Source organism: Streptomyces sp. NPDC055962 (assembly GCF_042270185.1).
Classification (GTDB): Bacteria; Actinomycetota; Actinomycetes; order Streptomycetales; family Streptomycetaceae; genus Streptomyces.
The window spans coordinates 1-111,212 of sequence record NZ_JBHJYN010000003.1 but is presented as its reverse complement, the minus strand read 5'-3'; the positions used below and the strand labels follow the sequence as shown (position 1 = coordinate 111,212).

General features: G+C 71.8%; 112 protein-coding genes and 1 riboswitch (1 of these 113 running past the window's edge). Of the genes, 59 read left to right on the top strand and 53 right to left on the bottom strand.

Features of this window, described 5'->3' with window-relative positions; genetic code table 11:
• The 5 genes from ACFC51_RS11075 to ACFC51_RS11055 all read left to right on the top strand — a co-directional run.
• Positions 1-1,201, top strand: partial view of an ABC transporter substrate-binding protein gene (locus ACFC51_RS11075; RefSeq protein WP_376370751.1) — the 3' portion only. The gene continues 134 nt to the left of window position 1, outside the view; the window shows 1,201 of its 1,335 coding nt (coding positions 135-1,335); its start codon lies beyond the left edge, outside the window; its stop codon occupies positions 1,199-1,201.
• A 156-nt stretch (positions 1,202-1,357) separates the two neighbouring features.
• Positions 1,358-2,176, top strand: coding sequence for a rhamnogalacturonan acetylesterase (locus ACFC51_RS11070; RefSeq protein ID WP_376528178.1), 819 nt, complete (start codon positions 1,358-1,360; stop codon positions 2,174-2,176).
• An 89-nt stretch (positions 2,177-2,265) separates the two neighbouring features.
• A complete protein-coding gene (locus tag ACFC51_RS11065; RefSeq protein WP_376370755.1) occupies positions 2,266-3,591 on the top strand; it encodes a polysaccharide lyase family 1 protein in 1,326 nt (441 codons plus the stop codon).
• A 122-nt stretch (positions 3,592-3,713) separates the two neighbouring features.
• A complete protein-coding gene (locus ACFC51_RS11060) occupies positions 3,714-4,817 on the top strand; it encodes a pectinesterase family protein (RefSeq protein WP_376528175.1) in 1,104 nt (367 codons plus the stop codon).
• Complete coding sequence (locus ACFC51_RS11055) at positions 4,814-5,911, top strand: dienelactone hydrolase family protein (protein ID WP_376528172.1); 1,098 nt, start codon at positions 4,814-4,816, stop codon at positions 5,909-5,911. Before ACFC51_RS11060 ends, ACFC51_RS11055 begins: the two co-directional genes overlap by 4 nt.
• A gap of 90 nt (positions 5,912-6,001) precedes the next feature.
• On the opposite strand, the gene ACFC51_RS11050 is transcribed toward ACFC51_RS11055, so the two are convergent.
• The 4 genes from ACFC51_RS11050 to ACFC51_RS11035 form a co-directional block, all read right to left on the bottom strand.
• Positions 6,002-6,934, bottom strand: a complete 933-nt coding sequence (locus tag ACFC51_RS11050; RefSeq protein ID WP_376528169.1) for a hypothetical protein — start codon at positions 6,932-6,934, stop codon at positions 6,002-6,004.
• A gap of 177 nt (positions 6,935-7,111) precedes the next feature.
• Positions 7,112-7,945, bottom strand: coding sequence for a pectate lyase (locus ACFC51_RS11045; protein WP_376528167.1), 834 nt, complete (start codon positions 7,943-7,945; stop codon positions 7,112-7,114).
• Between the two features lie 152 nt (positions 7,946-8,097).
• Positions 8,098-8,808, bottom strand: a complete 711-nt coding sequence (locus ACFC51_RS11040; protein ID WP_376528164.1) for a hypothetical protein — start codon at positions 8,806-8,808, stop codon at positions 8,098-8,100.
• A complete protein-coding gene (locus ACFC51_RS11035; RefSeq protein WP_376528162.1) occupies positions 8,808-9,380 on the bottom strand; it encodes a SigE family RNA polymerase sigma factor in 573 nt (190 codons plus the stop codon). The genes ACFC51_RS11040 and ACFC51_RS11035 overlap by 1 nt, the downstream gene beginning before the upstream one ends.
• A 433-nt stretch (positions 9,381-9,813) precedes the next feature.
• Here ACFC51_RS11035 and ACFC51_RS11030 point away from each other — a divergent pair, with 433 nt between their 5' ends.
• Positions 9,814-11,334, top strand: coding sequence for an NCS2 family permease (locus ACFC51_RS11030; RefSeq protein WP_376528159.1), 1,521 nt, complete (start codon positions 9,814-9,816; stop codon positions 11,332-11,334).
• A 58-nt stretch (positions 11,335-11,392) separates the two neighbouring features.
• Here the strand turns inward: ACFC51_RS11030 and ACFC51_RS11025 are convergent, their stop codons facing one another.
• Positions 11,393-12,844 carry a peptidoglycan D,D-transpeptidase FtsI family protein gene (locus tag ACFC51_RS11025; RefSeq protein ID WP_376528156.1) on the bottom strand — a complete coding sequence of 484 codons (1,452 nt, stop codon included), beginning with the start codon at positions 12,842-12,844 and terminating at the stop codon, positions 11,393-11,395.
• A gap of 105 nt (positions 12,845-12,949) precedes the next feature.
• The gene (locus ACFC51_RS11020; RefSeq protein WP_376370768.1) at positions 12,950-13,720 is read right to left on the bottom strand and encodes an IclR family transcriptional regulator; all 771 of its coding nucleotides are present in this window, start codon (positions 13,718-13,720) and stop codon (positions 12,950-12,952) included.
• Positions 13,721-13,875: 155 nt separating this feature from the next.
• On the opposite strand from ACFC51_RS11020, the gene ACFC51_RS11015 reads away from it, so the two are divergent.
• Together ACFC51_RS11015 and ACFC51_RS11010 are read left to right on the top strand one after the other, a co-directional pair.
• Entirely contained in the window at positions 13,876-15,396 is a 1,521-nt protein-coding gene (locus ACFC51_RS11015; RefSeq protein WP_376528153.1) for an aldehyde dehydrogenase (NADP(+)), read from the top strand.
• An 8-nt stretch (positions 15,397-15,404) separates the two neighbouring features.
• Entirely contained in the window at positions 15,405-16,010 is a 606-nt protein-coding gene (locus ACFC51_RS11010; protein ID WP_376370824.1) for a DUF1349 domain-containing protein, read from the top strand.
• Between the two features lie 197 nt (positions 16,011-16,207).
• On the opposite strand, the gene ACFC51_RS11005 is transcribed toward ACFC51_RS11010, so the two are convergent.
• The 4 genes from ACFC51_RS11005 to ACFC51_RS10990 form a co-directional block, all read right to left on the bottom strand.
• Positions 16,208-16,624 (bottom strand): hypothetical protein, encoded by a 417-nt coding sequence (locus tag ACFC51_RS11005; protein WP_376370771.1) that lies wholly within the window; start codon positions 16,622-16,624, stop codon positions 16,208-16,210.
• A 1-nt stretch (position 16,625) separates the two neighbouring features.
• Positions 16,626-19,745, bottom strand: a complete 3,120-nt coding sequence (locus ACFC51_RS11000; RefSeq protein ID WP_376528151.1) for a transglycosylase SLT domain-containing protein — start codon at positions 19,743-19,745, stop codon at positions 16,626-16,628.
• On the bottom strand, positions 19,694-20,764 hold the full coding sequence (locus ACFC51_RS10995; protein WP_376528148.1) for a hypothetical protein: 1,071 nt from the start codon (positions 20,762-20,764) through the stop codon (positions 19,694-19,696). Before ACFC51_RS10995 ends, ACFC51_RS11000 begins: the two co-directional genes overlap by 52 nt.
• A 615-nt stretch (positions 20,765-21,379) precedes the next feature.
• Positions 21,380-22,003: a GyrI-like domain-containing protein gene (locus ACFC51_RS10990; RefSeq protein ID WP_376528146.1), complete on the bottom strand. Its 624-nt coding sequence runs from the start codon at positions 22,001-22,003 to the stop codon at positions 21,380-21,382.
• 245 nt (positions 22,004-22,248) lie between these two features.
• Here ACFC51_RS10990 and ACFC51_RS10985 point away from each other — a divergent pair, with 245 nt between their 5' ends.
• The gene (locus tag ACFC51_RS10985) at positions 22,249-23,004 is read left to right on the top strand and encodes a GNAT family N-acetyltransferase (protein WP_376528144.1); all 756 of its coding nucleotides are present in this window, start codon (positions 22,249-22,251) and stop codon (positions 23,002-23,004) included.
• A 25-nt stretch (positions 23,005-23,029) separates the two neighbouring features.
• Here the strand turns inward: ACFC51_RS10985 and ACFC51_RS10980 are convergent, their stop codons facing one another.
• Positions 23,030-23,248 (bottom strand): hypothetical protein, encoded by a 219-nt coding sequence (locus tag ACFC51_RS10980; RefSeq protein ID WP_376528141.1) that lies wholly within the window; start codon positions 23,246-23,248, stop codon positions 23,030-23,032.
• 110 nt (positions 23,249-23,358) lie between these two features.
• Here ACFC51_RS10980 and ACFC51_RS10975 point away from each other — a divergent pair, with 110 nt between their 5' ends.
• From ACFC51_RS10975 to ACFC51_RS10965, 3 genes are all read left to right on the top strand, one after another.
• Entirely contained in the window at positions 23,359-23,511 is a 153-nt protein-coding gene (locus ACFC51_RS10975; protein WP_376528138.1) for a hypothetical protein, read from the top strand.
• A gap of 105 nt (positions 23,512-23,616) precedes the next feature.
• Positions 23,617-24,330, top strand: coding sequence for a DsbA family oxidoreductase (locus ACFC51_RS10970; RefSeq protein ID WP_376528136.1), 714 nt, complete (start codon positions 23,617-23,619; stop codon positions 24,328-24,330).
• Positions 24,331-24,423: 93 nt separating this feature from the next.
• Complete coding sequence (locus tag ACFC51_RS10965) at positions 24,424-25,485, top strand: aminotransferase class V-fold PLP-dependent enzyme (RefSeq protein WP_376528133.1); 1,062 nt, start codon at positions 24,424-24,426, stop codon at positions 25,483-25,485.
• An 88-nt stretch (positions 25,486-25,573) separates the two neighbouring features.
• On the opposite strand, the gene ACFC51_RS10960 is transcribed toward ACFC51_RS10965, so the two are convergent.
• The gene (locus tag ACFC51_RS10960; protein WP_376528130.1) at positions 25,574-26,077 is read right to left on the bottom strand and encodes a MarR family winged helix-turn-helix transcriptional regulator; all 504 of its coding nucleotides are present in this window, start codon (positions 26,075-26,077) and stop codon (positions 25,574-25,576) included.
• 146 nt (positions 26,078-26,223) lie between these two features.
• Here ACFC51_RS10960 and ACFC51_RS10955 point away from each other — a divergent pair, with 146 nt between their 5' ends.
• From ACFC51_RS10955 to ACFC51_RS10940, 4 genes are all read left to right on the top strand, one after another.
• Complete coding sequence (locus ACFC51_RS10955) at positions 26,224-27,291, top strand: alkene reductase (RefSeq protein ID WP_376528127.1); 1,068 nt, start codon at positions 26,224-26,226, stop codon at positions 27,289-27,291.
• Positions 27,292-27,401: 110 nt separating this feature from the next.
• The gene (locus ACFC51_RS10950) at positions 27,402-27,896 is read left to right on the top strand and encodes a MarR family winged helix-turn-helix transcriptional regulator (protein WP_376370782.1); all 495 of its coding nucleotides are present in this window, start codon (positions 27,402-27,404) and stop codon (positions 27,894-27,896) included.
• A complete protein-coding gene (locus ACFC51_RS10945) occupies positions 27,893-28,345 on the top strand; it encodes a MarR family transcriptional regulator (protein WP_376370784.1) in 453 nt (150 codons plus the stop codon). The genes ACFC51_RS10950 and ACFC51_RS10945 overlap by 4 nt, the downstream gene beginning before the upstream one ends.
• Before the next feature lie 98 nt (positions 28,346-28,443).
• Positions 28,444-28,977, top strand: coding sequence for a GNAT family N-acetyltransferase (locus ACFC51_RS10940; RefSeq protein WP_376370785.1), 534 nt, complete (start codon positions 28,444-28,446; stop codon positions 28,975-28,977).
• An 18-nt stretch (positions 28,978-28,995) separates the two neighbouring features.
• On the opposite strand, the gene ACFC51_RS10935 is transcribed toward ACFC51_RS10940, so the two are convergent.
• The 4 genes from ACFC51_RS10935 to ACFC51_RS10920 are packed head-to-tail and all read right to left on the bottom strand — an operon-like array spanning position 28,996 to position 33,163.
• Complete coding sequence (locus ACFC51_RS10935) at positions 28,996-30,030, bottom strand: LacI family DNA-binding transcriptional regulator (RefSeq protein WP_376528124.1); 1,035 nt, start codon at positions 30,028-30,030, stop codon at positions 28,996-28,998.
• Positions 30,031-30,072: 42 nt separating this feature from the next.
• Complete coding sequence (locus ACFC51_RS10930; RefSeq protein WP_376528122.1) at positions 30,073-30,930, bottom strand: carbohydrate ABC transporter permease; 858 nt, start codon at positions 30,928-30,930, stop codon at positions 30,073-30,075.
• On the bottom strand, positions 30,927-31,853 hold the full coding sequence (locus tag ACFC51_RS10925) for a carbohydrate ABC transporter permease (protein ID WP_376528119.1): 927 nt from the start codon (positions 31,851-31,853) through the stop codon (positions 30,927-30,929). The genes ACFC51_RS10930 and ACFC51_RS10925 overlap by 4 nt, the downstream gene beginning before the upstream one ends.
• Positions 31,850-33,163, bottom strand: a complete 1,314-nt coding sequence (locus ACFC51_RS10920; protein ID WP_376370791.1) for an extracellular solute-binding protein — start codon at positions 33,161-33,163, stop codon at positions 31,850-31,852. Before ACFC51_RS10920 ends, ACFC51_RS10925 begins: the two co-directional genes overlap by 4 nt.
• Positions 33,164-33,351: 188 nt before the next feature.
• Here ACFC51_RS10920 and ACFC51_RS10915 point away from each other — a divergent pair, with 188 nt between their 5' ends.
• Both ACFC51_RS10915 and ACFC51_RS10910 read left to right on the top strand, forming a co-directional pair.
• Positions 33,352-35,397, top strand: coding sequence for a beta-galactosidase (locus ACFC51_RS10915; RefSeq protein WP_376528116.1), 2,046 nt, complete (start codon positions 33,352-33,354; stop codon positions 35,395-35,397).
• Between the two features lie 45 nt (positions 35,398-35,442).
• Entirely contained in the window at positions 35,443-37,002 is a 1,560-nt protein-coding gene (locus ACFC51_RS10910; protein ID WP_376528113.1) for an arabinogalactan endo-beta-1,4-galactanase, read from the top strand.
• 3 nt (positions 37,003-37,005) lie between these two features.
• On the opposite strand, the gene ACFC51_RS10905 is transcribed toward ACFC51_RS10910, so the two are convergent.
• Positions 37,006-38,013, bottom strand: coding sequence for a VOC family protein (locus tag ACFC51_RS10905; protein ID WP_376528111.1), 1,008 nt, complete (start codon positions 38,011-38,013; stop codon positions 37,006-37,008).
• Positions 38,014-38,071: 58 nt separating this feature from the next.
• Positions 38,072-38,635, bottom strand: a complete 564-nt coding sequence (locus tag ACFC51_RS10900; RefSeq protein ID WP_376528108.1) for a TetR/AcrR family transcriptional regulator — start codon at positions 38,633-38,635, stop codon at positions 38,072-38,074.
• Positions 38,636-38,706: 71 nt separating this feature from the next.
• Between ACFC51_RS10900 and ACFC51_RS10895 the strand changes: the two genes are divergently transcribed.
• Positions 38,707-39,783 (top strand): zinc-binding dehydrogenase, encoded by a 1,077-nt coding sequence (locus tag ACFC51_RS10895; protein WP_376370801.1) that lies wholly within the window; start codon positions 38,707-38,709, stop codon positions 39,781-39,783.
• 61 nt (positions 39,784-39,844) lie between these two features.
• Here the strand turns inward: ACFC51_RS10895 and thpD are convergent, their stop codons facing one another.
• The 5 genes from thpD to ACFC51_RS10870 form a co-directional block, all read right to left on the bottom strand.
• Positions 39,845-40,738 (bottom strand): ectoine hydroxylase, encoded by an 894-nt coding sequence (gene thpD / locus ACFC51_RS10890; RefSeq protein ID WP_376528105.1) that lies wholly within the window; start codon positions 40,736-40,738, stop codon positions 39,845-39,847.
• A 4-nt stretch (positions 40,739-40,742) separates the two neighbouring features.
• A complete protein-coding gene (locus ACFC51_RS10885; protein WP_099176037.1) occupies positions 40,743-41,141 on the bottom strand; it encodes an ectoine synthase in 399 nt (132 codons plus the stop codon).
• 62 nt (positions 41,142-41,203) lie between these two features.
• Positions 41,204-42,466 carry a diaminobutyrate--2-oxoglutarate transaminase gene (gene ectB / locus ACFC51_RS10880; RefSeq protein WP_376370804.1) on the bottom strand — a complete coding sequence of 421 codons (1,263 nt, stop codon included), beginning with the start codon at positions 42,464-42,466 and terminating at the stop codon, positions 41,204-41,206.
• 99 nt (positions 42,467-42,565) lie between these two features.
• Positions 42,566-43,090, bottom strand: coding sequence for a diaminobutyrate acetyltransferase (ectA, locus tag ACFC51_RS10875; protein ID WP_376370805.1), 525 nt, complete (start codon positions 43,088-43,090; stop codon positions 42,566-42,568).
• Positions 43,091-43,427: 337 nt separating this feature from the next.
• Positions 43,428-44,534, bottom strand: a complete 1,107-nt coding sequence (locus ACFC51_RS10870) for a pyridoxal-phosphate-dependent aminotransferase family protein (RefSeq protein WP_376528102.1) — start codon at positions 44,532-44,534, stop codon at positions 43,428-43,430.
• A 103-nt stretch (positions 44,535-44,637) separates the two neighbouring features.
• Between ACFC51_RS10870 and ACFC51_RS10865 the strand changes: the two genes are divergently transcribed.
• Positions 44,638-45,738, top strand: a complete 1,101-nt coding sequence (locus ACFC51_RS10865) for an amidohydrolase family protein (RefSeq protein WP_376528100.1) — start codon at positions 44,638-44,640, stop codon at positions 45,736-45,738.
• A 334-nt stretch (positions 45,739-46,072) separates the two neighbouring features.
• Entirely contained in the window at positions 46,073-47,155 is a 1,083-nt protein-coding gene (locus ACFC51_RS10860) for an SCO1860 family LAETG-anchored protein (protein ID WP_376528097.1), read from the top strand.
• A 240-nt stretch (positions 47,156-47,395) separates the two neighbouring features.
• On the opposite strand, the gene cobC is transcribed toward ACFC51_RS10860, so the two are convergent.
• Positions 47,396-48,907 (bottom strand): Rv2231c family pyridoxal phosphate-dependent protein CobC, encoded by a 1,512-nt coding sequence (gene cobC / locus ACFC51_RS10855; RefSeq protein WP_376528095.1) that lies wholly within the window; start codon positions 48,905-48,907, stop codon positions 47,396-47,398.
• 142 nt (positions 48,908-49,049) lie between these two features.
• Here cobC and ACFC51_RS10850 point away from each other — a divergent pair, with 142 nt between their 5' ends.
• Complete coding sequence (locus tag ACFC51_RS10850; RefSeq protein WP_103513725.1) at positions 49,050-49,772, top strand: ZIP family metal transporter; 723 nt, start codon at positions 49,050-49,052, stop codon at positions 49,770-49,772.
• A gap of 2 nt (positions 49,773-49,774) precedes the next feature.
• On the opposite strand, the gene ACFC51_RS10845 is transcribed toward ACFC51_RS10850, so the two are convergent.
• The 7 genes from ACFC51_RS10845 to ACFC51_RS10815 all read right to left on the bottom strand — a co-directional run bounded on the left by ACFC51_RS10845 (position 49,775) and on the right by ACFC51_RS10815 (position 58,245).
• The gene (locus ACFC51_RS10845) at positions 49,775-51,121 is read right to left on the bottom strand and encodes a cobyrinate a,c-diamide synthase (RefSeq protein WP_376370814.1); all 1,347 of its coding nucleotides are present in this window, start codon (positions 51,119-51,121) and stop codon (positions 49,775-49,777) included.
• A complete protein-coding gene (gene cobO / locus ACFC51_RS10840; RefSeq protein WP_376528092.1) occupies positions 51,115-51,714 on the bottom strand; it encodes a cob(I)yrinic acid a,c-diamide adenosyltransferase in 600 nt (199 codons plus the stop codon). The genes ACFC51_RS10845 and cobO overlap by 7 nt, the downstream gene beginning before the upstream one ends.
• On the bottom strand, positions 51,714-53,762 hold the full coding sequence (locus tag ACFC51_RS10835) for a putative cobaltochelatase (protein ID WP_376528089.1): 2,049 nt from the start codon (positions 53,760-53,762) through the stop codon (positions 51,714-51,716). The genes cobO and ACFC51_RS10835 overlap by 1 nt, the downstream gene beginning before the upstream one ends.
• Entirely contained in the window at positions 53,759-55,369 is a 1,611-nt protein-coding gene (locus ACFC51_RS10830; protein ID WP_376528086.1) for a cobyric acid synthase, read from the bottom strand. Before ACFC51_RS10830 ends, ACFC51_RS10835 begins: the two co-directional genes overlap by 4 nt.
• Positions 55,366-56,310, bottom strand: a complete 945-nt coding sequence (locus ACFC51_RS10825; protein ID WP_376528083.1) for a cobalamin biosynthesis protein — start codon at positions 56,308-56,310, stop codon at positions 55,366-55,368. Before ACFC51_RS10825 ends, ACFC51_RS10830 begins: the two co-directional genes overlap by 4 nt.
• 128 nt (positions 56,311-56,438) lie before the next feature.
• Positions 56,439-56,568, bottom strand: a riboswitch (cobalamin riboswitch).
• 195 nt (positions 56,569-56,763) lie between these two features.
• Entirely contained in the window at positions 56,764-56,982 is a 219-nt protein-coding gene (locus tag ACFC51_RS10820) for a hypothetical protein (protein WP_376528081.1), read from the bottom strand.
• Between the two features lie 12 nt (positions 56,983-56,994).
• A complete protein-coding gene (locus ACFC51_RS10815; protein WP_376375524.1) occupies positions 56,995-58,245 on the bottom strand; it encodes an anion permease in 1,251 nt (416 codons plus the stop codon).
• Positions 58,246-58,489: 244 nt separating this feature from the next.
• On the opposite strand from ACFC51_RS10815, the gene ACFC51_RS10810 reads away from it, so the two are divergent.
• The 3 genes from ACFC51_RS10810 to ACFC51_RS10800 all read left to right on the top strand — a co-directional run bounded on the left by ACFC51_RS10810 (position 58,490) and on the right by ACFC51_RS10800 (position 61,844).
• Positions 58,490-59,149 (top strand): class II aldolase/adducin family protein, encoded by a 660-nt coding sequence (locus ACFC51_RS10810; protein WP_376375527.1) that lies wholly within the window; start codon positions 58,490-58,492, stop codon positions 59,147-59,149.
• A 69-nt stretch (positions 59,150-59,218) separates the two neighbouring features.
• The gene (locus ACFC51_RS10805) at positions 59,219-60,361 is read left to right on the top strand and encodes an alpha/beta hydrolase (RefSeq protein WP_376375530.1); all 1,143 of its coding nucleotides are present in this window, start codon (positions 59,219-59,221) and stop codon (positions 60,359-60,361) included.
• Between the two features lie 184 nt (positions 60,362-60,545).
• A complete protein-coding gene (locus ACFC51_RS10800; protein WP_376375686.1) occupies positions 60,546-61,844 on the top strand; it encodes a hypothetical protein in 1,299 nt (432 codons plus the stop codon).
• A gap of 27 nt (positions 61,845-61,871) precedes the next feature.
• Here ACFC51_RS10800 and ACFC51_RS10795 read toward each other — a convergent pair whose 3' ends face one another.
• Positions 61,872-62,282 (bottom strand): VOC family protein, encoded by a 411-nt coding sequence (locus tag ACFC51_RS10795; RefSeq protein WP_376528078.1) that lies wholly within the window; start codon positions 62,280-62,282, stop codon positions 61,872-61,874.
• Between the two features lie 77 nt (positions 62,283-62,359).
• Positions 62,360-63,247 (bottom strand): neutral zinc metallopeptidase, encoded by an 888-nt coding sequence (locus ACFC51_RS10790; protein WP_376375535.1) that lies wholly within the window; start codon positions 63,245-63,247, stop codon positions 62,360-62,362.
• Between the two features lie 251 nt (positions 63,248-63,498).
• Between ACFC51_RS10790 and ACFC51_RS10785 the strand changes: the two genes are divergently transcribed.
• The 3 genes from ACFC51_RS10785 to ACFC51_RS10775 all read left to right on the top strand — a co-directional run bounded on the left by ACFC51_RS10785 (position 63,499) and on the right by ACFC51_RS10775 (position 66,610).
• On the top strand, positions 63,499-65,097 hold the full coding sequence (locus tag ACFC51_RS10785; RefSeq protein ID WP_376375538.1) for an ABC-F family ATP-binding cassette domain-containing protein: 1,599 nt from the start codon (positions 63,499-63,501) through the stop codon (positions 65,095-65,097).
• Positions 65,098-65,454: 357 nt separating this feature from the next.
• On the top strand, positions 65,455-65,676 hold the full coding sequence (locus ACFC51_RS10780) for a helix-turn-helix domain-containing protein (protein ID WP_018518904.1): 222 nt from the start codon (positions 65,455-65,457) through the stop codon (positions 65,674-65,676).
• Between the two features lie 142 nt (positions 65,677-65,818).
• The gene (locus ACFC51_RS10775) at positions 65,819-66,610 is read left to right on the top strand and encodes an enoyl-CoA hydratase/isomerase family protein (protein ID WP_376375541.1); all 792 of its coding nucleotides are present in this window, start codon (positions 65,819-65,821) and stop codon (positions 66,608-66,610) included.
• Positions 66,611-66,656: 46 nt separating this feature from the next.
• Here ACFC51_RS10775 and ACFC51_RS10770 read toward each other — a convergent pair whose 3' ends face one another.
• A complete protein-coding gene (locus ACFC51_RS10770) occupies positions 66,657-67,352 on the bottom strand; it encodes a hypothetical protein (protein WP_376528075.1) in 696 nt (231 codons plus the stop codon).
• A 94-nt stretch (positions 67,353-67,446) separates the two neighbouring features.
• On the opposite strand from ACFC51_RS10770, the gene ACFC51_RS10765 reads away from it, so the two are divergent.
• Genes ACFC51_RS10765 through amaP form a run of 5 tightly spaced genes read left to right on the top strand, consistent with a single transcriptional unit; the run spans position 67,447 to position 69,772 of the window.
• Positions 67,447-67,938, top strand: a complete 492-nt coding sequence (locus ACFC51_RS10765; protein WP_376528073.1) for an Asp23/Gls24 family envelope stress response protein — start codon at positions 67,447-67,449, stop codon at positions 67,936-67,938.
• Positions 67,939-67,970: 32 nt separating this feature from the next.
• Positions 67,971-68,162 carry a hypothetical protein gene (locus tag ACFC51_RS10760; RefSeq protein WP_103513710.1) on the top strand — a complete coding sequence of 64 codons (192 nt, stop codon included), beginning with the start codon at positions 67,971-67,973 and terminating at the stop codon, positions 68,160-68,162.
• Positions 68,159-68,512: a hypothetical protein gene (locus ACFC51_RS10755; protein ID WP_376375550.1), complete on the top strand. Its 354-nt coding sequence runs from the start codon at positions 68,159-68,161 to the stop codon at positions 68,510-68,512. Before ACFC51_RS10760 ends, ACFC51_RS10755 begins: the two co-directional genes overlap by 4 nt.
• Complete coding sequence (locus ACFC51_RS10750) at positions 68,509-69,189, top strand: DUF6286 domain-containing protein (RefSeq protein ID WP_376375553.1); 681 nt, start codon at positions 68,509-68,511, stop codon at positions 69,187-69,189. The genes ACFC51_RS10755 and ACFC51_RS10750 overlap by 4 nt, the downstream gene beginning before the upstream one ends.
• Positions 69,190-69,193: 4 nt before the next feature.
• Positions 69,194-69,772, top strand: a complete 579-nt coding sequence (gene amaP / locus ACFC51_RS10745; protein ID WP_376375556.1) for an alkaline shock response membrane anchor protein AmaP — start codon at positions 69,194-69,196, stop codon at positions 69,770-69,772.
• Positions 69,773-69,795: 23 nt separating this feature from the next.
• Here the strand turns inward: amaP and ACFC51_RS10740 are convergent, their stop codons facing one another.
• The 5 genes from ACFC51_RS10740 to ACFC51_RS10720 all read right to left on the bottom strand — a co-directional run bounded on the left by ACFC51_RS10740 (position 69,796) and on the right by ACFC51_RS10720 (position 74,591).
• Complete coding sequence (locus tag ACFC51_RS10740) at positions 69,796-70,551, bottom strand: SDR family oxidoreductase (RefSeq protein ID WP_376375559.1); 756 nt, start codon at positions 70,549-70,551, stop codon at positions 69,796-69,798.
• Between the two features lie 4 nt (positions 70,552-70,555).
• Complete coding sequence (locus ACFC51_RS10735; protein WP_376375562.1) at positions 70,556-72,349, bottom strand: glycoside hydrolase family 15 protein; 1,794 nt, start codon at positions 72,347-72,349, stop codon at positions 70,556-70,558.
• A gap of 74 nt (positions 72,350-72,423) precedes the next feature.
• Positions 72,424-73,218 carry an SURF1 family protein gene (locus ACFC51_RS10730; protein WP_376528070.1) on the bottom strand — a complete coding sequence of 265 codons (795 nt, stop codon included), beginning with the start codon at positions 73,216-73,218 and terminating at the stop codon, positions 72,424-72,426.
• Positions 73,219-73,286: 68 nt separating this feature from the next.
• Complete coding sequence (locus ACFC51_RS10725) at positions 73,287-73,520, bottom strand: hypothetical protein (protein ID WP_073747930.1); 234 nt, start codon at positions 73,518-73,520, stop codon at positions 73,287-73,289.
• Between the two features lie 63 nt (positions 73,521-73,583).
• Positions 73,584-74,591, bottom strand: a complete 1,008-nt coding sequence (locus ACFC51_RS10720) for a DEDDh family exonuclease (RefSeq protein ID WP_376528068.1) — start codon at positions 74,589-74,591, stop codon at positions 73,584-73,586.
• Between the two features lie 142 nt (positions 74,592-74,733).
• Here ACFC51_RS10720 and ACFC51_RS10715 point away from each other — a divergent pair, with 142 nt between their 5' ends.
• From ACFC51_RS10715 to ACFC51_RS10700, 4 genes are all read left to right on the top strand, one after another.
• The gene (locus tag ACFC51_RS10715; protein ID WP_376375571.1) at positions 74,734-75,453 is read left to right on the top strand and encodes a VIT family protein; all 720 of its coding nucleotides are present in this window, start codon (positions 74,734-74,736) and stop codon (positions 75,451-75,453) included.
• Between the two features lie 186 nt (positions 75,454-75,639).
• Positions 75,640-76,554, top strand: a complete 915-nt coding sequence (locus tag ACFC51_RS10710; RefSeq protein WP_376528065.1) for a sterol desaturase family protein — start codon at positions 75,640-75,642, stop codon at positions 76,552-76,554.
• Positions 76,551-77,231, top strand: a complete 681-nt coding sequence (locus ACFC51_RS10705; RefSeq protein WP_376528062.1) for a lysoplasmalogenase — start codon at positions 76,551-76,553, stop codon at positions 77,229-77,231. The genes ACFC51_RS10710 and ACFC51_RS10705 overlap by 4 nt, the downstream gene beginning before the upstream one ends.
• Before the next feature lie 21 nt (positions 77,232-77,252).
• The gene (locus ACFC51_RS10700; protein WP_376528059.1) at positions 77,253-78,296 is read left to right on the top strand and encodes a zinc-dependent alcohol dehydrogenase family protein; all 1,044 of its coding nucleotides are present in this window, start codon (positions 77,253-77,255) and stop codon (positions 78,294-78,296) included.
• Between the two features lie 85 nt (positions 78,297-78,381).
• On the opposite strand, the gene ACFC51_RS10695 is transcribed toward ACFC51_RS10700, so the two are convergent.
• A complete protein-coding gene (locus ACFC51_RS10695) occupies positions 78,382-79,914 on the bottom strand; it encodes a S8 family serine peptidase (protein ID WP_376375583.1) in 1,533 nt (510 codons plus the stop codon).
• Positions 79,915-80,223: 309 nt separating this feature from the next.
• Between ACFC51_RS10695 and ACFC51_RS10690 the strand changes: the two genes are divergently transcribed.
• The 3 genes from ACFC51_RS10690 (at position 80,224) to moaA (ending at position 83,375) form a co-directional block, all read left to right on the top strand.
• Entirely contained in the window at positions 80,224-80,589 is a 366-nt protein-coding gene (locus tag ACFC51_RS10690) for a DUF485 domain-containing protein (protein WP_376375586.1), read from the top strand.
• Positions 80,586-82,229, top strand: coding sequence for a cation acetate symporter (locus ACFC51_RS10685; protein ID WP_376528056.1), 1,644 nt, complete (start codon positions 80,586-80,588; stop codon positions 82,227-82,229). The genes ACFC51_RS10690 and ACFC51_RS10685 overlap by 4 nt, the downstream gene beginning before the upstream one ends.
• 156 nt (positions 82,230-82,385) lie before the next feature.
• Positions 82,386-83,375, top strand: coding sequence for a GTP 3',8-cyclase MoaA (moaA, locus tag ACFC51_RS10680; RefSeq protein WP_376375592.1), 990 nt, complete (start codon positions 82,386-82,388; stop codon positions 83,373-83,375).
• On the opposite strand, the gene ACFC51_RS10675 is transcribed toward moaA, so the two are convergent.
• From ACFC51_RS10675 to ACFC51_RS10665, 3 genes are all read right to left on the bottom strand, one after another.
• Positions 83,358-83,606 (bottom strand): hypothetical protein, encoded by a 249-nt coding sequence (locus ACFC51_RS10675; RefSeq protein ID WP_376375594.1) that lies wholly within the window; start codon positions 83,604-83,606, stop codon positions 83,358-83,360. The genes moaA and ACFC51_RS10675 overlap by 18 nt on opposite strands.
• A gap of 102 nt (positions 83,607-83,708) precedes the next feature.
• Positions 83,709-83,897 (bottom strand): hypothetical protein, encoded by a 189-nt coding sequence (locus ACFC51_RS10670; RefSeq protein WP_376528053.1) that lies wholly within the window; start codon positions 83,895-83,897, stop codon positions 83,709-83,711.
• A 388-nt stretch (positions 83,898-84,285) separates the two neighbouring features.
• Positions 84,286-84,660, bottom strand: coding sequence for a DUF3099 domain-containing protein (locus ACFC51_RS10665; protein WP_376375599.1), 375 nt, complete (start codon positions 84,658-84,660; stop codon positions 84,286-84,288).
• A 210-nt stretch (positions 84,661-84,870) separates the two neighbouring features.
• Between ACFC51_RS10665 and ACFC51_RS10660 the strand changes: the two genes are divergently transcribed.
• Positions 84,871-85,155: a GlsB/YeaQ/YmgE family stress response membrane protein gene (locus ACFC51_RS10660; protein ID WP_376375602.1), complete on the top strand. Its 285-nt coding sequence runs from the start codon at positions 84,871-84,873 to the stop codon at positions 85,153-85,155.
• Between the two features lie 70 nt (positions 85,156-85,225).
• Here ACFC51_RS10660 and tyrS read toward each other — a convergent pair whose 3' ends face one another.
• The 3 genes from tyrS to ACFC51_RS10645 all read right to left on the bottom strand — a co-directional run bounded on the left by tyrS (position 85,226) and on the right by ACFC51_RS10645 (position 89,472).
• The gene (gene tyrS / locus ACFC51_RS10655; protein ID WP_376375605.1) at positions 85,226-86,494 is read right to left on the bottom strand and encodes a tyrosine--tRNA ligase; all 1,269 of its coding nucleotides are present in this window, start codon (positions 86,492-86,494) and stop codon (positions 85,226-85,228) included.
• 63 nt (positions 86,495-86,557) lie between these two features.
• The gene (locus ACFC51_RS10650; RefSeq protein ID WP_376375608.1) at positions 86,558-87,952 is read right to left on the bottom strand and encodes a metallopeptidase TldD-related protein; all 1,395 of its coding nucleotides are present in this window, start codon (positions 87,950-87,952) and stop codon (positions 86,558-86,560) included.
• Entirely contained in the window at positions 87,949-89,472 is a 1,524-nt protein-coding gene (locus ACFC51_RS10645; RefSeq protein WP_376528051.1) for a TldD/PmbA family protein, read from the bottom strand. Before ACFC51_RS10645 ends, ACFC51_RS10650 begins: the two co-directional genes overlap by 4 nt.
• Before the next feature lie 222 nt (positions 89,473-89,694).
• On the opposite strand from ACFC51_RS10645, the gene fabG reads away from it, so the two are divergent.
• The 3 genes from fabG to ACFC51_RS10630 all read left to right on the top strand — a co-directional run bounded on the left by fabG (position 89,695) and on the right by ACFC51_RS10630 (position 91,733).
• Complete coding sequence (gene fabG, locus ACFC51_RS10640) at positions 89,695-90,414, top strand: 3-oxoacyl-[acyl-carrier-protein] reductase (protein ID WP_376375614.1); 720 nt, start codon at positions 89,695-89,697, stop codon at positions 90,412-90,414.
• Positions 90,415-90,419: 5 nt separating this feature from the next.
• Positions 90,420-91,187 (top strand): enoyl-ACP reductase FabI, encoded by a 768-nt coding sequence (gene fabI / locus ACFC51_RS10635; protein WP_376375617.1) that lies wholly within the window; start codon positions 90,420-90,422, stop codon positions 91,185-91,187.
• Between the two features lie 174 nt (positions 91,188-91,361).
• Positions 91,362-91,733 (top strand): hypothetical protein, encoded by a 372-nt coding sequence (locus ACFC51_RS10630; RefSeq protein ID WP_376375620.1) that lies wholly within the window; start codon positions 91,362-91,364, stop codon positions 91,731-91,733.
• A gap of 18 nt (positions 91,734-91,751) precedes the next feature.
• Here ACFC51_RS10630 and ACFC51_RS10625 read toward each other — a convergent pair whose 3' ends face one another.
• Complete coding sequence (locus tag ACFC51_RS10625) at positions 91,752-92,426, bottom strand: FadR/GntR family transcriptional regulator (protein WP_376375622.1); 675 nt, start codon at positions 92,424-92,426, stop codon at positions 91,752-91,754.
• 128 nt (positions 92,427-92,554) lie between these two features.
• On the opposite strand from ACFC51_RS10625, the gene ACFC51_RS10620 reads away from it, so the two are divergent.
• The 4 genes from ACFC51_RS10620 to ACFC51_RS10605 all read left to right on the top strand — a co-directional run bounded on the left by ACFC51_RS10620 (position 92,555) and on the right by ACFC51_RS10605 (position 94,943).
• A complete protein-coding gene (locus ACFC51_RS10620; protein ID WP_376528049.1) occupies positions 92,555-93,817 on the top strand; it encodes a CynX/NimT family MFS transporter in 1,263 nt (420 codons plus the stop codon).
• A gap of 17 nt (positions 93,818-93,834) precedes the next feature.
• Entirely contained in the window at positions 93,835-93,951 is a 117-nt protein-coding gene (locus ACFC51_RS10615; protein WP_376375628.1) for an SGM_5486 family transporter-associated protein, read from the top strand.
• Positions 93,952-94,118: 167 nt separating this feature from the next.
• A complete protein-coding gene (locus ACFC51_RS10610) occupies positions 94,119-94,325 on the top strand; it encodes a hypothetical protein (RefSeq protein WP_376375631.1) in 207 nt (68 codons plus the stop codon).
• Between the two features lie 99 nt (positions 94,326-94,424).
• Entirely contained in the window at positions 94,425-94,943 is a 519-nt protein-coding gene (locus ACFC51_RS10605; RefSeq protein WP_376528046.1) for a histidine phosphatase family protein, read from the top strand.
• 70 nt (positions 94,944-95,013) lie between these two features.
• On the opposite strand, the gene serB is transcribed toward ACFC51_RS10605, so the two are convergent.
• Positions 95,014-96,270: a phosphoserine phosphatase SerB gene (serB, locus tag ACFC51_RS10600; RefSeq protein WP_376375637.1), complete on the bottom strand. Its 1,257-nt coding sequence runs from the start codon at positions 96,268-96,270 to the stop codon at positions 95,014-95,016.
• Positions 96,271-96,538: 268 nt separating this feature from the next.
• Between serB and ACFC51_RS10595 the strand changes: the two genes are divergently transcribed.
• A complete protein-coding gene (locus ACFC51_RS10595; protein ID WP_376375639.1) occupies positions 96,539-99,133 on the top strand; it encodes an FHA domain-containing protein in 2,595 nt (864 codons plus the stop codon).
• A 135-nt stretch (positions 99,134-99,268) separates the two neighbouring features.
• On the opposite strand, the gene ACFC51_RS10590 is transcribed toward ACFC51_RS10595, so the two are convergent.
• Positions 99,269-99,997: a transglycosylase SLT domain-containing protein gene (locus tag ACFC51_RS10590; RefSeq protein WP_376375641.1), complete on the bottom strand. Its 729-nt coding sequence runs from the start codon at positions 99,995-99,997 to the stop codon at positions 99,269-99,271.
• A 491-nt stretch (positions 99,998-100,488) separates the two neighbouring features.
• On the opposite strand from ACFC51_RS10590, the gene ACFC51_RS10585 reads away from it, so the two are divergent.
• The 3 genes from ACFC51_RS10585 (at position 100,489) to ACFC51_RS10575 (ending at position 102,688) form a co-directional block, all read left to right on the top strand.
• Positions 100,489-101,634, top strand: coding sequence for a GAF domain-containing sensor histidine kinase (locus ACFC51_RS10585; RefSeq protein ID WP_376375644.1), 1,146 nt, complete (start codon positions 100,489-100,491; stop codon positions 101,632-101,634).
• On the top strand, positions 101,627-102,271 hold the full coding sequence (locus ACFC51_RS10580) for a response regulator (protein WP_376375646.1): 645 nt from the start codon (positions 101,627-101,629) through the stop codon (positions 102,269-102,271). The genes ACFC51_RS10585 and ACFC51_RS10580 overlap by 8 nt, the downstream gene beginning before the upstream one ends.
• A 159-nt stretch (positions 102,272-102,430) precedes the next feature.
• The gene (locus tag ACFC51_RS10575; RefSeq protein ID WP_376528043.1) at positions 102,431-102,688 is read left to right on the top strand and encodes a chaplin family protein; all 258 of its coding nucleotides are present in this window, start codon (positions 102,431-102,433) and stop codon (positions 102,686-102,688) included.
• A 116-nt stretch (positions 102,689-102,804) separates the two neighbouring features.
• Here the strand turns inward: ACFC51_RS10575 and ACFC51_RS10570 are convergent, their stop codons facing one another.
• Positions 102,805-103,584: a hypothetical protein gene (locus ACFC51_RS10570; protein WP_376528040.1), complete on the bottom strand. Its 780-nt coding sequence runs from the start codon at positions 103,582-103,584 to the stop codon at positions 102,805-102,807.
• Between the two features lie 120 nt (positions 103,585-103,704).
• Between ACFC51_RS10570 and ACFC51_RS10565 the strand changes: the two genes are divergently transcribed.
• From ACFC51_RS10565 to ACFC51_RS10550, 4 genes are all read left to right on the top strand, one after another.
• Entirely contained in the window at positions 103,705-104,505 is an 801-nt protein-coding gene (locus ACFC51_RS10565) for an ABC transporter ATP-binding protein (protein ID WP_376375655.1), read from the top strand.
• Positions 104,506-104,570: 65 nt separating this feature from the next.
• Complete coding sequence (locus ACFC51_RS10560) at positions 104,571-104,999, top strand: NfeD family protein (protein WP_376375658.1); 429 nt, start codon at positions 104,571-104,573, stop codon at positions 104,997-104,999.
• 144 nt (positions 105,000-105,143) lie between these two features.
• Entirely contained in the window at positions 105,144-106,073 is a 930-nt protein-coding gene (locus ACFC51_RS10555; RefSeq protein WP_376375661.1) for an SPFH domain-containing protein, read from the top strand.
• A gap of 78 nt (positions 106,074-106,151) precedes the next feature.
• Positions 106,152-106,925: a sulfite exporter TauE/SafE family protein gene (locus ACFC51_RS10550; RefSeq protein WP_376375664.1), complete on the top strand. Its 774-nt coding sequence runs from the start codon at positions 106,152-106,154 to the stop codon at positions 106,923-106,925.
• 66 nt (positions 106,926-106,991) lie between these two features.
• On the opposite strand, the gene ACFC51_RS10545 is transcribed toward ACFC51_RS10550, so the two are convergent.
• The 3 genes from ACFC51_RS10545 to ACFC51_RS10535 form a co-directional block, all read right to left on the bottom strand.
• Positions 106,992-107,498, bottom strand: coding sequence for an HNH endonuclease (locus ACFC51_RS10545; protein WP_376375666.1), 507 nt, complete (start codon positions 107,496-107,498; stop codon positions 106,992-106,994).
• A gap of 141 nt (positions 107,499-107,639) precedes the next feature.
• Entirely contained in the window at positions 107,640-108,173 is a 534-nt protein-coding gene (locus tag ACFC51_RS10540; RefSeq protein ID WP_376528037.1) for a YbhB/YbcL family Raf kinase inhibitor-like protein, read from the bottom strand.
• Positions 108,174-108,229: 56 nt separating this feature from the next.
• Positions 108,230-109,012, bottom strand: a complete 783-nt coding sequence (locus ACFC51_RS10535) for a sporulation protein (RefSeq protein WP_376375672.1) — start codon at positions 109,010-109,012, stop codon at positions 108,230-108,232.
• Between the two features lie 368 nt (positions 109,013-109,380).
• On the opposite strand from ACFC51_RS10535, the gene ACFC51_RS10530 reads away from it, so the two are divergent.
• The 3 genes from ACFC51_RS10530 to ACFC51_RS10520 are packed head-to-tail and all read left to right on the top strand — an operon-like array spanning position 109,381 to position 110,530.
• Positions 109,381-109,713 carry a branched-chain amino acid transporter permease gene (locus ACFC51_RS10530; RefSeq protein ID WP_376528639.1) on the top strand — a complete coding sequence of 111 codons (333 nt, stop codon included), beginning with the start codon at positions 109,381-109,383 and terminating at the stop codon, positions 109,711-109,713.
• A gap of 38 nt (positions 109,714-109,751) precedes the next feature.
• Complete coding sequence (locus tag ACFC51_RS10525) at positions 109,752-109,928, top strand: DNA-3-methyladenine glycosylase (protein ID WP_376375680.1); 177 nt, start codon at positions 109,752-109,754, stop codon at positions 109,926-109,928.
• Positions 109,925-110,530 (top strand): DNA-3-methyladenine glycosylase, encoded by a 606-nt coding sequence (locus tag ACFC51_RS10520; protein WP_376375683.1) that lies wholly within the window; start codon positions 109,925-109,927, stop codon positions 110,528-110,530. The genes ACFC51_RS10525 and ACFC51_RS10520 overlap by 4 nt, the downstream gene beginning before the upstream one ends.
• Positions 110,531-111,212: the final 682 nt, after the last annotated feature.

The window sequence follows — 111,212 nt, the reverse complement described above, 5'->3', positions numbered from 1 at the left end:
CACCTTCTGGGACAACAACGGTGGCCCGCGCACCGCGATCTGGACCGAGATCATCAAGGACTTCGAGAAGAAGAACCCGGACATCGAGGTCACGTACGTCCCGATCCCGATCGCCGACGTCCAGTCGAAGTACGACACGGCCATCGCGGGCGGCGGGCTGCCCGACGTCGGCGGCGTCGGCACCGCGTACCTGGCGAGCATGGTCTCCCAGGAGGCCCTGGAGCCGGTCAACGACCGGCTGGACGGGTCACCGCTGAAGGGCAAGCTCGTCGAGGGCATGGTCGAGAGCGTCAGAGCCGCGGCCGGGCGGGGCGACGACCTGTACTCCGTGCCCACCTCCGCGAACAACGGCGCGCTCTGGTACCGCACCGACCTGTTCGAGAAGGCCGGCCTGGACGCGCCCACGACCTGGCCCAAGTTCTACGAGGCCGCCGACAAGCTGACGGACGCGAAGAACAACAAGTTCGGCTACACCATCCGCGGCGGCGCGGGCTCCATCGCCCAGGCCCTGGACGCGATCTACGGCCAGACCGGCATCACGGAGTTCTGGGACGGCGACACGACGACCCTGAACGACCCGAAGAACGTCGCCGCGCTGGAGAAGTACGCCGCTCTCTTCAAGAAGACGACGCCCTCCGCCGACGTCAACAACGACTTCACCAAGATGGTCGCCCAGTGGGACTCCGGCACCATCGGGATGCTCAGCCACAACCTCGGTTCCTACCAGGACCACGTGAAGGCCCTCGGCGAGGACAAGTTCGCCGGGATACCCGCCCCCATCGGGGAGGGCGGCACGCGCGTCCAGGTCTCCAACCCCGTCGACGGTCTCGGCCTGTTCCGCTCCAGCAAGAACAAGAACGCGGCCTGGAAGTTCATCGAGTTCGCGGCCTCCCACGAGTCGAACAGCAAGTGGAACGAGTCGGCCGGAGCCATCCCCGCCAACACCGAGGCGGCCAAGGACCCGTGGATCGGTGAGACCGAGCCGACCGCCCTCGCGGCGAAGGCCCTCACCGACGGCTCCACCAAGATCGTCGACCTCCCGTACTACCTGCCCGACTGGAACAACATCAGCAAGGCCGACAACGAGCCGGAGTTCCAGAAGCTGCTCCTCGGCAAGGTCACGGCCAAGGCCTTCCTGGACAAGATGGCCGAAGAGCTGAACGCCGCCCAGAAGGAATGGAAGGAACTGGGCAACGGCTGACCCGGCCGTCGTCCCCCCGGGGACGACACCTTCCGTCCTTCACGGACGGACCCCCTGACCGGGGGACCGGCGGCGGTCCGGGTCGCACCCCGCCGCCGGTTCCCCACCCCCCCCGGGCACCACCTCAGTTCGTCCCCCGAGAGAGGCAGTGGACCTGTGTCACTCACCCGCAGACGGACGGCGGCCGCGCTCCTCGCGCTGCCCCTCGCCCTCAGCGCCACCCCCGCATTCGCCCACGGCGGCGGGCCCCGGCCCCGTACGCTCCACATCGCAGGCGACTCGACGGCGGCGCAGAAGTACGCCGACGCCGCTCCCGAGACCGGGTGGGGCATGGCCCTCCCGTTCTTCCTCGGACACGGCCTCACCATCGCCAACCACGCGATGAACGGCCGCAGTTCCAAGAGCTTCATCGACGAGGGGCGCCTCACCGCCCTCCTCGACGGCGTCCGCCCGGGCGACCTCGTCCTCATCCAGTTCGGCCACAACGACGAGAAGACCGAGGACCCGGCCCGCGGCACCGACCCGTACACCACGTACCAGGAGTACCTGCGCCAGTACGTCAAGGGCGCCCGCGCCCGGCGCGCCGAGCCCGTGCTGATCACTCCGGTGGAACGGCGGCGCTTCGCCGAGGACGGCACGGCGAAACCCACCCACGGGGAGTACCCCGCGGCGATGCGCGCCCTGGCATCCGAGGACCGCGTGGCCCTGATCGACATGCAGGCGATCTCGCTCGCCCGCTGGCAGGAACTCGGCCCCGACGGGACCGAGGCGTACTTCAACTGGCTGGAGCCCGGCGAGTCGCCGAACTACCCCGACGGCCGCCAGGACAACACCCACTTCCGCCCCGAGGGCGCGATCGAGGTGGCCAGGATGACGGCCCGCGCCCTGCTCGACCGGCGTGTGCTCGCTCCTCGCGACCTGCGGCGCCTCGACGCCGAGGTCCCCGCGGAACGGATCACCTGGCCGCAGGCCTGATCCTGCGCCCCTCGCGGCCGGCGTCCCCGGCCGCCCGCCCGACCCGGATCTCCTCCACTTCTTCCACGTACGACAGTTAGGGATCAGCCATGCCCGCACGTATGAGACACACCCGCGCCATCGCCGTGGTCCTCGGCGCCGCCTCGCTCGCCCTCGCCGTGAGCGTCCCCGCCCAGGCGACCGGCCACGGAAGGGGCATCGAGCGTTCCGTGCTCCCGGCCGGTGACGGCTGGGCCTCCGCCGAGGGGTCGACCACCGGCGGAGCGAACGCCACCCCCGACCACGTCTACACCGTCACCAACCGGGCCGAGCTCATCGCGGCCTTCGAGGAGGCGGGCGACGCACCGAAGATCATCAGGATCGCCGGCACCATCCACGGCAACTCCGACGCCGAGGGCACCCCGATCGGCTGCGAGGCGTACCAGCAGGACGGCTACACCCTGGACAAGTACCTCGCGGCCTACGACCCGGCCGTCTGGGGCACGGACGAGGTTCCCTCGGGTCCCCTCGAGGACGCCCGGGTGGCCTCCGCCGCGCTGCAGGCCGCCGCGGTCAACGTGAACGTCCCCTCCCACACCACCCTCGTCGGGGTGGGCAAGGACGCCACGGTCATCGGCGCAAGCCTCCAGGTCAAGGGCGTCTCCGACGTCATCGTCCGCAACATCTCCTTCGAGGACACCTACGACTGCTTCCCGCAGTGGGACCCCACCGACGGCGAGACCGGCCACTGGAACTCCGAGTACGACAACCTGGTCGTCCACGGCTCCACCCACGTCTGGGTCGACCACAACACCTTCAGTGACGGCGACCGCCCCGACTCCGAGCAGCCCCGCTACTTCGGTGAGCTCTACCAGCAGCACGACGGCCTCTTCGACATCGTGCGCGGCGCCGACCTCGTCACCGTCTCGTGGAACGTCCTCAAGGACCACGACAAGACGATGCTCATCGGCAACAGCGACAGCGCCGGGGCCACCGACAGCGGTCACCTGCGGGTGACGCTCCACCACAACCTGTTCAAGGACGTCAACGAGCGCGCGCCGCGCGTCCGCTTCGGACAGGTCGACTCCTACAACAACCACTTCGTCGCCACCACAGGCAGCGTCTACGGCTACAGCTACGGCATCGGGAAGGAGTCCGCGCTGGTCGCCGAGTCCAACGCCTTCACCCTCGGCTCCGGCTTCGACCAGGCCAAGATCCTGAAGAAGTGGTCCGAGTCCTCCCTCACGGCGGGCGACAACTACGTCAACGGACGCAAGACCGACCTGATCGCCGTGCACAACGCGGGTGTGCCCGCCGAACAGCTCACCTCGGGCGCCGGCTGGACCCCGACGCTGCGCACCAAGGTGAACCACCCGCTCGTCGTCCCGCTCCTGGTGGGACTCGGCGCCGGGGCCGGCAAGCCGCTGGTCCGCTGACCCACCCGCCCCACCGCCCCACCAAGAACCGGCCGGAGCGGCACCGCACCCTTCCACCACCCCGGAAGGCGCCGCTCCGGCCTGCCTCTCCTCGCCATGCCTCCCTTCGCAAGGAGTACGCAATGCCCAGCAGACGCAGCGCGCTGACCCTCTTCGCGGGGGCGGGCGCCGCCCTGGCCCTCGGCACCCCCGGCGCCCACGCCCGGCCCGCGCACCCCCGCCCCTTCGGCCGCCACGGCTCGCCGGCGCGCCGCCTGAACGCCCTGACGCTGTACGTCGATCCGCACGGCAGGGGCGACTTCACCGACGTACGGTCCGCGCTCGGCGCGGCCACCGGCACCGGCCGGACCCTGGTGATCGCCCCCGGCACCTACCGGGGCAAACTCTCGGTCCCCGCCGAGCGCACGGACCTGACGCTGATCGGGGCGAGCGGCGACCCCCGCGACACCGTCCTCGTCCACGACGACGCCGCCGGCACCCCGAAGCCCGACGGCTCCGGCACCCTGGGCACCAGCGGATCCGCCTCCGTCACCGTCCAGGCCGCCGGCTTCACGGCCCGCGACGTGACCTTCGCCAACGACTGGCTGCGCTCCGACAACCCGGAGTACACCGGCACCCAGGCCGTCGCCGTCAAGGTCCAGGGCGACCGCTCGGCGTTCCACGGCTGCCGCTTCCTCGGCCACCAGGACACCCTCTACGCCGACACCCTCGCCCTCACCGCCTTCGCCCGCCAGTACTACAGCGACTGCTACGTCGAGGGCGACGTCGACTTCGTCTTCGGCCGCGCCACCGCGGTCTTCGACCGCTGCCACTTCCGCACCCTGACCCGCACCGACCTGGCCGGGGCCCCGTACGGCTTCGTCTTCGCACCCAGCACCGCCGGGGCCAACCCGCACGGCTACCTGGTCCAGCGCTCCGTCGTCACCAGCACCGCTCCCGACGGCCACTACAAGCTGGCCCGACCCTGGGTGCCCTCATCGGACCTCACCGCGCACCCCATGCTGACCGTCCGCGAGAGCGTCCTCGGCGCGGGCATCGACACCGACGAGCCGTACGGCACGATGTCCTCCGGCTTCCCCTGGCAGGAGCAGCGCTTCGCCGAGTACCGCAACGCCGGCCCCGGCGCGCGTGTCACCGTCCCCGCCAACCGGCCGCAGCTGAGCCGCTCCGAGGCCCGCGCCCGCACCGCGGCGGACCACCTCGGCGACTGGCGCCCGTACGCGTGACGTCCGGGATCACCCGGGGCGTGCTCCCGGACTTCTACGAGCGGCTGAAGGACGAACTGACCTTCCCGCTCTCCTGGGAGCGCTCCGGGACGCGCGACTTCCCGGCGTGGCGCGCGGAGGCGCGCGCCGCGGTCGGCGAGGCCCTGCTCCAGCCGCCGGGCCCCGGACCCGAACCCTTCGATCCGGTGACCGCCGACGCCCGTGACGCCGGACCGTACACCGCCCGCACCGTGGAGTTCGCCCTCAGCAGGTACGGCAGGGCGCGGGGCTCCCTCCTCGTGCCGCACGGGCCGGGCCCCTTCCCGGCGGTCCTGGTCCTGCACGACCACGGCTCGGAGTTCGCGATCGGCCGCGAGAAGGCCGTACGGCCGTGGTCGGACCCGGACCGCCTCGCGCGCGCCACCGCATGGGCGGCCCGGCACTACGGCGGCCGGTTCACCGGGGACGCACTGGCCGCCCGCGGCTACGCCGTACTCGCCGTGGACACCCTCGGCTGGGGAGACCGGGGGCCGCTCGCGTACGAGGACCAGCAGGCCCTGGCCGCCAACCTCCTCCAGCTGGGCACCTCACCCGCCGGCCTCGCCGCCCACGAGGACATCCGCGCCGCGGCCTTCCTCGCCTCGCTGCCCGAGGTCGACGAACGGCGCGTGGGCGCCCTGGGGTTCTCCATGGGCGCCTACCGCGCCTGGCAGCTGTCCGCCCTGTCCGGCCACATCCGCGCGGCGGCCGCCGTCTGCTGGATGACGAGCCTGCGCGAGATGCTGGTCCCGGGCGACCACACCCTGCGCGGCCAGTCCGCGTACTTCATGCTCCACCCGGGCCTCAACCGCCTCCTCGACATCCCGGACGTGGCCTCCCTCGCCGTCCCGAAACCCGCGCTGTTCCTGGCGGGCGGCGCGGACCGTCTCTTCCGGCCCACCGGGGTCACCGCCGCCTACCGGACACTGCGCGCGGTCTGGGAGTCCCAGGGCGCGGGCGACCGCCTCACCACCGAGATCTGGCCGGGCCAGGGGCACGCGTTCGGGAGGGGCATGCAGGAGGCGGTGTTCGGGTGGCTGGACCGGTATCTCGGCCGCCGGACCACCGAAGGGTGAGGACGAGACGGGACCGGTCGGGCCGAGGACTCCGGCCTGGGACACCGCCCCGCACCGGGCGGGTCCGGTCCTGCCCAGCGCGCCGCTGTGCTAGCTGCTGTGCCGAGGGCGGGCGGCGGCCTTCCTGGCGGCCCTGGTTCTCGGCGACCCCGGCACGCCGTCCTCCTTCTCCACGTCGGCTTCCGCCGAGGACGCCTTCCTGGCCGCGGTCTTCTTCACGGTCTTCCTGCCGGAGGCCCTCCTGCTCTCCGGGGCCGTGGCGCCGGAGGCCTTCTTCCTGGCCGGGCTCGTCCTCTTCGCGGGGGCCGGGCGGCGTGGCCGGTCCGGCGTGGTGTCGTCACCCTCCGGGGCCCGGCGCCGACGGCGGGCGACCGGGCGCTCGCGTGCCCTCTCCGCCTCGTCCTCCGTGTTCCGGTCCCCGGCGATCCCGCCGGCCTCCTCGACCGCGTCCGCGGCGCTCCGGCCCACGTCGCCGACGGCCGTGCCCGCTTTCTCGCCGACGCCCTCCACCGCGCTGCCCGCACCGCTGCCGACGGATTCGACCGCCGTCCCGGCTCCCCGGCCCACCTCGCTCACGGCCGCGCCCGCGCCCGCGCCCAGCTCTCCCGCGGCCCGGCCGGTGCCGGCCCCGACGTCCTGGACCGCCGCGCCCACCCCGCGGGTCAGCTGTTCGAGGATCTGCGGGTTGCGGTCCACCGTGGCCAGCAGCCGGGTGACGACGGCGGCGATGTGGTGGAGCCGCACCTTGAGCTGCGCCTGGACGTCCACTCCCTCGATGTCCAGCTGGACCCGTCCGAGCTTCACGTCCGCCCCGACGTTCAGTTTGAGGAGGTCCAGCACCTCCGCCTGGAGGGAGACGTGGGCCTCCAGGTCGTCGACCTCCAGCCCCAGCTCGTCCACGTGGAGGGAGGGAACGTCCAGGAAGACATCTGACGGGCCCTCATCGGGGTCCTCGTCCCCCGGGACGACGATCTCTGCATCCGGGTCCCGGGCTTCGCTGCCGGTGCTGTCGGAGCTGGGCATGGCGTGCGCACATCCTCGGTCGGTTCCCCGAGCCTGCTTCTCCTGTCCCAGTGTCGACCGGCGGAAACCATGACGCAATCGCCGGTGCCGGTACCGGTGCAGCGCGCCCGCCCCCGCCGGCCCGGGTGCACCGGGCCGGCGGAGGCGGACCGTACTCAGGTGACGCCCGCCGGTTCCCTAGTCGTAGCTGAGGTCCGACGCCGTGTAGCGGCAGTACGTGCCGTCCGGGCCGCTGCCCGTCTCCTTCGGCTCGGCGCCCGTGTTGTTGCCGGTGTAGCGGACGCAGGGCTTGATCTTCTTGCTGCTGTCGCCGTGGATCCGCACCGAACGCAGTGCGGCGGTGTCCCCGTAGTTGGTGTTGATGCCGACCAGGGACTTGCCCGGCGCGGTGACGTCCACGTCGGTCACGATGATCTCGCGCTTGTACTGCTTGGAGCAGTTGCCGCAGGACCGGACGAGCTTGCCGAAGTCGGCGACCTGGAACTTCGTGACGACCAGCTTGCCCGCGCCGTTGAACTGGAAGACCTTGTCCGAGGCCTTCTTCGCGCCGCCGCCGTACACCGTGTAGACGGAGCCGGTCGACGTGCCCTTGAAGGACGCGGCGTCCTCGCCGACGTCCTCCCACCAGACGTTCTGGATCGTGCAGCTGCCGGAGCAGTGGACACCGTCGGCGGCGGGCGAGCCCAGGATGACGTTCTTGAGCGTCGCCCCGTCGGCCAGCTCGAAGATCGGGTCCTGTCCTTCGTCCTGTCCGTCCCCGCCGAGGTCGCCGCTCCCGTAGAAGCGCTTCAGCGAGCCGTCGTACGTCCCCGAGACCTCGATGGTCTTCGAGACGGCCTGGGTGCCGGTGGCGCTGGGCCAGGCGGGCACCGCTGCCGTGGCGGCACCCGCGGGCTGCACCATCAGGTTCGTGGCCAGGGCGGCGCCGGTGAGAACCAGGGCGGCGGTCAGTGCGGTCGCCATGCGGCGCTTGCCGGGCCTGCGCCGATGCGTGTGCGCTCGTTCGTTCATGGTCGTCGGTCCCGTTTCCTAGGGGGTGGGGGATGGTGGTGCGCTCCTGGGTCGCCACCGCCCGCGAAAGGGTTGCCGTATAGAGGAAGTGTTTCCACGGGTCCGTCCGTGTGACGTCCGGTACCCCGTGACCCGCCGCCCGCGCCGTGAGCTCAGCGGGTCTCCGTGAAGTCGCCGCCCACCGAGGTCAGTCGGTCCGCCGTGCGCCCCCGCGCCGTGTAGTCGTCCCGCCCCGTGTCGCGGGTCCCCTCCGCGTGGTTGTACTGCCCGGCGAAGGTGTGCGTACCGGCCGGCACGTCCCGGCCCGGCTTGAGCGTCCAGCGGTAGACGAGGAAACCGTCCTCCTCGCGGGCCGACGCCACGAAGTCCGTCTCCGGCAGGGAGCGCCAGGAACCGGTGGTGTTCACCCCGCCGTTCAGGGCGATCCTCAGCTCCACGGTGAGCTCCGACAGCGGCCGGGTCGTCTTGACCAGCACCTCGCTCTGCGCCCAGTAGGCGTTGCTGTTCGGGTTCAGCGAACCGTCCGACCACAGCGGGCCGCTCCCCGAGGGCAGTTCGCCGCCCCGGCCGGCCGAGGGGGACTCCGTGCGGGGCTGCGCCGGCCCGGCGGCCACCCGCTGCCCGCCCGCCGGCTCCTCCCGGCCCGCCGACGTGACCGCGAAGGCACCAGCCGTCAGGATCCCGCACACCGCAGCCGTAGCTCCGGCGACCCGCAGCCACGGCATGGGGGAGCGCGGGGCGCGCGCGGCACGGGCGGGCGGTTCCTCGGCCATGCCGCGCTCGATCCGGGCCAGCATCCGCGCCCGGTCGGGGCGGTGCGAAGCGGCGGCCGTGCGCAGCCGCTCCCGCAGGTCCTCGTCCATCACTGCCTTCCTCCGGTGCGCTGCCCGGCGGCCGCCACCTGTACCTGTGCCGCGGGGGTCTCGGGACCGAGCAGCCGCTGGAGTTCCGCCACACCGCGCGAGGTCTGGCTCTTCACCGTACCGACCGAGATCCCGAGGACCAGAGCGGTGTCCCGTTCGGACAGGTCGAAGGCGTGCCGCAGCACCACGCACGCGCGCTTGCGGAACGGCAGCCGCCGCAGGGCGCCCTGGACGTCCACCACCGCCGACACGTCGGGTCCGTCCGCCGCCCAGCCGTCGCCGGACCCGCGGGGTGCCCAGAACAGGGCGATCCTCCGGCGCTCCCGCACCGCGCTGCGGATGCGCGTGCGGGCCAGGTTGGCGACGACCCCTCGCGCGTAGGCCGCCGGGTGGTCGGCGCCCCTGACCCGGTCCCAGCGGTGCCAGAGCGCCATGAGCGCGTCGGCGGCCAGGTCGTCCGCCGCATCGGCCTCGCCCGTCAGCAGATGGGCGAGCCGGGCGAGTTCGGCGTAGTGCGCCTCGAAGAACGCACGGAACTCGGCAGCAGCAGCATCATCCACGACTGTGCCCACGGGTACCTCTCCTCCGGACGGGATCCCTGCGCGCCCGAACGGACTGTGTACGTTCCCAGTTCCGTTCGCGGGGCGAGAGCGTACCAATGCGTGCCCCCGGAAGCGCTTCGACGCGTGTGCGCCTCCAGTAAGGCGCACCAGGGCGAAAACCTGAACCCCCCTGCGCCGGGAGGAAGTCCCGGAGGGGGTCCGGACCGGCCGGATCCGGCCCCTCCATGGACCTCCGGTGCCGGCGGCGCGGAGGCGGGACGCGCGTGCGGGACCACGCAAGACGTAACACGGGGAAAACCTGAAATCGCTCCGGCCGGTGAACAATCCGGCTGACCGCCGCGTGATCCGTACAGCCGTACAGCCGTACAGCCCGTAGCCCGTAGCCCGTAGCCCGTAGCCCGTAGCCCGTACCCCCGTACACCCGTACGCAAGGAGGAGTGCCATGCCTGACAGACCTGATCCCACCCCGCCCGTGAGCAGGACCGAGGACCCCGTGGGCCCGACCCCCACCGTCCCGGCGCCCGCCGTGTCCCCGGAGGCCGTGTCCCCGGCAGGGCCGCGCGGCGCGGTCGACCGCTACTTCGCCATCAGCGCACGCGGCTCGGACTTCGGGCGCGAGATACGCGGCGGCTTCGCCACCTTCTTCACGATGGCCTACATCCTGGTGCTCAACCCGATCATCCTCGGCTCGGCCGAGGACAAGTTCGGCAACCACCTCTCGGGGCCCCAACTCGTCACCGCGACCGCCCTGGTGGCCGCGGTGATGACCGTCGCCATGGGCGTCGGCGGCAATCTGCCGCTCGCCCTCGCCGCGGGGCTCGGTCTCAACGCCGTCGTCGCCTTCCAGCTCGCGCCCCTGATGAGCTGGCCCGACGCGATGGGGCTCATCGTCATCGAGGGCCTGCTGATCTGCGTCCTCGTGGTCACCGGGCTGCGCGAGGCGATCATGCACGCGATCCCCTCGTCCCTGAAGCAGGCCATCGGCGTCGGCATCGGGCTCTTCATCGCGTTCATCGGCTTCGTCGACGCCGGCTTCGTCACCCGCATCCCCGGCGAGACCGGTTCCGTCCCCGTCCAGCTCGGTGCCACCGGGCAGCTCTCCGGGTGGCCGGTCCTGGTCTTCTGCCTCGGTGTGCTGCTGACCGTCGCGCTCCTCGCCCGCAAGGTGAAGGGCGCCATCCTCATCGGCATCGTGGTGACGACCGTCGTGGCCGTGGTCGTCGACAGGATCGCCGACATCGCTCCCACCGCCTGGGGCCTGACGGTGCCCACCGTCCCCGAGGACCTGGTGGCCGCGCCGGACTTCGGCCTGATCGGCTCGTTCAGCCTCTTCGGGGCGTTCGAGCACGTCGGCGTCGTCACCCTCGTGCTGCTCGTCTTCACCCTGCTGCTCAGTGACTTCTTCGACACCATGGGCACCGTGCTCGGCGTCTCCCAGGAGGCTGGACTCCTCGACGAGGACGGCAAGGTGCCGCATCTGGGCCGGGTCCTCCTCATCGACGGCGCGGCGGCCGTCGCGGGCGGCGCTGCCTCCGCCTCCTCCGCCACGTCCTACGTCGAGTCCGCCGCGGGTGTCGGCGAAGGCGCCCGTACGGGCTTCGCCTCGCTGGTCACCGGCGGACTCTTCGCCGTGGCGCTGTTCCTCACGCCGCTGGCCACGATCGTGCCCTCCCAGGCCGCGGCACCCGCGCTGGTCGCGGTCGGCTTCCTGCTGATGGCGCAGGTGCGGCACATCGACTGGGAGAAGTACGAGATCGCCATCCCGGCCTTCCTCACCATCGCGGTGATGCCGTTCACGTACTCGATGACCAACGGCATCGGCGCGGGCTTCGTCGCCTACGTCGTGATCAAGGCCGTCATCGGCAAGGCGAGGGAGGTCCACTGGCTGCTCTGGGCCACCGCGGCCCTGTTCGCGGTGTACTTCGCCATCGACCCGGTCGAGCAGCTCCTCGGGGCGAAGTAGGCCCCCGGCCCGAGGACGGTCCGTCCGCCACCGCCCGGCCGGGCGGTGGCGGACGGGCTCACCCCTTGAGCGCCGCCTTCATCATCTTCTGCGCGATCGGCGCGGCAAGGCCGTTGCCGCTGACCTCGGAGCGGGCCGCCCCGGAGTCCTCGACGACCACCGCGACAGCCACCTGCTTGCCGGTGGAGTCGTCCTTCGCGTACGAGGTGAACCAGGCGTACGGGGTGTTGCTGTTGTCCACGCCGTTCTGCGCGGTCCCCGTCTTGCCGCCCACCTCGGCGCCGTCGATCCTGGCGTTGCTTCCGGTGCCCTCGTCCACGACGGTGACCATCGCACTGCGCAGCTGCTCCGCCGTCGACTCCTTCACGACCCGCTCGGTGTCGCCGTCCGGGTACTCCTGCAGCGTGGAGCCGTCGGCGTCCGTCACCTTGGAGACCATGTGCGGCGAGGCCAGCTCACCGCCGTTGCTGAGGGCCGCGGAGACCATGGCCATCTGCATCGGGGTGGCGGTCACCTCGAACTGCCCGATGCCCGTCAGCGCGGTCTGCGCCTTGTCCATGTCCTTCGGATAGACGCTCTCGGACGCCCGCACGGGCACGTCCAGCTCCTTCGTGTCGAAACCGAAGGCGTCCGCCATCGCCTTCAGCTTGTCCTGGCCCAGATCGGCCGCGACCTTCGCGAACACGTTGTTGCAGGAGTACTGGAGCGCGGTGCGCAGCGTGGCGTTCTCGCAGGGCGCCGAGAGGTTCTCGTTCTTCAGGACCGTGCTCGTGCCCGGCAGGGTGTAGGGGTCGGGGCTGTCCGTGGCCTCGTCGACCGAGCCGTACAGGCCGTTCTCCAGGGCCGCCGCGGCCACCACCAGCTTGAACGTGGAACCGGGCGGCAGCGGCTGCCGCAGCGCCCGGTTGACCAGCGGCTTGCTCGTGTCGCCGAGCAGCTTCTGCCAGGCGTCGGCGTCCCCCGTCCCGCTGATGTCGGAGGGGTCGTACGAGGGGGAGGAGACCATCCCCAGGATCCGCCCGGTCTCCGGGTCCATCGCGACGGCCGCGCCCCGGTCGTCGCCGAGCGCCTCGTAGGCCGCCTTCTGGACGCCCGGGTCGATGGTCGTCAGCACGTCGCCCGGGGCCGTCTGCTTGCCGGTGATCAGATCCGCGGGATTCTTGAGCCGGTCGTCGGTGCCGTCGAGGACGTCGCTGTAGATGCCTTCGAGCTGGGTGGCCCCGTAGGCCTGCGAGCTGTAGCCGGTGACCGACGCGTACAGATCGCCCTGGGTGTAGGTGCGCTTGTAGCGGAGGTCGTCGCCGTCCGTCTCCTTCGAACCGGTGACCGGTGAGCCGGCCACGATGATGTCGCCGAGCGGCTGCGCGTACTGCGCGATCGTGTTCCGCCGGTTGTGTTCGTCGTCTGCGAGGGCCCGGCCGTCGTACGCCTGCACCCAGGTCGCCCGCACCAGCAGGGCGAGGACCATGAGCAGACAGAAGACCGAGGCGCGCCTGATCGTCTTGTTCATCCCGCTGGAGGGACGAACGGGGACACCTGGGGCGTTCCCGTTCGTGTTCCTTCTCACCGCTTTCTCAGGCACGCCGCGCCGGGACCGGTGCGGCGTGCCGGGCGGTCAGAGCCTGCGGGTCGCGAGGGTGAGCCGGTCGCGGGCGTCGAACAGGGCGTCCTTGACCATCTGCTCGTGCGCCGGGGTGAGCCGGGCTACCGGCACCGAGCAGCTGATCGCGTCGCGCGACGGGGTGCGGTACGGGATCGCGACACCGAAGCAGCGCAGCCCCAGGGTGTTCTCCTCGCGGTCCACCGCGTATCCCTGCTCGCGGATGACGTGCAGCTCCTCGATCAGCTTCTCGCGGTCGGTGAGGGTGTGCTCGGTCAGGGCCGGCAGGGTCTCCGGCAGCATCTTGCGGACCTGCTCGTCGCTGTGGGTCGCCAGGAGCGCCTTGCCGAGCGAGGTGGAGTGGGCGGGCAGCCTGCGGCCCACGCGGGTGAAGGGGCGCAGGTAGTGCTGGGACTGCCGGGTGGCGAGGTACACCACGTTCGTCCCGTCCAGCCGGGCCAGGTGGATGGTCTCCGTGGTGTCGTCGGAGAGCCGGTCCAGGGTGGGTCGGGCGGCGGCGACGACCTCGTCGCCGTCGATGTACGAGGTGCCGACGAGCAGGGCCCGCACGCCGATCCCGTACCGCGTGCCCGTGGCGTCGGTCTCCACCCAGCCGAGCTCCACCAGGGTGCGCAGCAGCATGTAGAGGCTGGACTTCGGGTAGCCGACGGCCTCCTGCACAGCTGCCAGCGAGTGCATCCCGGGGCGCCCCGCGAAGTATTCGAGGAGTTCCACCGTCCGTACCGCGGACTTGACCTGTGCCCCACCGGGCTCACCGACCGACATCCCTTATGCCCCTTCCAGCCTTCTTGTACGACCCTGCGACTTCTTGCCAACACGGAGCGCCCGGAAATAGAGTTCCCGTGTATTCACGTTCAGGAACGCTGTTCAGAATACCGAACAACTTCTCCTGTGTGGCAGTGGAACCGGAAGGAATCACGGTGGCAGCAGCACCAGTCTGGAGCGTCGACCCCCGTACGGGGAACCCGCGTGAGCAGGTTGCGGTGGAGGCTACAGCGGAGGAGGTCGACCGTGCGGTCCGGGCGGCGCACGCCGTTCGCGGGGCGCTGGCCGACCGCACCGTGCGCGCCGCGTTCCTCCGCACCGCGGCCGACCTCCTCGCAGAGGCCCAGGACCGCGTCGTCGAGGCGGCCGACGCGGAGACCGCGCTGGGCCCGGCCCGGCTGACCGGTGAACTCGCGCGCACGGCCGCCCAGCTGAGGGCCTTCGCCGAGGTCGTCGACGAGGGTGCCTACCTCGACATCCACATCGACCACGAGGACGGCAGCCGGACGCCGCCCTGGCCGGACCTGCGCCGCTACAAGATCCCGCTCGGCGTCGTCGCCGTGTACGCCGCCAGCAACTTCCCGCTCGCCTTCTCCGTCCCCGGCGGCGACACCGCGAGCGCGCTCGCCGCGGGCTGCCCGGTCGTCGTCAAGGCGCACCCCGACCACCCCGCGACGTCGGAGATCTGCGCCTCGCTGCTGCGCAGGGCCGCCGCGCAGAACGGCCTTCCCGAGGACGTCCTGACCGTGGTCCACGGCTTCGACGCGGGTGTCGAGCTGGTGAAGCATCCGCTCGTCTCCGCCGCCGGTTTCACCGGATCGGTCCGCGGCGGCCGCGCCCTCTTCGACGCGGCGGCGGCCCGGCCCACCCCGATCCCCTTCCACGGCGAGCTCGGCTCACTCAACCCCGTGGTCGTCACCGAGGCGGCCGCCGCCGAACGCGGCGAGCAGATCGGCGCCGGACTCGGCGGCTCGATGACCATGGGTGCCGGACAGTTCTGCACCAAGCCCGGCTTCGTGTTCGCCCCCTCCGGTGAGGCGGGCGACCAGCTGCTCAAGTCGCTGACGGAGACGGTCAGCGGCACGGGCGCCGGAGTCATGCTCGACCACCGCATGCGGGACGCCTTCGTGCGGGGGGTGGCCGAACGGGCCGAGCTCCCCGACGTCGAGGCCCCGGTCACCCCGGGCGCTGGCGGCGAGCACACGGTCTCCCCGGGCTTCCTCACCGTGCCGGCGCAGCGCCTGGCCCAGGAGGGGCCGCACGACGCGCTCCTGGAGGAGTGCTTCGGTCCGGTCACCGTCGTCGCGCGGTACGACTCGCCGGACGAGATCACCGCCGTGCTCTCCCGGCTGCCCGGCAACCTCACCGCCACCCTCCAGATCGCCACGGAGGAGGCCGACGGCAGCGCGGCCGGCCTGCTGGCCGAGCTCACCCCGGTGGCCGGACGCGTCCTGGTCAACGGCTGGCCGACCGGCGTCGCCGTCGCGCCCGCCCAGCACCACGGCGGCCCCTACCCGGCCACCACCTCCACCTCCACGTCGGTCGGCGCCACCGCGATCGAGCGCTGGCTGCGGCCGGTCAGCTACCAGTCGACGCCCGAGGCCCTGCTGCCCCCGGAGCTCCGCGAGGACAACCCGCAGGGCCTCCCGCGACGGGTCGACGGGCGGCGCGCATGACGGCGGCGATGCGGCTCCCCGAACTCCCCTTCGCCCTCGAACCGGCCGGTCCCGAGGGCGGGTGGACGTACGCCGACGGCCTGCTGACGGGCTCGGCCGGCGCGAAGCAGGACCGTTTCGTCCCGCCCGGCGGCGACAGTACGGAGCCCGCCTCCGACGCGCCGCGCCTGCTGGGAGCGGCGCCCGAGGGCGACTTCCAGCTGATCGCCCGGGTGGACGTCGGCTTCGCCGCCGCCTTCGACGCGGGGGTCCTCTACCTCCACGTCGGGGAGCGGGACTGGGCGAAGCTCTGCCTGGAGCTCTCCCCGGAGCGCCCCACGGTCTGCACCGTGGTCACCCGGGGCCACTCCGACGACGTGAACTCCGCCGTCGTGGACGGGAACAGCCACTGGATGCGCCTCAGCCGCGTCGGCAGCAGCTTCGCCTTCCACGCCTCGGCGGACGGTGAGCGGTGGACCTTCGTCCGGGTCTTCACCCTCGGCACGGAGGAGGAGCGTGCGGCGGCCCGCATCGGCTTCCTCGTCCAGTCGCCCACGGGCGACGGGTGCACCGCGTCGTTCGACCGGATCGTCTTCCGGCCCACCGGCCTCGGCGATCTGCGCGACGGCAGCTGACATCCCGCGCACGCACGCACGGAGGGCCCGGATCCGCGAGGATCCGGGCCCTCCGTGCGTGGCCCCCACGCTCCCCGCGCAGCCGGCTCGTACGAGGACGGCGACGGCGACGCCGAGGCACACGGAGGCCGCCTCGGGCCCGGCACCTCACCTCCCGGACGGCATCTCCTGAGCCGGCCGGCGGGCGACCTCGCCGGTCACCCTCCGTCCGCCGCCCCGCATCCCTCGCCCTGCCGGGGTGGCGCCACCCGGGTGTGCGTGTCCAGCGGGAGCGGAACGATGAAGACGTAGCAGCCGGCCCCGTCCTGCGGGTAGACGACCGTGATCCGCAGGGCGGTGTCGCCGGTCTCCCTGTCCCACCGGCCGCCGCGGGCGGCGAAGGTGATCTCCTTCTCGGTCAGGGTGCCGTCGGTGGCGTAGCTCTCCAGATAGTGCCTCGTCGCCTCCGCCGCCCCGGGCGGTTCCCCGGCCGGTTCCGCGGGACGGTCGAAGAACCCCGTCACCGCCGTCGAGAGCAGCAGGGAGACCACCGCGAACAGGACGCCCCCGATGACGAGGGCGCAGAGGCACCCGCCTGCGAACAGGCGGGTGCCTCTGCTGGAATCGTCCGGCATGTCAGGGCGTACCCGTGTAGCCGATCGCGTTCAGACGGAGCCGCATCACCTCGGCGTACCCGGTGGTGCCGGCGTCCTTGGGGTGGAAGGACTCACGGCTGAGGCACTTGCCGCCCAGCACCCCCCACAGGCAGGAGGCCGGCACGGCCGCCGCGTCGCCCAGGTGGAAGTCGCCGTCGCCGTTGGGGCCGAGGACGAACTTGTTGATCCACTCGGGGTCGTCGCAGCCGCTGTGACCGACGAAGGCGCTGACAGGGTTGGCGTAGTCCACCTTGAGCTTGGCCGTCCCCGTACGAAGCGTGTCGACCATCGCCTTCTGCTTGTCGTCGGCGTAGTTCACGAGCTCTGCGAGTGCCTTGACCTCCGTCATGTCGTAGTACAGCGAACCGCCGCACTTGACCGAGCGGCTGAGCAGTTCCGGATAGCCCATGAGGACGATCCGCGCGTTGGGCGCCCTGGTCGCCACGTCCTCCAGCGCGGCCTGCACCCGCTCGGTCATACGGTCCACGACCGCCTTGTACCCGGGCAGGAAGTCCGCGTCGTTGGAGCAGTCGCCCAGCCCGCCGCACTCCTGCATGGCGGAGGCGAAACCGCCCTCGTCGTTGCCCCCGAGCGTCAGCATGACCAGGGTCGTGTCAGGGCTGAGGACACCGGACTCGGTCTGCAGGACCTCCTTGAACTGGCCCTCCAGGTGGTTCTGCGGGTCGTTGTTGTAGTTCGGCTGGTACGCGACGTTCTTCGACATCGCTCCCGAGCAGGCGACGAAACCCAGCTCGGCGGAGGTGCCCCAGGTGTCGGCGATCTTGCCGAGCGAGTCGGTGGTGCCGGGCAGGACCAGCTTGCGGGGCCACGCGTTGGCGCTGCGCCGGCAGGCGTTCCACCCGGCCTCGCCGTGGTCCTTGTTGCTCTCGGGGGAGTACGATCCCGCCCCTTCGCCCGAGGTGAAGGAGTCACCCAGGACCGCGACGATGTGCTTCGGCTTGGCTGCCAGCGGCTGGAAGGCCACGGCGTCCCAGGCCACGTCCTCGTCCCCCGTGCCGTCCAGGGTGGTGCTGGCGAGTCTCACCCGCGGGGTGCCGGAGATCTTGTAGGTGCCGAGCGAGACCCAGGTGTTGGCCCCGCGTTCCTGGCCCAGGGCACGGTGTCGGGTGAACGTCCCGGAGCCCGTGTCGATCTCGTAGTCGGCCTGCTGGGTGTGGGCGCCGTGGTCGGGGACGTGGACCAGGATGCGGGACCACTGGTTCAGGCTCTTGCCCAGGGTCCAGGTCCCGGTCGTCCGCAGCCGGGCGCCGTCCGTGTCGGTCGCCTTACGGGTGTGGGTGAACCAGAAGTGGTCGCCGTATCCGGCTCCGATCTGGTGCAGGTCGATCTTGCCGGGATAGGTGCCGTTGGACTCGGCGAAGTTGAACGCGAACGTGCCGGCGGACGCCACCTGGCCACATGTGTGGCCCGACTGCCCCGTCGGGGTCACGCCGTTCGGGACGTCGTCGATGACCAGCGATCCGGACGGCGGGTTGCCGGAGGCGGACGCACAGCGCGGCGGGTACGAGGAGTTCTCGTTGGGCTGTTCCGGGTAGTCCGCGTTGTTGAACCGGTGCACGGGGTTGCCGCACTCCGCGGCGGCCTCACAGTCCTTCCACTTGACCGACTCGTGCCACCAGCACTTGAGATAGAGCGGGTTCGTCTCGTCCGGGTCGCCGGGCAGCAGACACGGGCCCTTGCCGGTCTGGTTGGACGAGCCGTCGAGGATCTTGTCGTCGTCGCAGTCGTTCGACGCCGTGCAGAAGATCATGTTCGGCGGCTTCGCCCGCGTGCGGGCCGCGTTGTTGTTCCACCAGGCGGCGCGGTAACCGGCCTGCATGTCACCCGGCTTGAACATCGCAGAGATGGGGCGGGCGGCCCAGCCGATCACCTTCTCCTGGTACGGCCAGTACTGCGGGGTCGCCGCGTGCGAGTAGTCGTCACCGCCGCTGGAGCTCTCCAGGAACGGGAGGCGGTTCTCCTTCCACAGCGGGTTGGCCGGGTTGTTGGTCCAGCCCACACCCCACTTGCCGCCGTTGCTCCCGGCCTGGGACTGCGGGTGGAAGCCGGAGTTGTAGGCCCACAGCGCGAAGAACCAGTTCTCGATGTACTTCGGCTTGCCGCCGTTGACGGTCATGCCGGCGGCCCTGGTCTCGTTCCACTTGGAGGAGAGGATCTGAGCCCCGTAGGCGATGTTCGCCGTGTAGTCGAGGGCCGCGGCCTCCTTCTGCGCGGTGGTCAGCGCCGTGTCGGACTTGCGCATGCCGTCCGTGACCTGGGTGATGCCGTAGCCGCAGTCGGCCTTGGCCCAGTTGACTGCCCAGGGATCGGCCTGGTCGCCGTCGGCGGAGTACTTGATCCCGTAGTAGTTGCCGATCAGGGAGTTGCCGGTGACACCCGGGACCACCGTCCGGGTGGCCTGCCACATGTTCGACTCCTGCGCGGTGACACCGAGCAGGATCTGCGCCGGGATGTGCCACTCGTCCGCGCGGTCGACCACCCCGTTCGGGTCCCCGGAGAGGACGGGGAGCGGGAAGAGGACCTGCGGGGTGTACGCGGACATGCCGGTGTTGTTCCAGTTGGCAGGCCGGTTCACCCACATGTACAGACCGTCGATCACCGCCTGGTCCACGGCCCACTCCGCCTGGCGCGGCGTCGGCTGCAGTGCCTGCTTGCGCGGGTCGTTGCGGGGCACGGCGCACGTGCGCTCGGCTTCCACCGGGTCGGACGGTGAACCCGCGGCGGCCACGGCGGACTTCGCCGTACCGCCGGACTTCGCCGTACCGCCGGAGGGGACGGCCAGGGCCGGTGAGCTCGCGGCGCCCGTTCCCGTCTGCGCCGGGGCAAGGGGCGTACCGCCCGGCAGGGCTTCGAGCGTGGTCTCGGCGCCCGTGTCCAGGAGGCGGAGCCGCGTCCGTACGGGCCGTGCCTCGTCGCCCGTTCCCGTGGTGGTGACCGGGGAATCGGCGTCGGGCACCCAGGAGGTGCCCACGGCGGCGTCGGACTGGGTGGAGATGCGGTCGTCCTTGGCCAGCGTGCCGGGGTTCTTCACACTGTCCGGCAGCGTGCCCCGGGTCCTGGCCTTCCCGGTGACGTACACCGTGAGTCCGCGGAGGCGGACAGGTCCCAGTCGGTGAGCGGGCCCCGCGCCAGTGTCGCGGGGGTCGCCCGGCCCCGGCCGATCTGCTCGGCACTGACCCGGCGGGCCGCGCTCTCGACGGCCGCGTCGGAACCCTTGCCACCGGCCGCGACAGGAAGGCGCTCGATGAAGGTGACACCGCCGGACCGGTCCGGGCGGAGCTGGAAGGGAACCGTACGGGTGCGGGCGATCTCCTTCTCACCGCCGTCGGCGCCGATACGGACCAGCCGCTTGCCGTGGGCGGCGACGATGCCCTGTTCGGTGGGGACGGCGGACGTGACCTGACCGTCCAGGTGCAGCGGTGCGGCGCTCCTGCCGCTGGCGGCATCGACGCTGATCAGCCGGGTACCGGACTGCTTGTCCCCGTCGGTGGTGAGCTGCGTGAAGACCGTCTTCTCGCCCGATCCGCAGCCGGGGGAGAAGTAGGCCAGCGACGCCGTGTTCGCCAGCTTGGTGACCTTGCCGGTCGTCAGGTCGACGACCGCCGCGAAGGCACCGCGGACCATCAGCTCGGGCTTGTTGGTGAAGGTACGGGGCGCGTAGGCGACCGCCGCCCGCTTGCCGGAGCGGGTCACGCAGGCATTGCCGATCCAGGCGTCCGCCTCGAATCCGGGCTCGGACAGCGTGGCGGCCGTCTTCCAGGCGTAGCCGTCCTTGGCGTCGGCCACCATGAGGTGGAATCCCCGGGCGTCCCCCGAGGTGGTCCACGCGCGGTCCTTGGACGCCTTGTACCCGGCCCCGAGGGTCTTCTCGCGGTCGGCGGCGGGAACGCGGTCGGGTGCGTCCTGGCCGGCGGCGTCGCGGAGCGTCTTCGCCGACCAGCCGTTCGCCGCACCGGGCGGCGGGGAGCCGGCGGCCAGAGCGGTGCCCGGGAGCGTCCCGGCGAGCAGGGCGAGGGAACACACGGCTATGAGGTGGGCCGTGGTCCGGGCACGGCCGGCGGATCTGCGCCGTCCGCTCGGACGTCTGAGCAATGGCACGGGATGAGCCCTTCGACGAGTCGGTCTGTGCGGGGGCACGGCCCACCGGTCGGTGATGGCTGGGACGATTACTGCCGGAAGCCGGTGTCCGCGCAGGAGTGCTCAGCCGCGGGTCGACGGCTGCTGAGGCGCACCCCTCCGAACACCTCTGTCTCCGGCCCCTGTCAGGTCGAGCCGACGGGACGGAACACACCGTCCCGGCAATGCCCACCCGCCTCAACCGCCCCATGCGTCACTCGCGCCCCCTCCGGCGGGAGCAACATACGCACGGTCCGCTGTTCGGCCGGCGGGGCACAGCTGAAAAGGGACGCCGTCACAGCCGACCGGCACGCCGCTGCCGAGCCCTCGACCTGGAAGGACACGCGAAGGCCAAGATGGGAACGAGTGCCTCCGTTCCCGACGGTTTGGCCGGAAACGCGTGACGCTGCCCGCACGTGACGACCGGCGCCTCGCGGGGCGGGCATCAGGACCCGGCGGCGTAGGGCACGAAGTGCCCACAGGCCGGGGACGACGGCCAGGTGGGTGCGGGTGACGTCCTTCGAGTCGCGCCTCCCGCCCGCCGGGCGGGCAGCTGGGGAAAGGCGGCGGCGCACGCGGCGAGGCACAGGTCCGTCCTCATCGGCTCGCGCTCCGTACGGGCTGCCGGAGGACGGTCCGGAGCTTCGCCGGCTCGGTCCGGCGCGGGTCGCTGAGGTAGATCTCGTGGTGGAGCCCGGTCATCCGCAGGCCGTGCGCGGCGAGGTACTCGTCATGGAGCGCGGCGAGCACGGGTCCTTCGTCGTCGTAGGGCCCGACGTGCAGGAGCTGGGCGCCCGTCCCCTCGTGCAGGGTCTCGTGGCGGACGCCCGCGATCGCGGGGAGGCCCTTCTTCGCCAGCGCGGCCTCCTTGGCGTCGTCGACGAGGGCCTCGGTGATCCAGTCGGGCCGGCTGATGAGCATGCGCCACTGCCAGACGTCCTTGTCGCGGGAGGTGAACACCTCCATGCGGTCGGACCACCACAGCCCTTCGAGCGGCCCGACGACGAAGTCCCGTTCGCCGGTGCGCCTGCCGGTGAACTTGAGCGTGTAGGCGACGGAGTAGAGCGCTTCGACGGCGTGCGTGTAGTCCTCGCTGGTGTTGGGGTCGCCCCGGCCGTCCACGGCGATGAACTGCTGGGCCGGTACGTCGACCAGCTCCCAGCCGGTGTTCCTCGGCGCGTAGCACTGCCTGAGTTCGCGTTTGACGTCGTAGGGGGGCATGGCCTGTTCTCCTTCGCGGTGACGGTCGGCGGACTGCTGCGGGACCGGAGGCCCAGCCTCGCAGCGCCGTGCTGTTCGCGCCGTCGATCGCTCCCGGACGATGCCCGCGTGCCGGGTGTGCTGGGGCCGTCTCCTGGAGGAGGTGCGGCTGGATCCTGCGTCCGACCTGTACGGCTCCGGGTCACCGGAGGACCGGAGTGTGATCTCCGCGGCGGGGTCGCGGGCGCACCTGGTAAGCACGTCGTATGGAGGAACTCGCACGACTCGGCGACATCGAGCGGATCGCGGCCGGCCACGGGCAGCTGATCTGGACCGCCCAGGGGCAGGAGGGCGAGAGCCTGGGCCCGGGGGTACGCGCCTGGCGCCACGGCGCGGCGGTGGCCGTGGCCGGCCCGGGCCGGCAGCAGGACCGGCTCGCGGTCCACGGTGACAGCGCCGACGCGGCCGTACTGGTGCGGCGGGTCCTGGAGGAGATCGGCGCGTCCTACCGGCTGTTGGGGGAGGCCGCGTTGATCGGTGCGCTGGTGCGGGAGGTCCCCGGTCTCGTGCCGGTCCACGAGTTCTTCTGGATGGAGACCACGTCCTCTCCCGGTGCCGCCCCCGACGGCGTGCGGTGGCTGGACGCCCGCGAGGAGACGGAGGTGAGGTCGCTCTTCGACCGTTTCTTCCCCGACTCCTACGCGCAGCCGGGCCGCGCGGGCGTGGCCCGCTGGGCCGGGGTCGTCGGTGAGGCGGTCGGCAGCACCGGGGCGGAGCCGCTGGCGGTCGCGGCGGACGCGTGGTCCGCGGCCGGGTGCGGGTTCATGGGAGGGGTGGTCACCCACCCCGCCGCCCGCGGGCTTGCCCGCGCCGTGTCCGGCTTCGTCCTGGACGCCCTCGTCCGCCGCCACGGCCGCGCCGCGCTCATGGTGCTCGCCACCAACGCACCGGCCATAGCCACGTACGAACGCCTCGGCATGGCCAAGCACCGCTTCGGAGCGGCACACATCCCGGCCCGGTGAGTCCGGGCCCCACGCCCCGACGCCCTCACGTGGTGGGAGCACCCCTCCCCGGACGGGCCGTCGCCAGCGCGGTCACGGTCAGCAGGGCCGCGCTGATCACCAGGCTTGCCCGGAGCCCGGCCTCGAAGCCGTTCGCGACCAGGGCGCCGAAGGCCGCCACTCCCAGGCCGCCGGACACCTGACGGGCACCGTTGAGCACGCCCGCGGCGACCCCCGCGCGATCCGCCGGTACGGCGTCCATCATGAGTGCGGTCAGGGGCGGCAGGGCGAGGCCCGCGCCCGCGGACAGGGGGACGAGCAGGACCGCCGTCAGCAGGAGCGGGGGGTGTCCTCGCCGACGAGGAGATGGACCAGGTGGCCGGTGCCAGTGGGCTCGGCTCCGCCGACTCGATGCGCCAGCACATCCAGCGCCGCCTCGGAGTGACCCCGAGCGCGTACCGCGCCTCCTTCGGCAGAGTGGTGGCCGTCACCGGATCCGTCCCCGCCCGCCCGTGCGCCGGCGCGTGACGCGGGCGCGCGGGCCGCCGGGAATCACCTGGTCGGGCACCGTGTTGAACCGGCGGCGGAGGCTCTCTCCGCACCGGTACTGCAGAGCTGGAGAGTAGAAGAGTCATGCGCGTCGAGATATGGAGCGACATCGCCTGCCCGTGGTGCTATGTCGGAAAGGCCCGCTTCGAGAAGGGGCTCGCCGAGTTCGCCCACCGTGACGAGGTCGAGGTCGTCCACCGCTCCTTCGAGCTCGACCCCGGCCGGGCCAAGGGTGAGACCGAGCAGGTCATCGACATGCTGGCCCGGAAGTACGGGCGCACCCCCGAGGAGGCCCGCGGCATGGAGGCGAACGTCGCCGCGAACGCGCAGGCCGAGGGGCTCGGCTATCGCACCGAGGGGCGCGACCACGGCAACACCTTCGACATCCACCGGCTGCTCCACCTCGCCAAGGCCCGCGGGCGCCAGGACGAACTGCTGACCCGCGTCTACCGGGCGAACTTCGCCGAGGAGCGCTCGGTCTTCGACGACGCGGTCCTGGCCGACCTGGCCGTCGAGGCGGGGCTCGACGCCGTCGAGGCGCGTGCGGTGCTGGCCGACCCCGAGGCGTACGCCGACGACGTGCGGGCCGACGAGCGCGAGGCCGCCGAACTGGGCGCCAACGCCGTGCCGTTCTTCGTCCTCGACCGGCGCTACGGCATCTCCGGCGGTCAGCCCGCCGAGGTCTTCGTGCAGGCCCTGGAGCAGGCATGGAAGGACCGCGAGGTCACCGGGCTCACCCAGGTCGGCGGGGATGCCGCGGCCTGTGACCCCGACGGGTCCTGCGAAGTGCCCCGGTAGGACGCCGCCGACCGGCTCCTATAAGGATGTCTTGGGCGTGCCGCTCGGATTCGCGTGATTGACGTGGAGTTGAGCGGCCGTCAGGCTGCCCGTATGGAGAAATCTGCGATCGACCAGGTCAGGGCCACCGAATTCGCGTCCGAGTCCACCTATCTCAACACCTCGACCTGCGGGCTGCTGCCCCGCCGTGCCGTCGAGGCCGTCCAGAAGCTGGCCGGCGACAGCGCGGTGGGCGTCCGGGGCGGCGTGGGGAGCTTCGACTCGGTGGACGCCGCCCGTGCGGGCTTCGCGCGGATCGCCGGGGCCGCACCGGCCCGGGTGGCCGTGGGGGGTTCCGTCGCCGCCCATGTGGGGATCGTCGCGGCGTCCCTCCCGGTGGGCGCGGAAGTCCTGGCACCCACGGGGGAGTTCAGCTCCGTCGTCAGCCCCTTCGCCGTGCGCGGTGATCTCAGGATGCGCTACGTCCCACTGGCCGAGCTCGCCGACTCCGTGCGGCCCGGGACCGCGCTCGTCGCCTTCTCGGCCGTCCAGTCGTCCGACGGCCGGGTCGCCGACGTGGAGGCGGTCCGCGCCGCCGCGGCCGCGCACGGGGCCCGCACGATGCTCGACGCCAGCCAGTCGGCCGGATGGCTCCCGCTGGACGCCGGGGCGTACGACTACACGGTCACCGGCGCGTACAAGTTCCTCATGTGCCCCCGGGGCGCGTCGTTCCTGACCGTGACGGAGGAGGCGCAGGAGACCCTGCCGCCGCTCTACGCGGGCTGGGTCGCGGCCGAGGACCGCTGGAACAGCACCTACGGGCCGGTCGAGAAGCTCGCCGGCGACGCCCGGCGCCTCGACGAGCCGGTGGCGTTCCTCGCCTACCACGGGGCCGAGCAGTCCCTGGACCTGCTGAACGAGGTCGGGGTGGACGCGGTGTACGCGCGTGCGACCGGGCTCGCCGCCCGCTTCAGGGAGGGGCTGGCGTCGATCGGGCACGAGGCGGTGCCCGGCTCCTCCGCGATCGTCGCCGTGCCCGGACTGGGCGGCCGGGAGCCCGATCTGGCCGCGGGCGGGGTGATGGTCTCCGCCCGGGCGGGGAACCTGCGGGCCGCCTTCCACCTGTACAACACCGAGGCCGACGTGGACCGGGCCCTGGACGTGCTGTCCGGCTGAGCCCGGCTCCGCGCCACGGTACGGGGCACCTCCGGTCCGGGGCGCGGGCCCGGGTAGGGCCCGAGGCGTCGGGCGGCCCCGCCCGGGGTCACGGCGCGGGGCAGCCCCCGGCCTCGTGGCACAGGTTCTCCTCGACCTTGGCGAGCAGCCGGGTCAGCTCCGCGCGTTCGGCCGGTCCGAGTCCGGCGAGCGTGTGCTCCTCCAGGTCCGACCAGGCGTCGCGCACCTCGGCGCGCAGGGCGCAGCTCTTCTCCGTCGCCTCGACCAGCACGGCCCGGCGGTCGTCCGGGTCGGGGCGGCGGCGCACATGGCCGGAGAGTTCGAGGCGCTGGAGCATCTTGGTGACGGTGGACGGGTCGAGGTCCATGGCCTTGATCAGCTCGGCCTGGCGGACCCCTCCTGTGTCCCACAGGTGCATCAGCAGGAACTCCTGCCCCGGGTAGAGGCCCAGCCCCTTCAGCAGCCGGCCCGCCGTGTACCGGTGCAGCCTGGCGACCCGCGACACGGCGTGGCTGACGGGGCCCCCGAGAGCCGCGCTCGGCAGCCCGCCGGCACAGGCGCGATCGGCGGGGGCGCTGTCGTCGGCGTTCATCGTGACTCCTCGGGGCCGTGCCGCCGCCCGGTGCGGGGCCGCGTTCATGACGTCCTCATGAACTTTACATTGGTCGGCCAATCAATAGGTTACAGTGGCCCGGACGCCGATTACTTGGCCGACCACATAAAGCTCTGGAGGTTCTCATGACCACCGTGTTCGACCCCATCGATCTCGCCGGCGCGCAGCTCTCCAACCGCATAGCCCTGGCGCCGATGACCCGCAGCCGGGCCGGTGAAGGAGGCACGGCCACCGACCTCGTCGTCGAGTACTACACCCAGCGCGCCTCGGCCGGTCTGATCATCACCGAGGGCATCCAGCCGTCCGTGGTGGGCCAGGGGTACCCGTCGACCCCCGGCCTGCACAGTGCCGAGCAGGTCGCCTCCTGGCGCAAGGTCACCGATGCCGTCCACGCGGCGGGCGGCCGGATCTTCGCCCAGATCATGCACGCCGGCCGGATCGGCCACCCCGTCCTGCTGCCGGACGGGCTGACCCCCGTGGCGCCCTCCCCGGTCGCGGCGCCCGGACAGGTCTACACCCATGTGGGGCCGAAGGACTTCGTGGAGCCGCACGAGCTGACCGACGCCGAGATCCGCGAGACCGTCCGTGACTTCGCCACCGCCTCCCGCAATGCGGTGGAGGCCGGTTTCGACGGCGTCGAGCTGCACGGCGCCAACGGCTACCTGATCCAGCAGTTCCTGGCGCCCAACACCAACCTGCGCACCGACGGGTGGGGCGGTTCCGGCCAGGCCCGCATCCGCTTCGCCGTCGAGGTGGTCAAGGCGGTCGCCGCCGAGATCGGCGCCGAGCGCACCGCGCTGCGGATCTCGCCCGGAAACCCGTACAACGGCATCGAGGAGCCCGAGCCCGACGCGGTCTACACCGCGCTCGTCGACGAGCTCGAACCCCTCGGTCTGGCCTACCTGCACGTGCTGGAGCAGGCCGGGACCAGGGAGCTGACGCTCGCGCTGCGCAAGAAGTTCACCGGGACCCTCGTCATCAACGTGTTCTCCGAAGGGCCGACCGGTCCCGAGCACCACACGGTGATCGACGACGGGATCGCCGACATCATCTCCTACGGTGCACTGTTCCTCGCCAACCCGGACCTTCCGGCCCGGCTGAAGGCCGGAGGGCCGTACAACGCGCCGGACCCGTCCACCTTCTTCGGCGGGGACGCCAAGGGCTACACCGACTATCCGGCGCTGACGGCCTGAGGTCGCCCGCGTCGCCTGCCGATCGCGGGTCCGCCCCGGGGTCCCCGGGGCGGACGGGGCTCGGGGATAGATAGTAGCCATGGATATAATGTCTATGTACTCTATTCGTCATGAGCAAGAGTGCGCCGGGGCCCACGCCCGGCTACCTGGTGTGGCGTCTCGCCAACAAGTGGCGCGTCGCCGTCGACCGCGCGCTGGTCCCGCTGGGCCTGACCCACGCGCAGTACTCCCTGGTCACGTCGCTGTACGGCATGCGGCACACCGGAGAGCGGCCCAGTCAGCGCCGGCTCGCCGACCGCACCGGCCTGGAGGCGCTGTACGTCTCGAAGCTCGCGCGCGCCCTGGAGGCGTCCGGCCTGGTCGAGCGCACCCGGGACCCGCGCGACCCGCGGGCCGTGCAGCTCGCCCTCACCGAGCAGGGCCAGGTCGTCACCGAGCGGGCCATCGACGTGGTCCAGCAGCTCCTCCAGCGCCTGCTGGAGCCGCTCGGCGGCCTCGACAGCCCGCGGACGCGCGTCTTCACCGACGAGCTGACGACCCTGCTCGACGTACCTCTCGCTCCGTCCGTACCGAACGACGAGACCACTCAGGGGACGACGCCATGACCACCACCGCATCCACCGCACCCGCCGCCGACGCCCAGATCCTCGGCCTGGCCCACTACGCCGCCCGCGGTGTCCTGGAGCGCGTCCTGGCCCGGCACGGTGCCACGTTCCTGCAGCAGATCACCCTGCGTGCCGCCGCCACGGCCGAGGTCCCGCCGACGCCGGACGGCCTCGTCACCCAGGTCCGGGGCACACTCAAGGCCGATCCCGCCGACATCCGCATCACCCTCGACGAGCTCCTGGCCGAGGGGCTGCTCATCGAGGACGGGGCGCGCGTGCGCCCCTCGGACGCGGGGCGCGAACTGCTCGCCGTCGTCGCGGCGGAGGTGGCCCCCGCCTCCGCCCGCATCTGGGGCGGCATCCCGGCCGAGGACCTGGCCGCCGCCGGCCGCGTCCTCGCCCTGGTCACCGAGCGCGCAGAGGCGGAGCTCGCGTCACCAGCTGTCTGACAGTCCCGTACGTCCTCCGGCCGGGCGGGCCGGAGGACGTACGGCCGTGAGGCGGAGATCTCCCGGCACGGGCGGCGGCCCCGTGGGAAAATCCGGCTGTGAACGACACGACGACGCACGCCGTACGGATCAGGCCGGGCGGTCCGGCCGACGCCCCGGCCATCCTGGACATGCTCGACGCCGCGGTGGCCTGGATGAACGCCCGCGGCAACACCGAGCAATGGGGCACGGTCCCGTATTCGCAGACGTCCGGAGGCGTCGCGCGGGTGGAGCGCTACACCACCGAGAACACCCCGTACGTCGCGGAGCTGGACGGTGTGCCCGTCGGGGCGATGGTGCTCGACCACGGCCCCAGCCCGCAGATGCCGATCGCTGCGGCCGGCGAACCCGAGCGGTACGTACGCCTGCTGGTCTCCGACCGGAAGCACGCCGGCCGGGGCATCGGCGCGGCGCTGCTGGCCCATGCCGCCGAGGACGCCCGGCGGGCGGGAGTCCATCTGCTGCGGGTCGACTGCTGGGCGGGCGGCGGAGGGGAACTGGTCGCGTTCTACGAGCGCAACGGGTTCGCCCCCACCGACCCCTTCCTGTCCGGGACCTGGCCCGGACAGGTGCTGGCCCGCCGGGTCGGCTGAGGCCCTGCGGGCCGATGGTCAGGCCGACTCGCGGCGCACCAGCTCCGTGGGGAGGATGACCGCAGCCGGGTCCTCCCCGCCGATCTGCGCCAGCAGCACCCGCACCATCTCCGCGCTGATCCGGTCCCACGGCTGACGCACCGTCGTCAGCTCGGGCCGCGCCGCGAGCGCCGCGGGGGAGTCGTCGAATCCGCCGACCGCGATGTCCTGCGGCACCCGGCGCCCCGCCCGCTCCAGCGTGCTGAGCACTCCCTGCGCCATCAGGTCGGACGCGACGAAGACGGCGTCCACATCGGGTGCCCGCTCCAGCAGCAGCGCGGCCGCGGCCTCACCGCCGGCCCGGCTGTAGTCGCCCGGCACGATCAGGGACTCGTCGACGGGCAGCCCGCACTCGGTGAGCGTCTCGCGGTAGCCCGCCAGCCGGTCCACACCACCCGGGGTGTCCAGCGGCCCGGTGACCGTCGCGATCCGGCGGCGCCCCGACCCGTGGAGGAACCGCACCATGTCCCGGGCCCCGTTGCGGTCGTCCGCCGCGACGTAGCTGACCCGCGACCCCTGCCCGAGCGGCTTCCCGCAGGCCACCAGCGGGACACCGGCCTCGTACAGCTGGGCGGCGACCGGGTCGCCGGAGTGGCTGGAGACCAGCAGCACCCCGTCCACGTGCCCGGCGATGTAGCGCATGTTGCGGCGGCGCTCCGCCTCCGTGCCCGCGATCATCAGCAGCAGCGGGATGTCGTGCGCGGCGAGCGCGGTGGTGCAGCCGCGCAGCAGCACGTTGAAGTTCGGGTCCTCGAAGAAGCGCTCCTGCGGCTCGGTCAGCAGGAAGGCCACCGAGTCGGAACGCCCGGTGATCAGGGACCTGGCGTGCCGGTTCACGGTGTACCCGGTCCGCCGGATGGCGGACTGAACCGCGTCGAGGGCGGCCGGACTGACGTTGTGACCGCCGTTGAGCACCCGCGAGACCGTGCCCCGGGAGACCCCGGCCTCCCGGGCGACGTCGTGGATCGTCGGCGGCCTGCGGCGTCCCGCGCCGTTCTGTTCTGTGCGGCTCATGGTGCTCGATCTTTCATGAAGGGGTGCCCTGTTGAGGAGCAGTCAGGACTTTACGGCGCCGGAGAGCAGGTCGAGGCTCCAGAACCGCTGGATCACGAGGAACAGGGCGATCAGCGGGATGATCGCCAGCAGCGCGCCCGTGATGACCAGCGTGTAGAGCGCCGGGGTGTTCGAACCCTGCTGGAGCAGCGTGTAGAGCCCCAGGGTCACCGGGAACTTCTCGTCGTCGCCGAGCATGATGTAGGGGAGCAGGAAGTTGTTCCAGACCGCGACGAACTGGAACAGGAAGACCGTCACCAGCCCCGGCAGCATCATCGGCAGCGCGATCGTCCGGAAGATCCGCCACTCGCCGCCGCCGTCCATCCGCCCGGCCTCGATCACATCGGCAGGCACGGCGGCCGCCGCGTAGATCCGGGCGAGGTAGACGCCGTAGGGGGAGAGGACCAGGGGCAGCAGCACCGAGAGGTACGAGTCGGTCATGTCCGCCTCGGCGAGCAGCAGGTACTGCGGCACGGCGAGGATCACCGGGGGCATCAGCACCCCGGCGAGCAGGATGTTGAAGACCGTCTCCTTGCCCCGGAAGCGGTACACGGCCAGTGCGTACCCCGAGACCGCCGACACCGCGGTCGACAGCAGGGCGCCCGCCCCCGCGTAGAAGGCCGAGTTGGCCATCCACTTCCAGTACACGCCCTCGCGGTACTCGGTGAGCTCGGCGACGTTGTCGGCGAACCCGGAGCCCGGGAGGAAGGTGAAGGTGGAGAACAGTTCGCTGCCGGACTTCGTCGAGGCGACCAGGACCCAGGCGACGGGCAGCAGGCAGTACACGGCGCCGAGCAGCAGCGCGGCGGTCGGGACGAGCGGGAAGCGCCGGCGGCCGGCGGCGAGGGACTGGGTGCTCATCGTGAGTCTCCCTGCTTCGTACGGGAGTTGGCCGCCTTGAGGAAGCCGAAGGACAGAGCGAGCGTGGCCAGGGCGATGATGACCGCCTGGGCGGCCGCCGCATGGATGTCGTTGTTGACGAAGGCGTCCTGGTAGACCTTCATCAGCGGACTCCAGGTGGTGGAGAGGGAGTTCGTCAGCGGCTTCAGGGTGGTGGGCTCGCTGAAGACCTGGAGCGTCGCGATGATCGAGAAGAAGAAGGTCAGGATCAGCGAAGGCGCCACCATCGGGATCTTGATCCGCAGCGCGATCTGGAACTGCGAGCAGCCGTCGAGGCGCGCGGCCTCGAAGATCTCGGCCGGGACGGCCCGCAGCGACGTGTAGATCACGATCATGTTGAAGCCGGTGCCGCCCCACACCGCGATGTTGGCCAGCGACAGGTACAGCGGTCCGCCGTCCAGCAGATCGGGCTGCGGCAGCCCGATCGCGTCGGACAGATGTAGGAAGGGGCTGACGTCCGGCAGGTACAGGAAGCCCCACATCAGCGCGGCGATGACGCCGGGGATGGCGTACGGCAGGAAGATCGCCAGCCTGGTGAAACCGCGCAGCCTGAGCCCGTCGGTGTCCAGGAGCAGGGCGAAGAGCAGGGCGAGTCCCAGCATCACGGGGACGACGATCGCGCCGTACCCGAGGATGCGCAGCGCCCCGTGGAGCAGCTCCGAGTCGGAGAGCGCGTCGGTGTAGTTGGCCAGACCGGCCCAGATCTCCTCCCGGGCGCCCTTGCCGAGCCCGAGCCCCTTGACCTCGGTCCTGCGGAAGCTGAGGTACACGGCGTAGCCGATGGGGAGGGCGAAGAAGAGCAGGAACAGGAGGGTGGCGGGGATCAGGAAGACGTACGGGGCGCTCCTGACCCCGTACGCCGTCCCGCGGGGTGCGCGTGTCACTCGGAGACTCCGAAGCCCTGCTTCTCCAGGTCCGCGACGGTGGCGTCCTGCATCGCGGTCAGCGCGGCGCCGAAGTCGGACCTGTTCTTGGCGGCTGCGGCGAAGCCGTCCTTGAAGGCGCTGTACGCGACGTTGACGTTCGGGCCCCAGGCGGCGGGCGCGGTGCCCTGGGCGATCTTGGCGGCCTCGGTGTAGAAGGCGGGCTGGTTGGAGAAGTAGTCCGGGGCCTTCGCCAGCGCGCCACCGGTCTGTGCGGCCGTGGCGGCCGGGTAGATGCCGCTCTCCTTCACCAGCGCGGCGAGGGCCGCCGGGTCCGTGTTCAGCCACTTCGCGAAGGCGGCGGCGGCACCCTTGTGCTCGGAGTCGTTGGTGACGGCGGTGGAGGAGCCGCCCCAGCTGCCGGTGACGTTCTCACCCGCGGTCCACTGGGGGAGCGGGGCCATCGCCCACTTGCCCTTGGTGTCGGGCGCCGCGGTGGTCAGCGTGCCCGGGGCCCAGACCGCGCTCACCCAGGCGACCTGCTTGCCGGTGTTGAGCGCCTTGTTCCAGGCCGGGGTGTACATCGGCTGGTTGTCGATGGCGCCCTCCTTCACCAGGCCGCCCCAGAAGTCCGCGACCTTCTGCGTGGCCGGGTCGTCGATCGCGACCTTCCACGTGTCGCCGCCGGTCGTCCACCACTGCGCGCCCGCCTGCTGGGCGAGGCCCGCGAAGAGACCCGAGTCGTTGGAGGAGAAGGTGGTGAGGTCCTTGTCCGGCGCCTTCTTCTTCAGCGCACGGGCCGTCCCGGCGAACTCGTCCCAGGTGGTCGGCACCTTCAGGCCGTACTGCTCGAACAGGTCCTGGCGGTAGTAGAACATCAGCGGGCCGGAGTCCTGCGGCAGGGCGTACAGGGCGTCCGAACCGAGCGTGGCCTGCTGCCAGATCCCGTCGGCGAACTCACCCTCGGCGTCGCCCGCCTCCTTCGATATGTCGGCCAGGACGTCGTTGGAGACCAGCGTGGGGAGCGCCTGGTACTCGGCCTGGACCAGGTCCGGGGCCTTGTGGGCCTTCGCCGCCGTGATGATCTTGGTGACCAGGTCGTCGCCCGACGCCTGCTTCTTGACCGTGACGGTGATGCCGGCCTCCTTGCCCGGCCCCTTGTTCCAGATGTCGGCGACCTTGTCCAGTCCGGGCGCCCAGGCCCAGTAGGTGAGCGACGCGGGTCCGGAGGCGGCCGGCTCGTCGCCGCCCTCGTCCGTGCCGCACCCGGAGAGCAGGGCGGTGGCGGCGAGTGCGGCGGCGGTGGTCACCGCGACGGTGCGGTATTTCATGGTTTCTCCCCTGACGAGACCGGCGGCGCATCGGCGAAGTGGCCGAGAGAGGCGCTGTGAGCGTTCACAGTAGAGAAACCAATCCGACACTTGTCAATGGTTGTTGCTGTGCGGTTATGTTGGCCCTGCGCCGCCGAGAGTGTGTGTGCACGTTCCCAGAAGTCGTCCCAAAGAGCCAGGAGCTGTCCATGCCGCACTCAGAATCCGCTCCGTACCCGGTCGGCCTGCAGAGGCTGGCCTTCGGCGGCGACTACAACCCCGAGCAGTGGCCCGAAGAGGTCTGGCACGAGGACGTGCGCCTGATGCGGGAGGCCGGCGTGACCATGGTCAGCGTCGGGATCTTCTCCTGGGCGCTCCTGGAACCCGAGCCGGGCAGCTACGACTTCGGATGGCTCGACCGCCTCATGGACCTGCTGCACGTCAACGGCATCCGCGCCGACCTCGGCACCCCTACCGTCGCCCCGCCCGCCTGGTTCTACCGCGCCCACCCCGAGGCCCTGCCCCTCAGCAGGGACGGGGTCCGCCACGCCTTCGGCTCACGCGGCGCCATCTGCCACAGCTCGGCCGACTACCGCGCGGCGGCGGCGAACATCACCGAGCAGCTGGCCCGCCGCTACGGGAACCACCCCGCCCTCGCCATGTGGCACGTCCACAACGAGTACGGCGTCCCCGTCAGCGCCTGCTACTGCGACAGCTGCGGAGCCCACTTCCGCCGCTGGCTCGCGGACCGGCACGGCTCGGCCGAAGGGGTCAACGCCGCCTGGGGCACCGCCTTCTGGGGCCAGCGCTACCGCAGCCTCGACGACATCGACCCGCCCCGCACGACCCCGACCGTCGGCAACCCCGCCCAGCAGCTGGACTACGCGCGCTTCGCCGACGCCACCATGCGGGAGAACTTCACCGCCGAACGCGACATCCTGCACCGCCTCGCCCCCGGCATCCCGGTCACCACGAACTTCATGACCGCCCTCAGCCAGTGCGAGTCCGTCGACTACTGGGCCTGGGGCCGCGAGGTCGACCTCGTCACCAACGACCACTACCTGATCACCGACGGCCGCCGCACCCACGTCAACCTCGCCATGGCCGCCGACCTGACCCGCTCGGTCGCGGGCGGCGCGCCCTGGCTGCTGCTGGAACACTCCACCAGCGGCGTCAACTGGCAGCCGCGCAACCCGGCCAAACGCCCCGGCGAGATGGCCCGCAACAGCCTCGCCCACGTCGCCCGCGGCTCCGAGGGTGCGATGTTCTTCCAGTGGCGGCAGTCCCGGCGCGGTGCCGAGAAGTTCCACTCCGCGATGGTCCCGCACGCCGGCACCGACTCCCGTGTCTGGCGCGAGGTGAGCGCGCTCGGCGCCGGGCTCGGGCTGCTGGAGGGCATCCGGTCGACCCGGACCGTCGCCGACGTGGCGATGGTCTGGGACTGGGAGTCCTGGTGGGCGCAGCGCCTGGAGTGGCGCCCGAGCGAGGAGCACGACGCCCGGGAGCGCGCCGACACCTTCTACACCTCGCTCTACGACCGGCACCTCACCGTGGACTTCGCCCATCCGGACGCGGACCTCTCCGCCTACCCCCTGGTCGTCGTCCCCGCCCTCTACCTGGCGACCGAGGAGACCGGCCGCAACCTCCGCCGGTACGTCGAGAACGGCGGGACCCTCGTCGTCTCGTTCTTCTCCGGCATCGTCGACGCCGACGACGCGGTGCACCCCGGGGCCTACCCCGGTGCCCTCCGCGACGTGCTCGGCCTGACGGTCGAGGAGTTCTCCCCGCTCGGCGAGGGCGGCACCGTACGCCTGATCACCCCCGAGGGCGCCCCCGAAGGGCCCGAGCTGACGGGTGACCTCTGGTCGGACGTGGTGATCCCGCGTGGCGCGGAGACCGCCTGGGCGTACGCCGACGGCATCGCCGCCGGCCGGCCCGCCGTCACCCGCAACCGGCTCGGTGAGGGCACCGCCTGGTATCTCTCCACCCGGCTCTCCGGCTCAGCCCTGGACGCCGTCCTGGACCGCGCCGGCGCCGACGCGGGCATCGCACCCCGCACGGATCTCCCGTACGACGTCGAGGTCGTGCGCCGCACCGGAGACACCGGCAGCTACCTCTTCGTCGTCAACCACACCGACGCGGAGGCCGTGGTGGCGCTGGACGCCCCCGGCACCGAACTCCTCACCGGCGAGCCCGCCGCGGACGAACTCGCCGTCCCGGCGGGCGCGGTCCGCGTCGTACGGCTCGACGGCTGAGGCGCCCGCACGTTCCCCCGCACCACTGTCGAAGGGACATCGACGATGTACGGAACGACGCACACCCGCGCGAAGGCGGCCGGGGCCGTGGCCGCGCTCTCCGGCCTCGTGTTCGCCGCCCTCCCCGCGCAGGCCGCCCACGCGGCCACCGCACCCGTCAACACCGGCTTCGAGTCGGGCGCCACCGGCTGGTCGACGTACTCGGCCGCAGGCCAGGGCGCCGCCTCCTTCACCGAGGCGGGCGGCCACGGCGGCAGCACGCGGCTCAGCCACTGGTCGGCCTCGGCGTACAAGGTCGAGACCTACCAGTATCTGAGCGGCCTCACCGACGGCACGTACACGCTCAGCGCCTGGGTGCGCTCGGGCGGCGGCCAGAACTCCGCCTCCATATCCCTGCGCAACTGCGGCAGCGCCGAGCAGCGCACCGACCTGCCGCCGACCGCGAACGGCGCCTGGATCCGGCTCGTCACCTCCGTGAAGGTGACCGGCGGTGCCTCCACCATCAGCCTCGACTCCGACGCGCACGCGGGGGAGTGGGCCAACTTCGACGACATCACCTTCACCGCGGGGAGCACCGGTCTGAGCGTCAGGGGCGGTGACCTCTCCACCCTCCCGAAGAACGAGGCGTACGGCGCGACGTACAGCAACGCGAGCGGCACCGCCGGGGACGCGATGAGCATCCTCAGGAACGCGGGGATGAACTACGTACGCCTCAAGGTGTGGGTGAACCCGGCCGACGGCTACAACGACAAGGCCCGCGTCCTCGCCATGGCCAAGCGCGCCAGGGCACTCGGGATGAAGACGCTCATCGACTTCCACTACTCCGACGCCTGGGCCGACCCCGGCAAGCAGAACAAGCCCGCGGCCTGGGCCGGACACGGCTACAGCCAACTGCGCACCGACGTCTACGACCACACCTACGACGTGCTGAACGCGCTCAAGGCCCAGGGCACCACGGCCGACATGGTGCAGATCGGCAACGAGATCAACGGCGGGATGCTCTGGCCGGAGGGCTCCACCGACAACTGGTCCCAGCTGGCGGGGCTCATCACGTCAGGGGCGAACGCCGCCAAGGCGGTCTCCTCCGGCACGAAGGTCGCCCTGCACCTCGCCGAGGGCGGCGACAACGCGGGCACCCGCTGGTGGTTCGACAACGTGGTGGCGCAGAAGGTGCCCTTCGACGTCATCGCCCTCTCCTACTACGGCTACTGGCACGGTTCGCTGTCCGAGCTCCAGACCAACCTCGACGACGCCGCCTCCCGCTACGGCAAGCCGGTGATGGTCGCCGAGACCGCATACGCCCACACCCTCGCGAACGACGACGGACTGGAGAACAACGTCGCCACCGCGAGCCAGCTGGTCCCCGGCTACCCGGCCACCCCGGCCGGCCAGGCGGCGAATTTCCGCGACGTCATGAACGTCGTCGAGGCCGTCCCGAGCGGCCGGGGTCTGGGCGCCGTCTACTGGGAGCCCGCGTGGACCGCCGCCACCGGCAGCGGCTGGGACCCGGCGGACCCGTCGTCGGGCAACGCCTGGGAGAACCAGGCGGTGTTCGACTACAACGGCAGGCTGCTCCCCGCGGCCGGCTGGTTCTCGCACAGGTAGCCGCTACAGGGGCGCCCCGTGCCACCTCCACGAGGTGACACGGTCGCGCCGCGGCAGATCGGCCCGGCCGGTGGACCAGAGCAGCACGGTCCACCGGTCCTCGTCGTCCGGGGCGCCGGGGAAGAGGCGCGCCAGCACCCGGTCGCAGAGGTCCCGGGGCGGGGTCCAGGGGAGCGACAGCCCCGCGGCCACGTCGTGGGTGTGGACGAGGGTCTCGACGATGCCCATCGCGGCGAAGCCCTCCGGGTCGGAGAGCCCGAAGACATGGTGGGCGCGGACGTCCGCCGGGGTCGTACGGACCATCGCCGTCAGGAGGGCGCCGCTCGCCTCCAGCGTGTGGAGCAGCCCGGACGACCCCGCCTCCGGGTTCGTGAAGACCGAGTTCGCGGGGCCGCCCTCACGGTCGGGCGCATACCGGTACGGCGCCTCGCCGTGCTGCGGGGGCGTGCGCCCGCCCAGCTGGACGGCGTACGCGAAGAGGTCGTCGCTCAGGTGCTCCACCGTCTCCCAGCAGTCCCACTCCAACGACCCCGCGGGGACACGCCAGTCGTCCGCCGGGGACGTCGCGAGGGTGTCGACCGCCAGCTGTACCGCCAGCGTCACGTCGTCGGCGGTGACGGGCTGCCGGGCCCCGGTCAGCGCCGCGCGTTCGCGCGCACTGCACTCCACGCAGAACTCGTTGCCCTCCGGGTCGGCCAGCGTGGCCCAGCCCCGGCCGTTCGGCTTGCGGTGGTCGGCGACCAGCGTGGCGCCCAGTGCCAGCAGCCGCTCGACCTCCTCGTCGCGGGTGCGGTCCTCGGGGCGCAGGTCGAGGTGGATCCGGTTCTTGGTGCTCTTGGGCTCGGGCACCGTGACGAAGAGCAGCGCCGCACGGGGCGTTTCGACGAGTGCCTCGGGGTCACCGGGCGCGTCGTCGTCGGAGACGGGTGAGCCGAGCACCCCGGACCAGAAGAGGGCCAGTCCGTAGGCGTCGGCGCAGTCGACGGTGATGTGCTGTACGAGCGATGTCATGGTCGCCACTTTCGTCGTCGACCGGGCGCCCGGTCCAGCGGTTTGAGCCGCGACGGGGTCAGGCGGCGGCCCGCACCAGGGCGCGTGCGAGGGCGATGCTCCCGGGGAGGGTGTCCAGCGGGAGGGGCTGCGTGGCGAGCGCGCCCTCGTGCAGCACGAGGAGCTGGGCGCCGAGGGTGGCGGGGTGTGGACAGCCCGCAGCGGTGGCGAGTTCCACGAACAGGTTCAGCAGCCACAGCTTCTGGTCCGCGGCGATGCCGTGCGCGGGATGTGAGGCGTCCGGGAGCTCGGCCAGGGCGTTGGTGAACGCGCATCCGCGGGTGCTGGTCAGGCTCCAGGTCCGCAGCGCCTCGAACGGCGCGGTGACGGCCTCGACGGGATCGGCGCAGGCCTCGACGGCGGCGCGGACCAGGGACCGCCAGCGCCGGTCACGCTCCACGAGGTAGGCCGCCACGAGCTGGTCCTTGGAGCCGAACTGGTTGTAGAGGGTCCGCTTGGTCACCCCGGAGCGCTCGGCGATCAGGTCCACGCCGACCGCCGTGATCCCCCGCCCGTAGAACAGCTCCTCGGCGGCCGCGACGATGCGCCGGCCGGCCGGCGTCAAGGGTCGTGTCCGTTGCATGGGCCGCCTCTTCACCGATCGGTGTACCGTGGATGTGTTCACAGATCAGTATACCTAGGAGGAGACCGGTGATGGGTGAGCCCGAGGTCATGCGCGCCGTGCGGATCACAGGGCACGGAGGGACGGAGGTCCTCGAACCGGCCGAGGTGGCCGTTCCCGACCCGCAGGCGGGAGAGGTGCTGGTCCGGGTCGGGGCGGTGGCGCTGAACAACACCGACCTGTGGACCCGGGAGGGCGCCTACGGCCGTCCGGGAGATCCGGAGGCGCTCTCGGGCTGGCGCGGCCCCATCGCCTTCCCGCGCATCCAGGGCGCCGACGTGGCCGGCCGGGTCGCGGCGGTGGGCGGCGGCGTGGACCCGGGCCTCGTCGGGCGCCGGGTGGTCGTCGACCCGGCGGTCTACGACACCGACGGCCCGGACGCGAACCCGGTGGGCCTGATGGGCAGCGAACGCGACGGCGGCTACGCCGAGTACGTGACCGCGCCCGCGGCGCGCGTGCACGACGTCACGGAGTCCCCGCTCACGGACGACCAGCTCGCGACACTGCCGACCGCCTACGGCACCGCGCTGGGCATGATCGAGCGGGGCAGGCTCCGGGAGGGGGAGACCGTCCTGGTCTCGGGGGCGTCCGGAGGCGTCGGCATCGCGCTGATCCAGATCGCCCGGGCACGAGGCGCACGGGTGCTCGCCGTCAGCAGCGGATCCAAGACCGACGCGGTGCGCGAGGCCGGCGCCCACGCCGTCCTCGACCGCGCACGGGACATCGCCGGGCAGATCCGCGCCGCCGCCCCGGAGGGCATCGACGTCGCTCTCGACGTCGTCGCCGGGGAGCTGGTGAACGAGGGGCTGCCCCTGCTGCGCGAAGGCGGCCGGTGGGTCGTCGCCGGTGCACTCGGCGGGTACGACGTGGCGTTCGACGTACGCCGTCTCTATCTGCACAACGCGCAGGTGATCGGCTCCGCGATGCACACGCCGACGCACTTCGCCCTCCTGATGGACCTGGCCCGCCGCGGTGAGATCCGGCCCGTCGTCGCGGCGACGTTCCCGCTGGAGGGGGCGGCCCGCGCGCAGGAGGAGCTGGCCCGCAGGGCACACGTGGGAAAGATCGTCCTGCGTCCCGGGGAGAGGAGCCCGTCAGCCACGCGCTGACCGTGCGGAGAACGCCGGAAGGGGCGGGACGCCCGACGCGTCCCGCCCCTTCCGTACGGCGCTACTTCACCGGCGTGAAGTCGCGCGCCCCGATGAACTCGGGCCGGCGGATCGGAGCCGCGAAGGGCTCCTCGGCCGTGTTGTCGACGCTGTTGAACACGATGAAGACGTTGCTCCGGGCGTAGGGGGTGATGTTGTCCCCCGATCCGTGCATCGCGTTGCAGTCGAACCAGGTCGCCGAACCGGCCTTGCCCGTGAAGAGCTTGATGCCGTGCCGGTCGGCCAGCTTCGTCAGGACCTCGTCCGACGGGATGCCGGCGTCCTGCATCTGCAGGGACCTCTTGTAGTTGTCCTTCGGAGTCTCGCCTGCGCAGCCGACGAACGACTTGTGCGAGCCGGGCATGATCATCAGCCCGCCGTTGGTGTCGAAGTTCTCGGTCAGAGCGATCGAGACGGACACCGTCCGCATGTTGGGCAGGCCGTCCTCGGCGTGCCAGGTCTCGAAGTCCGAGTGCCAGTAGAAGCCCGAGGCACCGAAGCCCGGCTTGACGTTGATCCTGGACTGGTGGACGTACACGTCGGATCCGAGGATCTGGCGGGCCCGGCCCACGACGCGCTCGTCGCTGACGAGCTTCGCGAAGACCTCGCTGAGCTTGTGGACCTCGAACACGGACCGCACGCTCTGCGACTTCGGCTCGATGATCGAGCGCTCGTCGGCACGGACCAGCGGATCGTCGACGAGCCGGTCCAGCTCCGCCCGGTAGACGGAGACCTCGTCGGGGCCGACCAGCTGGTCGACGGTGAGGAAGCCGTTCTCCTCGAAGCCCTGGAGGTCCTTCGCGGTGATCGGCCCGGGCGCGCCCGGCGCGGACCAGATGACCGGGTCCTGGCGGGGAGTGGTCATCTCGGCGGCGCCGCGCGAGGGGTACAGATCGGCGCGTACATCGGTGGTCATGGGCTCAGCCCTCCTCTGTCAGCAGCGGGTATACACCGTTCTCGTCATGGTCCTCCCGTCCGGTGACGGGGGGGTTGAAGACGCACACGCAGCGGAAGTCGGTCTTGGGCCGCAGCGTGTGGTGCTCGTGCCCGTTCAACAGGTACATCGTCCCGGGGGAGATCCAGTGCTTCTCGCCGGTCTCGTCGTTGGTGAGCTCGGCCTCGCCCTCGGTGCACAGAACGGCTTCGATGTGGTTCGCGTACCACATCGACGTCTCCGTGCCGGCGTAGAGCACGGTCTCGTGGAGCGAGAAGCCCACCTTCTCCTTGGCGAGCACGATGCGCTTGCTCTCCCAGGTACCTGAAGCGGACTTGATGTGCCGGTCGGTGTTCTCGATGTCACTGAAAGATCGGACGATCACGGTGGGATGGTGCCTTTCTCTTCTGTCCTGCTCAGCGGTGCCTGTGCGGGGGAGCGCCCCGCTCAGGCGGTCTCTCGGACGGAACGGGCCAGCGTGCGCAGGCCCTCGTCCAGCTCCTCGGGGGTGACGGTCAGCGGCGGGAGCAGCTTCACGACCTCGGACTGCGGACCGGAGGTCTCCAGCAGCAGGCCCAGCTCGAAGGCGCGCTTGCACACGGCGGACGCGCGCTCGGGGTCGGTGAACTCCAGGCCCCAGACCAGGCCGCGGCCGCGGAACTGCGCGGTGTCGTCCTCGCCGCAGATCGCCAGCAGCGTCTGCTCGACCTGCTCGCCGCGGGCCAGGGTCTGCTTCTCCATCTGGCCGTCCGCCCAGTAGGCGTCGAGCGTGGCGGCGGCGGTGACGAAGGCCGGGTTGTTGCCGCGGAAGGTGCCGTTGTGCTCGCCCGGCTCCCAGACGTCCAGCTCGCCCTTGAAGAGGCAGAGCGACATCGGCAGGCCGTAGCCGCTGATGGACTTGGACAGCGTCACGATGTCCGGGACGATGCCGGCCTCCTCGAAGGAGAAGAAGCCGCCGGTACGGCCGCAGCCCATCTGGATGTCGTCGACGATCAGGAGCATGTCCTGGCGGTGGCACAGGTCCTGGAGCGCGCGGAGCCACTCGGCGCGGGCGACGTTGATGCCGCCCTCGCCCTGCACGGTCTCCACGATCACGGCGGCGGGCTTGTTCAGCCCGGAACCCTGGTCCTCCAGGAGACGCTCGAACCAGAGGAAGTCGGGCACCTGGCCGTCGAAGTAGTTGTCGAACGGCATCGGGGTGCCGTGCACCAGCGGGATGCCGGCGCCGGCGCGCTTGAAGGCGTTGCCGGTCACGGCGAGCGAACCGAGCGACATGCCGTGGAAGGCGTTGGTGAACGAGACGACGGACTCGCGGCCCTTGACCTTGCGGGCGAGCTTCAGCGCCGACTCGACGGCGTTCGTGCCGGTCGGGCCGGGGAACATCACCTTGTAGGGCAGGTCACGGGGGCGCAGGATCACGTTCTCGAAGGTCTCGAGGAACGCCCGCTTGGCGGTCGTGGCCATGTCCAGGCCGTGGGTGATGCCGTCGCGCTCGATGTAGTCGATCAGCGCGCGTTTCAGCACCGGGTTGTTGTGCCCGTAGTTGAGGGATCCGGCACCGGCGAAGAAGTCCAGGTACGAGTGGCCGTCCTCGTCCGTGAGCCGGGCCCCCTGCGCACGGTCGAACACCGCGGGCCAGCTACGGCAGTAGCTGCGGACTTCCGACTCAAGGCTCTCGAAGACACTCAGGGCGGGCGGGGTGATGGTCACAGCGAATCTCCTGCTCGAGGGGGGTGGTGTGACGGGATGCGGGTCAGGCATGCCCCGGGGAACCGCGCCCGGGCGGGGCGCGGAGGGGGCGGGGAGGCTCTAGAACGGACCGATGCGGTACAGCACCTCCGACAGGTGCGTTCCCTCGGGGAACAGCGCTCCGTCGAAGAGCACCTCGCGCTCCAGGGGCACGTCGTGCCGCTGGGCGAAGCTGGTGAACAGCCGGTCGGAGGCGGTGTTGTCCGGGGTGATGGTCGTCTCGACCGATGACAGTCCCTGGTCGGAGGCGACGCGGGTGGTCAGTGCGTCCAGCAGCGTGGCAGCCAGTCCCTTGCCACGGTGGGTCCGGTCCACGGCCACCTGCCAGACGACGAGCGTCCCGGGGCGGTCGGGGCGGATGTACCCGGTCACGAAGGCGACCGGGTCGCCGTTCTCGTCGCGGGCGACCACGGAGGTCGCCGCGAAGTCACGGCACCACAGCAGGTAGCTGTACGAGGAGTTGAGGTCCAGGACCTCGGAGTCGCGGGCAATGCGCCAGATCGCAGCTCCGTCCTCCACTCGCGGGGCGTCGATCCTGATGAATTCGCTTCGGGCACTTGCAAAATCTGCTGGTGCGGCGGTCATGTGAATTGAATTTACCCAGCAAAAATCAAAATTGCATCGTCAGAAGGGGTTGGGTGAAGGGGTCTCCTGTGTTATCACGCGGGCGCGGGCCCACCGCGACAAGGTGAAGCTTTCAACCATTTTGTCCTGAATTTTTCGCCCAAATGGGTGACGGTGTGGAGTCGGTCACAGCTCCGTAACCCTCGTGACACCTGTTCGGATTCTGCGGAGCGGCCCCGTCGGAACTGCTGCGTTTAGGGAGAGAGGGAGCGGGAAGAAGAATGCCGGGAGCTGCTCCCGGAAAAGCAGCTCCCCTTTTTTGTTCCTGGAATTTCCTCCTGGCCGGGCCGAAATGAATTCAGCTCTTCGGCCAGGTTTCCTCCACGGCTTCGCGGGCAGCATCGAGATCGGCCGTACGGCCCGCGTCCGCCAGCGCGGTGCCCAGGGCCACGAGGGACGACAGCACCACGTCCCGCGTGGCGTCCGCGCCGTAGTGGTTGACCCGGACCATCTCCCCTGAGAGCGCCCCGCCGCCGGCGATCAGCGGCAGCGAGGGGTCGGCAGCGAGCGCCCGCCCGACCAGTTCCGTGGCGTCCACCCCCGCAGGTGTGCGCAGGGTCGTGGCAACCGGAGCCGCGTCACGGGCGTCGTGGACGTACGGCGTGAGTCCGCCGCCGAGCGCCGTGGCGCCCGCCCGGGTGGCCGCCGCCGCCGAGGCGTGCCGCGCCATCACGGTGTCCGGTCCGTCCGTGGCGATCCGCTCCAGGCAGGCGTCGAGAGCCAGCATCTCCAGCTGGGCGGGAGCGTGCGGCAGGGCCTTGCGGCCCCTGTCGATCCAGCGGGCCTTCCAGTCGAGCAGCGAGAGGTAGGACTGACGCGGGGCCTTCGGGTTGGCGGCCATCCGCTCCCACGCCCGCGCGCTCACCGACACCGCGGAGACCCCGGCCGGGCCGCCCATGGCCTTCTGCGCGCCGATGACGCACAGGTCCACGCCCCAGGCGTCCACCAGCAGCGGCTCCGCACCCACCGAGGCGACGGCGTCCACCATGAACAGGGCGCCGTGCGCCCGGACCACCTCGCCGATCTCGCGGACCGGATTGGTGTTGCCCGTCGCCGCCTCGGCGTGCACCAGGGAGACGAAGTCGATCTCCGGGTGCTCGGCGAGTGCCCGCTCGACCTGCTCGGCGGTGACCGCGGTGTGGAACGGCACCGCGAGGTCGACGACCTCGGCGCCGCAGTCGCGCAGCCAGTTGCCGAAGGTCTGGCCGTACGGGCCGGTGACGACGTTCAGCGCGGTCGAGCCGGGCCGGGCGCCGCCCCGGATGCAGCCTTCGAGGGGCAGCAGCGCCTCGCCCTGCATGATGACGACGTCCTGCTCGGTGGCGAGGAGGCCGGCCACCCGCCGCTCGATCGCCGCGAAACGTGCGGCGGTGAGCGGGGCGAGGTCGAGGAATGGGTGCGTCACGGTGGTGCTCTCTTCGGGTCGGCCGGTGCGCGTTCAGCGCCTCGGTCGAGGGTACCCAGCACCTCTCCGGCCCCTGTGGGGACCGCCTCGTACAGTGCTGTACATGAGTGATCACGAGGTGGCGCCGGTGCTGCGGATCAAGGGGCGGGTGCTCGTCGGACCCGACGAGGTGAAGGACGGCCTCTGGGCGGTCGACGGGCGGATCACCTACGAGAGGCCGCCGGGCGCGGACGGTGCGGCGACGCTCACCGGGTGGGTGCTGCCCGGCCTCGTCGACGCGCACTGCCACGTCGGCCTGGACCACCAGGGTCCTGTCGACGCGGCGACCAGCGAGAAGCAGGCCCTCACCGACCGGGAGGCGGGCACCCTGCTCATCCGGGACGCCGGATCGCCCTCCGACACCCGCTGGGTGAACGACCGTGAGGACCTGCCGAAGATCATCAGAGCGGGGCGGCACATCGCCAGGACCCGCCGCTACATCCGGAACTTCGCCCATGAGATCGAGCCCGGCGACCTCGTCGCCTACGTCGCGAGGGAAGCGCGCCGCGGCGACGGCTGGGTGAAGCTGGTGGGTGACTGGATCGACCGGGACGCCGGGGACCTGACGGCCTGCTGGCCCCGCGGCGAGGTCGAGGCGGCGATCGCCGAGGCGCACCGGCTCGGCGCCCGGGTCACCGCCCACTGCTTCGCCGAGGCGGCGCTGCGGGATCTGGTGGAGGCCGGGATCGACTGCATCGAGCATGCGACGGGGCTGACCGAGGACACCGTCCCTCTCTTCGCGGAGCGCGGCGTGGCGATCGTCCCGACGCTGGTCAACATCGCCACCTTCCCCCGCCTCGCCGAGGCCGGCGAGGCCAGGTACCCCCGCTGGTCAGCCCATATGCGGCGGCTCCACGAGCGCCGGTACGAGACCGTGCGCGCGGCGTACGAGGCCGGGATCCCGGTCTTCACGGGCACGGACGCGGGCGGATCGCTGGCCCACGGCCTGATCGCGGACGAGGTCGCCGAACTGGTGAAGGCCGGAATCCCCGCGCTCGACGCGCTCTCCGCGACGGCCTGGGGCGCACGCCGCTGGCTCGGCCGCCCGGTGCTGGAGGAGGGCGCCCCGGCGGACCTGGTGGTCTACGACGAGGATCCGAGGGCGGACGTACGGGTCCTGGCGGCGCCCCGGAACGTGGTGCTCAACGGGAGGGTGATGGGGTGATCCCCCGTTGACCCCGGAAAGGGCGCGGTGTTGACCGGCGGTGACCCCGCGCCCCGCCTCTCGTTGAAGCACCTCGGTGTGCGCTCCTCCGTGCCTGCCGAGTACGCCCCCGAGTGCGCCTCGCACGCCGTGAAGCGGGTGATTGCGGGGAACTCCTGTGCCGGTGGATTCGAATGTGCACGCGGAAACCCCTCTTTGGAGTGAACTGGCTTTAGGTGTCCGCCAGTTCACTCTCTGTGCGTAAAGATTCACGGAGTCGAGGCCACCGGTGCCCGCGATGTCCCCCATTGGACGGCGCCGGCGGCTCCATGTCTCTTGTGGGGGTTCCACCATCTTGAACAGCAACACCTTCCGTCCGGCCGTCCTGGCGATCGCCGCCGCTCCCGTCGCCCTGCTCGTCGCCGTCCCCGCGCACGCAGCCACCGCGACGAGCCCGGCCACCCCGGGCGGCGGCCACGGAAAGGCGAGCGCGGTCGTCCTCCGCGCCGGGCTCGACGTCTCCCTCCTGCACAAGTCGGTCCAGGTGCCCCTCAAGGCCACGCTCAACGAGGTCCACGCACCGGCGAGCGCGGAGAAGACCGCGCTCACCGTGGAGCTCGACGGCGCCGAGAAGGGCCGTCCCATCCACGTGCTGAAGGCCGACGTCGCCACGGCGGACGCGACGGTGGACGCCCGCAAGGCGGAGGGGTACACGAACCTCGTCGCCGCGCGGGTGCACGTACCGGGGCTTCCGCTGCTCTCGCTGATCGAGGTCCAGGAGGTCACCTCCAAGGCCCTGTGCGAGAAGGGGCGCAAGCCGGTCGCCGAGTCCAACGTGCTGGGGCACGTGTCGGTGCTCGGCAAGAGGGTCCGGCTGACGTCGGGCGGCACGACCAGGGTCGAGGTGCCGGGCGTCGGTGACGTGACGCTCGACCTGTCGAAGACCGTGACCACCACGCGGACCGCCGCCGCGACGGCTCTGCAACTGCGCGTCTCCGTCGATCCGCTGAAGCTGAACGTGGCCGAGGTGGAGGGCGAGGTCACCCTGGCCGAGGCCACCTGCGAGACGCCCGGGGGCGGAGGCGGCCACGGTGGCTCGGACGACGGTGGCTCCGAGGGCGGCGGTTCAGGCGACGGCGGTTCGGGCGACGGGGGTGCGGAGAACGGCGGTTCCGGTGACACGGGCGGCGGATCGGCGGGCGGTGAGGGCGGTTCCGGTGACACGGGCGGCACCGCCGGAAGCGGCGGCAAGGAGGGACCCGCCGACGTGAAGCCGCAGACCGGGACGGACACGGTCCAGGCCTCCGGTGCCGGTGCCGGAGACCTGGCCGAGACGGGGGCCGGTTCGTCGACCCCGTACATCGCGGGTGGCGCAGCCGTCCTGCTGGCCGCCGGTGCCGGCGCCACGGTCATCGCCCGCAGGCGCGCCCGCGGCTGACCGTCGCACCGGGTGCGGCGCCCGTCCGCGGGGCGCCCGTACTCGGCCGACCGGAGAGCGGTGCCCGCCCGGTGGAGCACTGCTCTCCGGGGGTGGGCCGGGCGCGGAGCACTGCTCTCCGGGGGTGGGCCGGGCGCGGAGCACCGCTCTCCCTCCCGCTCGGGCGGAGCAGTGCTCTCGACCGTGAGCGGTGCCCGCAATCGCCGGACACCGCCCCCTTCCACCCCTCCCGGGGAACCGTCAGCCGGCGGTTCTCCGGGGCAGGCACTGCAAGGCCAGGTCGAGCGCCTGAAGGAACCGGTTGGTCGTCACCCGGTCGCGTACGGCGAGCCGCAGCCACTCGTCGCCCAGCCCGGGAAACGTGTCCCCGCGCCGCGCCGCGAAGCCGCGGGAGCGCAGCAGGTGCCGCACCTCGTCCGCCCGGTCCAGCCGCAGCAGTACGAACGGCCCGGCGGCCGGCTCCACCACCCGCACCTCGCTGAACTCGGCGAGCCCGGCCAGCAGATGCGCCCGGTCCACCGCGGTCCGGTCCGCCGCGTCCGCCGCCTCGACCAGTGCACGCGGCTCCATGCAGGCCTCCGCCGCCGCCAGCGCGGGGGAGGAGACCGGCCAGAGGGGCTGCGCCTCCTGCAGCAGCGAGACCGTCGCCGGATCGGCCAGCACGTAGCCGATCCGCAGGCCCGCGAGCCCCCAGGTCTTGGTCAGGCTCCGCAGCACGACGAGCCCGGGGAGGTCCTGGCGGTCGCACAGCGCCTCCCGTTCACCCGGTACGGCGTCCATGAACGCCTCGTCGACCACCAGCGTCCGGCCGGGCCGGGCCAGTTGCTCCAGGACCCCTGCGGGATGGAGGACCGACGTCGGGTTGGTCGGATTGCCGACCACCACCAGGTCCGCGTCCTCGGGCACCGCCGCCGGATCGAGCCGGAAGCCGTCCTCCGGGCGCAGCACCACCCGTCGCACCTCGTGCCCCGCCGCGCGCAGGGCCGCCTCGGGTTCGGTGAACTGCGGGTGCACGACGACCGGCCTGCGGGCCGGCAGCGCCCGCGCGATCAGCACGAACGCCTCGGCCGCGCCCGCCGTGAGCAGGACACGCTCCTCGGGCAGGCCGTGCCGCCCGGCGACCGCCGCCCGTGCGGGCCGCCCGTCCGGATAGGCGGCCAGCGAGCCCAGCGAGGCGGCTATCCGTTCCCGCAGCCAGTCCGGGGGCGTGCCGGTCCGTACGTTCACGGCCAGGTCGGTCAGATCCAGGCCGCGTACTTCCTCGTCGCCGTGGTGCCGCAGATCGGGCCCGGCGCTCTCGCTGTGCTTCGTGGGGGGCAGCATGGCAGCCATGGTGGACGGCTCGGAGCCATTCGTCGATGCCGAGGTTGCGGCCGGTCGTGTCCGGAGGGCCACGGCGCAGGTCGCCGAGGCCGACTTCCGCTTGGATACCAGCAGTTCACCGGCGTCCACGAGCGCCGCCGCCTCCGCCACGGACCCGGTCGCCACCGCTGCGCGAGGAGCCGCCGAGGGATGGGGTACGGAGACCTCCGCCAGCACCCCGGCCGGGTACGTCCGCAGGGGCACCCCCAGGCGCACGGCGGCGCCGGCGATCCCCGGCTCGTCCGCCCGGCTGTCGAGCGTCGCCAGTTCGACCACGTCGCCGACCGCGAGCCCGGCCCGCTCCAGCGTCCCGTGGATCAGCGCCAGCACCTCCTCGGCAGGGACGCCCCGACGGGCGCCGACACCGACGACGAGCGCGGCTCGGGTCACGGGAGGAGGTCCTTTCGACGGCCGGGGACGGGGAGGCGGGCGGAAACGGGACGGGGCGCGCCGGCGGGGGAGACGCCGACACGGGACGGGGTCAGGCCGGCCTGAGGTGCGGGAGGCGGGGTCGATCGGCTAGCAAGGGCCCATGGCGGTATTCGTCGCGCTCGGCGCGTTCCTGATGACACTGGCGGGCGGCTGGGTCGCGCAGCGCGTCAGCGACCGCCGCCACCTCGTGCTCGGCTTCGCCGGCGGACTGATGCTGGGCGTGGTCGGTCTCGATCTGCTGCCCGAGGCGGTGGAGGCCGCGGGCGGCGTCGTCTTCGGCGTCCCCGCCGCCCTGCTGCTCTTCGTGGGCGGCTTTCTGACGGCCCATCTCGTCGAGCGCTCGCTGGCCGTACGCCAGGCGGCACACGGGGCGGGCGAGGAACGGGTGCCCCAGGTGGGGCTGACGGCGGCGGCCGCGATGGTGGGTCACAGCCTGATGGACGGCATCGCGCTCGGCGCCGCGTTCCAGATCGGTGGCGGCATGGGGGCCGCCGTGGCGCTCGCCGTCATCACCCACGACTTCGCCGACGGCTTCAACACCTACACGATCACCAGCCTCTACGGGAACGCCCGCCGCAAGGCCCTCCTGATGCTCTACGCGGACGCCCTCGCCCCGATCGTGGGCGCGGCGACCACCCTGCTGTTCACCCTTCCGGAGGAACTGCTCGGCTGCTATCTCGGCTTCTTCGGCGGGGCGCTCCTCTACCTCGCCGCCGCCGAGATCCTCCCCGAGGCGCACCACGACCACCCGGCCCGCTCCACCCTGCTGTGCACCGTCGCGGGGGTGGGCTTCATCTGGCTGGTGGTCGGCATCGCGGAGTGACGTCACCCCCCGCACCGCTCCACGAAGCGCCGGGCGATCTCCGGGGAGGCCGCCCAGTGCGTGTGCAGGTAGCTCGCGTGCACACCCTGCTGGACGAAGCCCTCCACGCGCCGCTCCGGCTGGTGCAGACCCCAGGCGGGCGTCGGCCCCGCCCCGGGCTCCAGCACCGTCCGGTGGAACTCGTGACCCCGCAGCCGGGTCCCGGCCGCCGCCAGCACACTGTCCGACACCGCCACGGCCTGCCGGTAGCCCAGCGTCAGCCGCTCGGACATGCGGGCCGAGGCGTCCAGCACGCCGCACATCGGCCGTCCGTCGAGCTCGCGGGCCAGGTAGAGCAGCCCCGCGCACTCCGCGGCCACCGGCGCGCCGGACAGGGCCAGGGCGGTCACCGCCCGCCGCAGCGGCTCGTTCGCCGACAGCTCCGGCGCGTACACCTCGGGGAAGCCGCCGCCGACGACCAGCCCCGCCGTGCCCGCGGGCAGCTTCTCGTCGTGCAGGGGATCGAAGACGACGACCTCCGCGCCCGCAGCGGTGAGCAGCTCGGCGTGCTCGGCGTAGGCGAAGGTGAACGCCGCGCCGCCCGCCACGGCCACCACCGGCCGCGCCGCCGGGGCCGTGTGCCGCTCCGGCTCCCACGCGTCGTCCGGCAGGGCGGGAGCCGAACGGGCCAGCGCCATCAGGGCGTCCAGGTCGCAGCCCTCGCGTACACGGTCGCCCATCGCCCGTACGGCGTCGAGCGCGTCGGCCTGCCGCTCGGCGACCGGCACCAGCCCCAGATGGCGCGACGGGGTCGCCACCTGCGGCGCCCGCCGCAGCACCCCGAGCACCGGCAGCCCGGACTCGTCGAGCGCCTCGCGGAGCAGCGCCTCGTGACGGTCGGACGCCACCTTGTTCAGGATCACCCCGCCGATCCGCACCTGCGGGTCCCAGGAGGCGAATCCGTGCACGAGGGCCGCGACCGAACGGGACTGCGACGACGCGTCGACCACGAGCACGACGGGTGCCCGCAGGAGCTTGGACACCTGGGCGGTCGAGGCGAGTTCGCCCTGCCCGGACGCCCCGTCGTACAGCCCCATCACCCCTTCGACGACGGCCAGGTCGCAGCCGCTCGCACCGTGCGTGAACAACGGCGCGATCAGACCGGGCCCGCACATGTACGCGTCGAGGTTGCGCCCCGGCCGGCCGGTGGCCAGCGCGTGGTACCCCGGGTCGATGTAGTCGGGTCCCACCTTGTGCGGGGAGACCGTGAGCCCGCGCTCCGAGAACGCCGCCATCAGGCCCGTGGCGACCGTGGTCTTCCCGCTGCCCGAGGCGGGTGCGGCGACGACCAGACGAGGAACACTCACCACTCGATGCCTCTCTGGCCCTTCTGGCCGGCGTCCATCGGGTGCTTGACCTTCGACATGTCCGTCACCAGGTCCGCGGCGTCGACCAGCTTCTGCGGGGCGTTCCGCCCCGTGATCACCACGTGCTGCGTGCCCGGACGGTCGCGCATGACCTCGACGACCTCGTCGGTGTCGATCCAGCCCCAGTGCATCGGGTAGGCGAACTCGTCGAGCACGTACAGCTTGTACGTCTCGGCGGCCAGGTCCCGCTTGACCTGCTCCCAGCCCTCGCGGGCCTTCTCCTCGTTGTCGAGCTGATGGTCACGCTGGACCCACGACCAGCCCTCGCCCATCTTGTGCCAGTCGACGGTGCCGCCCTCGCCGCTCGCCCCGAGCACCTTCAGCGCGTTCTCCTCGCCGACCTTCCACTTCGCCGACTTCACGAACTGGAACACCCCGATCGGCCAGCCCTGGTTCCAGGCCCGCAGCGCCAGCCCGAAGGCCGCCGTCGACTTGCCCTTGCCGATGCCCGTGTGGACGAACAGCAGCGGGCGGTTGCGCCGCTGACGTGTCGTCAGTCCGTCGTCCGGTACCGATACCGGCTGTCCCTGTGGCATTAAGCGGCCCTCCCGGCAGCAGTGATGTCCTTGACCAGCCCGGCGATCGAGTCGGCGCGCAGCTCGTCGAGCGTGACCGCGCTGCCCCCCAGATCCCCGGCGAGCTGTGCGGCGAGACCGAGGCGCACGATCCCCGACTCGCAGTCCACGACGACGGAAGCGGTGCCCTCGGATGCGTGCAGCCTCCCGGCCCGCGCCGCCAGCGCCACCGGGTCGACGCCCCCGGTGGCCCGGCCGTCCGTGACGACGACCAGCAGCGCCCGGCGCGACGGGTCCCGGAGCCGCTCCACCCGCAGCACGTCGTGCGCCTTCAGGAGCCCGGCGGCCAGCGGGGTGCGCCCACCGGTCGGCAGCGTCTCCAGCCGCGCGGCGGCCGCGTCCACCGACGAGGTCGGCGGCAGCGCCACCTCCGCGTCCTTGCCGCGGAAGGTCACCAGTCCCACCTTGTCCCGGCGCTGGTAGGCGTCGAGCAGCAGCGACATCACCGCGCCCTTCACGGCGCTCATGCGCTGCCGGGCCGCCATCGACCCGGAGGCGTCCACGACGAACAGCACGAGATTGCCCTCGCGCCCCTCCCGCGTCGCCTGCCGCAGATCGTCCCGCCGTACGACGAGCCCCCGGCCCGCCCGGCCGCGCGCCCGCTGATGCGGCGCCGCCGCCTGCACGGTGGCCGCCAGGTGCAGCTTCGTCAGCGCACCCTCGGGCCGCCGCGACCCGGTCGTCCGCCCGTGCTCGGTACGCGCCCGGGACCGCCGGCCCGCGGCGCCCTCGCCGAGACCGGGCACGCTGAGCATCTTCGTACGGAACGGCTCGCCGGCCCGCACGGGCTGCTGCTCCCCGCCGCCGCCCGGTGCGGGCGCGTCGCCGCTCCCGCTCTCCTCGCGGCCGGGCGTGGCGGGACCGCCCTCGTCCGAACCCGCCCGGTCCGCGCCGCCGTCGTCGGTGCCGCCGTCGTCGTCGGTGCCGCCGCCCTGCGGAGGCACCCCGCCGCCGGGACCGCCGCCATCGGGATCGTCGTCCCCGTCCCCGTCTTCGTCGCCGGCGGCGTCCCTGAGCGCGTCGTCCAGCGTGTCCTCGTCGAGCCCGGGCGCGTCGAACGGGTTCCGCCGGCGCCGGTGGGGGAGGGCCAGGAGCGCGGCCTGCCGTACGTCGTCCGCGACCACCTCGTCCCGGCCCGCCCACGCGGCCAGCGCGGTCGCCGTACGGGCCATGACGATGTCGGCACGCATCCCGTCGACTTCGAACGCCGCGCACGTCGCCGCGATCTGCCGCAACACGCCGTCGCCGAGCACCACACGGGGCAGCAGGGCGCGCGCGGCGGTGATCCGCTCGCGCAACGCCGCCTCCTCGTCCGCCCACCGCGCTGCGAACCCGGCCGGATCGTCGTCGTACGCGAGCCGCCGCCGTACGACCTCCACACGCAGGTCCGTCTCGCGCGAGGCTGCCACCTCGACGGTCAGCCCGAAGCGGTCGAGCAGCTGCGGCCGGAGCTCGCCCTCCTCCGGGTTCATGGTCCCGACCAGCAGGAAACGGGCCGCGTGCCGTACGGAGACGCCCTCGCGCTCGACGTACGAGGCACCCATGGCCGCCGCGTCGAGCAGCAGGTCCACCAGGTGGTCGTGGAGGAGGTTGACCTCGTCCACGTACAGGATCCCGCGGTGCGCGTCGGCGAGGAGCCCGGGCTCGAAGGCCTTCACGCCCTCGGAGAGCGCCCGTTCGATGTCGAGCGCCCCGACGAGACGGTCCTCCGACGCGCCGACCGGGAGCTCCACGGTCCGCGCCGCACGCGACACGCCCGTCCCCGCCTCGTGGGGGCCGTCGGGACACGCCGGGTCGGGCGCGCCGGGGTCGCAGGAGAACCGGCACCCGGCCACGACCGGCACCTCCGGCATGAGCGCGGCGAGCGCCCGCACGGCGGTGGACTTGGCGGTGCCCTTCTCCCCCCGGACCAGCACCCCGCCGACCGCGGGACTGACGGCGTTGAGCAGGAGCCCCAGGCGCAGATCGTCCTGCCCGACGATGGCGGTGAAGGGATACGGCGTGCTCACGGAGCCTCCTCTGTAGCGATCACATCTGTACGGCCGGACCCACCGGCAGGGCCGGACGGGTCCGGAGCCCCCGCGGGCGCTCCAGGTGCGGGGGCCGGCAGGGGCGGCGCGCCCGGCGGGAGGAACGGCAGCCCCTCCGGGGCCCCCTTCTCGATCAGCCGCCACAGGGCGTCCGTGTCCGCGTGTTCCTCGATCAGGTCCCCCAGCCGGTCCAGCTGCTCCTCCCGCAGCGCCCCGAAGCTCGTGTCCGGCGCCGCCGTGAACCGTCGCCCGGCCGCCCGTGCGACCTCTCCGAGGAACGCCCGCCGGAACGCGTCGCTCTCCAGCGACCCGTGCCAGTGCGTCCCCCAGACCGCGCCCACCCGGCACCCGTCCAGGAACGGCTCGCCGCCCCGGACGTCGGCGACGCCGTGATGGATCTCGTACCCCTCCACGGCCTCCCCGAGCGCCGTCCCGACGGGCCGCTCCAGCACCTTCTCCCGGCCGAAGCGGACGCGTACGGGAAGCAGCCCGAGCCCCTCGACCAGACCGGCCCGGGACTCCACGTCGTCCTCGATGCGCTCGCCCAGCACCTGGAAACCGCCGCAGATCCCCAGCACGGGCCGCCCCTCGGCGGCCCGCCGGACCAGCGCGTCCGCGAGCCCACGCTCCCGGAGCCACGCGAGCGCCTTCACGGTGCCGCGTGTCCCGGGCACGATCACGAGGTCCGCGTCCACGAGCTCCTCGGCCCGGTCCACGAACCGCACCACCACACCCGGCTCGGCCGCCAGCGCGTCGACGTCGGTGAAGTTGGACATCAGCGGCACGGCGCAGACCGCGACACGCAGCACGTCCTCGCCGTGCGGGGGTGCCACCACCGACTCCCGCACGGTCCCGCGCATCGAGACGCGCAGCCCGTCCTCCTCGTCGATGCCCAGCCCGTGGGCGTACGGCAGCACCCCGTACGCCGGCCGGCCGGTGAGCCCGAGCAGCATGTCGAGACCGGGCTCCAGCAGGGACACGTCCCCGCGGAACTTGTTGACGAGGTACCCCGCGACCAGCGACTGGTCCTCGGGGCTCAGCAGCGCCGTCGTGCCGAAGAAGGAGGCGAACACACCGCCGCGGTCGATGTCCCCGACGACCAGCACCGGGAAGCGGGCGGCCCGCGCGATGCCCATGTTCACGATGTCCGTGCGCCGCAGGTTGATCTCGGCCGGACTGCCCGCCCCCTCGCAGATCACCGCGTCGTAGGTGGACCGCAGCTGCTCCAGGCAGTCAGTGACCGTCCCCAGCAGCGCCTCCTGGCGTCCCCCGTGGTAGCCGCGCGCGCTCATCTCGCCGACCGGCTTCCCCATCAGGACGACCTGGCTGGAGCGGTCACCGCCGGGCTTGAGCAGCACCGGGTTCATCAGCGCCGACGGCTCCACCCGGGCGGCCTGGGCCTGCATCGCCTGGGCGCGGCCGATCTCCGCCCCCTCCCGGGTGACGAACGAGTTCAGCGACATGTTCTGCGCCTTGAACGGCGCGACCTTCACCCCCCGGCGCACGAGCCACCGGCAGATCCCGGCGGTGACGACGCTCTTGCCCGCGTCCGACGTCGTTCCGGCGACCAGCAGTCCGCCGCTCATGTGGCTCTCCGTCCCCTGGCCAGGCGCCCCGCCGCACACACGGCGAGGGCCAGCACATTCACCCGGCGCGACAGCCGCACCGCGCGTTCGATGTCCGTGACCCGCACCTCGCGGCCGGCCTCCCCGTTGAGCACCGGCCGGTGCTCGACCCGCCCGCCGTACGCGAGGGTCCCGCCGAGCCGGACCCCGAGCGCTCCGGCGAACGAGGCCTCCACGGGGCCCGCGTTGGGGCTCGGATGCCGTCCCGCGTCCGCCCGCCAGGCCCGTACGGCGTCGCGCGGACGCCCCCCGGCGACCACCGCGAGCGCGGCGGTGAGCCGGGCCCCGGGCCAGCCGGCGACGTCGTCGAGCCGGGCCGACGCCCAGCCGTAGCGCCGGTGGCGGGGGGACCTGTGCCCGACCATGGCGTCGAGCGTGTTGACGGCACGGAAGCCGACCAGCCCCGGTACGCCGCCGAGCGCACCCCAGACCAGCGCCCCCACCACGGCGTCGGAGGTGTTCTCGGCGACGGACTCCACGACCGCGCGGGCGATCCCCGGGCCGTCCAGCGCCTGCGGATCGCGGCCGCACAGATGCGGCAGCCGCTCGCGGGCCAGCTCGATGTCCCCGGCGGCCAGTGCCCCGCCGATGGCGCGGGCCTCCCTGCCCAGCGACGTGCCCCCGACGACGGTCCAGGTGGCGGCCGCGGTGAGCGCCACGGCGGCCGCGGGGCTTTTCCTTACGGCACGGGCGGCCAGTGCGGCGGCGCCCGTGGCACCACCGGCGCAGACCAGCGTGTGCAGGGCGCCCCAGCCGCGGTGGTCGTGCCACAGCCGGTTCTCGACGGCCGCCGCGGCGCGCCCGAAGGCGGCGACGGGGTGGCCCCGCCGGGGGTCACCGAGCAGCAGGTCGCCGATCAGGCCGGCGGCGGCGCCGTACGCGAAGATGCGGTCGGATCGCACGGCTCAGCCTGCCGTCGCGCCTCGAAGGGTCTTCGTGGACGGTGGTGCGGCGACCGACGCAGGGCAGCCAGGCATGGCGTATGTCCTCACTCAGGGTCCGCGCCCTGGTTCGACGTGACCGGCGACGAGAGTCTCCTGGCTTCCGGATCGGCAGGTCCTCCGGCCTTCCGGTCCGCGGTGGCGGACCGTGACTTCCGTGTGGAGGCTGCTCCCCGGTGACAGTGGCGGGACCGCGCCGGATTCGCACCGGCTTCCTCTCCTGTCGCCGTGAGGCCGGCCGGCACAGGGGGCGGCGTCCCCTGTGCCGGCCGGCCCAAATGGCTCCGGCAGTCCACCATGCCCCGTGAAGGCCCGTCAACCTGCCGTTGACCTGCGAGCCTTCGGTGTGCGCAGACGCACACCGGGCCGGACACACCACATGGTGTGTCCGGCCCGGTGCGGGTGGCGCGGGTGTCAGACGACGATCAGGAAGATCCCGTACGCGACGGCCGCCGCGCACAGCGCGAAACAGGCGTACGCGCCGGTGCGCGCCAGGGCGCCGCCGCCGCCCTGCGTCGTCGACGCCTGCTTGGCGAGGCCGGTGACGCCCAGGGTGAAGAGGCCGACCAGCGCGACGGTGATCACGAGGCTGACGCCGAATACGGAGGCGAGGGCTGCCCAGTCGATGTTCATGCGGATCTGTCCTTACACCGTGGCCGGCCGGGCCGGGTCGGCCTGGGTGTCCGGAGCGGGGATGGTGGTCTTGAAGTCCGGGACGGCCACGCCGACGGGCGGCGGGCTGACGGCCGCGATGGCGGTCGTGACGACACCCGCGGGTTCGCCCGCGCCCTCGTTCACGTTGGTGTGGTCGACCGGCTTGCGGCGCGACAGCATCCAGATGGCGCCGGAGCCCGCGACCAGCAGTACGGCGACGACCGCCACGCCCCAGGGGCCCTGCTTGGTCAGGAACTCGGCACCCGCGCCGACCAGGCCGGCGGCCGGGAGCGTCAGGCCCCAGGCGACGAACATCCGGGTGGCGGTGGACCAGCGGACCACGCCCCCCTTGCGTCCGAGGCCCGCGCCCATGACGGCACCGGAGCAGGACTGGGTGGTCGAGAGGGAGAAGCCGAGGTGCGAGGAGGCCAGGATGACCGTGGCCGCGCTCGTCTGGGCCGCGAAGCCCTGCGGCGGCCGGAGGTCGGTGAGGCCGCTGCCCATGGTGCGGATGATGCGCCAGCCGCCGAGGTAGGTGCCCAGCGCGATCGCGATCCCGGCGGAGGTGATGACCCAGACCGGCGGGTTGGAGCCGGGGGAGAGCACACCGCCGGTGACCAGGGCCAGCGTGATGATGCCCATGGTCTTCTGCGCGTCGTTGGTGCCGTGGGCGAGCGAGACGAGACCGGCCGAGGCGATCTGGCCGGCGCGGTAGCCCTTGGCGGTCGACTTCAGCTGGGCCTCGTCGGTGATCTTCCGGTTGAGGCGGTACGTCAGCTTCGTGGCCAGCAGCGCAGCGAGACCCGCGACCACGGGAGCGGCGATCGCCGGCAGCAGGACCTTGGTGACGACGGTGCCGCCGTTGATCGAGGACCAGCCGGCCGACATCACCGCCGCGCCGATGAGGCCGCCGAAGAGTGCGTGGGAGGAGCTGGAGGGCAGGCCGACCAGCCAGGTCAGGAGATTCCACAGGATCGCGCCGACGAGCGCGGCGAAGATGACCTCGGTTCTGAGGCCGTTCTCGTTGATGATCCCGCCGGAGATCGTCTTGGCGACCTCCACCGACAGGAACGCGCCGACGAGGTTGAGAACGGCGGACATGGCCACCGCGGTCTTGGGCTTGAGTGCGCCGGTCGAGATGGTGGTGGCCATCGCGTTGGCGGTGTCGTGGAAACCGTTCGTGAAATCGAACACGAGAGCTGTCACGATCACGATCGCGAGCAGCAGCGTGATGTGTTCCATTTACCCAGGCAATCGTTCGACGTCATTGGCACGTGGAACGTAAGCAACCAGGGTGAACGGAAGATGAACTGGGCAGGGCGGCACGGTGACCCCAACCGCGTGTGCCCGTTCCGCTTGTGTGCGCGGAGGGCATCCGGAAGCTCTTACTCCGGTGTGGGGCCCGGCCCCGCCCCCGCCGGTCGTCCGCCTTCCGACCGATGCGTCCCCCTGGGGAGACATCGGTCACCACCCCTAGGATCCCCGCATGGGTGACGAGCGGCGGGACGCGATCGGGCAGGCGTGGGACGGAGTCGTGGCGACGGCCCGGCGGACGGCGGCGGACGGACTGGTCGTCGGCACCTCGGGCAACGTCTCGGCCCGGGTCGGGGACATCGTGCTGGTCACCCCCAGCGGGGTGCCCTACGACCGGCTGGGACCCGGCGACGCCGTCGGGGTCGACCTCGACGGCCACCAGGTCGTCGGCGACCTCGTGCCGACCAGTGAACTGGCCCTCCACCTGGCCGTCTACCGCGAGAGCGACGCCGCCGCCGTCGTCCACACCCACGCCGTGCACGCCACGGCCGTCTCCACCCTCGTGCACGAGGTGCCGCTGATCCACTACGCCGCCGCCATGATGGGCGGCCCCGTCCGCACCGCCGCCTACGCGCGCTACGGGACGCGGGAACTCGCCGTCAACATGCTGGCCGCCCTGCGCGGCCGCACCGCCTGCCTGCTGCGGAACCACGGCACCGTCACCTACGGCAGCACCCTCGACGAGGCCTACGACCGCACCGCCCAGCTCGAATGGATGTGCAGGCTCTGGCTCACGGCGAGCTCCGTGCCCGGCCACAGCCCCGCCCTCCTCTCCGCGGCCCAGCTGCGTGACGTCCAGGACGCCCTGGAGGGCTACGGCCAGCAGGGCTGACGCCCGCCCGGCGCACCGTACGGCCCCTGCCCGCTGGCAGCGCGCGCCCCGGCCCAGGACACTGGAGCCGTGCGCCCGGCAACAGCGGCGGCAGTGGCCGCAACCTCGATCCTCGGCGCCGGCGCGGCAGCGGTCGCCGCCGGCCGCTACGCCAGCGACGCCGCCCTCGGGGCGCCCTCGCCACGTCCCTTCCCCGCCGACCGCCGTCTCACCGTGCACGCCACCGCGGCCGGGCAGGTCACCCTGACCCGCTCCCTCTCCGCGCTGCGTCCCGGCACGTACGGACTGACCGGCCGGGGCGGCGTCCACGCGGTCGTCGGCCCGGTGGTCGAACAGCAGCCCGGTCCTTCCGCGGCCTCCGCGGACACCGTCGTACGCCGGCTGGAACGCGTCACCCTCGGCAGCCTGAAACCCGGAGCCAGGGTCCGCCTCACCCCGGAGCTCCACCGCGGCGACCCCCTCGCCGCCCTCGGCCTCGCGTACAAGGAGGTCGAGGTCCCCGGGGAGCTCGGCGCCCTGCCCGCCTGGTTCGTGCCCGGGGCCCGGGACACCTGGGTGATCACGGTGCACGGCCTCGGAACCACCAGGGACCACCCCCTCAACGTGACGGGGTTCCTCCACGACCAGCAGTTCCCCGTGCTCGACCTGGCCTACCGGGGGGACCCGGGCGCCCCGCGCTCCCCGGACGGGCTCTCCCACCTCGGTGAGTCCGAGTGGCGCGATCTCGACGCCGCCATCCGCTACGCCCTGCGCTACGGCGCGGAGCACGTGATCCTCCACGGCTGGTCGTCCGGGGCCTCGATGGCGCTGCACGCGGCCGTCAACTCCGCCCTCCGTGACCGCATCCGCGGGCTCGTCCTCGACTCCCCGGTCATGGACTGGCGGACCACGCTGCGGGCCCTCGCCTCCGCCAAGGGCGTCCCCTCCGCGCTGCTCCCCCTCGCCGTCCGCGCGGCGCAGGGACAGACCGGGCTGCACGGTGCCCCGCTCCTGAGCACCTCGGTGCCGACGGCCCTGCACGCCCCCACCCTCATCGTCCACGGACCCGACGACACCCTCGCTCCCTGGCAGCCGTCCCGGGAACTCGCCGCGCTCCGGCCCGACCTGGTGACCCTGCACACCGTGCCCCAGGCTCCGCATGCGGCGATGTGGAACGCCGACCCGGCAGGCTACGAGGAGGCGCTCCGGCGCTTCCTCACGCCCCTGATGTGAGCCGATGGGCCGGAACCGCCCGGTTGGTGCCCGGCCCCGGACCCCTCCGAACCCTGGTGACACGGCTTCCGTTTGGGCTTTCGGCCCGTCAGAGGCAAGACTGCTCCTCGTGACGTCCCGTACCCCGCGCGACTCCAGGCTGCGACTTGTCCGCCCGCGACCCCAGGCGACCGCCCGTAAGGCCGTGACGACCCGGCGCACCCGGCCGGCCCCCCGCCCACCCGAGGGCACACCGCCCCCGGCGGAACTGGCACGCCAGGCCAGGGCCGTGCTCGCCGACGCCGTACGGATCGCCCACTGGGCGGCTGACGGTACGAGTCCGGGTTCGGCCACCCTCACCGCCCAGGCCCTGGAGCGGGCCGCCGCGGCGATGGAGCTGTCCCCGGCCCAGGTCCTGGCGGGCTGGGACCGGGCCAGGCTGGCCGGACTCGTCGAGCTGCACGGCGACACCGCCCGCCCCGGCTGGCGGCTGCGCGCCTGGGACCGCGACGACTCCGCCGTGCTCCGCGGCTGGGTGGCGCTCTTCGACGCCTGGTCGCTCGTCCACGCCTCACCCGAAGGCATCGAGGCCACCGCCGTGGCGGAGGCCGTCGAGGCCGTCCCCCAGGTGCTGTCCCTCCTCCAGCTCTCGGCCGGGCCCGTCACCGTGCCCGCGCTCCTCGACCTGCTCGGGCAGCGCGTCGCCGAACTCCACGAGGAGCGGTGCGAGGTGCCCTACGGGCCGCAGGAGCAGCCCGCCCCCGTCGCCGGAGACCCCGCCGACCTGAACGCGCTGCTGCTCGACTGGGCCCTGGAGGGCCTGGCCTCCGTGGGCGCCCTCACGCTCGGCTCCGGCCACGCCACCCTCACCCCGCTGGGCAACTGGGCGGTCTGGGTCAAGCTGGAACAGATCTGCGTCGCCGCCCAGAGCCCGGCCGGCAACATCGAGCAGTCCGCCGCCGACATGCTGCTCGGATGCGCCCGGCTCACCCCCGGACCGGCCCGCGCCGAGTACCGCGCCTGGCTCGCCGCCCGGCCCGTCGGCAGCGCCGTGGCCGAGCTGCTCGCCGTCGCCCGCGGCGAGGACGCGCTGCTGCGCGGGCTCGCCTTCGAGGCCCTGCGCGTCGTCGGCGCCCCCGCGGAGCCCGTCGTGCGCTCCGTCGTCACCGAGGCACCGCTGCGCCCGTACGCCCTGCTCTGGCTCGCCGAGTACGAGGGAACCGACCCCGACGACGCCCAGGACGTCCTCAGCCGTGAGGAAGCCACCTGGCTCTGGGTCGACACCGCCGCGGCCGTCGCCGACCACGGCGAGACCGGTCTGCTGGTCCGCCACCTCGACTCCGCCGTCCAGGGCACGGTCCCCGCACTCCTGGACGAGGTGCGTGCCGTCGGGCATCCCCGGACCGTCCAGGTGCTGGTGGCCCTGGCCGCCGCCCACCCGGACCCGGCCCTCGCCAAGGCCGTGCGCCGCGCGGCCTTCCAGGTGCACACCGGCGGGGCGTGACCGCGCGAGCACGCGGCCCCGGGGCCCTCAGCCCGAGGACCCCGGGGCGTACGTCCCGAAGCTCCAGACGTTGCCCTCGGCGTCCCGCGCCATGTAGTCCCGCGAGCCGTAGTCCTGGTCGGTGGGCGGCATGAGGATCTCCACGCCGTGCTCCACGGCCCGCGCGTGGTGCTCGTCCACCTCGTCCACGACCACGTAGACCCCGGTGGGCCCGGCGCCCGCCATCGCCTCGGCGAACGCGCCCCCGCGCCCCTTGGAGCCCAGCATCACCCTGCCGTTGCCGCAGGAGAGCTCGGCATGGAGCACGCTGCCGTCCTCGCCCTCGTACACCGCCTCGGCGGTGAACCCCAGGCCCTGGGTGAGCACGCCGATCGCGGCCTTCGCGTCGTCGTACAGGATGGTCGGAAAAATCGTGGGACCGCCGTCGGCGACTGCCATCACGCTCGCCCTCTCCCGTTCGTCCGCATCACACCGATGTGATCTGCGTCTCAGTCTCGCACCGGCCGCCGACAACGTCAGCGGAAGGTGTCGCAGCGGGCCGGGTCCCCGGTGCGGAACCCCGTGGTGAACCACTGCCGCCGCTGCGCGGAGGAGCCGTGCGTCCAGGACTCCGGGTTCACGCTCCCCTGGAACCTCTCCTGGATCCGGTCGTCGCCGACCGCCGCCGCGGCGGAGAGCCCGTCCCGGATGTCCGCCTCCGTCAGCTCCGTGATCAGGGGGCGGCCCGATTCCCCCGGAGTCGTCGTCGCGTGGTTGGCCCAGACCCCGGCGAAGCAGTCCGCCTGCAGTTCGACCTTCACGGAACTGCTGTCGGCGCCCTGGCTGCCGTCCTGCGCCCTGCGCAGGATGCCCAGCTGGTCCTGCACGTGGTGGCCGTACTCGTGCGCCACGACGTACGCCTCGGCGAACGGGCCGCCGTCGGCGCCGTACGTCGTACGCAGCTCGTCGAAGAACCCCAGGTCCAGATAGACCTGCCGGTCGCCGGGGCAGTAGAACGGGCCGACCGCCGAGGTGGCCGATCCGCACGCGGTGCCGATCCGGTCGCTGAACAGGACCGTCCGGGCTGTCGTGTACGTCTCACCGCTCCGCTCGAACTCCTGGTCCCAGTAGTCCTGCACGCTGTTGACCACCGCCACCGTCCGGCAGTCGTCCCTGGTGTCGGCGTCGTCGCCCGTCCGGCAGCTCCGCTCCACCTGTGCGGCCGAGGACGACGTGGCCGCCGGCTCCGGATCGCCGGAGGACAGGCCGAGCTGCTCCGGGCCCACGCCGAGGAGCAGCCCTAGGACCAGCGCGATGAGGCCGGCGATGCCGCCGCCCACGGTGGCCCGGCCGCCCGGGACACGGCTGCCTCGCACGTCCCTGACCTCGGACGTGTCCAGATCGGCGTCGTCGTCGAACTGCAAGGGCCACCGCCTTCCGCTCCGGCCGCTCCACCGCGGGTGTGCCGTCCTGCGCCGAGTATCGGGCAGTCCGGTGCCTCGTGCCCGCTCATGTGACGCGGTGCGGTGGCGGGGTGCCGGGCCGGGAGCATGAGGCGAAGCAGGTGGACACCGCCAGTAGACTGAGTCCCATGGCAATTCTCCTTGTGCATTAGGCGGCGTCGAGTCGTGAGTCCGCTGTCCCTCCGCCGTCCATACCGCCCTGGAGTATTTCCGTGATCACCGCTTCCGGCATCGAGCTGCGCGCCGGCGCCCGCATCCTCATCGAATCCGCGTCCTTCCGTATCGCCAAGGGCGACCGCATCGGTCTGGTCGGCCGTAACGGTGCGGGCAAGACCACCCTCACCAAGTGCCTGGCGGGGGAGGGGACCCCGGCCGGCGGCACGATCACCAACAGCGGTGAGGTGGGCTACCTCCCGCAGGACCCGCGCACCGGCGACCTCGACGTCCTGGCCCGCGACCGCATCCTCTCGGCCCGCGGCCTCGACGAGATCCTGCGCAAGATGCGGGAGAACGAGGAGCGGATGGCGAACGGCAAGGGCGCCACCCGCGAGAAGGCGATGAAGCGGTACGAGCGGCTGGAGACGGAGTTCCTCACCAAGGGCGGATACGCCGCCGAGGCCGAGGCCGCCACCATCGCCGCCGCGCTGAGCCTGCCCGACCGGGTGCTCGGCCAGCCCCTGCACACCCTCTCCGGTGGTCAGCGCCGCCGGGTCGAGCTCGCCCGCATCCTGTTCTCGGACGCCGACACCCTGCTCCTCGACGAGCCCACCAACCACCTGGACGCGGACTCGATCGTCTGGCTGCGGGACTACCTCAAGACCTACCGCGGCGGCTTCATCGTGATCTCCCACGACGTCGAGCTCGTGGAGACCGTGGTCAACAAGGTGTTCTACCTCGACGCCAACCGTGCGCAGATCGACATCTACAACATGGGCTGGAAGCTCTACCAGCAGCAGCGAGAGGCCGACGAGAAGCGCCGCAAGCGCGAGCGCCAGAACGCCGAGAAGAAGGCCGCGACCCTCAACGCGCAGGCCGACAAGATGCGCGCCAAGGCCACCAAGACGGTCGCCGCCCAGAACATGGCCAAGCGCGCCGACCGGCTGCTCTCGGGCCTGGAGGCCGTGCGGGTCTCGGACAAGGTCGCCAAGCTGCGCTTCCCCGACCCCTCCCCGTGCGGCAAGACCCCGCTGATGGCCGAGGGCCTCTCCAAGTCCTACGGCTCGCTCGAGATCTTCACCGACGTGGACCTGGCCATCGACAAGGGCTCCCGCGTCGTGATCCTCGGCCTCAACGGCGCGGGCAAGACCACCCTGCTGCGCCTCCTCGGCGGAGCCGAGAAGCCCGACACCGGCCAGGTCATCGAGGGTCACGGCCTCAAGCTCGGCTACTACGCCCAGGAGCACGAGACCCTCGACCCGGAGCGCTCCGTCCTGGAGAACATGCGTTCGGCGGCGCCGGACCTCGACCTGGTCGCGGTCCGCAAGACGCTCGGTTCCTTCCTCTTCTCCGGTGACGACGTCGACAAGCCCGCCGGGGTGCTCTCCGGCGGTGAGAAGACCCGGCTGGCCCTGGCGACGCTCGTGGTCTCCTCCGCGAACGTGCTGCTGCTCGACGAGCCGACGAACAACCTCGACCCCGCCAGCCGCGAGGAGATCCTCGGGGCCCTGCGCACCTACAAGGGCGCCGTCGTCCTCGTCACCCACGACGAGGGTGCGGTGGAGGCGCTCCAGCCGGAGCGGATCATCCTGCTGCCCGACGGCGTCGAGGACCTCTGGGGTGCGGACTACCGGGACCTGGTCGCCCTCGCCTGACCCCGCGGAGGCCCCGGAACCGGTGCGGAGCCCGGTGATCCAACGCGTCTGGATCATTCGGCCCATCGGTGATCCATCATCTGGGTGAGCGGGTCTCGTACTCCGGCGCGGCGCCCGGCAGATACCTGCCGGGCGCACTCATTTCAGGCCACCCCACCCCGTACGGCCCTGACCTGCCGGTTTTTCCCACAGCCCGCCCCACAGGGCTCCCAGCCCTCTTGGAATGCGGGATTCCGCTTGTGCCGGACCGCTTACGGACGTGGAAACCGGTCGTACATACCTTGCCGAATGGGTGGCCAGGAAGCCCGGTAGGGGTGATCATGAGAGTCCAGAGCGCACTTCCTTGAGGAGGCACGGGTGGCCGAGACTCTGAAGAAGGGCAGCCGGGTTACCGGCGCCGCGCGTGACAAGCTCGCGGCAGACCTGAAGAAGAAGTACGACTCCGGTGCGAGCATCCGGGCGCTGGCCGAGGAAACCGGCCGCTCCTACGGATTCGTCCACCGGATGCTCAGCGAGTCCGGAGTGACGCTGCGGGGACGCGGCGGAGCGACGCGGGGCAAGAAGGCCGCCACGGCCTGACGGCGGTCGGGAGCCGGCCCGTCCGGCTCCGCGGGCTCACCGGAACACCGGGTGACCACCCGGCCGACCGTCAGGTCGTCCGGGTGGTTACTGTTCAGTACTTGCCAGTAAGTGCTGACAGCACCCGATCCGGAGGCGCTCCATGACCTCGCTCGACTCTGTGCTCGACAAGGACGGCGTACGGCTCACCGTCGATGACGCGGTTGCCACGGTGACGCTCACCAATCCGGCCAAGCGCAACGCTCAGTCTCCCGCTCTGTGGCGGGCGTTGGCAGAGGCCGGACGGGCGCTCCCCGGCAGCGTGCGGGTCGTCGTGCTGCGTGGCGAGGGCAAGTCCTTCTCCGCGGGCCTCGACCGGCAGGCGTTCGCACCCGAGGGCTTCGACGGCGAGCCGTCCTTCCTCGACATGGCGCGCGGCCCCGAGGCCGAGCTCGACGCGACCATCGCCGAGTACCAGGAGGCGTTCACCTGGTGGCGCCGCAACGACATCGTGTCGATCGCGGCCGTCCAGGGACACGCCATCGGTGCCGGCTTCCAGCTCGCCCTCGCCTGCGATCTCCGCATCGCCGCCGAGGACGTGCAGTTCGCCATGCGCGAGACCAGCCTCGGTCTCGTCCCCGACCTCACGGGCACCCACCCCCTGGTGAACCTCGTGGGGTACGCCCGCGCGCTCGAGATCTGCGCCACCGGCCGCTTCGTCCACGCCGAGGAGGCGGAGCGCACCGGCCTCGCCAACCTCGTCGTCCCGGTGGACCAGCTCGACGTGGCGGGCCGTGACCTGGCCGCCGCCCTGCTCGCCGCCCCGCGCGACGCCGTCGTCGAGACGAAGGCGCTGCTGAGCGGCGCTCTCTCCCGTACGTACGAGGAACAGCGCACCGCCGAGCGGGCCGCCCAGGGCCGCCGCCTGCGCGACCTCGCCGGTCTGGCCGACTGAACCACCGTCACCCACGGCTCCCTCGCCGGACGGTGAGGGAGCCGTGTCAGTCCCGTTCCACCACGGCCGTGACCAGTACGGCGACCGTCGGCCCGCCCTCAACGGCCCCGGCCACCGCTCCGCGCACCGCCCGGGCCACGTCCAGCGCCCGGTGGTCCCCGGCCGTCGCGAGCTCCACCCTGACATGACCCCGCGCGTGCTGCACCGCACCCCCCAGGACGTGGGTCAGCGACACGACGCCGGGGACCCCTGCCGCGGCCGCCCCCGCGGTGCCGTCCGGTTCCGTCCTGCGCACGTCGACGGGCGGTCCGGGGGCCGGCCCGGGCTCCTCCTCCAGGAGCTCCGTCACCCGCAGGTCCACCTCGTCGACCACCAGGCCGAGCCGCTGGGCCGCCGCCGTCAGCAGCGCCGCCCGCAGTGCGTCCGCGGTGGTGTGCAGGGGCTGCCGCGCCGTCGCGGCGAAACCCGCCTCGATGCGCAGCGGCCCGGGCGGCAGCGCGCCGGGCGGACCGGGCACCGCCGGCTCCGGGGCGTGCTCCTCGTCGGCCGGGGCGATCCTCACCTTCCCCAGGACGGCGCCCGACCCGGCCGCGGCGTCCCGCAGCACCGCTGCCGCCGCCCGTTCCGCGATCCAGGAGCCGTCGGCGGGGCCGCCCAGAGGGAGCAATCGGCCCAGTCCGAGCCGTTGGCGTACCGCAGCGGTCCATCCGTCGGCCCGGTGCGGGCTGTCAGCCGTTGTCATTGCTCCACCCTGCCCCATCCACGGCGCGGGACCGGGCAAGCGCACTTAATGTGGGCCACGGAAGTCCAACCCTGGCCCGAAGGGAAGAGCGGCGATGACCGATAGCCCGCAGCGAAACCGGCCCGACAGTCCCGGCAGTGCGTCCGGAGAGGACGGCAGGCAGAGCCAGTTCAGCAAGCGCGGCGGGGGATCCCCGGCGACCCGGGGACGCACCACCATCGCCGACGGCGTGGTCGAGAAGATCGCTGGAATGGCGGCACGGGACGTCGTCGGTGTCCACGCGATGGGCAGTGGCATCTCGCGGACGTTCGGCGCGGTACGCGACCGCGTCCCCGGCGGCAGCAAGTCCGTGTCGCGCGGGGTCAAGGCGGAGGTCGGTGAGTCCCAGGCGGCTCTCGATCTGGAGATCGTCGTCGACTACGGCGTGGCGATCAGCGAGGTGGCCCGAGACGTGCGCGAGAACGTCATCGCGGCGGTCGAGCGGATGACCGGCCTGGAGGTCGTCGAGGTCAACATCGCCGTGAGCGACGTCAAGCTGCCCGACGAGGACGACGACGATGACGACTCCGAGTCACGCGTCCAGTAGGACCCTCCCGCCCGGCAGTTGAGGAGCACACGATGAGTATGGCTGTGGTCGGCATGGTGGCCGGCATGGCGCTCGGGTTCGCCGGGTACTTCGGCGGCTTCGGGGCCTTTCTTCTGGTGGCCGCGCTGGGCGCGGTCGGCTTCGTCGCCGGCCGCTTCCTCGACGGCGACCTGGAACCCGGCGACTTCTTCCGGAGTCGCGAGCGCGGCGACCGGCGACGGTGACGGGGGTGACCGGCCGGGTCGACGCCGCCGAACGCGGGCAGACCCGGATCGCCGACCGGGTCGTCGCGAAGATCGCCGCCCAGGCGGCGAAGGAGGCCGTCGACGAGCGGCCCGAGGGCGCAGCCGCGCCGCGTGCCACGGTCACCGTGCACCGCGACACCGCCCGGGTGCGGGTCAGTCTCGACCTGGCCTACCCCTGCGACATCGGCCGGCAGTGCGGCGCGGTGCGTCGTCGGGTGGCCGAGCGGGTAAGAGCGCTGGCAGGGATGGAGGTGCCCGAGGTGGCGGTGCAGGTCGAACGGCTGCACCGGCCGGAAGCGGGCACCGCACCGGAGGGGAGCATCCGATGAGCGAGCCCCAGCAGCCGGACAACAGCACGCAGCGCCTGCCCACGGTCGAGGCGGAGCCCTCCGGCGGCGTACTCGAAATGGACCAGTCCGCGTCGGGCTCGTCCTACGAACCCGCGCCCGCGCAGCCGGGCGGCAGGGCGGCCCGGTTCCGCTCCGGGCGCAGGATCCCCGCGGCTCTGGTCGCCCTGATCGTCCTCGGCGGCGCGGGACTGCTGCTCTACGACATCGCGGCGGTGCGGGCCGGCCACCCCGCCATGCAGTGGCGGCGTACCGTCGCCGACGACCTGGCGAGCCGTCACCTCGACGACGTATGGGTTCTGGCGGGATCCGCCCTGGCGGCCGCGCTCGGCCTCTGGCTGCTCCTGCTGGCCCTGACCCCCGGACTGCGCGCGCTGCTCCCCATGAACCGCCGGCACCCGGGCGTACGGGCCGGGCTCGACCGGACCGCCGCCGCCCTCGTCCTGCGCGACCGGGCCGTCGAGGTGGCCGGTGTGCAGTCCGTCCGGGTGAAGATGAGCCGCCGCAAGGCGACCGTGCGGGCCGTCTCGCACTTCCGTGAACTCGACGACGTCAGGGCCGACCTGGACACCGTCCTCGGGACCGCCGTCGGCGAACTGGACCTGGCGAAGCCGCCCGGACTCTCCGTGTACGTGCGCCGGCCCGCGAAGAAGGGGTGACCCCGTGATCAAGACCGTCAACCGGGTCCTGCTCGCCCTGGCGGGGCTGGTCCTCGTCGTCGTGGGCGGCGCCGTCCTCGCGACGGGGCTCGGACTGTCCGTGCCCTCCTGGTGGCCCTGGGACGGTACGGACGACGTGCTGCTCAGCAAGGCCGACCGGACCCGCTGGCGGGACGAGGGCTGGTGGTGGCCCACGGTCATCGCGGTCCTCGCCGTCCTCGTGGTCCTCGCCCTGTGGTGGCTCCTGGCCCAGCTGCGCCGGGGGCGTCTCGCCGAGGTGCTGGTCGACAGCGGCGACGGCGAGGGCGCGCTGCTGCGCGGCAGGGCGCTGGAGGGCGTGCTCGGCGCCGAGGCACGGGCCCTGGACGGGGTCGCCGAGGCCAAGGTGGCGCTGACCGGCCGCCGCACCGCCCCGAAGGCCGGGGTCCGGCTGCTGATGGAGCCGCACGCCTCTCCCGGCCTGGTGCTGCGCGGCCTGTCCGAGGGGGCGCTGACCCACGCGCGGACCTCGGCCGGGCTGGACGAACTGCCCGCCGAGGCCCGTCTGAAGGCGGTCAAGCACCGCGCGGAGCGCGTGAACTGACGGGACGCCTTCCGGCGCGGCCGTCAGAAGCCGTGCCGGGCGCCGCCGTCGACCGGGACCATGATGCCCGTCAGGTACGAGGCGGCGGGGGAGAGCAGGAAGGCGGAGGTCTTCCCGAACTCCTCCGGGGTGCCGTAGCGGCGCAGCGGGATGCGCGCCTCGTTGGCCGCGCGGGAGGCCTCCGCGTCGCCGGAGAGGGCGTCGAGTTCGCGCACCCGGTCCGTGTCGATCCTGGACGGCAGCACACCCACGACCCGGATGCCCCGCGGGCCCAGCTCGTCGGCGAGGGACTTGGCGAAGCCGGCGAGGCCGGGGCGCAGTCCGTTGGAGATCGTCAGGCCCGCGATCGGCTCGTGCACCGATCCGGACAGGACGAAGCCGATGACCCCGCCCTCGCCGAGCGCCTCGGCCGCCGTACGGGCCAGACGCACGGCGCCCAGGAAGACCGACTCGAAGGCCGACTGCCACTGGTCGTCCGTGTTGTCGGCCAGGAAGCCCGGCGCGGGGCCGCCGACGCTGATGAGAATGCCGTCCAGCCGGCCGAAACGGTCCTTCGCCGCGTCCACCAGACGCCGGGCGGCGAGCGGGTCTGCGTTGTCCGCGGCGAGCCCGACCGCGTCGGGGCCGAGTTCGGCGGCGGCCTCGGCGGCGCTCTTCTCGTCGCGGCCCGAGATGATCACCTTCGCGCCGTCGGCGGCCAGCGCGTGCGCGGTCGCGTTGCCCAGCCCGCGGGTCGCACCGGTGACGATGTAGACACGGTCCTTCAGTCCAAGATCCATGGCCCTATCCTGCCAAGTCCTCACGGTTGAGGTCGACCGCGCTGTTCACCAGGCCGACGTGGCTGAACGCCTGCGGGTAGTTCCCGAGCTGGCGCGCGGCCGCCGAGTCGTACTCCTCGGCCAGCAGCCCCACGTCGTTGCGCAGGTCCAGCAGCCGCTCGAAGAGGACCTCGGCCTCCTCCCTGCGGCCCGTCCGCAGCAGGGCGTCGACCAGCCAGAACGAGCACGCGAGGAACGCCCCCTCGTCGCCCGGCAGACCGTCGACCGATCCGCCCGCCGTGCTGTAGCGGCGGATCAGGCCGTCGTGGGCGAGCTCGCTGCGCACGGCGTCGACCGTCCCGGTCACCCGGGGGTCGCCGGGCGGCAGGAAGCCGGTGCGCACGATGAGCAGGGTCGAGGCGTCCAGCTCCTGGGAGCCGTAGTACTGGGTGAAGGTGTTGCGTACGGGGTCGTAGCCCTTCTCGCAGACCTCGGCGTGCACGGCGTCGCGCATGGCCCGCCACCGGTCGGCGTCGCCCGGCAGGTCCGGGTTCTCCTCCAGGGTGCGGACCGCGCGGTCGGCCGCGACCCAGGCCATCACCTTGGAGTGCACGAAGTGGCGGCGCGGGCCCCTGACCTCCCACAGGCCCTCGTCCGGCTCGCGCCAGGTCGACTCCAGGAATCCGAGGAGGCTGAGCTGCAGATTCCAGGCGTGCGGCTTGTCGTCGAGTCCTGCGTCGCGGGCCAGCCTGAGGGAGTCGATCACCTCGCCGTACACGTCGAGCTGCAGTTGCCGCACCGCCGCGTTGCCCGTCCGGACCGGAACCGAGTTCTCGTAGCCGCTCAGCCAGGGCAGCTCCGTCTCGGGGAGCCTGCGCTCCCCGGCGAGCCCGTACATGATCTGGAGGTCGGCGGGGTCGCCGGCCACGGCCCGCAGCAGCCAGTCACGCCACGCCGCCGCCTCCTCCACGTACCCGGCAGAGACCATGGCGGCCAGGGTCAGGGTGGAGTCCCGCAGCCAGCAGTAGCGGTAGTCCCAGTTCCGTACGCCGCCGATCTCCTCCGGGAGCGACGTCGTGAGTGCCGCCACGATCCCGCCGGTGGGGGCGTAGGTGAGTGCCTTCAGAGTGATCAGGGAGCGGAGCACCGCCTCCCGGTGCCTGCCGTGATACGTGCACTTCGCCGACCACTTCGCCCAGTCGGAGAGGGTGTGCTTCAGCGACTTGTGGGGGTCGACCAGCTTCGGGCGGGGGGAGTGCGAGGGGTGCCAGGTGAGGACGAAGGCCACGCTCTCGCCCTCGGCGACCGTGAAGGTGGAGCACGTACTCATCTGCTGGCCCCACGTCTTGACCTCCGGCTCGCTGCGCAGCCAGACGGAGTCGGGGCCCGCGACGGCCACCCGGTGGCCGTGCGAGCGGCGCATCCACGGGACCACGGAGCCGAAGTCGAAGCGCAGCCGCAGGACCGAGCTCATGTCGACGCTGCCGCTGACCCCCTCGACGATCCGCATGACGTCGGGCGCCTTGTCGCGCTGCGGCATGAAGTCGATGACCTTGACGGTCCCCGTCCTGGTCTCCCAGAAGGTCTCCAGGACCAGGGAGTCCTCCACGTACGCGCGCCGGGTGCAGGTGTCCGTGCTGTCGGTGCCCTGGGGGGCGATGCGCCAGTGGCCGTTGTCCTCGTCGCCGAGCAGGGCCGCGAAACAGGCGCCCGAGTCGAAGCGGGGCAGGCAGAGCCAGTCGACAGAACCGTTCCTGCCCACCAGGGCGGCCGTCTGGAGATCGCCGATGAGGGCGTAGTCCTCGATACGTGGAGTCACGCTGTGGCGTCTTCCCGAACCTGCGCCCCGTTAAGCAGCGAAACCGGTGCGAACAGCCCCGGGCTTCCCTGCTCTCAGGCGGTGGCCGGCTCCGGCTGCTCCGCCGTGGCGGCCTCCTCGGCGGCCTGCTCGCGGTCACGCTTCTCGCGGCGTACGAGGACGACCCAGCCCACGGGGACCCCGGCGGCGAAGAGCCACCACTGGACGGCGTAGGCCATGTGGGGGCCGATGGAGCTGTCGTCCGGGGCGGCGATCGTCTCGGGGCTGCCGTCGGCCGGTTCGGGGGCGGTGAGCTCGACGTACCCGCCCAGCACCGGACGGCCCAGCAGGTGTGCCTGCTGGGCGCTGTTGATCAGCATCACCTGGCGGTCCGGAAGCCCCTGGAGGTCCTTGATGCCGCTGGCGCTGGTCGTCTCGTCCGCCTTCAGCCGGCCCTTGACGGTGACCTCGCCGCGCGGCGGTGCCGGCACCTTCGGGAAGGCCTGCTGGTCGTCGGCGGCCGGGACCCAGCCCCGGTTGACCAGGACGGTGCCGCCGCCCTTCAGGTCCAGGGGGGTCAGGACCAGGACGCCGATGCGCTCGTCCTGGGAGGTGCGGCGGCGCACGACCACCTCGTGCTCGGTGTCGAACGTCCCGGTGGCCGTCACGGCGCGCCAGTAGTCGGAGCGGGGGACCGTGTGCCCGGGGGAGGTGAGGCGGGTGACCGGGGCCGGGTCCGCCTCGAGGTTCCGGGTGATCAGCGCGTTCTGCTCCACCCGGTGTTCATGCCGGTGCAGCTGCCAGAAACCCAGCTCGACCATCGTGGGAATCATGACGAGGACGAGGAGGGCGAGAATCACCCACTGCCGGGTCAACAGGAAGCGGTACACCCCATGACCGTACAACTCGGGTCATGGGGTGCGGCACGGAGGGGTCCCCGTGCGGACGGGACGGACCGTCATACTTTGTCCACGATGCCCGCCCTTCCCTCGGCGCGGGCGCAGTGGCCACCGCAGTACCAGTGGCCGTCGACCTCGACGCCCTGGCCGATGACCTGGACCCGGCAGTGCTCACAGATGGGCGCCATGCGGTGGATGGCGCAGGAGAAGCAGTCGAAGACATGCACCGCGCCCTGCGCGTGCACCTCGAAGGACATCCCGTAGTCGTTTCCGCAGACCTCACAACGTGCCATGCGCCACAGGGTGGGACGCCCGGCGGCGCCGGGCGAGCGGGCGCAGGGCGAGTCGCCGCCGGTTCACTCCGATGACGGTGAGGGCTTCGGCACGGTGACCGTCCTGGCCGGTGCCACATCCCTCAGTAGATGGGTGAAGGCACTCTCCTCCAGGATCGGCGTGCCGAACGACTTGGCCTTCACCGTCTTGGACGTCGCCGAGTCGGGGTCGTTGGTGACGAGCAGGCTCGTCAGCCGCGACACGCTCGTCGCCACGTGGAGCCCCGCCTCGACGGCGCGGTCCTCCAGGAGCTCCCGGTCGACGGAGGTGTCCCCGGAGAACGCCACGCGCATGCCCTGCATGAGAGGTTTGTCCGACTCGTAGCGCCCGGGGTTCGGATAGGGGCACGCCGGGCGCCTGCGTGAAGGGCGCCAGCTGCCCTGTGCCTGCGCGGGGCGGTAGCCGGAGCGCGGGGTGACCGGGGAGTCGTACCACTCCGTCAGCGGTCGGCACTCCAGCAGCGGCAGCCGCACACCGCCACGGGCCGCCGCGTGCAGGCTGGGGCGGAACGCCTCGGCCAGCACCCGGGCGTCGTCCAGCGCGTGGTGCGCGCGCTGCTGGACCACGCCGAAGTGCGCGGCGAGCGACTCCAGCTTGTGGTTGGGCAGGGGGAGCCGCAGCTCCTTGGAGAGCGCGATGGTGCACAGCCGCTGCTCGACGGGCGCGGTGACCGCGGCGCGCGCGTACTCGCGGGCGATCATCGACCAGTCGAACGCGGCGTTGTGGGCGACCAGCACCCGTCCGGCGAGCCGCTCCGACAGCTCCGCGGCGACCTCGGGGAAGAGCGGGGCACCCTCCAGGACCTCGCTGGTCAGCCCGTGGATCCAGACGGGGCCGGGGTCCCTCTCCGGGTTCACCAGCGTGTACCAGTGGTCCTCGACGTCGCCTCTCGCGTCCAGGCGGTAGACGGCAGCGGACACTATCCGGTCGTCGCGGGCGAGTCCGGTGGTCTCCACGTCGACGACCGCGTACCCCTGGGGATACGCGGCCGGCCACGGCGCTGCGGTCTGACGGTCGTCGAGCATGGTCACAGAGAATACGGGCCGGGACCGACAGCGACCTATCCGGGCGCCGGGAGGGCCGAACCCGGAGAGGGCGGGGACCAGTTGCCCGGGACCGTGGAGGGACGGGCCGGGGATGCGCCGGGAGCGGGTGCGGTGAGACGCTCCCGGGGTGACGGAGACAGAGGCGCAGACACACGACGAACCCCACCGCGGCGGGCTCGGCACCCGGCTCAACTGGCTGCGGGCCGCGGTGCTCGGTGCCAACGACGGCGTGGTCTCCACGGCCGGCCTCGTCGTCGGCGTGGCCGGCGCCACGGGCGACCGCTCCACCCTGCTGACGGCCGGCCTGGCCGGGCTGATGGCGGGATCCCTGTCGATGGCGGCAGGCGAGTACGTGTCGGTGTCCACCCAGCGTGACTCCGAGAAGGCCGCCCTGGCGACGGAGGAGCGGGAGCTGGAGGAGACCCCGGAGGCAGAGCTCGCCGAACTGACCGGGCTGCTGGAGGAGAAGGGGCTGAGCCACGGGCTGGCCCGGGAGGCCGCCGTCCAGCTCACACAGCGGGACGCGCTCCGCGCCCACGCGGAGGTCGAGCTGGGCATCGACCCGGACGAGCTGACCAACCCGTGGCACGCGGCGGGGGCGAGCTTCCTCGCCTTCACGGTGGGCGCGCTGCTGCCCCTCCTGGCCATCGTCCTGCCTCCGCCCCCGGTGCGCCTGCCCGTCACCGTGCTGTCCGTGCTCGCGGCGCTGGCCCTCACGGGGTGGGGGAGTGCCCGGCTGGGCGAGGCCGCGGCGGGGCGTGCGGTGGTGCGGAACATGGCAGGGGGAGCGCTGGCGATGGGGGTGACCTACGCGGTGGGGGCCCTCCTGGGGGCGACGGGGGCGTGATCCCGGCCGGCTCGGCGCAACGGCCGTACGCGGTGGGGGTGTTCCTCCACCCCGGTGCGGTGCGTGCCGGACATCCTGCGGCGGGGCGGTTGGCGGAACCCACCAAACGGTGATGACGTCCCGTCTCGCATACTTGTGGGTAACAACGTCTATGCCCGGCACCCGGGACGGCTCTACGGTGCTCGCATGGAGCCGAACCTGCCCGATGTCGTGCTGTGGTCCATCCCGGCCTTCGTCCTGCTCACCGTCCTCGAAATGGTGTCCTACCGGCTGCACCCGGACGAGGACGCCGCCGGGTACGACGCCAAGGACGCCGCCACCAGCGTCACCATGGGACTCGGCAGCCTGGTCTTCGACCTGCTGTGGAAGATACCCGTCGTCGCGATCTACGCGGCCGTCTACGAGCTGACCCCGCTGCGCGTGCCGGTCCTGTGGTGGACGGTCCTGCTGATGCTCCTCGCGCAGGACTTCTTCTACTACTGGTCCCACCGCGGCCACCACGTCATCCGGCTCCTGTGGGCCTGCCACGTGGTCCACCACTCCAGCCGCAAGTTCAACCTCACCACGGCGCTGCGCCAGCCCTGGACCTCGCTCACCTCATGGCCGTTCTACCTCCCGCTCATAGCCCTGGGCGTCCACCCGGCCGCGCTCGCCTTCTGCTCCTCGGCGAACCTCGTCTACCAGTTCGGAGTGCACACCGAGCGCATCGACAAGCTGCCCCGGCCGTTCGAGTACGTCCTCAACACCCCCTCGCACCACCGGGTGCACCATGCCTCCCAGGGCGGCTACCTCGACCGCAACTTCGGCGGGATCCTCATCGTCTGGGACCGGCTCTTCGGCTCGTTCGCCGCCGAGACCGAGCGCCCCGTCTTCGGGCTGACCAAGAACATCTCCACCCACAACCCGTTCCGTGTCGCCACCCACGAGTACGCCGCCATCGCCCGCGACGTACGGGCCGCCACCACCTGGAGCGAGCGGGCGGGCCGGATCTTCCGGGGGCCGGGGTGGCAGCCGTCGAGCGCCGCAGGAGCAGCCCCGGCCGCGGCGCGGCCGCCGGCCGTCACCGTCCCGCCGCACGCCGCCACCGAGCGCACCGGATGAGCCCCCGCGCCGTCGCCCCCCGGCTCGCACGCCCCCTGCTGGCCGCCTTCCTGGCCGTCTCCGTCCTCCACCTCGCGGGGCTCCTCGCCGGGCAGGACGCCGTGCACGTGGCCACCAAACCGCTGCTGATGCTCCTGCTCGCCGGCTACGCGGCAGCCCGCGGCGGTCCCCGGCTGCTGATCGCCGCGCTGCTGTGCGGCTGGGCCGGGGACGTGCTGCTGATGCCCGGCGCGGAGCCCGCGTTCCTCGCGGGGATGGGCCTCTTCGCCGCGGGTCACGTCTGCTACCTGCTGCTCTTCGGACGTGCCCCCGTGCGCCCGGTCACCGGCCTCGTGTACGCCGTCGTGCTCGTGGTCTTCGTCGTCCTGTTGTGGCCGGGGCTGCCGGGCGGCATGCGCGTCCCGCTGACCGGTTACAGCCTGCTGCTCACGGCGATGGCGTGGCGGGCCGGCGTCCTCGGCCGGTACGCCGCCCTCGGCGGCGCCCTCTTCCTGTTCTCCGACGCCCTCATCGCCACCGGTATCGCGGAGTGGCCGCAGCTGCCCGCGCACAACGTCTGGATCATGCTGACCTACATCGCGGGGCAGTACCTGCTCACCCGGGGGGCGCTCGATCTCCCGAAGGATTCCACCGGCGCCGCCCCCGGGGCGTACCGTGAGGGCAGTATCAGAATCTGAGACGATCGAGGATCCCCACGCATGCGTGCCACAGTCATCCACGCCCCCCACGACATACGCGTCGAGGAAGTGCCCGACGCCGTGGTCCAGCAGCCCACGGACGCCGTCGTGCGGGTCCTGCGCGCCTGCATCTGCGGCAGCGACCTGTGGGCCTACCGGGGCGAGTCCGCCCGGCAGCCCGGCCAGCGCATCGGCCACGAGTTCCTCGGCGTCGTCGAGGAAGCCGGCTCCGGGGTCAACGGCTTCGCCGTCGGCGACCTCGTCGTCGCCCCCTTCGTCTGGTCCGACGGCAGCTGCGCCTACTGCGCCGAGGGGCTCACCACCTCCTGCCCGCAGGGCGGGTTCTGGGGATCGGTCGGTTCCGACGGCGGTCAGGGCGAGGCCGTCCGCGTCCCGTTCGCCGACGGCACCCTGGTCAGGCTCCCGGCGGCCGCCGCGTCCGACGACCGGCTGCTCACCGCGCTCCTGGCGCTCTCCGACGTCCTGGGCACCGGCCACCACGCCGCACTCGGCGCGGGCGTGAAGCCCGGCAGCACCGTCGCGGTCGTCGGGGACGGCGCGGTCGGCCTCTGCGGGGTCATGGCGGCCAAGCGGCTCGGCGCCGAGCGGATCATCGCACTGGGCCGCCACCAGGCCCGTACCGACATCGCCCGCGCCTTCGGCGCCACCGACGTCGTGGCCGAGCGCGGCGAGGCGGCGCTGGCGGCCGTCCGGGAGCTGACGCGCGGCGAGGGCACCCACGGTGTGATCGAGGCGGTCGGCACCGAGGAGTCGATGCGCACGGCCATCGGCATCGTCCGTGACGGCGGTTCCGTCGGATACGTCGGGGTCCCGCACGGCAGCGGCACCGGGATCGACCTCGACGCGATGTTCGACCGGAACATCACCCTGCGGGGCGGCGTCGCCCCCGTACGCACGTACATCCCGGAGCTGCTCCCCGACGTGCTGGACGGCACCATCGACCCGTCACCGGTCTTCGACCTGTCCGTCGGGCTGGACGGGGTTCCGGGTGGCTACAAGGCGATGGACGAGCGCACGGCGCTCAAGGTCATCATCAAGCCGTAGCGGTACGCGGGAGGGGCCGGGGACAGCTGTCCCCGGCCCCTCCTTCACGCCCTGCCCGCGGATCGCCTCACCCGCGGAGCGGGTTTCACCTGCGGACCGCGTCCAGCGCGTCCACGACACCGGCTCCGTAGAAGCCGTTGTACTGCGTGCCGCCCTCGCAGACCGCGTCGACGGTGCCGTCCTTGTCGATGTCGTACGGCGCGCCGCACGCGGTGGCGTCGGCCTGGTGCGTCAGCAGGGCCTTCACCAGGCCCGCCGAGGCGTACGGGTGGGTCGACTTGATCAGCGCCGCGACGCCCGCGACGTGCGGGGACGCCATCGACGTACCGGCCTTGTAGCCGAATCCGCCGCCGGGAAGGGTGGACAGGATCAGACCGTTGTCGGCCGGTGCGTCGGGCGCCTGGTAGCGCGTCGAGTCACCGCCCGGGGCGGCCACGTCGATGACGCCCAGGCCGTAGTTCGAGTACGAGGACTTCAGGTTCTTCGCACCGGTCGCGGAGACCGTCACGACACCCGGCAGCATGGTCGGGATGTCGGGGCAGGCGCTCGGGTCGACCGTGCGCGTGACCGTCGTCGTGTCGTTGGGGCTCGTCGAGTCCTCGATGGCGTCGAGGGCCAGGTCGTGGTCGGAGTTGCCGGCCGCGGCGACGTTGACGACGCCCTTGCCCTCCGCGTAACGGGTGGCGCGGGTGACCGCCTCGACCAGTGCACCCTGGTCCGGGTCGTTCTTGCAGTTGAACAGCCACGGGTCGGTGTAGTAGCTGTTGTTCGTCACGTCGACGCCGTGCTCCGCCGCCCAGACGAAGCCGCAGACGACCGCCTCGGTGTAGAAGAAGCCGGCCGGCGTGGACACCTTGATGCCGGAGACCTTCACACCCGGCGCGACACCGGTGACGCCGATGCCGTTCTTCGCCGCGGCTATGGTGCCCGCGACGTGCGTGCCGTGGTCGCTCTCCCCGGCGGCCGGCCGCCAGGCGCCGTCCGTGGTGTCCGGAGCGCCGGACACACAGTTCACCGAGGCCTTGCGGTCGAAGTTGGGGGCCAGGTCCGGGTGCGTGTCGTCCACACCCGTGTCGATGACGGCGACCGTGACCTTGCTGCTGCCGAGCGACTTCTGGTGCGCCTTGTCCGCCTTGATCGCGGGCAGGTCCCACTGCAGGGGCTCCAGCGGGTCCTCGCCCGCCACCGCCTCCTTCGCCGCGGCCCGCGCCTGCCCGGCGGTGAGGGGCAGCCCGGCCCCGATGTCCTTCGTCGCCTGCGGAACGATCGGGTTGGTGCGCGTGGCACCCGCCGACTGGACGCCCTTGGCCTTGCGTATCGTCGCGCCGAAGTCCGGGTTCTGCGAGTGGACGACGATGACGCCGATCCTGTCGTACGACGTCACGACGGTTCCGCCGGCCGCGGATATCGCCTTGCGCACCTGTTTGACGGTGCCGTGACCCGCCCGCGTGTTCACGACGTACGACAGCGTGGGGCCGTCCGCGGGAACCGCCGCCACGGCCTGGTCCGCGGGTGCCGCGGCCGCGGTCCCCGTCGGGAGGAAGCCGAGCGAGGCCGTGAGCGCGAGTCCGACGGGCAGCGTGAGTACGCGATTCCGTCTGGATGCCAGATGAGCCATGGGTTCTCCACATCATCCGTGCCGTGGGGCCGGACACAGGCGTGTCCGGTCCGGTACATGACCAGTGAAGTTATCGCTGATCTTCCCGGAGCATCAACGAATACGGGCAAGTGAGTTCGAGGTGTGACCTCCGGGACTCGCGTCCGCGGGAGCCCACGGGAGAAGACCGAACCTGCGGTGAACCGCTTCGCCGCGCTCTCCGTGCCGTTGCACAGGGAGCCGTGCGTCCAGCTCATCACCCCCCAACGCAGAGGACTCCCCGTGAAATCCCCCGTTCCCACCACCGCACCCGCGTCGCGAGGAGAATCCGTGGCCACCGAAGCACCGCCGCCCCAGAGCCCTGAGGGCGGCAGTCCAGTCCAGCCCACGACCGAGGCGTTCCTCGAGGCGCAGAACAGCGCGGAGTTCGCCGAACTGCGTCGCTCCCACCGGTCCTTCGCCTTTCCGCTGACCGTCGGCTTCATTGCCTGGTACCTGCTGTACGTGCTGCTGTCCAGCTACGCCGACGGCTTCATGAGCAAGGTCCTCTTCGCGAACTTCAACGTGGCCTTCGTGTTCGGCCTCGCCCAGTTCGCCACCACGTTCCTCATCGCCTGGTTCTACTCGCGCCACGCCACGAACAAGCTCGACCCGCAGGCGGCGGCCATCAAGTCCCGTCTGGAGGCCGACGCATGAGCGCCGCGTACGCATCGCACGCCGTGACCCAGCTCGCCGCGTCGACCTCGTCGACGAGCGAGCACCGGCCGCTGATCATCACCCTGTTCGCCGTCTTCGTCGCGGCGACCCTGGGCATCACCGTCTGGGCCGGCCGCCAGACCAAGAGCGCCTCGGACTTCTACGCGGGCGGTCGGCAGTTCACCGCCTTCCAGAACGGCCTCGCGGTCTCCGGCGACTACATGTCGGCCGCGTCCTTCCTCGGCATCGCCGGTGCCATCGCACTCTTCGGCTACGACGGCTTCCTCTACTCCATCGGATTCCTCGTCGCCTGGCTGGTGGCGCTCCTGCTCGTCGCCGAACCGCTGCGCAACTCCGGCCGCTACACCATGGGCGACGTCCTCGCCTACCGGATGCGGCAGCGGCCCGTCCGCACCGCCGCGGGCGTCTCCACCATCGTCGTGTCGATCTTCTACCTGCTCGCCCAGATGGCGGGAGCGGGCGTCCTCGTCGCCCTGCTGCTCGGCATCACCAGCGACGCGGGCAAGATCCTCATCGTGGCCCTGGTCGGCGTGCTCATGATCCTCTACGTCACCATCGGGGGCATGAAGGGCACCACCTGGGTGCAGATGGTCAAGGCCGTGCTGCTCATCGCGGGCGCCCTGCTGATGACGCTGATGGTGCTGTGGAAGTTCGACTTCAACGTGTCCGACCTGCTCGGCACCGCCGCCGAGAAGAGCGGCCACGGCGCCGCGTTCCTGGAGCCCGGCCTCAAGTACGGCGCCACCGGCACCTCGAAGCTGGACTTCATCTCGCTCGGCATCGCGCTCGTCCTCGGCACCGCGGGACTGCCGCACATCCTGATCCGCTTCTACACCGTGCCCACCGCCAAGGCCGCCCGGAAGTCGGTGAACTGGGCCATCGGCATCATCGGTGCCTTCTACCTGATGACGATCGCCCTCGGCTTCGGCGCCGCGGCCCTCATCGGTCCCGAGGAGATCAAGGCGAAGAACCCGGCGGGCAACGCCGCGGCGCCCCAGCTCGCCGAGTACCTCGGCGGACTCGGCACCACCGGCGGCGCCGTCATGCTCGCCGTCATCTCCGCCGTCGCCTTCGCCACGATCCTCGCCGTGGTCGCCGGCCTCACCCTCGCCTCCTCGTCGTCCTTCGCCCATGACATCTACGCCAACGTCATCCGCAGGGGCAAGGCGACCGAGAAGGAGGAGATGCGCGCGGCCCGCTGGGCCACCGTCGCGATCGGCGTCGTCTCCATCGGCCTCGGGGCGATGGCCCGCGACCTGAACGTCGCCGGGCTCGTGGCGCTGGCCTTCGCCGTCGCCGCGTCGGCGAACCTGCCGACCATCCTCTACAGCCTGTTCTGGAAGCGCTTCACCACCCAGGGCGCCCTCTGGTCCATCTACGGCGGTCTCGCCTCGTCCGTCCTCCTGGTGCTGTTCTCCCCGGTCGTCTCCGGGAAGGCCAGCTCGATGTTCCCGGACGTGGACTTCGCCTGGTTCCCGCTGGAGAACCCCGGCCTCATCTCCATCCCGCTGGGCTTCCTGCTCGGCTGGGTCGGTTCCGTCCTCTCCAAGGAGGAGCCGGACCGGGGCAAGTACGCCGAGCTCGAGGTCAAGTCCCTCACCGGCACCGGAGCCCACTGACCAGGCCGGCAGCACCCACGGGGCCCCGTCGTAGAGACCTACGACGGGGCCCCGTCGCACCTCGTGTCAACCGGGCCCCCTGGATGTCACCGGTCTCGCGTAGTCTCGGAAGAGTCAGACCGCAACCGCGGACATCACCGGGGGAGGGGGCCCACAGTGCTCATCGACACCTACGGCCGGGTCGCCACCGACCTGCGTGTTTCACTGACCGACAAGTGCAATCTCCGCTGCACCTACTGCATGCCGGAGGAGGGCCTCCAATGGCTCTCCAAGACCGAGCTGCTCAGCGACGACGAGATCGTCCGGCTCATCCGCGTCGCCGTCACCGCCCTCGGCATCACCGAGGTCCGCTTCACGGGCGGTGAACCGCTGCTGCGCCCCGGCCTCGTCTCCATCGTCGAGCAGTGCGCGGCCCTGGAGCCCCGCCCCAGGATGTCGCTCACCACCAACGGCATCGGCCTCAAGCGCACCGCGGCTGCCCTGAAGGCGGCAGGGCTGGACCGGGTCAACGTCTCCCTGGACACCCTGCGGCCCGACGTCTTCAAGACGCTCACCCGCCGCGACCGGCACAAGGACGTCCTGGAGGGACTCGAGGCGGCCCGCGAAGCCGGGCTCACCCCGGTCAAGGTCAACTCCGTCCTCATGCCCGGCCTCAACGGCGACGAGGCCCCCGAGCTGCTCGCCTGGGCCGTGGAGAACGCCTACGAGCTCCGTTTCATCGAGCAGATGCCGCTCGACGCCCAGCACGGCTGGAAGCGCGACGGGATGATCACGGCGGGTGACATCCTGGCCTCGCTGCGCACCCGCTTCACCCTCACCGCCGAAGGGGACGAGGAGCGCGGATCCGCCCCCGCCGAGCGGTGGACCGTGGACGGCGGACCGCATCGTGTGGGCGTCATCGCCTCCGTGACCAGGCCGTTCTGCCGGGCCTGCGACCGCACCCGGCTCACCGCCGACGGACAGGTCCGCACCTGTCTCTTCGCCCGGGAGGAGACGGACCTGCGCGGAGCGCTCCGCTCCGACGCGCCCGACGAGGAGATCGCCAGGATCTGGAAGCTCGCGATGTGGGGGAAGAAGGCGGGCTCCGGTCTCGACGACCCCTCCTTCCTGCAGCCCGACCGCCCGATGTCAGCGATCGGCGGCTGAGTCGTCCCACTCGGCCAGCTTCACGACGTCCTTGAGGAAGCCGCGCACGCCGAGGAACGAGGACAGGTGCTCCCGGTGCTCCTCGCAGGCCAGCCACGTCTTGCGGCGCTCCGGGGTGTGCAGCTTCGGGTTGTTCCAGGCGAGCACCCACACGGCATCGGCGCGGCAGCCCTTGGCGGAACAGACCGGCGCACCGGTGGCGCTCTCGGCGGAGGTATCGGGGAAGTTCACGGCTTCAACCCTAAGGGCAGGCTTCCCGCGCGGACGGGCCGGGCATCCGGCAGTACGTGTCCGGCCCCAGGTGGGGCCGGCCACGTGCTGCCTGCGGTGTCGTCAGGCTGTACGCCTTTGCCGGGACGGACGGGGCAGCGGGAGAGCCGCTGTCAGGAAGCCGAGTGCGGCAGCAGCAGGCTGCTCGCCGACCCACGGGGCAGCCGCGATGATGACGATGACGACGACGGCCAACCGGTTCCGGCGATCCCTCAGCCCGTCCAGCGGGTATCTGCGCGGTGCGAGTGTCATGTGACTTGTCCCCTTCACTGTGGCGTTCGGGGGGTTGGCGCCAGCCCGGCGACAACCATGCCATGAGGGCCCACCGGCGGTGCACAGGAACATCGCGATCGCTCTGAGCTTTTCCTGAGCGTCGACGGAGGTGCAGACCGACGGCGGCAGAAGAAGAGCCCGTCGGTGAGCCGACGGGCTTGCGTACCAGGCTGAGGCCTTGTGCGGCGCATCCCCGCCGGAGAAAGGCGACGCCGGGCAGCCACGGGGGGAGCTGCCCGGCGTCGGTCCGTCGCTCCGACGGGGGATGCGGAGCGCGTAGGAAGTATGCCACGGGGCCCCGGGTCCGGTGCACCGTAACGTCATGATTGATCTGGTCCCGCCCTCAGTCCCGCGGACCGCCCCCCGCTCACTCCCTGTGATGCGGACGGCCTCCGTGCCCGCCGGCTCCGGGCTCCCCGGCGGGTTCCGCGGACCCGGCTGCGGGGGCCGCGCCGAGCGCGGGCCGCATCGGCGCGGGGACGAACGTCGTCGGGAGCGAAGGGGCGTTCTCGCGACCGGCGTTGGCGATGACAACCGCGACATAGGGGAGCAGGACGCCCAGGGCGAGCGCCACCACCGCCACATGCCTCTCGACGTTCCACAGGGTGGCGGCCAGCACCACGGAGACGGTGCGCACGGACATCGAGATGATGTAGCGCCGCTGCCGGCCGCGCACGTCGTCGGCGAGTCCCTGCCGGGCGCCCGTGATCCGGAAGACCTCCGTGCCGCTCTGCTTCCGCATCGTGATTCCACCACCAGATCTCCGCGCCGGACTTGCCCGGACCGCGCGTTCCTACGGTACGCCCGGTGTCCGCGGCTTTCGAGACCGGGGCGATCCGTCCGCGCGGGTCCCGGGCGCGGTTCCACGTACGGCCCTGTCCGGCATGCGGCGTACCTCCTCCGGGCCGAGACTGGGCGAACGTGCGCACACCGCGCCGCACGAGGAGGCGATATGAGCTGGTTGTGGGCAATCATCGTGGGGCTGGTGCTGGGTGTGATCGCCCGCGCGATCCTTCCCGGCAAGCAGGACATCCCCCTCTGGCTGACGGCGGTGTTCGGCATCCTCGGCAGCATCCTGGGCAACGCCGTCGCGGGCTGGATCGGCGTCAGGGACACCTCGGGCATCGACTGGACCCGCCATGTGCTGCAGCTGATCGGCGCCGTGGCCGTCGTCGGTGTCGGAGACATGCTCTGGCAGTCCATCAGGGGCAACCGGAAGAAGCAGCAGAGAACCTGACCGGTTCCGCACAGCACTGCGGCCGGCCACGCGCGAAGCGTGACCGGCCGCAGTGCTGTGCCCGGCGGGTTCAGCCGGTGACGACCTCGACGGCCGCGAGGTTCTTCTTGCCGCGGCGCAGGACCAGCCAGCGCCCGTGCAGCAGCTCGTCGCCGGACGGGGCGCTCTCGCCGTCCGTGACCTTCGTGTTGTTCACGTAGGCCCCGCCCTCCTTGACCGTACGGCGGGCTGCCGACTTGCTGGCGGACAGCCCGACCTCCACCAGGAGGTCCACGACGGGGCCCAGCTCGGTGACCCGGGCGTGCGGCACCTCGGACAGCGCGGCGCTCAGCGTCGCCTCGTCCAGCTCGCCGAGCTCACCCTGGCCGAACAGCGCCTTCGACGCCGCGATGACCGCCGCGCACTGCGCACCGCCGTGCACGAGCGTGGTCAGCTCCTCGGCCAGCGACCGCTGCGCAGAACGCGCCTGCGGACGCTCCTCGGTGAGCTTCTCCAGCTCGTCGAGCTCCTCGCGGCTCTTGAAGCTGAGGATGCGCATGTAGGTCGAGATGTCCCGGTCGTCCACGTTCAGCCAGAACTGGTAGAACGCGTACGGCGTCGTCATCTCGGGGTCGAGCCAGACGGCCCCGCTCTCGGACTTGCCGAACTTGGTGCCGTCCGCCTTCACCATCAGAGGCGTCGCCAGCGCGTGGACGGCGGCATCCGGCTCCAGGCGGTGGATCAGGTCGATCCCCGCCGTGAGATTGCCCCACTGGTCGCTGCCGCCCTGTTGCAGGGTGCACCCGTAGCGGCGGTACAGCTCCAGGTAGTCCATGCCCTGGAGGAGCTGGTAGCTGAACTCCGTGTAGCTGATGCCCTCCTGCGACTCCAGACGGCGGGCCACCGAGTCCTTGGTGAGCATCTTGTTGACCCGGAAGTGCTTGCCGATGTCCCGGAGGAACTCGATCGCGGACATGCCCGCGGTCCAGTCCAGGTTGTTCACCATCGTGGCGGCGTTCGGGCCGTCGAAGGTGAGGAAGGGTTCGATCTGCCCGCGCAGCCGCCGGACCCACGCCGCGATGGTCTCCGGGTCGTTCAGTGTGCGCTCGGCGGTCGGCCGGGGGTCACCGATCTGGCCGGTGGCCCCGCCGACCAGCGCCAGCGGCTTCAGCCCGGCCAGCTGGAGCCGCCGCATGGTGAGGACCTGTACCAGGTGGCCCACGTGCAGACTCGCCGCTGTCGGGTCGAAGCCGCAATAGAAGGTGACCGGGCCGTCCGCGAGAGCCTTGCGCAATGCGTCCTCGTCGGTGGACTGGGCGAACAGCCCGCGCCACTTCAGCTCGTCGACGATGTCCGTCACGGTCGTTTCTCTCCTCTGAGGGTTCGACTGGGTTCGATCGGTTGTCCGGTCAGTCTATGGGGGTCACACACCCCGGCTGACCGAGCTCATGTGGAAGTCCGGGATGCGCAGCGCCGGCATCGCCGCCCTGGTGAAGTAGTCGCCCCACTCACGGGGCAGCGTCCTCTCCGTGCGCCCCGCCTCGGACGCCCGGGACAGCAGTCCCACCGGCGACTCGTTGAACCGGAAGTTGTTCACCTCGCCGACGACCTCGCCGTCCTCCACCAGGTACACGCCGTCCCGGGTGAGGCCGGTCAGCAGCAGCGTCGCCGGGTCCACCTCGCGGATGTACCAGAGGCAGGTCAGCAGCAGTGCCCTGCCTGTCGTCGCGGCCGCCATCTCCTCCAGGGACCGCTCACCACCGCCGTCCAGGACGAGGTTGTCCATCGCGGGGGCCACCGGCAGGCCGGTCAGCGCGGCGGAGTGACGGGTCGTGGTCAGCCGCTCCAGCCTGCCGTCCTTGATCCAGTCGGTCGGTGCCAGGGGCAGCCCGTTGTCGAAGACCGAGGAATCGTCCCCCGACGCGTGGGCGATCACGAAGGGTGCCGACTCCAGTCCCGGAGCGTGCGGATCGCTGCGCAGGTTCAGCGGCAGGCCGGAGAGCTTCTCGCCGATCCTCGTGCCGCCACCCGGGCGGGAGAAGACCGTACGGCCCTCCGCGGCGTCCCGGGCCCCTGCCGACCAGTACTGGTAGATCAGCAGGTCCGCCACCGCGGTCGGCGGCAGCAGCGTCTCGTAGCGCCCGGCCGGCAGCTCGATCCTGCGCTCCGCCCAGTCGAGGCGCCGCGCCAGCTCCGTGTCCAGGGCCGCCGGGTCGACGTCCTTGAAGTCACGGGTGGCCCTGCCCGCCCAGGCGGAACGGGTCCGGTCGGGGGACTTCGCGTTGAGCTCCAGCGTCCCGTTCGGCTGGTCGTGGCGCAGCCGCAGCCCGGTCGACGTGCCCAGGTACGTCGAGCTCAGCTGGTGGTGGGCGAAGCCGTACAGCTCACGGCCGCCCGAGCGGGCCCGTGCGAAGGCGTCGCCGAGCGCCGGGGCGAAGTCGGCGAAGACGTCGGAGCCGGTCTCGGCCGGAGGCTCCGTGAAGTCGGCGGACACCGGGACGCCGGAGACCATCGGCTGCGCGTCCTCGGCGGGCCCGGCGCCGCGTGCGGCGGCCTCGGCGGCCCGGACGAGCGGCTCCAGGTCATCCGCGGTGACCGCCGAGCGGGACACGACGCCGGAGGCGGTGCCCTCGGCGCCGTCCACGGTCGCGATCACGGTCAGGGTCCGCCCCCGTGTGACGCCGTTCGTGGTGAGCGCGTTCCCGGCCCAGCGCAGATTGGCGGAGGAGTTCTCGTCCGCGACGACCACGCAGCCGTCCGCGGTGGACAGCTCCAGCGCGCGCTCGACGATCTCGTACGGCTTGCTGACGCGGCTCATCGCCCGCCCTCCTGCGTCGTGTTGAGGATGTTCACGCCTCGGAAGAGGGCGGAGGGGCAGCCGTGCGAGACGGCCGCGACCTGGCCCGGCTGGGCCTTGCCGCAGTTGAACGCGCCGCCCAGGACGTAGGTCTGCGGACCGCCGACCTTCTCCATCGAGCCCCAGAAGTCGGTGGTCGTCGCCTGGTACGCCACGTCCCGCAGCTGGCCCGCCAGCCTGCCGTTCTCGATGCGGAAGAACCGCTGGCCGGTGAACTGGAAGTTGTAGCGCTGCATGTCGATCGACCACGACCGGTCGCCGACCACGTAGATCCCGCGCTCGACCCCGCCGATCAGGTCCTCCGTGGAGAGCCCGCCCGGATCCGGCTTCAGTGACACGTTCGCCATGCGCTGCACGGGGACGTGCTCCGGCGAGTCCGCGTACGCGCACCCGTTGGACCGGCCCAGGCCCGTCAGCTTCGCGATCCTGCGGTCCGTCTGGTACCCCACCAGCGTGCCCTCCTCGACCAGGTCCCAGGACTGCGCCTCGACGCCCTCGTCGTCGTACCCGACGGTCGCGAGCCCGTGCTCGGCGGTGCGGTCCCCGGTCACGTTCATCACGGGGGAGCCGTACGCCAGCTTCCCCAGCTGGTCGAACGTCGCGAACGAGGTGCCCGCGTACGCCGCCTCGTACCCCAGCGCCCGGTCCAGCTCGGTGGCGTGGCCGATCGACTCGTGGATGGTCAGCCACAGGTTGGACGGGTCGACGACCAGGTCGTACGTGCCCGCCTCGACGCTCGGCGCCCGCATCTTCCCGGCCAGCAGCCCCGGGATGCGCTCCAGTTCGGCGTCCCAGTCCCAGCCGGTGCCCGTGAGGTACTCCCAGCCCCGGCCCACCGGCGGGGCGATCGTCCGCATCGAGTCGAACTCGCCGGTCGTGCCGTCCACGGCCACCGCGGTCAGCTGCGGATGCACCCGCACCCGCTGCTGGGTCGTGACGGTGCCGGCGGTGTCCGCGTAGAACTTGTTCTCGTGGACCGTCATGAGCGAGGCGTCCACATGCGCCACCCCGTCGGCCGCCAGCAGCCGCGCGCTCCACTCGGCGAGCAGCCCCGCCTTCTCGGCGTCCGGTACGGAGAAGGGATCGATGTCGTAGGCCGACACCCAGGTCCGCTCGCCGTGCACCGGCTCGTCCGCCAGCTCGACCCGCTCGTCCGACCCGGCCGCGGCGATCACCTTCGCGGACAGCTTCGCCATGGCGACGGCCTGCGAGGCCACCTTCGCCGCCGCGTCCATCGTCAGGTCCACCCCGGACGCGAAGCCCCACGCCCCGCCGTGCACCACCCGGACCGCGTACCCGGTGTCGGTGGTGTCGGAGGTCCCGGAGGGCCGTGCGTCGCGCAGCCGCCAGGAGGCCCCGCGCACCCGCTCGAACCGGAAGTCCGCGTGCACGGCGCCGAGCGCACGCGCGCGGGCGAGCGCCGCGTCGGCGAGGGCACGCAGCGGCAGGGCCAGGAACGACTGATCTACCTCGTGGGCCACGCGGGCCTCCCCTTCTCCACCTCTGAACATGTCTCCGCAGTGAATCATGGGGGGTCACGGCACCCCCGTGCTCGGGTTTTGCGCTGCCGTGGGCCCGCGCGCGCCTTTCTGTAGGGATCCGACATACGCGGCCCGGCGGCGCTGTCAGAGGCCGATTCCCTGGATGAGCAGTGGTACCGATAGGTTTTCGATGTACCAGACCGCCAAGGAAAGGGTGATCCGTTGAGCCGCTCGGTTCTCGTCACCGGAGGAAACCGGGGCATCGGCCTCGCCATCGCCCGCGCCTTCGCCGACAACGGCGACAAGGTCGCCGTCACCTACCGCTCGGGAGAGCCGCCGCAGGCGCTCACCGAGGCCGGCGTTCTCGCGGTCCGGTGCGACATCACCGACACCGAGCAGGTGGAGCAGGCCTACAAGGAGATCGAGGAGAAGCACGGTCCCGTGGAGGTACTGGTCGCCAACGCCGGTATCACCAAGGACCAGTTGCTGATGCGGATGTCCGAGGACGACTTCACGTCCGTGCTCGACACCAACCTCACCGGCACCTTCCGCGTCGTCAAGCGGGCCAACCGCGCGATGCTGCGCGCCAAGAAGGGCCGTGTCGTCCTGATCTCCTCCGTGGTCGGCCTCCTCGGCTCGGCCGGACAGGCGAACTACGCGGCGTCCAAGGCGGGCCTGGTCGGTTTCGCCCGGTCGCTGGCCCGTGAGCTCGGCTCGCGGAACATCACGTTCAACGTCGTCGCACCCGGGTTCGTCGACACCGACATGACCCAGGCGCTCACCGACGAGCAGCGCAAGGGCATCGTGTCGCAGGTGCCGCTCGGCCGCTACGCGCAGCCCGCCGAGATCGCCGCCGCGGTGCGCTTCCTCGCGTCCGACGACGCGTCGTACATCACTGGAGCCGTCATCCCCGTTGACGGCGGATTGGGCATGGGTCACTGATCACCATGAGCGGAATTCTCGACGGCAAGCGCATCCTCATCACGGGCGTGCTGATGGAGTCGTCCATCGCCTTTCACACCGCGAAGGTGGCCCAGGAGCAGGGCGCCGAGGTCATCCTGACGGCCTTTCCCCGTCCGACGCTGACCGAGCGGATCGCCAGGAAGCTCCCGAAGCCCGTCAAGGTGCTCGAGCTCGACGTCACCGACGCGGAGCACCTGGACCGGCTGGCCGGCCTGGTCAAGGACGAGCTCGGCTCGCTGGACGGCGTCGTCCACTCCATCGGCTTCGCGCCGCAGGACGCGCTCGGCGGCAACTTCCTGAACACCCCGTTCGAGTCGGTCGCCACCGCGATGCACGTCTCGGCGTTCTCCCTGAAGTCGCTCGCCATGGCCTGCAAGCCCCTGATGAACGACGGCGGCTCGATCGTCGGCCTCACCTTCGACGCGCAGTTCGCCTGGCCGCAGTACGACTGGATGGGCCCGGCCAAGGCCGCGCTGGAGGCGACCTCCCGGTACCTCGCCCGCGACCTGGGCAAGGACAGCATCCGCTGCAACCTGATCTCGGCCGGACCGCTCGGCTCCATGGCCGCGAAGTCCATCCCGGGCTTCGGTGAGCTCGCCGACGTCTGGAACCACCGCTCCCCGCTGGAGTGGGACATGGCCGACCCCGAGCCGGCCGGCCGCGGTGTGGTCGCGCTGCTCTCGGACTTCTTCCCGAAGACGACGGGCGAGATCATCCACGTCGACGGCGGCGTGCACATGATGGGCGCCTGACCCGCACAGTTGTACGACGGCCGCGTACCACCGCAGGAGCGGGTGGTGCGCGGCCGTCGCACGTGTCCGCCGTGCCCCGCCCGGCCTGCCGGCTCTCGAGTCGAAAAGATGGCGGTTCCCCCGCAGAATGTGGTGGAACCGGACTTTTGGTCAGGCTGTGGGGAGGAGAACGCCGTGCGCTCCACACGTCGCCGAACCTGGGCCCTGCTCGCAGCGGCGGCTGTCGTCGCCGGGCTCCTGGCCCCCGTGGCCGTGAGTGCGGCCAACCGGGCGGGGAACGGGGCGGCAGCGCCCCTCGCGCCGGAACCGGAGCCCTCGGGAGCCGAATGCCGTACGTCGGTCGAGGGCTCCCGGGTCGTTGCCTACTGCCACAATCCGTATCCCACGACCGATCTCGTCCGGCTCCACACCGAGTGCGCGCGCTGGTGGGACGTCGATGCCGACGCCGAGGCGGTCGCGGTGCAGCCGGGCCGCACGGTCAGGCTGGAGGACCGATGCTGGAAAGAGGTCGGCTCGGCCTGGGTCAGCCACTCGGTGGCCTCCTGAACACACCGCCGGACCGCCCTAGACCTGCTCCCGCAGACAGTTCAGCGCGTGGGCCGCGGCCTCGGCGGCGGCCGTCTCGGCGTCGCCCGCCCGGATCGCCTCGACGAGCCGGGAGTGGTCCATGAGCCCGTCGGGCCCCAGCTCCGGGCCGACGTCGTCCCGCAGGTAGTCGCGGAGCAGGTCGTTCAGGTCGGCGTAGAGCTCGGTCAGCACGTCGTTGTGCGACGCCGCGACCACGGCGAGGTGCAGGGTCGCGTCGGCGGCCACGAAGCCCTCCGCGTCCCCGGAGGCCCACACGGCCTCTCGCCGTGCCATCAGCGTGTCCAGCTGCCGCAGATCGCGGTCCGTCCGCCGCAGTGCGGCGAGCCTGGCCGCGGAGGACTCCAGGGTGGAGCGGAGCTCGGCGACGTGGCGGGGGTCGGCGTCCGCGAAACGGCGGTGCATCACCCCGGCCAGCTCGCTGGTCGCCACCACATACGTACCGGAGCCCTGGCGGATGTCCAGCAGCCCGTTGTGCGCCAGGGCGCGCACGGCCTCGCGCACCGTGTTGCGGGCGACCCCCAGCTGCTCGACCAGCTCGGGCTCGGTGGGGATCCGCGAGCCGACCGGCCACTCGCCCGCGGTGATCTGGTTCCTCAGCTGGGCAATCACCTGGTCGGCGAGAGCCGAACGCCGCGTGGACGTCAGCGCCATGGTGCTCCTTGCTCGTGTTCCGGAAGGGGTGGTCCGGGAGGTGCGGGCCCGTCGGACGTCTCCCCGATTGTCTCAGGGGGAGGACGTGAGTGGACAGTCAATCATCCCATGATTCTATGATGGGTCCCATGCGTCACGACGAGACCCCGACCCTGAGTCCTCCCGCCGCCCCCACCGCTCCCGTGCACGGCACGGCCGAGCCCGGCCCTTCGCCCTGGGTGCTGCGGATCGTCACCCTCGGCCTGGTTCTCGCCGCGCTCAACCTCCGGCCCGCCATCACCAGCCTCGGCCCCCTCCTGGAGGAGGTCAGGGACGGGCTGCACATGAGCGGCAGCGTCGCCGGTGTCCTCACCTCAGTGCCGCCGCTCTGCTTCGCGGTCTTCGGTTTCATGGCGCCGCGGCTGGCCCGCCGGTTCGGCCCCGGCGCCGTCGTCTGCGCCGGGATGGTGGCCATCGCAGCCGGGCTGCTGCTGCGCCCCTTCGTCGGCGGCACGGCCGGGTTCCTCGCAGCCAGCGCCCTCGCCCTGATGGGCATCGCGGTCAGCAACGTCCTGATGCCCGTCATCGTCAAGCGCTGGTTCCCCGACCGGGTCGGCACCGTGACGGGCCTCTACTCCATGGCGCTGGCCCTCGGCACCGCCCTCGCGGCCGCCCTCACCGTGCCCCTGACCGACGCGCTGGGCGGCAGCTGGAAGACCGGGCTCGCCGTCTGGGCGGCGCTGGCCGTCGTCGCGGTCCTGCCCTGGCTCCCGTTCGTGAAGGACCGCGGCGCCACGTCGGGGCCCGCCACCGGCGCCCCCGCCGCTCCTGCCCTCCGGATCACCCGGAGCCGTACCTCCTGGGCGCTCGCCTGCTTCTTCGGCCTCCAGGCCACGGCCGCGTACATCACGATGGGCTGGATGCCCCAGATCTTCCGCGACGCCGGGATCCCGGCGGGCACCGCCGGCGTCCTGCTCGCCGTCACCATGGCCATGGGCGTCCCCCTCGCCTTCGTCATCCCCCGGGTCGCGTCCCGGCTGCGCACCCAGGGCCCGATCGTCCTGGCCCTCAGCGGGTGCGGTCTCCTCGGCTACGCGGGGCTGTACCTGGCCCCGGCCGGCGGCGCCTGGCTCTGGGCGCTGCTGCTGGGCATCGCCAACTGCGCCTTCCCGCTCGCCCTCACCATGATCGGGATGCGCTCGCGGACCGGCGCCGGAGTGGTCAGGCTCTCCGCCTTCGCACAGTCGACGGGCTACCTGCTCTCGATCCCCGGCCCGCTGCTGGTCGGGGTGCTCTACCAGCACAGCGGCGGCTGGGGCCTGCCGCTCGCCCTCATGGCGGGCCTCCTCGTGCCGCAGACGATCGCGGGAATGCTCGCCGGGAGGGACCGGACGATCGAGGACGAGTGCTGAGATGCGAGACTGTGCGCATGCCAGTGCTCGAACCGAATCCTCCGAACGGCCAGAGGAAGCTCCTCCTCGTCTTCGGGACGATGCTCCTCATCTCCGCAGTCATCGGCGTGATCGCCACGATCGCCTCGCCCTGACCCCGCACGGCCGGTCCGGCGCGGAAGCGGGCGGCGGGGGTGGGGACAACCCCCCTGTCCCCTAGGGGGCCAGGTTCAGGGTCGAGTGGGTGGGCCACCGGATGGGACCGCCGCCGCCAGGCCCGTAGGTTCTCGGTGACGACAGCCGAGGACCCACGGAGGCGGACATGTCGGCCCGTACACAGACCCGGACCCACCGCCCGGCTCCGGACAGCGTCGATGTCCGGCTGCCGTGGTGGGCCGTCGCGCTGCCCGCCCTCGCGTTCGCCGCGCTCCTCCTGCTGATCGTGGAACCCGGCCAGGCACACGCCGCGGCGGGCGACCCCGCGGTCGGCCGGCTGCTCGGGCGCATTCTCGGTCTGATGCCCGCCTGACCGGCCCCGCACACACTCCGGCGCCGTACGTTCACCCCCAGCGGGCGAGCATGTCAACACCCTGCGCCCGGATGCTCAATTCGTGCGAAGCTGAGGTGTATGAGCGCCGATACACCTCGCAGGATCGTCTTTCTCAGGCACGCAAAGGCGGAATGGTCGCAGGACTCCGACCACGAGCGGCCCCTGGCGGAACGCGGCAGGAAGGACGCGCCGGTCGCCGGCCGCCGCCTGGCCGACGCGGGCACCGCCTTCGACCTGGCTCTGTGCTCGACCGCCACCAGGACCCGCGAGACCTGGAAGCTCGCGGTCCACGAGTTCGAGCAGCGCCCCAGGACCGTCTACGAGGAGAGGCTCTACGAGGCCTCCCTCGGTGAGCTGATCGCCCTGTTCGGCGAGACCCCCGACGACGTGACGAATCTGCTGGTCATCGGCCACAACCCCGGCATGCACGGCGCCGCGGACGCACTCTCCGGCAGCGCCGAGGGCGACACGCTCGCCCGCATGACCAGGGACGGCTTCCCGACCGCGGCCTACGCCGTCGTCGAGTTCTCCGGCCCCTGGAAGACCCTGGAGCACGGGGTGGGCAAGCTCGTCGAGTACTGGACGCCGAACGACTGAGTACGACGCACGCGGGGGCGCCGGCACACGAGGTGTGCCGGCGCCCCCGCGTCGTACGAGGCCCGGACCGTCAGTCGACGAGGCCGTCGGCGGCCTCGACCTCCTCGCGGGTGATCCCCAGCAGATACAGCACCGTGTCCAGGAACGGGACGTTCACCGCCGTGTGCGCGGCCTGGCGGACGACCGGCTTGGCGTTGAACGCGACCCCCAGCCCGGCCGTGTTCAGCATGTCCAGGTCGTTCGCGCCGTCGCCGATGGCCACCGTCTGCGCCAGGGGCACCCCCGCCTGCTCGGCGAAGCTGCGCAGCAGCCGGGCCTTGCCCGCCCGGTCCACGACGTCGCCCACGACCCGGCCGGTGAGCCGGCCGTCGACGACCTCCAGCGTGTTGGCGGAGGCGAAGTCGAGCCCGAGGCGCTCCTTCAGGTCGTCCGTGACCTGGGTGAAGCCCCCCGAGACCACACCCACTTGGTAGCCGAGCCGCTTCAGGGTCCGGATCAGCGTGCGGGCGCCGGGGGTCAGCCGGACCTCCGCCCGCACCTTCTCCACCACCGACACGTCGAGCCCGGCCAGCAGCGCCACGCGCGCGTGGAGGGACTGCTCGAAGTCGAGCTCGCCCCGCATCGCCTGCTCGGTCACCGCGGCGACCTCGGTCTCGCACCCGGCGTGGGCGGCGAAGAGCTCGATGACCTCGTCCTGGATGAGCGTCGAGTCCACGTCCATGACGACCAGCCGCTGCGCCCGGCGGCTCAGCCCCGCCGACACGACGGCGATGTCGACGCCGATCCCGGCCGCCTCCGTCGCCAGCGCGGTCCGCAGCTCCTCGGTCCCGGTCCCGGAGACCGCGAACTCGACGGCGGTGACCGGATACTTCGCGAGGCGGAAGATCCGGTCGATGTTGCCGCCGGTGGAGGTGATCCTGGCCGCTATGGCCGCCGTGGACTCCGCGGTCAGCGGGTGCCCCAGCACGGTCACGTGGGAACGGCCGTCACCGCGGGGGCGGTTGTCGCCCGTGCCCGAGATGATCTCGGCCTGCAGCTTGAGCGACTCGGCCCAGCTGTGCACGGTCGCCCGCAGGTCGCCCTCGGTCGTGCCGCCCGGCTCGGGGGACGTCACGAGGGCGCACAGGACGATGCGGCCACGTGTGACGACCTGCTCGATGTCCACGACGTCGACGGCGTACGCGGCCAGGGTGTCGAAGAGTCCGGCGGTGATGCCCGGACGGTCCTTCCCGAAGATCTTGACGAGAAGCGTGGGTGCGTCCGTACCCCGAGGGGACTCGGGGAGCTCGGGGGACCGGGGTGACCGAGGTGGCTGAGATGCGCTCATGGTGGTCCCACCGTATAGGGCCGCCGGACGAGCTCCGAAGCCGTCCCGAGTGGCGGACAGCAGGGGGCCGGACCGCCGGGCCCCGGGGCGGGGGGCCCGGATGGGATGCTCCGGGACGATTCCTCCCGGGTCGGGGGAGGGGGAGCGGAGCCTCCGCGCTGTCTTCACGCCGCCCGGCTTTCCGTTACGGGACCGGTCCTGGAATAGTTCCCCACGATGTTCAGCATCCCTAGGCTCCCTGCGACGGGGGCGACTCGGGGGACGACTAGTGGGGCGCGGAGTGCCGGAACTCGTACTGGAATTGAATGGAAGGACCTGGGCGCTCGATCCGTCCAGGTCGTACACCCTCGGACGTGATCCGCAGGGCGACCTCACGATCGACGACGCCAGGGTCTCGTGGCGGCACGCCACGGTCAGCTGGAACGGCCGCGGCTGGTCCATCGAGGACCACGGCAGCACCAACGGCACCTATGTGCAGGGCCGGCGTATCCAGCAGACGGAGATCGCCCCCGGCACCTCGGTCCACCTGGGCAACGCCACCGACGGACCGCGGGTCACGCTCGCCGCGGCGGCGGGCGCCGGTGCGACGGGCGGGCAGGCGGCGGATGCCCGGCAGGCCCCTGCGGCTCCCGCGCAACAGGCGCCGGTGCAACAGCCGCAGCACGCCCCCGCGCAGCAGCCGCAGCAGGGCGGCGCGGGCTGGCCCGGTGGTCCCGCCCCGCAGCAGGCGGCCTGGCAGCAGGCGCCGCAGATGCAGCAGCAGCCGCAGGTCCCGCACCAGCAGGGCCACGCCGGCCCGCCGCCCGGAGCCGGTATGCCCGGCGGCCCGGCGGGGGCGCCCCCGGTCTACGGGGACCGCAGCCCGACGACCTTCCACCAGCTCGACCTCGGCCGGGTCATGCGCATCGGCCGTGCGCTCGAGAACGAGCTGGTCGTCTCCGACCTCCAGGTCTCGCGCCTCCACGCCGAATTCCGCGCGACGCCGGACGGCCGCTTCGAGATCCGTGACCTCGGGTCCCACAACGGCACGTACGTCAACGGCCAGCCGCTCAGCAAGTCCGGCTCCGCGCTCATCGGCCCGAACGACATCGTCGGCGTCGGGCACTCGACGTTCCGGCTGGTCGGGGACCGGCTGGAAGAGTTCGTCGACACCGGTGAGGTCTCCTTCTCGGCCCGCCACCTCACGGTGACGGTCGACGGCGGCAAGGACATCCTCAAGGACGTCTCGTTCGGCGTGCCCGAGAAGTCGCTGATCGCCGTCATCGGCCCGTCGGGCTCCGGGAAGTCCACCCTGCTCAAGGCGCTCACCGGCTACCGGCCCGCCAACCAGGGCGACGTCCTCTACGACAACCGGAACCTGTACAAGCAGTTCGCCGAGCTGCGGCAGCGCATCGGGCTGGTCCCGCAGGACGACATCCTGCACAAGGAGCTCACGGTCACCCGGGCTCTGCGGTACGCCGCCAAGCTGCGCTTCCCCGCGGACACCACCGAGGCCGAGCGCACCGCCCGGATCCACGAGGTCCTCGCCGAGCTCAAGCTCGACATCCACCGGGACAAGAAGATCACCTCGCTCTCCGGCGGCCAGCGCAAGCGCGTCTCGGTCGCCCTGGAGCTGCTGACCAAGCCGTCGCTGATCTTCCTGGACGAGCCGACCTCGGGCCTCGACCCGGGCATGGACCGCGATGTCATGCAGCTGCTGCGCGGCCTGGCCGACGACGGCCGTACGGTCCTGGTGGTCACGCACTCCGTGGCCGAGCTGGCCATCTGCGACAAGCTCCTGGTGATGGCGCCGGGCGGATCCGTCGCCTACTTCGGCCCTCCCGAGGAGGCGCTGAACTTCTTCGGCTACACCAGCTGGGCCGACGTCTTCTCCGCGTTCGAGAACTACCGCGACTACGACTGGGCGGGCCGCTGGCGCGGATCGCAGCACTACCAGATGTACGCCGCGGACATCGACGCCGTCGCCGCGCAGCCCGTGCACATGCCGCCGCCCCAGCAGATCCGCCCGCCGAAGCCCTCGGGCTGGATGGCGCAGCTGTGGACGCTGATGCGCCGCTACGTGTCGGTGATCGCGTCCGACAAGGGGTTCCTGCTCCTGATGGTGCTGCTGCCGGCCGTGCTCGGCGTCGTCAGCGTCGTCATCCCGGCGGAGTTCGGACTGGCGGAGCCCGATCCGCCCTCCCGCTTCAACGGCAAGGCCGGGACCATCATGCTGATCCTCGCGGTCGGCATGTGCTTCGCCGCCGCGGCGAACTCCGTACGAGAGCTGATCAAGGAGCGGGTGATCTACGAGCGGGAACGGGCCACCGGCCTCTCCCGTTCCGCCTACCTGCTGTCCAAGGTGATCGTCCTCGGCGTGATCACGGCCTTCCAGGGCGTGATCATCTGCGGCATCGGCTTCTCCACCCGCGATCTGCCGGAGGAGGGCCTCTTCATGCCCCCCGCCGTGGAGGTCTGCGTGTCGATCATCGTGCTCGGCTTCGCGTCGATGATGTTCGGCCTCATGATCTCCGCGCTGGTGAAGACCGCCGAGAAGACCATGCCGCTGCTCGTCATGTTCGCCATCGTCCAGGTCGTCTTCACCGGTGTGCTCTTCCAGGTCTACGGATCACCGGGCCTGGAGCAGTTCGCCTGGCTGATGCCGTCGCGCTGGGCCGTGGCCGCGGCGGGCACCACGCTGGACCTCGCCCACCTCATGCCGCCGTGGGACCCGAAGAACCCGACCGACCTGGACCCGCTCTGGGAGCACTCGGCCGGGCAGTGGGGGGTCAACATCACGGTGATGCTCGTCATGAGCGCCGTACTCTTCTTCGCGGTGTCGCGGATGCTGCGCCGCCACGAGCCCGAGGTGATGCGCAAGTAGCGCGCCGGGCCCGCACAGGCCCCGGAAACGCCCGAGGGCGGCAACCCCGTGGGGTGCCGCCCTTCGGCATGTGCCGGCCGGTCACGCGACGCTGCGGACCGGACCCGCTGTGCCAGGCCTTGCTCGGTGTGTGGCTCAGTACGCGCTGTCGACGTTGTCGATCGAGCCGTACTTGTCCGCGGCGTAGTTGGCGGCGGCGGTGATGTTGGCGACCGGGTCGTACTGGTCGTGCTTGGTGCCCTTGACGTGGTAGAAGTCGAAGGTCGGCTTGATGACCTGCAGCAGACCCTTCGAGGGGATGCCGTTGATCGCGTTGATGTCCCAGTTGTTGATGGCACGGGGGTTACCGCTGGACTCGCGGATGATGTTGCGGTGCAGGCCCTCGTACGTACCGGGGATGTTCTTCTTGTCCATGATGGCGAGAGCCTCACGGATCCAGCCGTCCAGGTTGTTCGCGTAGACCGGCTTGCGGTCGGCGGCGCGGCTGGCCTTCTTCTTGGCGGCGCGCTTCTTCGCGTCGGCCTTGGCCTCGGCGACGGCCTTGGCCTTCGCCTCCGCCTTCTTGGCGGCCTTCTTCTTGGCGGCGGCTTCCTTGGCCTTCGCCTCGTCGGCGGCCTTGACCAGCTGCTGGGCCGTGGCGTTCTGCTCTATGGAGCCGGCCTGGACGTTGGTCTTCGCCTGCGAGCCGGTGTAGGCGACCGGCGCGGCGGCCGAGGCGGCCTGCGGCTCGGTCGTGGCCGAGGCGTCGTTGGGGACGAGGGAGAAGGCGACGGCGGCGGCGGCCAGGGTCGAGACCCCCGCGACGGAGAGCTTCTGCGTCTTGTTGAGACGACGGCTACGGCTGGAGATGCGGGACACGGACATACAGTCGTACCTCTTCGAACTAGGGGGTCCTCGGCGAGGACGCGGACGGAAGCGCCGGGGCGCATCTCCGTCGGGGACAACCCAATTCTTAGCGCCAGCAAAATGGCCTGGCAAAGGTGTGACGTACGAAGCTGGATAGTGGACAGGGGTCTTGTTCATTCCTGCTTGTCCGGTTTGAACCCGCGTAAGTTGCCCGTTTTGAGTCGACTATCCGTCTTCGTAAGTGACGTGGGCCCTATGCCTGGGCTCACACGGGGAGCCCTTCGCGTTCACAAATAGTTGCTCTTGTAATGCAGAGTGTGAGGGGATTCCGGGCGCTCGGGGGGCAGGAAACGGGCGCCCGGACCCCCGAACCCGCCCCGATGGGGACGGGACCCGGCGCCCGGCCCGGCCGCAGCCCGCGCGAGCCCCCGCGGCCTAGGTCCGAGGGCGTACGCCGGGGCCGCCCGCAGCCCGATCCGGCGGGGTCACCCCGCCGGTACGGTGAGCCCATGAGCCACCGCCCGCCGTCCGGCCTCGCCGCTGTGAGTGCCGCGCTGCTCGCCATGAGCAGGCACCTGGAGATGAGGGACGTCCTCAAGACGATCGTCGCCTCGGCCCGCGAACTGCTCGACGCCGAGTACGCGGCGCTCGGGGTGCCGGACGACCACGGGGGCTTCGCCCAGTTCGTCGTCGACGGGGTCAGCGACGAACAGTGGAAGGCCATCGGCCCCCTTCCGCGCCAGCACGGCATCCTCGCGGCGATGCTCCACGAGGCGAAGCCCCAGCGGCTCGCCGACGTACGGAAGGACCCCCGGTTCGAGGGATGGCCCGAGGCCCACCCCGACATGTCCGACTTCCTGGGGCTGCCCGTCCAGGACGGCGACGAGACCATCGGCGCGCTCTTCCTCGCCAACAAGCGCTGCCCCCGGCCGGCGGGCGGCTGCGGTTTCACGGAGGAGGACGAGGAACTCCTCGGGATCCTGGCCCAGCACGCGGCGATCGCCCTCACCAACGCCAGGCTCTACGAGCGCAGCCGTGAGCTCACGATCGCCGAGGAGCGCTCCCGCCTCGCCCACGAGCTGCACGACGCCGTCAGCCAGAAGCTCTTCTCGCTCCGGCTCACGGCCCAGGCCGCCGCGGCCCTCGTCGACCGCGACCCGGCCCGGGCCAAGGGAGAGCTCCAGCAGGTCGCCGACCTGGCCGGGGAGGCCGTCGACGAGCTGCGTGCCGCCGTCGTCGAACTGCGCCCCGCCGCTCTGGACGAGGACGGCCTCGTGGCCACGCTCCGCACCCAGATCCAGGTCCTGGACCGCGCCCACAGCGCCCGGGTCACCTTCGAGAGCGCCGGGGTTCGCGCCCTGCCCGCCGCCCAGGAGGAGGCGATGCTCCGGGTCGCCCAGGAGGCCCTGCACAACGCCCTGCGCCACTCGGGCGCCGGGCTGGTCACCGTCACGCTCGGCCGGCACGCCTCGGCCACGGTGCTGCGGATCGCCGACGACGGCCGCGGGTTCGACACCCATGGGGTGCGGAGCGCGGGCCGCCACCTGGGTCTCGTCTCCATGCGGCACCGTGCTGACAGCGTCGGGGGCCGGCTCACCGTGACTTCGGAGCCCGGCATGGGAACCACGATCGGGATGGAGGTGCCCGGTGCCTGACAAGGTCATCAAGGTGCTGCTGGTCGACGACCACCAGGTGGTCCGCAGGGGACTGCGGACCTTTCTGGAGGTCCAGGACGACATAGAGGTCGTCGGGGAGGCGTCGGACGGGGCCGAGGGTGTCGCCAGGGCGGAGGAGCTGCGGCCCGACATCGTCCTGATGGACATCAAGATGCCGGGCACGGACGGCATCGAGGCGCTGCGCCGGCTCAGGGAGCTGGAGAACCCGGCCCGGGTGCTGATCGTCACCAGCTTCACCGAGCAGCGCACGGTCGTGCCCGCCCTGCGGGCGGGAGCGTCGGGCTATGTGTACAAGGACGTGGATCCCGACGCCCTCGCCGGAGCGATCCGCTCGGTCCACGCGGGCCACGTCCTGCTCCAGCCGGAGGTCGCCGGGGCGCTCCTGGCCCAGGACGACACGGGCAACGGCACGGGGCGGGGGAGCACCCTGACCGAGCGGGAGCGCGAAGTGCTCGGGCTGATCGCCGACGGCCGCTCCAACCGTGAGATCGCCCGGGCGCTCGTCCTGTCGGAGAAGACGGTCAAGACGCACGTCTCGAACATCCTGATGAAGCTCGATCTCTCGGACCGGACCCAGGCCGCGCTGTGGGCGGTCCGGAACGGAGCGGCGGGCTGACGGGGGCGCCGTTGATCGGACAAGCTGATGGTTCCGCTTCCGGTCTGAGATTCATACTGTCGGGTGGATGTCACCCGTACGGCGCATCCTCAGAGGCGGGGCGGCGTTCTCCATGCGTGCTGCGGCGGTCGGCCGCAGCGACGCGAGGAGGATCCTGAAGTGAAGAACCTGAAGAAGGCCGCAGCCGTCACCATGATCGCGGGCGGGCTCATCGCCGCCGGTGCCGGAGCCGCCTCCGCCACGGGACACGGCCACGGGGGCGCCGCCGCCCAGGGCCAGGCCGTCGGTTCCCCGGGCGTCGCCTCGGGCAACCTCGCCCAGGTCCCGGTGCACGTCCCGGTGAATGTGGTCGGCAACACGGTCAACGTGATCGGCCTGCTCAACCCGGCCTTCGGCAACCTGGGCCTGAACGCCTGAACGCCTGAACGCCTGAACGCCTGAACGCCTGACGGCTGAGCGGCTGACCGGCGCCCCGCACCTCCCCGCCGGGACGGCCCGGCCGAGGCCGCCCGGCGGAAGGGGGACGCGACGCGCTACCGGCCCCGCTCCTCCACGTACGCGTTGTACGCCGCGACCTGCGCCCGCCGGGCCACCCGCTCCACCGGCCGCAGCGCCTCGCCCCGGGCCGCGATCTCGGAAGCGCTCACCGCACCCCCGTGCCCGGTCTCATGGGCCACCGACACCAGCAGCCCCACCCGCTGGGCCAGCTCCAGCACCCGGACCGCCCGGGGCGGATACCCGGGGGCCAGCACCTCACGCCCCCGCTCCGCCCGCGCCCGGTAGGCGTCCACCGCGGCCTCCGCGACCGGCCCCGAGCCGGCGACGTCCAGCCGGGACAGCACCGCGGTCGCGTCCCGCAGCGCCTCGGCCAGCTCCCGCTCCGCCTCACCCAGCGACGGCACGTCGGCCGGCGGCGCCTCCCTCACCGGCAGGCAGCGCCACACCACCTCGACGTGCAGGTCCCCGGCGGGCCCCACCTCGGTCACCTCCGGGACGAGCCCGTACGGAGCCCCGGACGTGACCACCGCCTCCTCCGCCTCGAGAGCGCGGGCGTTGAAGTCCGGCGGGCCACTGAGCCCCAGCGGATGGCCGGGAACCGGCAGCGCCACCCGGAAGCCGGCCGCCCCCAGCCCCCTCAGCCGGCCGAGCGCCAGCGTGAGCCCGACGGGCCCCGCCTCACCCGGCAGCCCCTCGACGCGGTGCACCGCGTCCTCGCCGACGATCGCGAGCGCGGCGTCGTCCGGCGACACAAGTCCGGCCAAAAGCGCGTTTCCCCATGCGGCGAGCCGCCCTGAGCGTGGTTCCGAAAGCATGGGAACAGCCTAGGGAACGGCCCCAGGACCTGAGCACTCCCCGGGTGGCGTAGGTTTTCCCTGGGAGCTGTGCCCACAGGCACGCGACGATCTCGACACTGTATGGGGAGACAACGCGCCATGAGCGATGTACTGGAGCTGGTGGACGTATCCGTGGTCCGCGACGGACGCGCTCTGGTGGACGACGTCTCCTGGTCGGTCAAGGAGGGGGAGCGCTGGGTCATCCTCGGCCCGAACGGCGCGGGCAAGACCACCCTCCTCAACATCGCCTCCAGCTACCTCTTCCCCAGCACCGGCACGGCGAAGATCCTCGGCGAGCAGCTCGGCGGAGTCGGCACCGACGTCTTCGAGCTCCGCCCCCGCATCGGCATCGCCGGTGTGGCCATGGCCGAAAAGCTGCCCAGGCGCCAGACCGTCCTGCAGACGGTGCTCACCGCCGCGTACGGCATGACCGCCACCTGGCACGAGGACTACGAGGCCGTCGACGAGGAGCGCGCCCGCGCCTTCCTCGACCGCCTCGGCATGACCGACTACCTCGACCGCAAGTTCGGCACGCTCTCCGAGGGCGAGCGCAAGCGCACCCTCATCGCCCGCGCCATGATGACCGACCCCGAGCTGCTCCTCCTGGACGAGCCGGCCGCCGGGCTCGACCTGGGCGGGCGCGAGGACCTGGTCCGCCGTCTCGGCAGGCTGGCCCGCGACCCGTACGCCCCGTCCATGGTCATGGTCACCCACCACGTCGAGGAGATCGCGCCCGGCTTCACCCACGTCCTGATGATCCGTCAGGGCAAGGTGCTCGCCGCCGGCCCCATGGAGACCGAGCTCAGCTCCCGGAACCTCTCCCTCTGCTTCGGCCTCCCCCTCGTCGTCGAGCACCACGGCGACCGCTACACGGCCCGCGGCCTGCCCCTCGGCCAGTAGGCGCACCACAGCCAACCTCCCCTGCGCCCTGTCGGGGAGGGCATCCGCGGTCCTACGATGACCAGGTGGACATCGACGCGTGGGTGTGGTGGCTGATCGGCGCGGTGGGACTGGGTATTCCCCTCGTCCTGACCGCGATGCCCGAATTCGGGATGTTCGCCGTCGGAGCGGTGGCGGCTGCCGTCGTCGCGGCCCTCGGCGGGGGCGTCGTCGCCCAAGTCCTGGTCTTCGTCCTGGTATCGGTGGCCCTGATCGCGGTCGTCCGCCCGATCGCGGCCCGGCACCGGGCGAGCCAGGCCGGATCCGCCACCGGCATCGACGCACTGAAAGGCCGTCAGGCCGTCGTCCTGGAACGGGTGGACGGCAGCGGCGGGCGCATCAAGCTCGCCGGCGAGGTCTGGTCCGCACGCTCACTCGACGCCGACCAGGTCTTCGAACCCGGCCTCCAGGTGGACGTCGTGGACATCGACGGTGCAACGGCCGTCGTCATGTAGCGAACCGGTCACACGGCAGGCCCCGGTCTGCCAAACTCGAAGTCGATCATCATGAGAATGCGACCGTCGTGAGAACGCGACCGTCATGACCGTTCGACCTCGATCACCGCGATCCGTCGGCAACCGAAGGGCACGAGGCACACGATGCAACCGATCATCATCGTCCTGATCATTCTGGTGGTGCTCGTCTTCATCGCCCTGATCAAGACGATCCAGGTCATCCCGCAGGCCAGTGCCGCCATCGTGGAGCGCTTCGGCCGCTACACCCGCACGCTCAACGCCGGGCTGAACATCGTCGTCCCGTTCATCGACTCGATCCGCAACAGGATCGACCTCCGCGAACAGGTCGTCCCCTTCCCGCCGCAGCCGGTGATCACCCAGGACAACCTCGTCGTCAACATCGACACCGTCATCTACTACCAGGTGACCGACGCCCGCGCCGCCACCTACGAAGTCGCCAGCTACATCCAGGCGATCGAGCAGCTCACCGTCACCACGCTGCGCAACATCATCGGCGGCATGGACCTCGAACGGACCCTGACCTCCCGCGAGGAGATCAACGCGGCGCTCCGCGGAGTCCTCGACGAGGCCACCGGCAAGTGGGGCATCCGCGTCAACCGCGTCGAGCTCAAGGCCATCGAACCGCCCACCTCCATCCAGGACTCGATGGAGAAGCAGATGCGCGCCGACCGCGACAAGCGCGCCGCCATCCTCACCGCCGAGGGCATCAGGCAGTCGGCGATCCTCACCGCCGAGGGCGAGAAGCAGTCCGCGATCCTGCGCGCCGAGGGTGAGGCCAAGGCGTCCGCCCTCCGCGCCGAGGGCGAGGCCCAGGCCATCCGTACGGTCTTCGAGTCCATCCATGCCGGAGACCCGGACCAGAAGCTCCTCTCGTACCAGTACCTCCAGATGCTCCCCAAGATCGCCGAGGGCGACGCCAACAAGCTCTGGATCGTGCCCAGCGAGATCGGTGACGCCCTCAAGGGCCTCAGCGGCGCGTTCGGCAACCTCGGCAGCGGTGCCCCCGGCTTCAACACCGGCCCGGAACGCCGGGAGCAGCCCCCGGTCGAATGACCGGGAAACCCCTTCGTGCATGATCAGTGAGGCCCCTCGACCTTGATGGCGGGGAGGCGTCACTGACCATCGAAGGAGATGGCCTTGTCCATCTGGGAGATTCTCGCGGTCTTCGCGGCCGGCATCGGCGCCGGCACGATCAACACCATCGTCGGATCAGGGACGTTGATCACCTTTCCCGTCCTGCTCGCGACCGGTCTGCCACCGGTCACCGCGACCGTGTCCAACGCCCTCGGCCTGATCCCCGGTTCGATCAGCGGGGCCATCGGCTACCGGAAGGAACTGGCCGGCCAGCGCCGCCGGATCCTCAGACTGAGTGCCGGCGCCCTGATCGGCGGGCTCACCGGGGCGACCCTCCTGCTGGCCCTGCCCTCGACGGCGTTCGAGACGATCGTCCCCGTCCTGGTGGCCCTCGCGCTCGTCCTGGTCATCCTGCAACCCCGCATCAGCAGAGCGGTCCAGCACCGGCGTGAGCGCACGGGAACCCCCGCACGCGCCGACGGCGGACCGCTCCTCTTCGTCGGCCTCATGCTCGCCAGCGTCTACGGCGGCTACTTCACGGCGGCTCAGGGGATCATCTACCTCTCCCTCATGGGCATGCTGCTCGACGACACGATGCAGCGCCTCAACGCCGTCAAGAACGTCCTGGCCGCCGTCGTCAACAGCGTCGCCGCGCTCTTCTTCCTCTTCGTCGCCGACTTCGACTGGACCGCCGTCGTGCTGATCGCGGTGGGCTCCGCGATCGGAGGGCAGATAGGTGCGAAGGTCGGCCGCCGGCTCAGCCCGCGCCTGCTGCGTGCGCTCATCGTCGTCGTCGGCACCGCGGCGATCGTCCAACTGCTGCTGCGCTGACGGACGGGAGCCCGTCCTCTGCGAGGAGACGAGGGGACGGGCTCCGCATATGTGTGTGGGCGGCGGTCACGCCGCCGAGCGCGCCAGCCACTCCGGCAGCGCCGACCGGTCGGAGGCGCCGAGCGCGAACAGCATCGCGTCCGCCGGCGAAGGGACGAACGGCTGGCGCAGCAGGGGCATGCCCGCCTGCTCCGGTGTCCGGGCGGCCTTGCGGTGGTTGTCCTCCGCGCACGAGGCCACGGTGTTCAGCCAGGTGTCCTGGCCCCCCTGGGCGCGCGGAACGACGTGGTCCACGGTGCTCGCCCGCCGCCCGCAGTACGCGCACCGGTGCTGGTCCCGTATGAGCACACCGCGTCTGGACCACGGAGCGTGTCTTCGGAACGGCACCCGCACGTACCGGCAGAGCCTGATCACCTGGGGCACCGGGAGATCGACGGCGGCACCACGCATGCGGAGCCCGGGATGCGACTGCTCGACGACGGCCTTGTCCTGGAGGATCAGCACCACCGCGCGGTTGAGCGTCACAGTCGACAGCGGCTCGAAGCTCGCGTTCAGTACAAGTGTGTCCCGCATCCTGCCCACCTCCCGTGTGCCGCCCGTCAGTCGGCGGGCCCGGATCAACTCTGTCCGGGAGAGCCGTGATGGACAACGCAATAAAAAGTGCCCTGCCCTGATCTCTCCAAGACCAGGGCAGGGCAAACAGGAGGCGAACGTTCAGCTTGCGGGAGCGGTGTACTCCCCGATCAGCTGGCCCCGCCCCAGTGTGTGGAACCGAAGGTTGAAGCCGACCACCGCGGGCGAGGCGTCACTGTCCGGCCCGAGCTTCTCGGTGTCCACCGCGTAGACGGTGAAGACGTAGCGGTGGTTCTCACCGGCGGGCGGTGCGGCACCCCCGAACTCCTTCGACCCGTAGTCGTTGCGGGCCTGGACGGCACCCTCGGGCAGTCCTTCGAACGCCCCGCTCCCCGCGCCGGCGGGGAGCTCCGTCACCGAGGCGGGGATGTCGAACAGCACCCAGTGCCAGAACCCGCTGCCCGTCGGGGCGTCCGGGTCGAAGCAGGTCACGGCGAAACTCTTCGTCCCTGCCGGGAAGCCCTCCCACCGAAGCTGCGGCGAGGTGTTCCCCGCATCGAGCACCTGGGCGTCCGCGAGCACGGCGCCCGGGGCGAGATCCTCGCTCACCACGGTGAACGGGGGGACCTCCGGATGGAAGTCGTGCGGCAGCGGCGCCCTCTTCGGTCCGGTCACGTCAGCACCTCTCCTGATCGGCTGTGCGGTCTCTACCCCACCGACCCTAGGCGGTCTCAGAGCCAGTTGCGCTGGCCGCCGACCTGGGCGAGCCACTGGTTGAGGTACGCGGCCCAGTCCGTGCCCTGGAAGTCGTTGAGACCCACCTTGAAGGCACGGTAGGAGTCGCTGCCCTCGCTGAAGAGACCCGGCTTCTTGTCCATCTCCAGGACGACGTCCATCTCGCGGTCGTCCGCGATGAACGTCAGCTCCACCTGGTTCAGCCCCCGGTACTGCTGCGGCGGGACGAACTCGATCTCCTGGTAGAACGGCAGACGCTGACGGGTGGCACGGATGTGCCCGCGCTCCATGTCCGCACTGCGGAAGCCGAAGCCCAGCTGCCCGAAGGCGTCGAGGATGGCCTGCTGCGCGGGCAGCGGGTGCACGTTGATCGGGTCCAGATCACCGGAGTCCAGGGCCCGGGCGATCTCCAGCTCCGTCGTCACCCCGATGTTCATGCCGCGCAGCTGCTGCCCCGCGAACATGGTGATCGGCGTCTCCCACGGAATCTCCAGGCCGAACGGCACGACGTGCACGGCGCCGGCCTGCACCTCGAAGGCACCGCCGAGGCGCAGCTTGGCGAACTCGATGTCCTGCTTGGTCTCCTGGTCCCCGCCCTCGACCTCGACCCGGGCCTGCAGGCCGACCGAGAGACCCTCGATCTGCTGGGCCACGGACCCGCCCTGGATCCGTACCTCGCCCTGGACGACCCCGCCGGGAACGACGTTGAGTTCAGTCAGTTCGGTCTCGACCGAAGCACCGCCGGCACCCATGCTCGCGAGCAGTCGCTTGAAGCCCATGTTTTCCTCCTTGGTCCACCCGTACATACGCGCCACGACCGTAGCCGGTTCCCGCGGCGGCCGTCCCCGGGGGCAGCGAGCAGTGCGACGCACGTCGCGGAAGCGCGTCCGGGAGGAGAGGAGCTCAGCCGGGCCTTGACCACCTTCATGGTGAGGTGCGATTCGAGGCGGTGCAGGGCCCGCAGGCCGCTCAGCCTCTCCATGAGGGAGGCCTCGTAGGCGGCGTGGTCGGCCACGGCGACCCGGAGGAAGTAGTGCAAGGACTCGGCCTCCGTGGGCCTGGGGATGGTCCGCCGGGAGTGGCCTTCGGGGCACTCGCCGTCCAGTCGGGGCTGGACCGGTGGTGGGCCGGCCTGTCCGCCGCCCTCATCTACGGCGGCTCCTCCTACGCCGTCGCCGCGATCCTTGTGACCGCAGGCGTCACCTGGGCCTTGCGCGCCCTGCCCCTCGCGGCTCCGGCCCCGCTCCGGGCCAGCACCACCGTGCAGTACCTCAGCACCCGTATGCCCGCCGGCGTCACGCTGATCCTGGTGGTCCACTGCCTCCGCGACCTGCCCCTCACGGAACCGCGGGCCCTCGCCACTCTCGCCGCTCTCGGCGTCCCCGTCGGCCTGCACCTGTGGCGCCGCCACGTACTTCTGAGCATCCTCGGCAGCACCGCGACACACGCCGTCCTGGCGAGCACGGTCCTCGCCCGCTGACTCCGGAGCGGCACTTCTCCCCAGTACGCTCGGACGCCATGAACAAGGGCATGGACAGAACGCTGCGCCTGACGGAAGCGGACGCGTACGCGGGTGAGGCCGACCCCGGCTCCGACCCGGTCCGCGGCCGGGCCGCCCACGGCGGCGTGATGTCCGGAGCACATGGACACGCATACGTCGCCTTCATGTACTGCCTGGCGAGGCGGTCGGCATGAACATCGGTCTCCTCGCCCGTCCTGCCGAAGAAGTCGCCCCCGAGCTGCTCGGGACCGTGCTCACCTGCAGGACCCCGGAGGGAACCGTGAGCATCGCCATCACGGAGACCGAGGCGTACTCCGGTGCAGCCGACCCGGCTTCCCACGCCTACCGGGGCCGGACGCCTCGCAACACGGTCATGTTCGGACCCGCGGGACACCTGTACGTCTACCGGTCCCACGGTCTGCACTGGTGCGCCAACGTCGTCACCGGGACGGACGGCCTCGCCTCGGCCGTCCTCGTCCGCGCGGGCAGGGTCGTCGAGGGGGAGGACCTGGCACGCGAGCGACGAGGGGAGGGGGTCGAGGGCGCCCGGCTCGCCCGAGGTCCGGGGAACTTCTGCCGGGCACTCGGCATCACGGGAGAGCACAACGGCGCAGACCTCATGAAGGGTCCCTCGGTCGTGCTGTCGGGGGGAGAGCCCGCAGCGGCCGCTCTCATCCAGGTCGGTCCTCGGGTAGGCGTGAGCAAGGCTCACGACTGGCAGCACCGGTTCTACCTCGCCGGTGATCCGACGGTCTCGGCCTACCGGCTCAGTCCGAGAGCCAGACCGACCGCCTGAGCCTGAGCCGCCGTGCACCTCGCTCGCGGCCTGTCGACGGGGTGAACGTGGTGCGGAGCGGCGATTCTCGGCCCGGGACGACAGAGAACGGGCCAAAGAGCCGGCCCACCCCGGGACCGCCCCGCGACCCACCCGGACGTCGACCGTAGCTGCACGGTGCCGACGTGATCGTGGGTACGGTGCGCCCCCTGCCCGTCCTCCACGGCAGTCCGCCGCCGCCCCACCAGGTACGCAGCCGACCGTGCACCGGCGACAGCCCGTACCGGCCGTGCGGGTTCAGGTGCGACGCCGACGTCACGGCCGGCCCGCACAAGGCGATGCGCCACGCCGCCGCGCGACTTGACTCGCCCCGGCCGCTTCCCTAATGTAGTCCGAGCCGCTTGAACGGATGCAGTTGTTCGCGACACGGTCCATCGGACCGGGTCGAAGCATCGTGAGAGGGCCAACCACTACCTACGATTCACCCCTGGCGGGTCAATTTCGGCATGCCGGAATTCCGTCAAGCGGCTCGATTATGAGCTGCTGAGGAAATCGACTAACGTAGTGAACACGCCGAAAGGCAAAGGCCCTCCGCAGGCCGCTGGATATCAGATTCGGACCGGAAACGGAACGGAAAAGAGTCTGGTAAAGTCGGACTCGCCGGAAAGGGAAACGCGAAAGCGAAGAACTGGAAAGCGAAACA

Excerpts from the sequence above, each read along its gene's own strand:
- ACFC51_RS11065 (WP_376370755.1), top strand. The coding sequence starts at position 2,266 with ATGCCCGCACGTATGAGACACACCCGCGCCATCGCCGTGGTCCTCGGC.
- ACFC51_RS11060 (WP_376528175.1), top strand. The coding sequence starts at position 3,714 with ATGCCCAGCAGACGCAGCGCGCTGACCCTCTTCGCGGGGGCGGGCGCC.
- ACFC51_RS11050 (WP_376528169.1), bottom strand. The coding sequence starts at position 6,934 with ATGCCCAGCTCCGACAGCACCGGCAGCGAAGCCCGGGACCCGGATGCA.
- ACFC51_RS11045 (WP_376528167.1), bottom strand. The coding sequence starts at position 7,945 with ATGAACGAACGAGCGCACACGCATCGGCGCAGGCCCGGCAAGCGCCGC.
- ACFC51_RS11040 (WP_376528164.1), bottom strand. The coding sequence starts at position 8,808 with ATGGACGAGGACCTGCGGGAGCGGCTGCGCACGGCCGCCGCTTCGCAC.
- ACFC51_RS11030 (WP_376528159.1), top strand. The coding sequence starts at position 9,814 with ATGCCTGACAGACCTGATCCCACCCCGCCCGTGAGCAGGACCGAGGAC.
- ACFC51_RS11025 (WP_376528156.1), bottom strand. The coding sequence starts at position 12,844 with ATGAACAAGACGATCAGGCGCGCCTCGGTCTTCTGTCTGCTCATGGTC.
- ACFC51_RS11020 (WP_376370768.1), bottom strand. The coding sequence starts at position 13,720 with ATGTCGGTCGGTGAGCCCGGTGGGGCACAGGTCAAGTCCGCGGTACGG.
- ACFC51_RS11010 (WP_376370824.1), top strand. The coding sequence starts at position 15,405 with ATGCGGCTCCCCGAACTCCCCTTCGCCCTCGAACCGGCCGGTCCCGAG.
- ACFC51_RS11005 (WP_376370771.1), bottom strand. The coding sequence starts at position 16,624 with ATGCCGGACGATTCCAGCAGAGGCACCCGCCTGTTCGCAGGCGGGTGC.
- ACFC51_RS10990 (WP_376528146.1), bottom strand. The coding sequence starts at position 22,003 with ATGCCCCCCTACGACGTCAAACGCGAACTCAGGCAGTGCTACGCGCCG.
- ACFC51_RS10985 (WP_376528144.1), top strand. The coding sequence starts at position 22,249 with ATGGAGGAACTCGCACGACTCGGCGACATCGAGCGGATCGCGGCCGGC.
- ACFC51_RS10980 (WP_376528141.1), bottom strand. The coding sequence starts at position 23,248 with ATGATGGACGCCGTACCGGCGGATCGCGCGGGGGTCGCCGCGGGCGTG.
- ACFC51_RS10970 (WP_376528136.1), top strand. The coding sequence starts at position 23,617 with ATGCGCGTCGAGATATGGAGCGACATCGCCTGCCCGTGGTGCTATGTC.
- ACFC51_RS10965 (WP_376528133.1), top strand. The coding sequence starts at position 24,424 with ATGGAGAAATCTGCGATCGACCAGGTCAGGGCCACCGAATTCGCGTCC.
- ACFC51_RS10960 (WP_376528130.1), bottom strand. The coding sequence starts at position 26,077 with ATGAACGCCGACGACAGCGCCCCCGCCGATCGCGCCTGTGCCGGCGGG.
- ACFC51_RS10955 (WP_376528127.1), top strand. The coding sequence starts at position 26,224 with ATGACCACCGTGTTCGACCCCATCGATCTCGCCGGCGCGCAGCTCTCC.
- ACFC51_RS10950 (WP_376370782.1), top strand. The coding sequence starts at position 27,402 with ATGAGCAAGAGTGCGCCGGGGCCCACGCCCGGCTACCTGGTGTGGCGT.
- ACFC51_RS10945 (WP_376370784.1), top strand. The coding sequence starts at position 27,893 with ATGACCACCACCGCATCCACCGCACCCGCCGCCGACGCCCAGATCCTC.
- ACFC51_RS10935 (WP_376528124.1), bottom strand. The coding sequence starts at position 30,030 with ATGAGCCGCACAGAACAGAACGGCGCGGGACGCCGCAGGCCGCCGACG.
- ACFC51_RS10930 (WP_376528122.1), bottom strand. The coding sequence starts at position 30,930 with ATGAGCACCCAGTCCCTCGCCGCCGGCCGCCGGCGCTTCCCGCTCGTC.
- ACFC51_RS10920 (WP_376370791.1), bottom strand. The coding sequence starts at position 33,163 with ATGAAATACCGCACCGTCGCGGTGACCACCGCCGCCGCACTCGCCGCC.
- ACFC51_RS10915 (WP_376528116.1), top strand. The coding sequence starts at position 33,352 with ATGCCGCACTCAGAATCCGCTCCGTACCCGGTCGGCCTGCAGAGGCTG.
- ACFC51_RS10910 (WP_376528113.1), top strand. The coding sequence starts at position 35,443 with ATGTACGGAACGACGCACACCCGCGCGAAGGCGGCCGGGGCCGTGGCC.
- ACFC51_RS10905 (WP_376528111.1), bottom strand. The coding sequence starts at position 38,013 with ATGACATCGCTCGTACAGCACATCACCGTCGACTGCGCCGACGCCTAC.
- ACFC51_RS10900 (WP_376528108.1), bottom strand. The coding sequence starts at position 38,635 with ATGCAACGGACACGACCCTTGACGCCGGCCGGCCGGCGCATCGTCGCG.
- ACFC51_RS10895 (WP_376370801.1), top strand. The coding sequence starts at position 38,707 with ATGGGTGAGCCCGAGGTCATGCGCGCCGTGCGGATCACAGGGCACGGA.
- thpD (WP_376528105.1), bottom strand. The coding sequence starts at position 40,738 with ATGACCACCGATGTACGCGCCGATCTGTACCCCTCGCGCGGCGCCGCC.
- ectA (WP_376370805.1), bottom strand. The coding sequence starts at position 43,090 with ATGACCGCCGCACCAGCAGATTTTGCAAGTGCCCGAAGCGAATTCATC.
- ACFC51_RS10865 (WP_376528100.1), top strand. The coding sequence starts at position 44,638 with ATGAGTGATCACGAGGTGGCGCCGGTGCTGCGGATCAAGGGGCGGGTG.
- ACFC51_RS10850 (WP_103513725.1), top strand. The coding sequence starts at position 49,050 with ATGGCGGTATTCGTCGCGCTCGGCGCGTTCCTGATGACACTGGCGGGC.
- cobO (WP_376528092.1), bottom strand. The coding sequence starts at position 51,714 with ATGCCACAGGGACAGCCGGTATCGGTACCGGACGACGGACTGACGACA.
- ACFC51_RS10830 (WP_376528086.1), bottom strand. The coding sequence starts at position 55,369 with ATGAGCGGCGGACTGCTGGTCGCCGGAACGACGTCGGACGCGGGCAAG.
- ACFC51_RS10820 (WP_376528081.1), bottom strand. The coding sequence starts at position 56,982 with ATGAACATCGACTGGGCAGCCCTCGCCTCCGTATTCGGCGTCAGCCTC.
- ACFC51_RS10815 (WP_376375524.1), bottom strand. The coding sequence starts at position 58,245 with ATGGAACACATCACGCTGCTGCTCGCGATCGTGATCGTGACAGCTCTC.
- ACFC51_RS10810 (WP_376375527.1), top strand. The coding sequence starts at position 58,490 with ATGGGTGACGAGCGGCGGGACGCGATCGGGCAGGCGTGGGACGGAGTC.
- ACFC51_RS10795 (WP_376528078.1), bottom strand. The coding sequence starts at position 62,282 with ATGGCAGTCGCCGACGGCGGTCCCACGATTTTTCCGACCATCCTGTAC.
- ACFC51_RS10775 (WP_376375541.1), top strand. The coding sequence starts at position 65,819 with ATGACCTCGCTCGACTCTGTGCTCGACAAGGACGGCGTACGGCTCACC.
- ACFC51_RS10770 (WP_376528075.1), bottom strand. The coding sequence starts at position 67,352 with ATGACAACGGCTGACAGCCCGCACCGGGCCGACGGATGGACCGCTGCG.
- ACFC51_RS10765 (WP_376528073.1), top strand. The coding sequence starts at position 67,447 with ATGACCGATAGCCCGCAGCGAAACCGGCCCGACAGTCCCGGCAGTGCG.
- ACFC51_RS10760 (WP_103513710.1), top strand. The coding sequence starts at position 67,971 with ATGAGTATGGCTGTGGTCGGCATGGTGGCCGGCATGGCGCTCGGGTTC.
- ACFC51_RS10750 (WP_376375553.1), top strand. The coding sequence starts at position 68,509 with ATGAGCGAGCCCCAGCAGCCGGACAACAGCACGCAGCGCCTGCCCACG.
- ACFC51_RS10740 (WP_376375559.1), bottom strand. The coding sequence starts at position 70,551 with ATGGATCTTGGACTGAAGGACCGTGTCTACATCGTCACCGGTGCGACC.
- ACFC51_RS10725 (WP_073747930.1), bottom strand. The coding sequence starts at position 73,520 with ATGGCACGTTGTGAGGTCTGCGGAAACGACTACGGGATGTCCTTCGAG.
- ACFC51_RS10710 (WP_376528065.1), top strand. The coding sequence starts at position 75,640 with ATGGAGCCGAACCTGCCCGATGTCGTGCTGTGGTCCATCCCGGCCTTC.
- ACFC51_RS10705 (WP_376528062.1), top strand. The coding sequence starts at position 76,551 with ATGAGCCCCCGCGCCGTCGCCCCCCGGCTCGCACGCCCCCTGCTGGCC.
- ACFC51_RS10700 (WP_376528059.1), top strand. The coding sequence starts at position 77,253 with ATGCGTGCCACAGTCATCCACGCCCCCCACGACATACGCGTCGAGGAA.
- ACFC51_RS10695 (WP_376375583.1), bottom strand. The coding sequence starts at position 79,914 with ATGGCTCATCTGGCATCCAGACGGAATCGCGTACTCACGCTGCCCGTC.
- ACFC51_RS10685 (WP_376528056.1), top strand. The coding sequence starts at position 80,586 with ATGAGCGCCGCGTACGCATCGCACGCCGTGACCCAGCTCGCCGCGTCG.
- ACFC51_RS10670 (WP_376528053.1), bottom strand. The coding sequence starts at position 83,897 with ATGACACTCGCACCGCGCAGATACCCGCTGGACGGGCTGAGGGATCGC.
- ACFC51_RS10665 (WP_376375599.1), bottom strand. The coding sequence starts at position 84,660 with ATGCGGAAGCAGAGCGGCACGGAGGTCTTCCGGATCACGGGCGCCCGG.
- ACFC51_RS10660 (WP_376375602.1), top strand. The coding sequence starts at position 84,871 with ATGAGCTGGTTGTGGGCAATCATCGTGGGGCTGGTGCTGGGTGTGATC.
- ACFC51_RS10650 (WP_376375608.1), bottom strand. The coding sequence starts at position 87,952 with ATGAGCCGCGTCAGCAAGCCGTACGAGATCGTCGAGCGCGCGCTGGAG.
- fabI (WP_376375617.1), top strand. The coding sequence starts at position 90,420 with ATGAGCGGAATTCTCGACGGCAAGCGCATCCTCATCACGGGCGTGCTG.
- ACFC51_RS10625 (WP_376375622.1), bottom strand. The coding sequence starts at position 92,426 with ATGGCGCTGACGTCCACGCGGCGTTCGGCTCTCGCCGACCAGGTGATT.
- ACFC51_RS10620 (WP_376528049.1), top strand. The coding sequence starts at position 92,555 with ATGCGTCACGACGAGACCCCGACCCTGAGTCCTCCCGCCGCCCCCACC.
- ACFC51_RS10615 (WP_376375628.1), top strand. The coding sequence starts at position 93,835 with ATGCCAGTGCTCGAACCGAATCCTCCGAACGGCCAGAGGAAGCTCCTC.
- ACFC51_RS10610 (WP_376375631.1), top strand. The coding sequence starts at position 94,119 with ATGTCGGCCCGTACACAGACCCGGACCCACCGCCCGGCTCCGGACAGC.
- ACFC51_RS10605 (WP_376528046.1), top strand. The coding sequence starts at position 94,425 with ATGAGCGCCGATACACCTCGCAGGATCGTCTTTCTCAGGCACGCAAAG.
- serB (WP_376375637.1), bottom strand. The coding sequence starts at position 96,270 with ATGAGCGCATCTCAGCCACCTCGGTCACCCCGGTCCCCCGAGCTCCCC.
- ACFC51_RS10590 (WP_376375641.1), bottom strand. The coding sequence starts at position 99,997 with ATGTCCGTGTCCCGCATCTCCAGCCGTAGCCGTCGTCTCAACAAGACG.
- ACFC51_RS10585 (WP_376375644.1), top strand. The coding sequence starts at position 100,489 with ATGAGCCACCGCCCGCCGTCCGGCCTCGCCGCTGTGAGTGCCGCGCTG.
- ACFC51_RS10570 (WP_376528040.1), bottom strand. The coding sequence starts at position 103,584 with ATGCTTTCGGAACCACGCTCAGGGCGGCTCGCCGCATGGGGAAACGCG.
- ACFC51_RS10565 (WP_376375655.1), top strand. The coding sequence starts at position 103,705 with ATGAGCGATGTACTGGAGCTGGTGGACGTATCCGTGGTCCGCGACGGA.
- ACFC51_RS10555 (WP_376375661.1), top strand. The coding sequence starts at position 105,144 with ATGCAACCGATCATCATCGTCCTGATCATTCTGGTGGTGCTCGTCTTC.
- ACFC51_RS10550 (WP_376375664.1), top strand. The coding sequence starts at position 106,152 with ATGGCCTTGTCCATCTGGGAGATTCTCGCGGTCTTCGCGGCCGGCATC.
- ACFC51_RS10545 (WP_376375666.1), bottom strand. The coding sequence starts at position 107,498 with ATGCGGGACACACTTGTACTGAACGCGAGCTTCGAGCCGCTGTCGACT.
- ACFC51_RS10535 (WP_376375672.1), bottom strand. The coding sequence starts at position 109,012 with ATGGGCTTCAAGCGACTGCTCGCGAGCATGGGTGCCGGCGGTGCTTCG.
- ACFC51_RS10525 (WP_376375680.1), top strand. The coding sequence starts at position 109,752 with ATGAACAAGGGCATGGACAGAACGCTGCGCCTGACGGAAGCGGACGCG.
- ACFC51_RS10520 (WP_376375683.1), top strand. The coding sequence starts at position 109,925 with ATGAACATCGGTCTCCTCGCCCGTCCTGCCGAAGAAGTCGCCCCCGAG.